General features: G+C 73.5%; 100 protein-coding genes (1 of these 100 cut by a window edge). 14 read left to right on the top strand and 86 right to left on the bottom strand.

The window, feature by feature from the left end:
• The 4 genes from ACOACO_RS18605 to rimP form a co-directional block, all read right to left on the bottom strand.
• Positions 1-495 (bottom strand): translation initiation factor IF-2 N-terminal domain-containing protein (locus ACOACO_RS18605; RefSeq protein ID WP_420297774.1); only part of this gene is annotated, 495 nt, incomplete at its 3' end.
• 62 nt (positions 496-557) lie between these two features.
• Entirely contained in the window at positions 558-983 is a 426-nt protein-coding gene (locus tag ACOACO_RS18600; RefSeq protein ID WP_420297773.1) for a YlxR family protein, read from the bottom strand.
• 38 nt (positions 984-1,021) lie between these two features.
• The gene (gene nusA / locus ACOACO_RS18595; RefSeq protein ID WP_420297772.1) at positions 1,022-2,008 is read right to left on the bottom strand and encodes a transcription termination factor NusA; all 987 of its coding nucleotides are present in this window, start codon (positions 2,006-2,008) and stop codon (positions 1,022-1,024) included.
• Positions 2,008-2,505 carry a ribosome maturation factor RimP gene (gene rimP, locus ACOACO_RS18590; protein ID WP_420297771.1) on the bottom strand — a complete coding sequence of 166 codons (498 nt, stop codon included), beginning with the start codon at positions 2,503-2,505 and terminating at the stop codon, positions 2,008-2,010. Before rimP ends, nusA begins: the two co-directional genes overlap by 1 nt.
• A 227-nt stretch (positions 2,506-2,732) precedes the next feature.
• On the opposite strand from rimP, the gene ACOACO_RS18585 reads away from it, so the two are divergent.
• Positions 2,733-3,371, top strand: a complete 639-nt coding sequence (locus ACOACO_RS18585) for a hypothetical protein (protein ID WP_420297770.1) — start codon at positions 2,733-2,735, stop codon at positions 3,369-3,371.
• Entirely contained in the window at positions 3,368-3,865 is a 498-nt protein-coding gene (locus ACOACO_RS18580; protein ID WP_420297769.1) for a DUF4439 domain-containing protein, read from the top strand. Before ACOACO_RS18585 ends, ACOACO_RS18580 begins: the two co-directional genes overlap by 4 nt.
• 309 nt (positions 3,866-4,174) lie before the next feature.
• Here ACOACO_RS18580 and ACOACO_RS18575 read toward each other — a convergent pair whose 3' ends face one another.
• From ACOACO_RS18575 to dxr, 7 genes are all read right to left on the bottom strand, one after another.
• A complete protein-coding gene (locus ACOACO_RS18575; RefSeq protein WP_420297768.1) occupies positions 4,175-5,689 on the bottom strand; it encodes an acetyl-CoA hydrolase/transferase family protein in 1,515 nt (504 codons plus the stop codon).
• Positions 5,690-5,694: 5 nt separating this feature from the next.
• Positions 5,695-7,473 carry a proline--tRNA ligase gene (locus ACOACO_RS18570; RefSeq protein WP_420297767.1) on the bottom strand — a complete coding sequence of 593 codons (1,779 nt, stop codon included), beginning with the start codon at positions 7,471-7,473 and terminating at the stop codon, positions 5,695-5,697.
• A 96-nt stretch (positions 7,474-7,569) separates the two neighbouring features.
• Complete coding sequence (locus ACOACO_RS18565; protein WP_420297766.1) at positions 7,570-7,953, bottom strand: DoxX family protein; 384 nt, start codon at positions 7,951-7,953, stop codon at positions 7,570-7,572.
• A gap of 49 nt (positions 7,954-8,002) precedes the next feature.
• Positions 8,003-8,851, bottom strand: coding sequence for a GNAT family N-acetyltransferase (locus tag ACOACO_RS18560; RefSeq protein WP_420297765.1), 849 nt, complete (start codon positions 8,849-8,851; stop codon positions 8,003-8,005).
• 61 nt (positions 8,852-8,912) lie between these two features.
• A complete protein-coding gene (ispG, locus tag ACOACO_RS18555) occupies positions 8,913-10,064 on the bottom strand; it encodes a flavodoxin-dependent (E)-4-hydroxy-3-methylbut-2-enyl-diphosphate synthase (protein WP_420297764.1) in 1,152 nt (383 codons plus the stop codon).
• 31 nt (positions 10,065-10,095) lie between these two features.
• A complete protein-coding gene (locus ACOACO_RS18550; protein ID WP_420297763.1) occupies positions 10,096-11,448 on the bottom strand; it encodes a M50 family metallopeptidase in 1,353 nt (450 codons plus the stop codon).
• Between the two features lie 10 nt (positions 11,449-11,458).
• On the bottom strand, positions 11,459-12,574 hold the full coding sequence (gene dxr, locus ACOACO_RS18545) for a 1-deoxy-D-xylulose-5-phosphate reductoisomerase (RefSeq protein WP_420297762.1): 1,116 nt from the start codon (positions 12,572-12,574) through the stop codon (positions 11,459-11,461).
• Between the two features lie 111 nt (positions 12,575-12,685).
• Between dxr and ACOACO_RS18540 the strand changes: the two genes are divergently transcribed.
• Positions 12,686-13,015, top strand: coding sequence for a putative quinol monooxygenase (locus ACOACO_RS18540; RefSeq protein ID WP_420297761.1), 330 nt, complete (start codon positions 12,686-12,688; stop codon positions 13,013-13,015).
• Positions 13,016-13,055: 40 nt separating this feature from the next.
• On the opposite strand, the gene ACOACO_RS18535 is transcribed toward ACOACO_RS18540, so the two are convergent.
• From ACOACO_RS18535 to rpsB, 9 genes are all read right to left on the bottom strand, one after another.
• Positions 13,056-13,715, bottom strand: a complete 660-nt coding sequence (locus tag ACOACO_RS18535) for a hypothetical protein (protein WP_420297760.1) — start codon at positions 13,713-13,715, stop codon at positions 13,056-13,058.
• A gap of 72 nt (positions 13,716-13,787) precedes the next feature.
• Positions 13,788-15,119 (bottom strand): glycosyltransferase family 4 protein, encoded by a 1,332-nt coding sequence (locus ACOACO_RS18530; protein ID WP_420297759.1) that lies wholly within the window; start codon positions 15,117-15,119, stop codon positions 13,788-13,790.
• A 270-nt stretch (positions 15,120-15,389) separates the two neighbouring features.
• On the bottom strand, positions 15,390-16,547 hold the full coding sequence (rlmN, locus tag ACOACO_RS18525) for a 23S rRNA (adenine(2503)-C(2))-methyltransferase RlmN (protein WP_420297758.1): 1,158 nt from the start codon (positions 16,545-16,547) through the stop codon (positions 15,390-15,392).
• Between the two features lie 66 nt (positions 16,548-16,613).
• Positions 16,614-17,483 (bottom strand): hypothetical protein, encoded by an 870-nt coding sequence (locus ACOACO_RS18520; RefSeq protein ID WP_420297757.1) that lies wholly within the window; start codon positions 17,481-17,483, stop codon positions 16,614-16,616.
• 31 nt (positions 17,484-17,514) lie between these two features.
• A complete protein-coding gene (locus ACOACO_RS18515; RefSeq protein WP_420297756.1) occupies positions 17,515-18,387 on the bottom strand; it encodes a phosphatidate cytidylyltransferase in 873 nt (290 codons plus the stop codon).
• An 18-nt stretch (positions 18,388-18,405) separates the two neighbouring features.
• The gene (gene frr, locus ACOACO_RS18510) at positions 18,406-18,960 is read right to left on the bottom strand and encodes a ribosome recycling factor (protein ID WP_420297787.1); all 555 of its coding nucleotides are present in this window, start codon (positions 18,958-18,960) and stop codon (positions 18,406-18,408) included.
• A gap of 76 nt (positions 18,961-19,036) precedes the next feature.
• Positions 19,037-19,753: a UMP kinase gene (pyrH, locus tag ACOACO_RS18505; protein ID WP_420297755.1), complete on the bottom strand. Its 717-nt coding sequence runs from the start codon at positions 19,751-19,753 to the stop codon at positions 19,037-19,039.
• A 218-nt stretch (positions 19,754-19,971) separates the two neighbouring features.
• Positions 19,972-20,784 (bottom strand): translation elongation factor Ts, encoded by an 813-nt coding sequence (gene tsf, locus ACOACO_RS18500; RefSeq protein ID WP_420297754.1) that lies wholly within the window; start codon positions 20,782-20,784, stop codon positions 19,972-19,974.
• A 106-nt stretch (positions 20,785-20,890) separates the two neighbouring features.
• Complete coding sequence (gene rpsB / locus ACOACO_RS18495) at positions 20,891-21,856, bottom strand: 30S ribosomal protein S2 (protein WP_420297753.1); 966 nt, start codon at positions 21,854-21,856, stop codon at positions 20,891-20,893.
• A 406-nt stretch (positions 21,857-22,262) separates the two neighbouring features.
• Between rpsB and ACOACO_RS18490 the strand changes: the two genes are divergently transcribed.
• Positions 22,263-22,988 (top strand): murein hydrolase activator EnvC family protein, encoded by a 726-nt coding sequence (locus ACOACO_RS18490; protein ID WP_420297752.1) that lies wholly within the window; start codon positions 22,263-22,265, stop codon positions 22,986-22,988.
• A gap of 8 nt (positions 22,989-22,996) precedes the next feature.
• On the opposite strand, the gene ACOACO_RS18485 is transcribed toward ACOACO_RS18490, so the two are convergent.
• The 3 genes from ACOACO_RS18485 to ACOACO_RS18475 all read right to left on the bottom strand — a co-directional run bounded on the left by ACOACO_RS18485 (position 22,997) and on the right by ACOACO_RS18475 (position 26,642).
• Complete coding sequence (locus tag ACOACO_RS18485) at positions 22,997-24,070, bottom strand: tyrosine recombinase XerC (protein ID WP_420297751.1); 1,074 nt, start codon at positions 24,068-24,070, stop codon at positions 22,997-22,999.
• An 80-nt stretch (positions 24,071-24,150) separates the two neighbouring features.
• A complete protein-coding gene (gene dprA / locus ACOACO_RS18480; RefSeq protein ID WP_420297750.1) occupies positions 24,151-25,287 on the bottom strand; it encodes a DNA-processing protein DprA in 1,137 nt (378 codons plus the stop codon).
• Positions 25,284-26,642: a YifB family Mg chelatase-like AAA ATPase gene (locus ACOACO_RS18475; RefSeq protein ID WP_420297749.1), complete on the bottom strand. Its 1,359-nt coding sequence runs from the start codon at positions 26,640-26,642 to the stop codon at positions 25,284-25,286. Before ACOACO_RS18475 ends, dprA begins: the two co-directional genes overlap by 4 nt.
• Before the next feature lie 81 nt (positions 26,643-26,723).
• On the opposite strand from ACOACO_RS18475, the gene ACOACO_RS18470 reads away from it, so the two are divergent.
• The 3 genes from ACOACO_RS18470 to ACOACO_RS18460 all read left to right on the top strand — a co-directional run bounded on the left by ACOACO_RS18470 (position 26,724) and on the right by ACOACO_RS18460 (position 28,614).
• Entirely contained in the window at positions 26,724-27,221 is a 498-nt protein-coding gene (locus tag ACOACO_RS18470; RefSeq protein WP_420297748.1) for a hypothetical protein, read from the top strand.
• Positions 27,221-27,484 (top strand): hypothetical protein, encoded by a 264-nt coding sequence (locus ACOACO_RS18465; protein WP_420297747.1) that lies wholly within the window; start codon positions 27,221-27,223, stop codon positions 27,482-27,484. Before ACOACO_RS18470 ends, ACOACO_RS18465 begins: the two co-directional genes overlap by 1 nt.
• Positions 27,485-27,768: 284 nt before the next feature.
• Positions 27,769-28,614 carry a hypothetical protein gene (locus ACOACO_RS18460; protein ID WP_420297746.1) on the top strand — a complete coding sequence of 282 codons (846 nt, stop codon included), beginning with the start codon at positions 27,769-27,771 and terminating at the stop codon, positions 28,612-28,614.
• 7 nt (positions 28,615-28,621) lie between these two features.
• On the opposite strand, the gene ACOACO_RS18455 is transcribed toward ACOACO_RS18460, so the two are convergent.
• From ACOACO_RS18455 to ACOACO_RS18410, 10 genes are all read right to left on the bottom strand, one after another.
• Positions 28,622-29,416 carry a hypothetical protein gene (locus tag ACOACO_RS18455; protein ID WP_420297745.1) on the bottom strand — a complete coding sequence of 265 codons (795 nt, stop codon included), beginning with the start codon at positions 29,414-29,416 and terminating at the stop codon, positions 28,622-28,624.
• Positions 29,416-30,306 carry a hypothetical protein gene (locus ACOACO_RS18450; RefSeq protein WP_420297744.1) on the bottom strand — a complete coding sequence of 297 codons (891 nt, stop codon included), beginning with the start codon at positions 30,304-30,306 and terminating at the stop codon, positions 29,416-29,418. The genes ACOACO_RS18455 and ACOACO_RS18450 overlap by 1 nt, the downstream gene beginning before the upstream one ends.
• Positions 30,307-30,360: 54 nt before the next feature.
• Positions 30,361-30,516 (bottom strand): hypothetical protein, encoded by a 156-nt coding sequence (locus ACOACO_RS18445; RefSeq protein WP_420297743.1) that lies wholly within the window; start codon positions 30,514-30,516, stop codon positions 30,361-30,363.
• Positions 30,513-32,459, bottom strand: a complete 1,947-nt coding sequence (locus ACOACO_RS18440; protein ID WP_420297742.1) for a GDSL-type esterase/lipase family protein — start codon at positions 32,457-32,459, stop codon at positions 30,513-30,515. Before ACOACO_RS18440 ends, ACOACO_RS18445 begins: the two co-directional genes overlap by 4 nt.
• Before the next feature lie 33 nt (positions 32,460-32,492).
• Complete coding sequence (locus tag ACOACO_RS18435; RefSeq protein WP_420297741.1) at positions 32,493-34,760, bottom strand: phage tail tape measure protein; 2,268 nt, start codon at positions 34,758-34,760, stop codon at positions 32,493-32,495.
• Positions 34,760-35,065, bottom strand: a complete 306-nt coding sequence (locus ACOACO_RS18430) for a hypothetical protein (protein ID WP_420297740.1) — start codon at positions 35,063-35,065, stop codon at positions 34,760-34,762. The genes ACOACO_RS18435 and ACOACO_RS18430 overlap by 1 nt, the downstream gene beginning before the upstream one ends.
• Positions 35,065-35,262 carry a hypothetical protein gene (locus ACOACO_RS18425; protein WP_420297739.1) on the bottom strand — a complete coding sequence of 66 codons (198 nt, stop codon included), beginning with the start codon at positions 35,260-35,262 and terminating at the stop codon, positions 35,065-35,067. Before ACOACO_RS18425 ends, ACOACO_RS18430 begins: the two co-directional genes overlap by 1 nt.
• On the bottom strand, positions 35,259-35,609 hold the full coding sequence (locus ACOACO_RS18420; RefSeq protein ID WP_420297738.1) for a hypothetical protein: 351 nt from the start codon (positions 35,607-35,609) through the stop codon (positions 35,259-35,261). The genes ACOACO_RS18425 and ACOACO_RS18420 overlap by 4 nt, the downstream gene beginning before the upstream one ends.
• 133 nt (positions 35,610-35,742) lie before the next feature.
• Positions 35,743-36,444, bottom strand: a complete 702-nt coding sequence (locus ACOACO_RS18415) for a hypothetical protein (protein ID WP_420297737.1) — start codon at positions 36,442-36,444, stop codon at positions 35,743-35,745.
• A complete protein-coding gene (locus ACOACO_RS18410) occupies positions 36,441-36,845 on the bottom strand; it encodes a helix-turn-helix domain-containing protein (protein WP_420297736.1) in 405 nt (134 codons plus the stop codon). The genes ACOACO_RS18415 and ACOACO_RS18410 overlap by 4 nt, the downstream gene beginning before the upstream one ends.
• Before the next feature lie 305 nt (positions 36,846-37,150).
• On the opposite strand from ACOACO_RS18410, the gene ACOACO_RS18405 reads away from it, so the two are divergent.
• Positions 37,151-37,381, top strand: a complete 231-nt coding sequence (locus ACOACO_RS18405; RefSeq protein ID WP_420297735.1) for a hypothetical protein — start codon at positions 37,151-37,153, stop codon at positions 37,379-37,381.
• Between the two features lie 160 nt (positions 37,382-37,541).
• Here the strand turns inward: ACOACO_RS18405 and ACOACO_RS18400 are convergent, their stop codons facing one another.
• From ACOACO_RS18400 to ACOACO_RS18305, 20 genes are all read right to left on the bottom strand, one after another.
• On the bottom strand, positions 37,542-38,618 hold the full coding sequence (locus ACOACO_RS18400; RefSeq protein ID WP_420297734.1) for an AAA family ATPase: 1,077 nt from the start codon (positions 38,616-38,618) through the stop codon (positions 37,542-37,544).
• Complete coding sequence (locus ACOACO_RS18395) at positions 38,615-38,827, bottom strand: hypothetical protein (protein ID WP_420297733.1); 213 nt, start codon at positions 38,825-38,827, stop codon at positions 38,615-38,617. Before ACOACO_RS18395 ends, ACOACO_RS18400 begins: the two co-directional genes overlap by 4 nt.
• Positions 38,824-39,081 (bottom strand): hypothetical protein, encoded by a 258-nt coding sequence (locus ACOACO_RS18390; protein WP_420297732.1) that lies wholly within the window; start codon positions 39,079-39,081, stop codon positions 38,824-38,826. Before ACOACO_RS18390 ends, ACOACO_RS18395 begins: the two co-directional genes overlap by 4 nt.
• Positions 39,078-39,401: a hypothetical protein gene (locus tag ACOACO_RS18385; RefSeq protein ID WP_420297731.1), complete on the bottom strand. Its 324-nt coding sequence runs from the start codon at positions 39,399-39,401 to the stop codon at positions 39,078-39,080. The genes ACOACO_RS18390 and ACOACO_RS18385 overlap by 4 nt, the downstream gene beginning before the upstream one ends.
• Positions 39,398-39,598, bottom strand: coding sequence for a DUF6011 domain-containing protein (locus ACOACO_RS18380; RefSeq protein WP_420297730.1), 201 nt, complete (start codon positions 39,596-39,598; stop codon positions 39,398-39,400). The genes ACOACO_RS18385 and ACOACO_RS18380 overlap by 4 nt, the downstream gene beginning before the upstream one ends.
• Positions 39,599-40,253: 655 nt before the next feature.
• Positions 40,254-41,654, bottom strand: coding sequence for a recombinase family protein (locus ACOACO_RS18375; protein ID WP_420297729.1), 1,401 nt, complete (start codon positions 41,652-41,654; stop codon positions 40,254-40,256).
• Between the two features lie 4 nt (positions 41,655-41,658).
• Positions 41,659-41,937, bottom strand: a complete 279-nt coding sequence (locus ACOACO_RS18370; RefSeq protein WP_420297728.1) for a magnesium chelatase domain-containing protein — start codon at positions 41,935-41,937, stop codon at positions 41,659-41,661.
• 162 nt (positions 41,938-42,099) lie between these two features.
• Positions 42,100-42,471, bottom strand: coding sequence for a YraN family protein (locus ACOACO_RS18365; protein ID WP_420297727.1), 372 nt, complete (start codon positions 42,469-42,471; stop codon positions 42,100-42,102).
• A gap of 80 nt (positions 42,472-42,551) precedes the next feature.
• Positions 42,552-44,333 carry a pilus assembly protein TadG-related protein gene (locus ACOACO_RS18360; RefSeq protein WP_420297726.1) on the bottom strand — a complete coding sequence of 594 codons (1,782 nt, stop codon included), beginning with the start codon at positions 44,331-44,333 and terminating at the stop codon, positions 42,552-42,554.
• Positions 44,333-44,791 carry a TadE/TadG family type IV pilus assembly protein gene (locus ACOACO_RS18355; RefSeq protein WP_420297725.1) on the bottom strand — a complete coding sequence of 153 codons (459 nt, stop codon included), beginning with the start codon at positions 44,789-44,791 and terminating at the stop codon, positions 44,333-44,335. The genes ACOACO_RS18360 and ACOACO_RS18355 overlap by 1 nt, the downstream gene beginning before the upstream one ends.
• Before the next feature lie 125 nt (positions 44,792-44,916).
• On the bottom strand, positions 44,917-45,225 hold the full coding sequence (locus ACOACO_RS18350; RefSeq protein WP_277500323.1) for a DUF2469 domain-containing protein: 309 nt from the start codon (positions 45,223-45,225) through the stop codon (positions 44,917-44,919).
• On the bottom strand, positions 45,222-45,980 hold the full coding sequence (locus tag ACOACO_RS18345; RefSeq protein WP_420297724.1) for a ribonuclease HII: 759 nt from the start codon (positions 45,978-45,980) through the stop codon (positions 45,222-45,224). The genes ACOACO_RS18350 and ACOACO_RS18345 overlap by 4 nt, the downstream gene beginning before the upstream one ends.
• 20 nt (positions 45,981-46,000) lie before the next feature.
• Positions 46,001-46,933 carry a signal peptidase I gene (gene lepB / locus ACOACO_RS18340; RefSeq protein ID WP_420297723.1) on the bottom strand — a complete coding sequence of 311 codons (933 nt, stop codon included), beginning with the start codon at positions 46,931-46,933 and terminating at the stop codon, positions 46,001-46,003.
• A 57-nt stretch (positions 46,934-46,990) separates the two neighbouring features.
• Positions 46,991-47,341: a 50S ribosomal protein L19 gene (gene rplS / locus ACOACO_RS18335; RefSeq protein ID WP_277500320.1), complete on the bottom strand. Its 351-nt coding sequence runs from the start codon at positions 47,339-47,341 to the stop codon at positions 46,991-46,993.
• Between the two features lie 207 nt (positions 47,342-47,548).
• Positions 47,549-48,757, bottom strand: coding sequence for an ammonium transporter (locus ACOACO_RS18330; protein ID WP_420297722.1), 1,209 nt, complete (start codon positions 48,755-48,757; stop codon positions 47,549-47,551).
• A 187-nt stretch (positions 48,758-48,944) separates the two neighbouring features.
• Positions 48,945-50,123, bottom strand: coding sequence for a tRNA (guanosine(37)-N1)-methyltransferase TrmD (trmD, locus tag ACOACO_RS18325; RefSeq protein WP_420297721.1), 1,179 nt, complete (start codon positions 50,121-50,123; stop codon positions 48,945-48,947).
• A 3-nt stretch (positions 50,124-50,126) separates the two neighbouring features.
• Entirely contained in the window at positions 50,127-50,684 is a 558-nt protein-coding gene (rimM, locus tag ACOACO_RS18320) for a ribosome maturation factor RimM (RefSeq protein WP_420297720.1), read from the bottom strand.
• A gap of 106 nt (positions 50,685-50,790) precedes the next feature.
• Complete coding sequence (locus ACOACO_RS18315; RefSeq protein WP_277500316.1) at positions 50,791-51,033, bottom strand: RNA-binding protein; 243 nt, start codon at positions 51,031-51,033, stop codon at positions 50,791-50,793.
• A 5-nt stretch (positions 51,034-51,038) separates the two neighbouring features.
• On the bottom strand, positions 51,039-51,533 hold the full coding sequence (rpsP, locus tag ACOACO_RS18310) for a 30S ribosomal protein S16 (RefSeq protein WP_420297719.1): 495 nt from the start codon (positions 51,531-51,533) through the stop codon (positions 51,039-51,041).
• Between the two features lie 208 nt (positions 51,534-51,741).
• Complete coding sequence (locus tag ACOACO_RS18305; RefSeq protein WP_420297718.1) at positions 51,742-53,463, bottom strand: ABC transporter ATP-binding protein; 1,722 nt, start codon at positions 53,461-53,463, stop codon at positions 51,742-51,744.
• Between the two features lie 44 nt (positions 53,464-53,507).
• Here ACOACO_RS18305 and ACOACO_RS18300 point away from each other — a divergent pair, with 44 nt between their 5' ends.
• Positions 53,508-54,101: a PH domain-containing protein gene (locus ACOACO_RS18300; protein ID WP_420297717.1), complete on the top strand. Its 594-nt coding sequence runs from the start codon at positions 53,508-53,510 to the stop codon at positions 54,099-54,101.
• A gap of 14 nt (positions 54,102-54,115) precedes the next feature.
• Here the strand turns inward: ACOACO_RS18300 and ACOACO_RS18295 are convergent, their stop codons facing one another.
• From ACOACO_RS18295 to ACOACO_RS18175, 25 genes are all read right to left on the bottom strand, one after another.
• Positions 54,116-55,165, bottom strand: coding sequence for an ABC transporter permease (locus ACOACO_RS18295; protein ID WP_420297716.1), 1,050 nt, complete (start codon positions 55,163-55,165; stop codon positions 54,116-54,118).
• Positions 55,166-55,214: 49 nt separating this feature from the next.
• Positions 55,215-56,756: an ABC transporter permease gene (locus tag ACOACO_RS18290; RefSeq protein WP_420297715.1), complete on the bottom strand. Its 1,542-nt coding sequence runs from the start codon at positions 56,754-56,756 to the stop codon at positions 55,215-55,217.
• A gap of 178 nt (positions 56,757-56,934) precedes the next feature.
• Positions 56,935-58,752 carry an ABC transporter substrate-binding protein gene (locus ACOACO_RS18285; protein WP_420297714.1) on the bottom strand — a complete coding sequence of 606 codons (1,818 nt, stop codon included), beginning with the start codon at positions 58,750-58,752 and terminating at the stop codon, positions 56,935-56,937.
• A gap of 223 nt (positions 58,753-58,975) precedes the next feature.
• Complete coding sequence (locus ACOACO_RS18280; protein ID WP_420297713.1) at positions 58,976-60,055, bottom strand: amidohydrolase family protein; 1,080 nt, start codon at positions 60,053-60,055, stop codon at positions 58,976-58,978.
• Between the two features lie 105 nt (positions 60,056-60,160).
• Positions 60,161-60,982: a hypothetical protein gene (locus ACOACO_RS18275; RefSeq protein ID WP_420297712.1), complete on the bottom strand. Its 822-nt coding sequence runs from the start codon at positions 60,980-60,982 to the stop codon at positions 60,161-60,163.
• Between the two features lie 12 nt (positions 60,983-60,994).
• On the bottom strand, positions 60,995-61,144 hold the full coding sequence (locus tag ACOACO_RS18270; protein WP_420297711.1) for a type IV toxin-antitoxin system AbiEi family antitoxin domain-containing protein: 150 nt from the start codon (positions 61,142-61,144) through the stop codon (positions 60,995-60,997).
• A gap of 214 nt (positions 61,145-61,358) precedes the next feature.
• On the bottom strand, positions 61,359-61,730 hold the full coding sequence (locus ACOACO_RS18265; protein WP_420297710.1) for an NYN domain-containing protein: 372 nt from the start codon (positions 61,728-61,730) through the stop codon (positions 61,359-61,361).
• A 31-nt stretch (positions 61,731-61,761) separates the two neighbouring features.
• Positions 61,762-63,333 (bottom strand): signal recognition particle protein, encoded by a 1,572-nt coding sequence (gene ffh / locus ACOACO_RS18260; protein ID WP_420297709.1) that lies wholly within the window; start codon positions 63,331-63,333, stop codon positions 61,762-61,764.
• Between the two features lie 130 nt (positions 63,334-63,463).
• Positions 63,464-65,704 carry a [protein-PII] uridylyltransferase gene (locus tag ACOACO_RS18255; protein ID WP_420297708.1) on the bottom strand — a complete coding sequence of 747 codons (2,241 nt, stop codon included), beginning with the start codon at positions 65,702-65,704 and terminating at the stop codon, positions 63,464-63,466.
• Positions 65,705-65,738: 34 nt separating this feature from the next.
• Positions 65,739-66,077 (bottom strand): P-II family nitrogen regulator, encoded by a 339-nt coding sequence (locus ACOACO_RS18250; RefSeq protein WP_420297707.1) that lies wholly within the window; start codon positions 66,075-66,077, stop codon positions 65,739-65,741.
• 2 nt (positions 66,078-66,079) lie between these two features.
• Complete coding sequence (locus ACOACO_RS18245) at positions 66,080-67,390, bottom strand: ammonium transporter (protein WP_420297706.1); 1,311 nt, start codon at positions 67,388-67,390, stop codon at positions 66,080-66,082.
• 206 nt (positions 67,391-67,596) lie between these two features.
• Positions 67,597-68,766 (bottom strand): signal recognition particle-docking protein FtsY, encoded by a 1,170-nt coding sequence (ftsY, locus tag ACOACO_RS18240; RefSeq protein WP_420297705.1) that lies wholly within the window; start codon positions 68,764-68,766, stop codon positions 67,597-67,599.
• An 86-nt stretch (positions 68,767-68,852) separates the two neighbouring features.
• Complete coding sequence (locus ACOACO_RS18235) at positions 68,853-69,035, bottom strand: hypothetical protein (RefSeq protein WP_420297704.1); 183 nt, start codon at positions 69,033-69,035, stop codon at positions 68,853-68,855.
• 104 nt (positions 69,036-69,139) lie between these two features.
• Positions 69,140-69,604: an acyl-CoA thioesterase gene (locus ACOACO_RS18230; protein WP_420297703.1), complete on the bottom strand. Its 465-nt coding sequence runs from the start codon at positions 69,602-69,604 to the stop codon at positions 69,140-69,142.
• The gene (gene smc, locus ACOACO_RS18225; protein ID WP_420297702.1) at positions 69,601-73,257 is read right to left on the bottom strand and encodes a chromosome segregation protein SMC; all 3,657 of its coding nucleotides are present in this window, start codon (positions 73,255-73,257) and stop codon (positions 69,601-69,603) included. Before smc ends, ACOACO_RS18230 begins: the two co-directional genes overlap by 4 nt.
• 107 nt (positions 73,258-73,364) lie before the next feature.
• On the bottom strand, positions 73,365-74,588 hold the full coding sequence (locus ACOACO_RS18220) for an MFS transporter (RefSeq protein WP_420297701.1): 1,224 nt from the start codon (positions 74,586-74,588) through the stop codon (positions 73,365-73,367).
• 47 nt (positions 74,589-74,635) lie between these two features.
• On the bottom strand, positions 74,636-74,842 hold the full coding sequence (locus ACOACO_RS18215) for a hypothetical protein (RefSeq protein ID WP_420297700.1): 207 nt from the start codon (positions 74,840-74,842) through the stop codon (positions 74,636-74,638).
• 80 nt (positions 74,843-74,922) lie between these two features.
• Positions 74,923-75,828, bottom strand: a complete 906-nt coding sequence (gene mutM / locus ACOACO_RS18210) for a bifunctional DNA-formamidopyrimidine glycosylase/DNA-(apurinic or apyrimidinic site) lyase (RefSeq protein WP_420297699.1) — start codon at positions 75,826-75,828, stop codon at positions 74,923-74,925.
• Positions 75,812-76,534 carry a ribonuclease III gene (rnc, locus tag ACOACO_RS18205; RefSeq protein ID WP_420297698.1) on the bottom strand — a complete coding sequence of 241 codons (723 nt, stop codon included), beginning with the start codon at positions 76,532-76,534 and terminating at the stop codon, positions 75,812-75,814. Before rnc ends, mutM begins: the two co-directional genes overlap by 17 nt.
• 83 nt (positions 76,535-76,617) lie before the next feature.
• Positions 76,618-76,803: a 50S ribosomal protein L32 gene (rpmF, locus tag ACOACO_RS18200; protein ID WP_277500346.1), complete on the bottom strand. Its 186-nt coding sequence runs from the start codon at positions 76,801-76,803 to the stop codon at positions 76,618-76,620.
• Positions 76,804-76,885: 82 nt separating this feature from the next.
• A complete protein-coding gene (locus tag ACOACO_RS18195; protein WP_420297697.1) occupies positions 76,886-77,455 on the bottom strand; it encodes a YceD family protein in 570 nt (189 codons plus the stop codon).
• Between the two features lie 144 nt (positions 77,456-77,599).
• Positions 77,600-78,100, bottom strand: a complete 501-nt coding sequence (gene coaD, locus ACOACO_RS18190) for a pantetheine-phosphate adenylyltransferase (protein ID WP_420297696.1) — start codon at positions 78,098-78,100, stop codon at positions 77,600-77,602.
• The gene (gene rsmD / locus ACOACO_RS18185; RefSeq protein WP_420297695.1) at positions 78,097-78,684 is read right to left on the bottom strand and encodes a 16S rRNA (guanine(966)-N(2))-methyltransferase RsmD; all 588 of its coding nucleotides are present in this window, start codon (positions 78,682-78,684) and stop codon (positions 78,097-78,099) included. Before rsmD ends, coaD begins: the two co-directional genes overlap by 4 nt.
• Positions 78,681-80,942 carry an ATP-dependent DNA helicase RecG gene (locus ACOACO_RS18180; RefSeq protein ID WP_420297694.1) on the bottom strand — a complete coding sequence of 754 codons (2,262 nt, stop codon included), beginning with the start codon at positions 80,940-80,942 and terminating at the stop codon, positions 78,681-78,683. The genes rsmD and ACOACO_RS18180 overlap by 4 nt, the downstream gene beginning before the upstream one ends.
• 34 nt (positions 80,943-80,976) lie before the next feature.
• On the bottom strand, positions 80,977-82,794 hold the full coding sequence (locus tag ACOACO_RS18175; protein WP_420297693.1) for a DAK2 domain-containing protein: 1,818 nt from the start codon (positions 82,792-82,794) through the stop codon (positions 80,977-80,979).
• 276 nt (positions 82,795-83,070) lie between these two features.
• On the opposite strand from ACOACO_RS18175, the gene rpmB reads away from it, so the two are divergent.
• Positions 83,071-83,256, top strand: a complete 186-nt coding sequence (rpmB, locus tag ACOACO_RS18170) for a 50S ribosomal protein L28 (RefSeq protein ID WP_277500352.1) — start codon at positions 83,071-83,073, stop codon at positions 83,254-83,256.
• A gap of 122 nt (positions 83,257-83,378) precedes the next feature.
• Here rpmB and ACOACO_RS18165 read toward each other — a convergent pair whose 3' ends face one another.
• Complete coding sequence (locus tag ACOACO_RS18165; RefSeq protein ID WP_420297692.1) at positions 83,379-84,368, bottom strand: thiamine-phosphate kinase; 990 nt, start codon at positions 84,366-84,368, stop codon at positions 83,379-83,381.
• A gap of 175 nt (positions 84,369-84,543) precedes the next feature.
• On the opposite strand from ACOACO_RS18165, the gene ACOACO_RS18160 reads away from it, so the two are divergent.
• Positions 84,544-85,059: a DUF3515 family protein gene (locus ACOACO_RS18160; protein WP_420297691.1), complete on the top strand. Its 516-nt coding sequence runs from the start codon at positions 84,544-84,546 to the stop codon at positions 85,057-85,059.
• Between the two features lie 23 nt (positions 85,060-85,082).
• Here the strand turns inward: ACOACO_RS18160 and ACOACO_RS18155 are convergent, their stop codons facing one another.
• A complete protein-coding gene (locus ACOACO_RS18155) occupies positions 85,083-86,204 on the bottom strand; it encodes a D-alanine--D-alanine ligase family protein (protein ID WP_420297690.1) in 1,122 nt (373 codons plus the stop codon).
• An 88-nt stretch (positions 86,205-86,292) separates the two neighbouring features.
• Here ACOACO_RS18155 and ACOACO_RS18150 point away from each other — a divergent pair, with 88 nt between their 5' ends.
• Complete coding sequence (locus tag ACOACO_RS18150; protein ID WP_420297689.1) at positions 86,293-87,387, top strand: trans-sulfuration enzyme family protein; 1,095 nt, start codon at positions 86,293-86,295, stop codon at positions 87,385-87,387.
• Between the two features lie 4 nt (positions 87,388-87,391).
• Here ACOACO_RS18150 and ACOACO_RS18145 read toward each other — a convergent pair whose 3' ends face one another.
• Together ACOACO_RS18145 and ACOACO_RS18140 are read right to left on the bottom strand one after the other, a co-directional pair.
• Positions 87,392-88,393 carry an NAD(P)H-dependent glycerol-3-phosphate dehydrogenase gene (locus tag ACOACO_RS18145; protein ID WP_420297688.1) on the bottom strand — a complete coding sequence of 334 codons (1,002 nt, stop codon included), beginning with the start codon at positions 88,391-88,393 and terminating at the stop codon, positions 87,392-87,394.
• The gene (locus ACOACO_RS18140) at positions 88,390-89,199 is read right to left on the bottom strand and encodes a lysophospholipid acyltransferase family protein (protein ID WP_420297687.1); all 810 of its coding nucleotides are present in this window, start codon (positions 89,197-89,199) and stop codon (positions 88,390-88,392) included. Before ACOACO_RS18140 ends, ACOACO_RS18145 begins: the two co-directional genes overlap by 4 nt.
• Before the next feature lie 140 nt (positions 89,200-89,339).
• Here ACOACO_RS18140 and ACOACO_RS18135 point away from each other — a divergent pair, with 140 nt between their 5' ends.
• Positions 89,340-89,972: a 2-phospho-L-lactate guanylyltransferase gene (locus ACOACO_RS18135; RefSeq protein WP_420297686.1), complete on the top strand. Its 633-nt coding sequence runs from the start codon at positions 89,340-89,342 to the stop codon at positions 89,970-89,972.
• A 20-nt stretch (positions 89,973-89,992) separates the two neighbouring features.
• Here ACOACO_RS18135 and ACOACO_RS18130 read toward each other — a convergent pair whose 3' ends face one another.
• The 4 genes from ACOACO_RS18130 to leuC all read right to left on the bottom strand — a co-directional run bounded on the left by ACOACO_RS18130 (position 89,993) and on the right by leuC (position 94,488).
• The gene (locus tag ACOACO_RS18130) at positions 89,993-91,225 is read right to left on the bottom strand and encodes an HU family DNA-binding protein (RefSeq protein ID WP_420297685.1); all 1,233 of its coding nucleotides are present in this window, start codon (positions 91,223-91,225) and stop codon (positions 89,993-89,995) included.
• Positions 91,226-91,393: 168 nt separating this feature from the next.
• Positions 91,394-92,215, bottom strand: coding sequence for an alpha/beta fold hydrolase (locus ACOACO_RS18125; RefSeq protein WP_420297684.1), 822 nt, complete (start codon positions 92,213-92,215; stop codon positions 91,394-91,396).
• A 218-nt stretch (positions 92,216-92,433) separates the two neighbouring features.
• Entirely contained in the window at positions 92,434-93,039 is a 606-nt protein-coding gene (leuD, locus tag ACOACO_RS18120; RefSeq protein WP_420297683.1) for a 3-isopropylmalate dehydratase small subunit, read from the bottom strand.
• A 12-nt stretch (positions 93,040-93,051) separates the two neighbouring features.
• Positions 93,052-94,488 (bottom strand): 3-isopropylmalate dehydratase large subunit, encoded by a 1,437-nt coding sequence (leuC, locus tag ACOACO_RS18115; protein ID WP_420297682.1) that lies wholly within the window; start codon positions 94,486-94,488, stop codon positions 93,052-93,054.
• A gap of 87 nt (positions 94,489-94,575) precedes the next feature.
• On the opposite strand from leuC, the gene ACOACO_RS18110 reads away from it, so the two are divergent.
• A protein-coding gene (locus ACOACO_RS18110; protein WP_277500365.1) for an IclR family transcriptional regulator crosses the window boundary here: on the top strand, positions 94,576-95,097 show its 5' portion. 201 nt of this gene lie beyond the right edge of the window; the window shows 522 of its 723 coding nt (coding positions 1-522); the start codon lies at positions 94,576-94,578; its stop codon lies off the right edge, out of view.

Genomic DNA, 95,097 nt, shown 5'->3' with positions numbered 1-95,097 from the left:
TCCGACTTGGGGGGCGCTGGGCGCGGACGGGGCGCCCGCAGCCGGGGCCGCGGGGGCGGCGGGGGCGGCGGGCGAGGCCGGACGCGGGCCACCCGGCTTGGGGCCGGGGGCGCCGGGACGCGGACCGGGCGAGGTGGGACGCGACGCCGGGGCGGCGGGAGCGGCCGGGGTGGCCGGTGCAGCCGGGGCGGCGGGACGTGCGGCGGGCGCCGCAGGCGTCGCAGGGGCGGCCGGCGACGCGGGACGGGCCGCGGGGGCGGACGGACGCGGTGCGCCGGGGCGCGGGGCGGACGACTCGGCGGGGGCGGCCGGGGCAGCGCCGCCGGCGGCCTTCAGCTCGGCGCCGAACTGCTTCTTGAAGCGCATCTCGACAGGCGGCTCGACGGTGGAGGACGCCGACTTGACGAACTCCCCCATCTCCTTGAGCTTGTCGAGGACGAACTTGCTCTCGACGCCGTACTGCTTGGCGAGCTCGTGAACTCGGGTCTTGGCCACGTTTCTCCTTCTGGCCCGTGACCCGGTTCGGGGGTCTCAGACCGTTGGTGGGTGTTGCAAACTCATCGCGAGGTACTCATCGAGTGCTCATGAGCTGCGTGCTCCAGCTTCTGGTCGCGGTCGCCCGGGGCGGGCGACCTCGTCGGTCGGTCAGGTCGTGGTGCTGCGAGCGAGTCCAGGTGCTCGGCCACGGCGTCGACGGGCAGTGCTCCCCCGCGCCGCAGGGCACGGGTGAAGGCCTTCCGCCGGACCGCGGTGTCGAAGCACTCGCGTGTGGGGTGCAGGTGTGCGCCCCGCCCGGGTGCGGACGACGACGGGTCCGGGGCGACGACCTCGCGGCCGTCCTCCCCGAGCCGCACGGTCACCCGCAACAACTCGTTCTTCGTGGCCCGTGCCCGGCACCCGACACAGGTCCGGACGGGCCCCTCCTCCGCGAGGGAGGTGGTGGGGGTGTCCGGACCCGCGGCAGACTTCCGCGCGCGAGCCACTCGTCACACTCTACTCCCCGCAGGGCGGGACGCCGAACTCAGGCCTCCGGGGCCTCGACGTCCTCCTCGTCGGAGCGGATGTCGATGCGCCAGCCGGTCATGCGGGCGGCCAGGCGGGCGTTCTGCCCCTCCTTGCCGATGGCCAGCGAGAGCTGGAAGTCGGGGACGACGACCCGCGCCGCGCGCGCCTCGGCGGAGACGACGGTGACGCTCGTGACCTGCGCCGGGGACAGCGCGTTCGCCACGAGGCGGGCGGGGTCGTCCGCCCAGTCGACGATGTCGATCTTCTCGCCGCTGAGCTCCGACATCACGTTGCGCACGCGCTGGCCCATCGGGCCGATGCACGCGCCCTTCGCGTTGACGCCGGGCACCGTGGTGCGCACCGCGATCTTGCTGCGGTGCCCCGCCTCGCGGGCGATGGCGGCGATCTCGACGGTGCCGTCGGCGATCTCGGGGACCTCGAGGGCGAACAGCTTCTTCACCAGGTTGGGGTGGGTGCGCGACAGCGTGACCTGGGGGCCGCGCATGCCCTTGCGGACCGACACGACGAGGCACTTGATGCGCTGGCCGTGCTCGTAGCGCTCCCCGGGGACGCGCTCGCCCGCGGGCAGCAGCGCCTCCAGCCGGCCCAGGTCGACCATGACGTCGTCGGGGTTGCGGCCCTGCTGGATGATGCCCGAGACGATGTCGCCCTCCTTGCCGGAGAACTCGCCGAACTTGATGTCGTCCTCGGCGTCGCGCAGGCGCTGCAGCATGATCTGCTTCGCCGTCGTCGCCGCGATGCGCCCGAACCCGGCAGGGGTGTCGTCGTACTCCCCGACCTTCGCGCCGTCCTCGTCGAGCTCGGCCGCGAGCACCCGGACGTGGCCGGACTTGCGGTCCAGCTCCACGCGGGCCTGCTCGCTGGCTCCCGGGCTCTTCTGGTACGCCGTGAGCAGCGCCTGCTCGATGGCCTCCAGGAGCACGTCGAGCGGGATCTCCTTCTCGCGCTCCAGCATCCTCAGGATGCTCAGGTCGATGTCCATCAGGCGTCCTCCTCCCCGGCGGAGCGCCGGTTGAACTCGATCTGCACGACGGCCTTGGCGACGTCGGCGTAGGCGATGCGGGTGGCGACCTCGCCCCGGGTCTCCGGGTCGATCTCGACACCGGTCTCGTCGCTCGCCCCGATGCGGCCGGTGACGGTGCCGCCCTCGACCAGGGTGATCTTGACGAGACGGTCGGCGTTGCGGCGCCAGTGGCGGGGGTGCACGAGGGGCCGGTCCACGCCGCGCGAGGTGACCTCGAGCGTGTAGGGCTGCTCGCCGAGCACGCCGGAGTCGTCCAGCACCTCGGAGACGGCCTTGGTGGCGGCGGCCACGACGTCGAGGTCCACGCCCCCGTCGCGGTCGACCGCGACCCGCAGCACCCGACGGCGGCCGGCAGGGGTCAGCTCGACCGACTCCACGTCGAGGCCCAGCGCGCTCAGCGGCCCGGTCAGCGCTGCCTCCACGGACTCCACGACGGCGTCCTGCCTGCTGCTCACGGTGCTCGCCTCCTGTGCTGTTGTCGACCTGCGGCGCGCATCGCCTCTCCGGCGGCGCGCCGGACCACCATAGCCCGCGGCGGCGCCCGCACCACAACGCCGACGGCGCCTCCCGACCCGGGCGCGGGCCGGGCGTGACGGGGCCCACGCGCGGGCGGCGAGAGGCCCGTGGCGGGGGCCACCGGTGCCGTTCCGGACCGCCCGCCGGGCCGCGCTAACCTCTGCGGGTGCGCGTGCCGACCTCCCCGCCGACCACGGCGTCGCACCCCTCCCCCGACCTGGTCGAGACTCCCGGGCCGCGCCCCGTGCCGCAGCCGGGTCCGACCCTCGCCAGCCGCCGTGCCGTCCTCGCGACGCCGGCGCTCGGGCTGCTCCTCGTCGCGTGCGAGGGCGGGGTCGGCGACCTCGGTGGGCTCGGCGGGCTCGGGGACGACGGCCACGCCGCGACGGACGCCGACCGCGGCCGGGTCGACGCCGCCGTGGCGGCGCTGCAGCAGGGCCGGGAGGCCGTCCGCGCCGCAGTCGACGGGCAGCCGGCGGCGCAGGTGCCCGCGGCGGGGCTCCTGGCGCTCCACGACGCCCAGCTCGCGCTGCTCGACGGCGCCCCGTCCACCGACGGTCCCTCCGGCACGCCGTCGGCCGGTGCCCCCTCCCCCGGCACCGCACCCGGCACCGCGCCAGGCACCGCGCCCGGCGACGACCTCCCGACCACCCTCGCCGCCGTCCGCGCCGCCGCCACGGTCGTGGCGACCACCCTGCTGGACCTGGCCGTCGAGGCCGACAGCGGGCTGCTGGCCCGCACGCTCGGCTCGATGGCGGCCGCCGTCGAGCAGCACCTCTCCGTCCTGCCCACGGGGGCGGCGTGAGGACGCGGGCCGAGACCGGGCCCACCGGCACCGCGAGCACCGCGAGCACCGGGACCGCAGGGGTCGAGGAGCGCGAGGCGCTGGCCACGACGCTCGCGGCCGAGCACGCCGCCGTCTGGCTCTACGGCCTGCTCGGCGCCCGGGTCTCCGCCTCCGCCGAGCCCGTCCTGCACGCGGCTCTCGTCGCGGCGTACGGCGCCCACCGCGGTCGGCGCGACCTGCTGGTCGCCCTGGTGCGCGACGACGGCGACGAGCCGGTGGCGGCGGCCCCGTCGTACGTCGAGCCCGGCCCGCTCGACGACGCCGCCCAGGTGCGGGCCGCGGCGCAGGACGCCGAGGCCGCCAGCGCGGTGACGTGGGGCGTGCTGGTCGCGAGCACGAGCGGTGAGCGACGTCGTACCGCGCTCGCGGGGCTGCGCGACGCCGCCGTGCGCCACGTCGGATTCGGCGGGGCGCCCAGCACGACGGGCGAGGGGCCTGCGGCGCCGGCCTGACCTGCTCCACCTCACGGACGTCCGGAAACGCGAGGAGCCCCGGCCTGGTGGCCGGGGCTCCTCGTGACTCGCGGCCCGATCCGCGAGATTCACCCGAGAGGTGCAGCGACGGACTCGGCCCCTCCGAGGAAGTCCCGAGATCTCCCTCGAGGGAGTCGAGTCCGGCGCTGCTGTCGAAACGCTGTGTCAGTTCGTTCCGTCCTGCACGAGTTTGTAGCCCGGACCCCTCGCCCGTAAACAGGAGGCCGTCTGCAGGTTCCTGCATTGCGAGAACCTGAGGGGGCCGCACCGCCCCGGGTGCGGTCCGGCTCACATGTGGCCGGTCTCCAGGTAGGACAGGTGCCAGGCGAACGCCTCGCCCAGCAGGTGCGGCGTGTGGCGGGCGTTCGGGCGCTCCGCCTTGGCCCGCTCCACGTAGTCGGTCAGCCGGTCGCGGTAGTCGGGGTGGGCGCAGTGCGCGATGACGCGCTCGGCGCGGTCGGTCGGCGACAGCCCCCGCAGGTCGGCGAGGCCCTGCTCGGTGACCAGCACGTGCACGTCGTGCTCGGTGTGGTCGACGTGGCTGACCATCGGCACGATGGAGGAGATCGCGCCGCCCTTCGCCGTCGACGGGGAGACGAAGAAGTTGAGGTAGGCGTTGCGGGCGAAGTCCCCGCTGCCGCCGATGCCGTTCATGATCGCCGAGCCCATGACGTGGGTGGAGTTCACGTTGCCGTAGAGGTCCGCCTCGATCATCCCGTTGATGGCGACGACCCCGAGGCGGCGCACGAGCTCGGGGTGGTTGGAGATCTCCTGGCTGCGCAGCAGCACCCGGCCCTTGTAGGAGCCCGGGTTGTCGAGGAAGCGGCGCACGCCGACCGGCGACAGGCCGAAGGACGTGGCCGACACCGCGGCCAGCTTGCCGGAGTCGAGCAGGTCGAGCAGGCCGTCCTGGATGACCTCGGTGAACGCGGTCATGCCCTCGAACTCGGCGTCGAGGAGGCCCTCCATCACCGCGTTGGCGACATTGCCGACGCCCGACTGCAGCGGCAGCAGGCTGGGCGGCATGCGGCCCGCCGCCACCTCGTGGCGCAGGAAGTCGACGAGCAGCTCGGCCATGCGGCGCGAGGCCTCGTCCGGCGGGTCGAAGGGGCTGTTGCGGTCGGGGGCGTCGGTCTCGACGATGGCGACCACCTTGGCGGGGTCCACCCGCAGGTAGGGGTCGCCGATCCGCTGCATGGGGTGGGTCAGCTGGATGGGGATGCGGTGCGGCGGCAGGGCCGTGCCGTGGTAGACGTCGTGGAAGCCCTCGAGGTCCCGCGGCTGCCAGCTGTTGACCTCGAGGATCACCTTCTCGGCCTGGTCGAGCCAGGTCTTGTTGTTCCCGACCGAGCTGCCCGGCACCAGCAGCCCGTTGGGCAGCACGGCGGCCACCTCGACCACGGCCACGTCGAGCGGCCCGTAGAACCCGAACCAGGCCTGCTGCGCCGAGTGCGACAGGTGGGCGTCGACGTAGTCGACCTCGCCCGCGTTGATGAGCCGGCGCAGCGTCGGGTCGCCGTTGTAGGGCAGCCGCTTGTCGAGGCCGTGCACGTCGGCGAGGCGGCCGTCGACCTCGGGCGCCGTGGAGGCGCCCGACCACAGGCCGACCCGGAACTCCTCGCCGCGCGCGTGCGCCGCCTCCATCCGCTCGGCCAGCGCGCCCGGCACGGCCTTGGGGTAGCCGGCGCCCGTGAACCCGCTGATGCCGACCGACATCCCGTGCTCGACGTGGCGCGCCGCCTCCTCGGCCGTCGTGACGCGGTCGACGAGGACGGGGCAGGTGATGCGACCCGCGGCAGCCACGGCCCTCAGCCCCGCACGACCTGTGTCACGCGGGCCACGACGTCGTCGACCGCGACGTCCTCCCGCTCCCCGCTGCGCCGGTCCTTGACCTCGACGACGCCGTCGGCCAGGCCCTTGCCGACCACGACGATGGTGGGCACGCCGAGCAGCTCGGCGTCCTTGAACTTCACGCCCGGGCTGACCTTGCCGGCGCGGTCGTCGTACAGCACGTCGAGGCCGGCCGCCGAGAGCCCCTCGGCGACCCGCTCGGCCGCGGCGAACAGCTCCTCGCCCTTGCCCGCCGCGACCACGTGGACGTCGGCCGGGCTGATCTCGCGCGGCCACACCAGGCCGGCGTCGTCGTGGTTGTACTCCGCGATGACCGGCACCGCGCGCGAGACGCCGATGCCGTAGGAGCCCATCGTCACCGTGACGAGCTTGCCGTTCTCGTCGAGCACCTGCAGGCCGAGCGCCTCGGCGTACTTGCGGCCCAGCTGGAACACGTGGCCCATCTCGATGCCGCGCGCGAGCTCGAGCGGCCCGGAGCCGTCGGGGGCCGGGTCGCCGGCGCGCACCTCGGCGGCCTCGATGGTGCCGTCGGGGGTGAAGTCGCGCCCGGCGACGAGGTCGATCACGTGCTGGCCGTCGACGTTCGCGCCGGTCACCCAGCGGGTGCCCGTCACGACCCGGGGGTCGACGAGGTAGCGGATCCCGGTCTCGGACTCCTCGCCCAGCACGGTCCGGCCGCCGTGGGCGGGGCCGATGTAGCCCTTCACCAGGGCCGGGAACGCCTTCATCTCCTCGTCGGTCATGGGCTCGACGGTGGTCGGCTCCAGCTGGCCCTCGAGGCGCTTCTGGTCGACCTCGCGGTCGCCGGGCACGCCGACCGCCAGGGGCTCGCGGCTGCCGTCGGGGTGGGTGAGCACCAGCAGCACGTTCTTGAGCGTGTCGCCGGCCTCCCAGGGCCGGTCCTCGCGGGGAAACGCCTCGTTGAGGTGGTCGACCAGCGTCGCGATGGTGGGCGTCGCCGGGGTGTCCTCCGCGTGGGCGGCGGGAACGTCGTCGTACGGCAGCGGCTCGGGGGCGAGCGTGGTGACCGCCTCGACGTTCGCGGCGTACCCCCCGGGGCTGCGGACGTAGGTGTCCTCGCCGACGTCGAGGCGCGCGAGGAACTCCTCGCTGCGCGAGCCGCCCATGGCACCCGAGGTCGCCTTCACGATCGCGTAGTCGAACCCGAGGCGGTCGAAGATCCGCACGTACGCCGCGCGGTGGGCCTCGTAGGACCGCTCCAGGCCGGCGTCGTCGACGTCGAAGGAGTAGGAGTCCTTCATGACGAACTCGCGCCCGCGCATGAGGCCGGCGCGGGGACGCGCCTCGTCGCGGTACTTCGTCTGGATCTGGTAGAGCCAGACCGGCAGGTCCTTGTAGGAGGAGTAGAGGTCCTTCACCGCGAGGGTGAACATCTCCTCGTGCGTGGGGCCGAGGAGGTAGTCGGCGCCCTTGCGGTCCTTGAGGCGGAAGATGCCGTCGCCGTACTCGGTCCAGCGGTTCGTCGCCTCGTAGGGCTCCTTGGGCAGCAGTGCGGGGAACTGCAGCTCCTGCGCGCCGATGCCGTCCATCTCGTCGCGCACGATCTGCTCGACCTTGCGGTAGACGCGCAGGCCCAGCGGCAGCCACGTGTAGATGCCCGGCGCGGCGCGGCGGATGTAGCCCGCGCGGACCAGCAGCCGGTGGCTCGGCACCTCCGCGTCGGCGGGGTCGTCGCGGAGCGTGCGGACGAACAGCTGGGACAGGCGCAGGATCATGCCCCGAAGGCTAGCGGGGCACCCGCGCCCGGCTCGCGGGGGTTTGCGGCCCCGCTGGGCTCAGCGGCCCCGACGACCCCGACGGCCCCGACGGGCTCAGCGGCCGGCGGCGCGCAGCGCGATGCGGATCAGCGGCAGCTGGAGGGGCAGGCGGGCGACGGTGCCCCAGCGGTAGGCCTGGTTGCGGCTGCGGCGGGCGCGCCACGCCATGGTGACGTTGCCCGGGAAGACGCCGACGAGGAGCGCGGCGCTGGCGAGCCCCGCGGCGGGCCGCGTGCGCGGGTGGAGCAGACCGGCGGCGCACACGAGCTCGGCGACCCCGGAGCCCTTGATGAGCGCCGTGCGGGCCGGGAGCGCACGCGGCACCAGCGGTTCGAAGGTCTCCGGGCGCACCAGGTGCACGACGCCGGAGACGGCGAAGCCGGTGGCGAGGCCCGCGGCCCCGAGGGTGAGCGGCGGCGCGTCGGTGGAGGTCGTCATGGCGCGAGGCTACCGCCGGGTACGACGCCCCCGCCGCCCGCGGGCGGCCTCACATCATGACGGTGGTGAACCGGGCGGTCTCGACGAAGCCGACCCGCTCGTAGGTGCGGCGAGCCGCGGTGTTCCAGTCGTTGACGTAGAGGGAGACCACGGGCGCGACGTCGGCCCGCACCGCCGCCACGACGGCGGCCATCCCGGCCGCCGCGAGCCCGGTGCCGCGGTGCTCCGGCGCGACCCACACGCCCTGCACCTGGGCGGCGTGCTCCGTGGCGCAGGCGACCTCGGCCTTGAACACCACCCGGCCCCGGTCGTCGAAGCGCGCGAACGACCAGCCGCGGGCGACGAGCTGGGAGACCCGGGCGCGGTAGAGGTCCGCGCCGCCCCCGCGTTCCGGGGAGACGCCCACCTCCTCGGTGTACATCGCCACGCACGCCGGGTAGAGGGCGTCGAGGTCGCCGCGCGTCGTACGGCGCACCGCGGGGTCGGGCGCGACGTGCGGCGCCGTGCGGATCTCGAGGTGGGGCTGGCCCGCGCGCACCTCCCGGGCGCGGCCCCAGCGGCCCCGCACCTCCTCCCAGAAGGTGTCGACCGCCACCCGGGGGCCGACGATCGTCGACACCGACCGGATCCGGTGCTGGGCGTGCTCCGCGAAGGCGACCGCGTCCTCGGCGCCGGCCTCGACCGGGACCAGGTTGGCCGCGACGTGGCAGGCGGCGACGAGCTCGCCCCCGGCGTACCGGCCCCAGACCTCGCCCCCGAGCCAGCGCGGCTGCAGGTGGGTGGTGCGCGCCCGGTGGGCGGCGAACACGTTGACGACCGGGTCCCGGTCGACGAGGCGCAGGAACTCCTCGACGTCGCCCGGGCCGAGCACCCGGATGCCCTGCCTCGTCGTCACCACGGACCGAGCCTAGTAGGCCGCTCGGTGGTGAGCGCGTTGAGCGGCGCGGTGAACGGTCGGCTCAGGAGACGGAGACCTGGGCCCCGGCGCCCTCGACGGGCTCCATGGACTCGGCGATGCGCATGGCCTCCTCGATGAGGGTCTCCACGATCTGGCTCTCGGGCACGGTCTTGACGACCTCGCCCTTCACGAAGATCTGGCCCTTGCCGTTGCCGGAGGCGACGCCGAGGTCGGCCTCGCGGGCCTCGCCGGGACCGTTGACGACGCAGCCCATGACGGCGACGCGCAGCGGCACCTCGAGGCCGTCGAGTCCGGCGGTGACCTGCTCGGCCAGCGTGTAGACGTCGACCTGGGCGCGGCCGCAGGAGGGGCAGGAGACGATCTCGAGGCGGCGCGGGCGCAGGTTGAGCGACTCGAGGATCTGCAGGCCGACCTTGACCTCCTCCACCGGCGGGGCCGACAGGGAGACGCGGATGGTGTCCCCGATGCCCTGGCTCAGCAGCGCGCCGAAGGCGGTGGCGGACTTGATGGTGCCCTGGAACGCCGGACCGGCCTCGGTCACGCCGAGGTGCAGCGGCCAGTCGCCCTCGGCGGCCAGCTGCTCGTAGGCGCGGACCATCACGACGGGGTCGTTGTGCTTCACCGAGATCTTGAAGTCGCGGAAGCCGTGCTCCTCGAAGAGCGACGCCTCCCACTTCGCCGACTCGACGAGGGCCTCGGGCGTGGCCTTGCCGTACTTGTCGAGGATGCGCTTGTCGAGGCTGCCGGCGTTGACGCCGATGCGGATCGAGGTGCCGTGGTCCTGCGCGGCCCGGGCGATCTCCTTGACCTGGTCGTCGAACTTGCGGATGTTGCCGGGGTTGACGCGCACCGCCGCGCAGCCCGCCTCGATCGCTGCGAAGACGTACTTCGGCTGGAAGTGGATGTCGGCGATCACCGGGATCTGCGACTTCCGGGCGATGGCCGGGAGCGCGTCGGCGTCGTCCTGGCTGGGGCACGCCACCCGCACGATGTCGCAGCCCGAGGCGGTGAGCTCGGCGATCTGCTGGAGGGTGGCGTTGACGTCGGAGGTCAGCGTCGTCGTCATCGACTGCACGGAGATCGGGTGCTCGCTGCCGACCCCCACCGAGCCGACCTGGATCTGGCGGGTCGTGCGACGGGGCGCCAGGACCGGCGGCGGGGCAGCCGGCATGCCGAGGGCGACAGTGCTCATGCCCTCGATGCTACGCGGGGGCGGCGAGCGCTCAGGAGTACGGGCTGAGCGGCACCACGAGGTCGCCCACGATGAGCACCACGCCCATCACCAGGATGGCCGACCCGACCACGTAGGCCACCGGCAGCAGCTTGGCGACGTCGACGTGCCCGGGGTCGGGGCGGCGCCGCAGCCGGGCGAGCCCGCGGCGCAGCGCCTCGTAGAGCGCGCCGGCGATGTGGCCGCCGTCGAGCGGCAGCAGCGGGATGAAGTTGAACATCCCGATGAAGAAGTTGAAGCCGGCGATCAGCAGCAGCAGGAAGACCACCTTCTCGGTGACCGGGAAGTCCTCGAGCGCCGTGGTCTCGCCCGCGATCCGACCGCCGCCGACGATGGACACCGGGCTCTCCGGGTCGCGCTCCTGCAGGCCCACGATGGCCTTCGCCACGCCGTACACCTTGACCGGCAGCTCGCCGAGCGCCTGCACGGTGCGGACGGCCATGCCGCCCATCTCCTCGAGCGTGTAGAGCACACCGCCCGTGGCCAGCTCGGTGCGCGGCGTGATGCCGAGGAACCCGACCGGCTCGGTGACCGCGGGGTCGTCGGTGGTGGGGCGGGGCGTGACGAGGGTGTTGGTGGTGAGCGTCATCCGCTCGCCGTCGCGGACCACCTCGATCGCCGCGACGCCGTCGGAGTTCTCGCGGATGAGCGTCTGCAGCTGCTGCCAGTCGGTCACCTCGGCGCCGTTGAACCCGACGATCTCGTCGCCCTGCGCCAGGCCGGCGGCCTCCGCGGGGGTGTCGGGGTCGCCCGCCTCGCACACCCGGCCGGTCTCCTCGGCCGGCACGACGCACGGCGAGACCGCCTGGACCGTCGTGGTGGTCCGCACGTCCTCGACGTTGCCGTAGGTGGCGAAGAGGCCGGCGAAGATGCCGAAGGCGATGAGGATGTTGACGCTCGGTCCGGCCGCCATGACGACGACCTTCTTCCACCACGTCAGCTTGTAGAAGAGCCGGTCGGCGTCCTCCGGCCCGATGGTCTCCCACTCGGCCGCCCGGGCGTCGCTCACCAGCTGGGTGAACATCCCGGTGTTCGACTTCCGCACCCGGTAGACCGGCCGGCCGTCGGGGTCCACGCCGACCTGGTCGGCGTGCTCGTCGCCGCCCGGCGGCAGCATGCCGACGATCTTGACGTAGCCACCGAGCGGGATGGCCTTGACGCCGTACTCGGTCTCCCCCACCTGCTTGCTCCACACCGTGGGGCCGAAGCCGATGAAGTACTGCGTCACCTTCGCGCCGAACGCCTTCGCCGGGACCATGTGGCCGAGCTCGTGCAGGCCGATCGAGACGAGGATGGCGACGACGAAGACGACGACCCCGAGGGTGTAGAGCAGCACTTCGGTCATGCGGGGTCCTTCAGTGGGCGGGGCGCTCGGAGGGTGCCACCAGGGCGGCGGCGGACTCGCGTGCCCAGGCGTCGGCGGCGAGGACGTCGTCGACGGTGAGCGACTCCGTCGAGAGTACGTCGTGCTGCCCGAGCACGCGCGCGACCGTCGGCACGATGTCGACGAACGGCAGGCGGCCCGCGAGGAACGCCTCGACGCACACCTCGTTGGCCGCGTTGTAGACCGCCGGGGCGGTGCCGCCGGCCGTCCCCGCCTCGCGGGCCAGCGCGACGGCGGGGAACGCCTCGTCGTCCAGCGGGGTGAACTCCCACGTCTCGGGGCGCGACCAGTCGACGGCCGGCGCGGCACCGGGCACGCGCTCGGGCCAGCTGAGGCCCAGCGCGATGGGGATCGTCATGGTGGGCGGGCTCGCCTGCACCAGCGTCGAGCCGTCGACGAACTCGACCATGGAGTGCACGACGCTCGTGGGGTGCACGACCACGTCGATGCGCTCGAAGGGGAGGCCGAACAGCAGGTGGGCCTCGATCACCTCGAGGCCCTTGTTGACGAGGGTGGCGGAGTTCACGGTGATGACCGGGCCCATCGCCCACGTCGGGTGCTGCAGCGCCTGCTCGGGCGTCACGTCCACCAGCTCCTCGCGGCGCCGGCCCCGGAACGGCCCGCCGGACGCGGTGAGCACGAGGCGGCGTACCTCGTCGGGAGTGCCGCCGCGCAGGCACTGGGCGACCGCCGAGTGCTCGGAGTCGACGGGCACGACCTGCCCGGGCGCCGCGGCGCGGGTGACGACGGTGCCGCCGATGATGAGCGACTCCTTGTTGGCCAGCGCCAGCGTCGACCCGGCCTCCAACGCCGCGAGGGTGGGACGCAGCCCGACCGCGCCGGTGATGCCGTTGAGCACCACGTCGGCGGCCATCCCCGCGGCCTCGACGGAGGCCTGCTCCCCCAGCCCGGCGTACGCCGGCGACAGCTCGTCGACCTGGGCGTCGAAGAGGTCGGGGTTGGACCCGCCGGCGGTCAGGCCCACCACGCGGTAGCGGTCGGGGTGACGGCGCACCAGCTCGATGGCCTGGGTGCCGATCGACCCGGTGGAGCCGAGGATGACGACGTCGCGACGGGGGTGGGTCACCCGGGAAGTGTGGCAGCCCGGGGGCCGGCGCCGCCCCTCGCCCCGCGCGGCTGGCGGGGCGCGGCAGGATGGCGGGGCACCCGTCCGCGACCGACGCCCCAGGAGGCCGTCTTGATCTTCATCACCGCCGTCTTCCCCGTGAAGCCCGAGCACGCCGACGACTGGCCCGAGCTCACGGCCGACTTCACCCGCGCCTGCAACGCCGAGCCCGGCTGCAAGTGGTTCTTCTGGTCCCGCTCGGTGGAGGACCCGAACGAGTACGTGCTGGTCGAGGCGTTCGCCGACGGCGACGCCGGCGCCGCGCACGTCGGGTCCGAGCACTTCCGCACGGCGACCGCGACGCTCCCGCAGTACCTCTCGGCGACGCCCCGCATCGTCAGCCAGAGCGTCGACCAGGACGACTGGTCGGAGCTCGGCGAGATGGCCGTCCCCGGGGCCTGAGCCCGAGCCGCGGCCGGGCCGGTCCGAGCCGGTCCGGGCCTCAGCCGACGAGCCGGACCGTGCGCCCCCCGAGGAGCGCGCCGAGGCGGCGCCCGACCTGGGTGCCGGCCTCGGGCACCTCGGGGAGCAGCACGGCCCGCTCCCCCACGACGTACGCCGTCGCCGTCGCGGCCGCCGCGTGCGCGTCCGGCTCGGCGCCCGGCTCCGGCTCGTCCGCGCGCGACGCCGGGGCGGGGTCGGTGCGTCCGGCTCGCAGGGCCAGGTCCCAGTCGAACTCGACCTGCGGGTCCACCGGCTCGGGTCCGCGGTAGAGGACGGATGCCGGCCGGTGCACGTGGCCGGGCCACTCGTGCGCCGTGACGACGACCTCCGGCCGGTGGCGCACCGCCAGCGTGGCGGCCGACGGGTGGTGGCCCGGGGCGTCGACGGCGCCCGCGTGCACGCGGTCGACGAGCACCGGCAGGGCGCGCAGCCGCAGCGTGGCGAGCAGGGCGAGCAGCTCGTCGTACTCGTCCGTCAGCGCGACGAGCACCGTCGATCCGGGCACCGTCCCGAGGGCGCGCAGCGCGCCCGCCAGCGCGGCGACCTCCTCGGTCAGCGTGGCGAAGTCGACCGTGCGGGTCGGCGTCTGGACCGCCGGCTCGGTGGCGCGGCCGCGCACGACGTGCAGGTCGAGGGCGTCGAAGGCGAGGTTCGTCACGCGGGTGAGCCTACGGCCACGGTGGGGTCCGTGGACGTCGCCGGGACGTCGCCCGGGACGGATGGGGTGGTCTCAGGCCGCGCGGGCGGCGTCGGGCGCCCGGCGGGCCGCCACGACCTCGCGGTAGTGCCGCACCAGCAGGGCGTTCACGGCCGCCCACGAGCGACCCTCGACGCTGCGTCGGGCCGCGAGGGCGACGCGCCGGCGCAGGGCAGGCTGCTCGGCGAGGAGCGCGACGTACGACGCGAGCGCCGCCCCGTCACCCGGCTCGTAGAGGAAGCCGGCGGTGCCGTCGTCGACGACGTCCACGGGGCCGCCGGCGCGCGGGGCGACGACCGGGACGCCCGAGGCGAGGGCCTCCTGCGCGGCCTGGCAGTAGGTCTCGTGGCGGCCGGTGTGGACGAAGACGTCGAGGCTGGCGTACGCCGCGCCGAGCTCCTCGCCGTGGAGGACGCCGAGGAACGCTGCGTCCGGCAGCAGGGAGCGCAGCCGGTCCTCCTCCGGGCCCCCGCCCACGATGACCACCCGGACGCCGGGGAGACGGTCGACGTGGGCCAGGAGCTCGAGCTCCTTCTCGGGGGCGAGCCGCCCGATGTAGCCGACGAGCACCTCGCCGTTCGGCGCGAGGCGCGCCCGCAGCTGTTCGTCACGGCACGCGGGGTCGAACTGCGTGAGGTCGACCCCGCGTGGCCAGTGGCCCAGACCGTCGACCTGCATCTCCTCCAGCTGGCGCAGGCTCGCGGTCGAGGGGGCGAGCGTGCGGTCGACGCTCGTGTGGATGCGGCGCGTGAGGTAGGCCATCGCCCGGGTGCCGCCGGCGATGCCGTAGCGGTCGGCGAACCCGACCAGGTCGGTCTGGTAGATCGCGACGGTCGGGATGCCGAGGTCGTTCGCGGCCCGCGCGGCCTGGTAGCCGAGCGTCGCGGGCGACGCGATGTGCACGACGTCGGGGCGGTAGCGCTCCATCGTGGCGCGCAGCCGGCGCCGCGTCTCCAGGCCGATGCGGAAGTCGCGGTAGAACGGCAGGTGCGCCCCCCGGCAGGTCGTCACGGGGAAGCCGGCGTACGTCGCGGGCCCGGTCGGCGCGACGAGCTCCGCGTCGTGCCCCTCGGCCGCGAGGTGCTCGAGCACGCGGCGCACGGAGTTGGTGACGCCGTTGATCTGCGGGAGGAACGACTCGCTGACGACGAGCACACGCAGGCGACCGCCCGCGGGAGCCGGCGTGGGCAGGGCCGTGACGCTGCCGTGGCGACGGAGGGTACGGCGGGACGCCCCGCGCGTGGGCCGGCGTCGCGACGGTGCCGGGACCTCGGTCAGCCCGACCCCGGCGAGTCCGCTGTCTCCGGCGGGGGCCGTCGTGCCGACCGGCCGGCGGACGGAGGCGGTGGTGAGGCTGCGTCGCATCGCACGTCCCTTCGCACGCGAGGCCCCCCGGGCGCAGGCGTCGCCGCCGCGGGGAGTGCTGTCACGACGGGACGCTAGGCGCGTCCGCGAACCGCGGGGGTGGACCGCGGTGGACGCGAGTTGAACCGGGCGGGAACCTCGGCCACGGGCGTCGACGGGCCGGCCACCGGGCGTTGGCCGGGCGGTCGCCGCCCGTTCAGGCGGCGCGGTGGCGTGAGGCCCGGGCGAGCGGGCCGGACTGGGCGAGCGGGCCCGGACCGGGCGTGCGGCTCAGTCCTCGGCGGCGGCGAGCTGGCCGCAGGCGCCGTCGATCTCGCGCCCGCGGGTGTCGCGGACGGTCGTCGGGATGCCCTTGGCGACGAGGCGCCGCACGAACTCGCGCTCGTCGGCGGGGTCGGAGGCCGTCCACCGCGAACCGGGCGTCGGGTTGAGCGGGATGAGGTTGACGTGCACCCAGCCCCAGTCGCCGTGCTCCCGCAGGACGTCGGCGAGCAGGTCGGCACGCCAGGCCTGGTCGTTGATGCCGCGCATCATCGCGTACTCGATGGAGACCCGGCGCTTCGTGCGCGCGGCGTACTGCCACGCGGCCTCGACGGTCTCGGCCACCGAGGAGCGGGTGTTGATCGGCACCAGCTCGTTGCGCAGCTCGTCGTCGGGTGCGTGGAGGCTCAGGGCCAGCGTGACCGGGATGCCCTCCTCGGTGAGCTGGCGGATGCGGGGCACGAGGCCGACCGTGGAGACGGTCACGCCGCGTGCACTGAGGCCGAGGCCGGAGGGCGACGGCTCGGTGAGGCGGCGGACGGCGCCGATGACCGCCTTGTAGTTGGCGAGCGGCTCGCCCATGCCCATGAAGACGACGTTCGACAGCCGGCCCGGGCCGCCCGGGACCTCGCCGCGCACCATGGCCCGCGCGCCGTCGACGACCTGGTCGACGATCTCGGCGGTGCTCATGTTGCGCTGCAGGCCGCCCTGGCCGGTGGCGCAGAACGGGCAGGCCATGCCGCAGCCGGCCTGGCTGGAGACGCAGATGGTGGCGCGGTCGGGGTAGCGCATGAGGACCGACTCGACCAGCGCACCGTCGAAGAGGCGCCACAGGGTCTTGCGGGTCGTGCCCTTGTCGGCCTCGAGGGTGCGCACGGGGGTCAGCAGCTGCGGGAAGAGCGCGGCCGCCAGCTCGTCGCGCTGCCCGGCGGGCAGGTCCGTCATCTCCGCGGGGTCGCTGGTGAGGCGGGAGAAGTAGTGGTTGCTCAGCTGCTTCGCACGGAAGCCCGGCAGGCCCGACTCCTCGAGCAGCGCCTTGCGGCCGGGCTCGTCGAGGTCGGCGAGGTGCCGCGGCGGCTTGGCGCGCCCGCGGGGCGCCTCCATCACGAGCGGGAGGGCGCGGGCGCCCTCGGGAGGCGCTACGGGGGTGGGGGTGTCATCAGCCATCGCCCCTCGATCATCGCACCCGTGGCTGCGGGCGCCCAACCGACGCGGGCCGGTGCGGGCGCTCGGTCAGGCGTCGAGCCGCATGAGGCCCCACAGCACGAGCGCGGCGACGCTGACGACCACGACCGCGGTCACCGCGAGCCCGAGCAGCACGTAGAGACCGAACCGGCGGGTGCGGGGCAGCGCCACGAGCACGAGCGGGACGACCAGCAGGAGGAGGCCGTAGGGCGCGACCCGGGCCGCGGTGCCGGCGTCCGCCGGGTCGCCGGACTCGAACACCCAGCTCACCAGGGTCAGGTAGAGCACCGGCACGACGAGCATGCAGGCCATGCCGACGTAGAACCCCGCGAGCGCCGCGCCGGTCCCCCGGGGCCGGTCGTCCTCGTCGCCGTCGGCGGCGGCGTGGTCGTCGCGGCGGTCCGCGCTGTGGCCGGCGCGGTGGTCGTCGAGCCCGTCGGGAGCGGGGGTGAGGTCGACGACCAGGTCGGGCTCGCGCCGGTGGGCCGGGGGCCGGGTCGGCTCGGGCTCGGGCTGCGCCACCTGCTCGGGCTCGGGCTCCGCCGCGGGCACGACGGGCTGGGGCGTGGTCGGCGGATCCGGGTAGAGCGCGGCCGGCTCCGGCTCCGGCTCCGGCTCCGGTACGACGGGCTGGGTCTGCGGTTCCGGTACGGCGACCGGCTGGGTCTGCGGTTCCGGTACGGCGACCGGCTGGGTCTGCGGTTCCGGTACGGCGACGGGCTCGGTCACCGGCTCGGGCACGACCGGCTCAGGGGCCCGCTCCGGCGCCGGTGGGACCGCCGGCGCCGCGGGGGCGGGCGGCGTCGTACCGACGGGTGCGGCCGGCGCACCGGCGGGGACCGCGGCGCGGCGCGCCCGACCCGCGACGTACGTCGCCGCACCGGCGGCGAGCGCCGCCGTGACCCACTTGCCTCGCATCAGGCGACCTCTCCACGCACGACGGGGGAACTCAGAAGACCAGGTAGTGCAGCAGCAGCCAGATCGGGGCGACCGTGGCGAGGAGGGAGTCGAGGCGGTCCATCAGGCCCCCGTGGCCGGGGACGACCTGGCTCATGTCCTTGAGGCCGAGGTCCCGCTTGATGACCGACTCGCACAGGTCGCCCAGCGTGGCCATGACGACCGTGATGAGGCCGAGGCAGATGCCGACCCACCAGTCGCCGTCGAGCAGGTAGACGACCAGGACGAGACCGGCGACCACGCAGAAGACGGCCGAGCCGGCGAAGCCCTCCCACGACTTCTTCGGCGAGATGACGGGGGCCATGGGGTGCTTGCCGAACAGCACGCCGGCGATGTACCCGCCGATGTCGGAGGCGATCGTGACCACCACGAACGCGATGACGCCGCGCACGCCGTCGTCGAAGGAGTCGAAGCCGGTGGCCCCGCCCTCGGCGAGCAGCAGCGCCACGAACGACCCGAGGAACGGGACGTAGATGAGGGCGAACACCGCGGCGGAGGCGTTCCGGACGTAGCCGTCGACACCGCGGTGGAGCAGCCAGAGCATGATCGCCAGCGCGGTGACGGCGGTCGCGGTCACCAGCGCCGGGGGGCCGAAGAAGTAGGCCACCACGACCATGACGACGCCGCCCAGCATGAGCGGCTGCTCCGGCAGGTCGATGTCCTTGGCCAGGAAGCCCCGGCGCAGCTCCCACACCGCCACCACCACGGCGACGGCCACGATCACCATGAAGGCCGTCTTGTAGACGGCCAGCGACGCCGCGATGGCGGCGAGCAGCAGGATCGCGGACGCGACCGCGGCCGGGAGGTTGCGCCCGGCGCGGCCGTGGTCCTTGACCGGCGGTGTCGTGGGTGGGTTGGTGGTCACTGGTCGTCCTCGGGCTGCTCAGACCTCGAGCAGCTCGGACTCCTTCGCCTTGAGCATGTCGTCGATCGCGTCCACGTGCTTCTTGGTGAGGCCGTCGAGCCGCTTCTCGGCGCCGGTGACGTCGTCCTGGCCGACCTCGCCGTCCTTCTCGAGGCGCTCGAGGCTCTGCTTCGCCGTACGACGCAGGTTGCGGATGGCGACCCGCCCCTCCTCCGCCTTGGTGCGGGCGACCTTGATGAACTCCTTGCGGCGCTCCTCGGTCAGCTCGGGGAAGACGCAGCGCAGCATGCGGCCGTCGTTCGACGGGTTCACACCGAGGTCGGAGTCACGGATGGAGCGCTCGATCGCGCCCATCGCGCCCAGGTCGTAGGGCGAGATGAGGATGACCCGGGCCTCGGGGGCGGTGAAGGACGCCAGCTGCTGCAGCGGCGTCGGCGACCCGTAGTAGTCGACGAGGATCTTGCTGAACATGCTCGGGTGGGCGCGGCCGGCGCGGATCGCGGCGAAATCCTCGCGGGTCGCCTCGACCGACTTGTCCATCTTGCCGTCGGCCTCGTTGAGGACGTCGTTGATCACTGCGGGCTCCTTCGTTGCTTCGGCGACACCGGTTGCGCGGTGTCACGTGTGGGGCGTCGGTGCTTGGGAGCGGTCAGCTCTCGGCACTGACGAGCGTGCCGATCCTCTCACCCCGCACGACCCGGAGGATGTTGCCCTCGGGCTCCATGCCGAACACGACCATCGGCAGCTTGTTCTCGCCGCACAGCGCGAAAGCCGTCTGGTCCATGATGCGCAGGCCGCGGCTGATGGCGTCCTTGTAGGTGACCGCGTCGAGCTTGACCGCGTCGGGGTTGGTGCGGGGGTCGTCGGAGTACACCCCGTCGACGCCGTTCTTCGCGACGAGCACCACGTCGCACTTGCTCTCGAGCGCCCGCTGCACGGCCACGGTGTCGGTGGAGAAGAACGGCATGCCCATGCCGGCGCCGAAGATGACGACGCGGCCCTTCTCCATGTGGCGGATGGCGCGGCGCGGGATGTACGGCTCGGCGACCTGGCCCATGGTGATGGCGGTCTGCACGCGGGTGTCGACGCCGAGCTTCTCCAGGAAGTCCTGGAGGGCGAGGCAGTTCATGACGATGCCGAGCATGCCCATGTAGTCGGCGCGCACCCGGTCCATGCCGCGCTGCTGCAGCTCGGCGCCGCGGAAGAAGTTGCCCCCACCCGTCACGACGGCCACCTGCACCCCGGCGTTGGCGACGGCCGCGATCTCCTGGGCGATCTTCTGCACGACGTCGGGGTCGACGCCCACGCTCCCCCCGCCGAAGACCTCGCCGGAGAGCTTGAGCAGGACACGACGGTAGGCGGTCACGGGGTTCCCTTCGATCGGACGACGTGCGGGCGGACGCCGCGCGGCCCTCGGCCCGAGGGCCGGGGACGCGGGGGCGCCGGGCACGACGAAGGCCGGCCCGTGACGGCGGGATCGCTCCACGTCACACGGACCGGCCTCCTTCGTGCGGTGGCGGGGAGGTCCCCGCCGGGTCGGGACGCTGCCGGGGCAGCGGCCTCACCCTACTGGCCGGAGAGGCCTCAGGCGCCGACCTCGAAGCGCGCGAAGCGCGTGACGGTCGTGCCGGCGGCCTCGAGGACCTGCTTGACCGACTTCTTGTTCTCGGTCACCGACGGCTGCTCGAGCAGCACGATGTCCTTGAAGAAGGAGTTGAGGCGACCCTCGGCGATCTTCGCCGCGACCTGCTCGGGCTTGCCCTCCTCCTGCGCCTGCGCCTGGGCGATCTCCCGCTCCTTGGCCACGAGGTCCGCGGGGACCTCGTCGCGCGTCAGGTACTGCGGGCGCATCGCGGCGGCCTGCATGGCGGCGCCGCGGGCGGCCTCGGCGTCGCCGGTGTACTCGACCAGCACGCCGACGGCGGGCGGCAGGTCGGCGGAGCGACGGTGGAGGTAGACGACGACCGGGCCGTCGAACACGGCGACCTGGCCGAGCTCGATCTTCTCGCCGATCTTGACCGCGAGGGCCTCGACGAGCTCGCCGACCGTCTGGTCGCCGACCTTGACGGCCTTGAGCGCCTCGGCGTCGGCCGGCTTGGCCTCGGCCGCGGCGTCCGCGATCTGCTGGGCGGCGGCGACGAAGTCGTCACCCTTGGCGACGAAGTCCGTCTCGCTCTTGAGCTCGACGAGGGCGTTGCCCGAGGTCGCGACGAGACCGGCGGAGGTCTCGCGCTCGGCGCCGCGCGCGGCGGCCTTGGCGGCACCCTTGACGCGGAGCAGCTCGACGGCCTTGTCGAAGTCGCCGTCGGTCTCGGTCAGTGCCTTCTTGCAGTCCATCATGCCCGCGGCGGTGAGCTCGCGGAGCTTCTTGACGTCAGCGGCAGAGAAGCTGGCCATGGTCTCTTCTTCCTCTGGCTTCCTGGGGATCGGTAGGTGGTCCTACGGCGCGCCGGGCCCGCGGAACGAGAAGTCCGCGGGCCCGGCGCACCGGTGCTGGAGAGGCTCAGGCCTCGGAGGGAGCGGCCTCGGCCTCGGGGGCCTCGGTCGCGGCCTCGGCGGTCGCAGCCTCCGACGGGGCGGCGTCGGCCGGGGCGGCCTCGGCAGCGGCGTCGGACGCGGCGCCCTCGGAGGAGGCGCCGGTGGCCTCGCCCGCCGGGACGTCGCCCGCCTCGCCGCCGGTGGCGGCGACGGCGGCCTGCTCGGCCTCACCCGTCAGCAGCTCGCGCTCCCACTCGGCCAGCGGCTCCTGCGCGGCCGCGGCGTCGCCGGACTTGCCACCGGAGCGCTCGATGAGGCCCTCGGCGACGGCGTCGGCGACGACGCGGGTCAGCAGGCCGACGGCGCGGATCGCGTCATCGTTGCCCGGGATCGGGAAGTCGACCTCGTCGGGGTCGCAGTTGGAGTCGAGGATGCCGATGATCGGGATGCGCAGCTTGCGCGCCTCCTCGACCGCCAGGTGCTCCTTGTTGGTGTCGACGATCCACACCGCGGAGGGCGTGCGGCTCATCTCGCGGATGCCGCCCAGCGTCTTGTCGAGCTTGTCACGCTCGCGCTTGAGCTGGAGGAGCTCCTTCTTCGTGCGACCGGAGCCGGCCACGTTGTCGAAGTCGAGCTCGTCGAGCTCCTTGAGGCGGTTGATCCGCTGGTGCACGGTCTGGAAGTTGGTGAGCATGCCGCCCAGCCAGCGCTGGTTCACGTAGGGCATGCCGACGCGGCGCGCCTGCTCGGCGATCGCCTCCTGCGCCTGCTTCTTGGTGCCGACGAACATGATCGTGCCGCCCTTGGCCACCGTCTCCTTGACGAAGGCGTAGGAGCGGTCGATGTAGGCCAGCGACTGCTGCAGGTCGATGATGTAGATGCCGTTGCGGTCCGTGAGGATGAACCGCTTCATCTTGGGGTTCCAGCGACGGGTCTGGTGCCCGAAGTGGACGCCGCTCTCGAGGAGCTGGCGCATGGTCACGACTGCCATGATGTTCTCTTCTCCGGGAGACGCACCCGTGCCGCCCGCCCTTGGCACGGCGCGGGCGCCGTGAGGTGCGGACCGGGAGCGGAGCTCCTGATCGATTCCCAGTTGTCGCGGCCGGCGGTTGCCGGTCGCCCTGACGCCTGCGCGCGGCCGGACCGGCCGACGGCCGGACTGAGGACCGCACCCGCGGACGGCCACCGGGGTGGCGCCGCGGACTGCGAGCGTGCGAAGTCAACCCACGAAGGGCTGCGCGGCACAGCGTAGTGCGACGTGACGGTGGGAGCCAATCCGAGCGGGTCCGGGTCCGGTCCGCGCCGCTCCCCGTCCCCAGGCGGGTCCGACGGCGCCCTCGTCCACAGCCGCCGACGGCACCGGCCCGGCCCCGCGCCGCCCGTCGGACAGTGGCCCGGTGAGCATCCTCCCCCGGCGGCGCGCCCGCCGTACCCGCACCCTCCCCCGGCCCGGCTCCCGGCCCGGCTCCCTCTCCGGTTCCCGCTCCGGCCCGCGGTCGGCGGTGGTCGGCGCCGCCCTGGTCGCCGCGCTCGTCGTGCTCGTCGGCCCGGCCCCCGCCTCGGCCGCCCCCGAGCCGGTGCCCGTCGGCACCTGGCCGCTGTCGCCGGAGCCGGAGGTCGTCCGCGGCTTCGACCCGCCCGAGAACCCGTACGGCGCCGGTCACCGCGGCGTGGACCTCGCGGGGCGCCCGGGCCAGACGGTGGTGGCCGCGCTGCCCGGCCGGGTGTCGTTCGCCGGGCCGCTGGCGGGCCGCGGCGTGGTCGTCGTCGACCACGGGACGACCCGCACGACGTACGAGCCGGTGACCGCGGCCGTCACGGTCGGCGACGAGGTCGCGGCGGGTGCACCCCTGGGCGCCCTCGAGGCGGGCGGGTCGCACTGCCGGCCGCGCACCTGCCTGCACTGGGGGTGGCGCGAGGGCGACACCTACCTCGACCCGCTGCTCCTCGTGGGCGCCGGGCCGGTGCGGCTGGTGCCGCTCGCCGGTCTCGCCCGCCCGACCGGGGCGGGGGTGGGGGCGCGCCGGCCGTACGACGGCTGGTCACCGCCGGTGGCCCACCCGGCCGTGCTCACGGCGTGGCGCACGGCGGCCCTCGCGGTCGGGAGCGCGCTCGGCGGGTGAGGCCGCGCCTACGCGCGGGGGTGGGCCTGCCGGTACGCCGCGCGCAGCCGGTCGGCGCTCACGTGCGTGTAGATCTGCGTGGTGGCGAGCGAGGAGTGGCCGAGCAGCTCCTGGACCGTCCGGAGGTCGGCGCCTCCCTCCAGCAGGTGGGTGGCCGCGGAGTGGCGCAGCCCGTGCGGCGCGATGTCCGGGGCGTCCGGCACCGCGGCGATGCGCCGGTGGACGGTCGTGCGCACGGTGCGCGGGTCGATCCGTCCCCCGCGGGCGCCGAGCAGGAGGGCCTGCCCGGAGCGCTCGGTGGCGAGCACCGGGCGGACGGCGAGCCACGCGTCGAGCGCCCGGGCGGCGGGGACGCCGTAGGGGACGGACCGCTCCTTGCGGCCCTTGCCGAGCACGCGCAGCACGCGTCGCCCGGGGTCGGGTGCGTCGAGGTCCAGCGCGGTGAGCTCGCCGACGCGGATCCCCGTCGCGTAGAGCAGCTCGAGGACCGCGACGTCGCGCACGGCCACGGCTCGGGCCACGGCGTCGTCGGCGTCGTCGGCGTCGTCGGCGCCGGGGGCGCCGGGGGCGCCGGGGGCGCCGCCCTCGTCGTCGACCTGGTCCTCCGGACCGCCGCCGCCCGTCGTGGCCAGGGCGTGGCGTGCGGCTGCGTCCAGCAGCGCTCGCGCCTCGTCCTGCGTCAGCACCGCGGGCAGGGTGCGGTGCGGCCGCGGCGACGCCAGCGAGGCGCCGACGTCGGTCGGCACGCGCCCCGTGCGGGTGAGCCAGGACGTGAACACCCGGGCGGCGGTCGCGCGGCGGCCGATGGTGGTGCGGGCCCGGCCGGTGGTCTGCTGCCGGGCCAGCCAGCTGCGCAGCACCCGGAGGTCGAGGTCCTCGACGCGGGTGACGCCCGCGCGCCCGGCGTGCTCGAGCAGCCCGGCGACGTCGCCCAGGTAGGCCCGCACGGTGTGCTCGGTCAGGTCGCGCTCGTGCTGCAGGTGCACCTCGTACTCCCCCAGCAGCCGGGCGAACCCCTCCGGGAGGTGCGCGGCATCGTCCGCGGCCCCGTCGGACGCGGCGGCGGTGCGGGGCGAGGTCACCCCGCGAGTGTAGGAACGCCGCTCTCTCGCGCCCGGGTGCCACGCGGCCCGGACGGCCGCCGCACGTCGAGGTGCCGGGGTCAGGCGATCGCGCGCTGCGCCAGGCGCCAGCCGGTGCCGCCCTCCTCGACCAGGCCCTCGCGGCGCAGCACCCGCAGCTCGCGCTCGGTGACGTCGACGGCGATGCCCGCCGTACGGGCGACGGCCTGGGTGCTGGCTCCCCGCACCACCGGCACCGCGTCGAGCACCTCCTGCTGGCGACCGGTGAGGCCGTCCCGGATGCGGGGCGCCTCGCGCAGCGGTGGCAGCAGGGCGTCCCCGGCGTCCCCGGTGACCTCGCGGACGTCGGCCCCGCTGGTGACGAGCAGGCCCGCCCGGGTGCGGATGAGCTCGTGCACCCCCTGCGACAGACCGCTCGTCACCGGCCCGGGGACGCCCATGACCACGCGGTTCAGCCGTTCGGCCCACCCCGCGGTGTTGAGGGCGCCGCTGCGCACGGCGGCCTCGACCACGACCGTGCCCCGGGAGAGGGCGGCGATGAGGCGGTTGCGGGCCAGGAAGCGGATGCGCGTCGGGGCGCCACCGAGCGGCGCCTCCGACACGACGGCGCCGCGGTCCCCGATCATCTCCAGCAGCGCCTCGTGGGCCGACGGGTACGCGCGGTCGACCCCGCACGCGAGGACTGCGACGGTGTCGCCGCCGGCGGCGAGGGCGCCGCGGTGGGCGGCCTGGTCGACGCCGAACGCGGCGCCCGAGACCGTGCACCACCCGTTCGCCGCCAGGTCGGCGCCGAGGTCGGAGGCGACGGTGCCGCCGTAGGTCGTCGCGGCCCGCGAGCCCACCACGGCGACCGAGCGCCGGGTGCGGTCGAGGCGCAGCGGACCGCGCACCCACAGCCCCACGGGCACCTCGGCCCGGCGGTGGAGGGCGGCGTGGTCGGCGAGGTCGTCGAGCGGGGCGGGCCACTCGTCGTCGCCCGGGACGACGAAGCGCGCGCCCTGGCGGTGCGCCTGCTCCAGGCGCCGCTCGGGGCGCACCCCCGCCAGCCGGGTGGCCACGTCGCTGAGCGTGCCGTCGAGGTCGCGCTCGGCGAGCAGCGCGTCGTACAACGCGACGGCCCCCATCGTGCGCGTCAGGCGCAGCAGGCGCGGGTCACCGGGCTCGGCCAGGTGGCTCAGGGCCACCCGGGCCACCCGCTCCGCGTCGTCGACGCTCATCCGACGCGCTCCACCACGGCCAGGCGCAGCGGACCGCCGGTGCGCAGCTGGAGAGCGGTCTCGACCTCGTCGAGCCCGGGGCGGTCGAGCCCCGCGAGGTCGGCCACCGTCCACGCCAGCCGGTGCACCCGGGTGGCGCCCCGCCGCGTGAGCACGCCCGCGACCACCGCGTCCTCGAGCAGGGCCCGTGACGGGTCGTCGAGCGGCCAGGCCTCGCGCAGGGCCGGGGCCGGGGCGTGGGCGTTGAGGCGCCAGCTGGTGCCGGCGTACCGCCGACGCTGCCGGTCCCGGGCCGCCGTCACCCGGGCGCGCACCACGGCCGTGCTGTCGCGGCGGGCGAACGGGTCGGCGGCGCTGTGGGGCGACGGGGGCTCGAGGCGGCGCACGATGTCGATGCGGTCGGCGAGCGGGCCGCCCAGCTTGCGCTCGTAGGTGCGCAGCCGGTGGGGCTCGCACCGGCACGTCGTCGCGGCCGTGCCGCTGCCCGCCTCGCCGCACGGGCAGGGGTTGGCCGCGAGCACGACCATGCCGCGCGCCGGGAACGTGGCCGACTCCTCGCCGCGGGCGATGGTCACCTCGCCGCTCTCGAGCGGCTGGCGCAGCGCCTCGATGACGTCGGCGTTGAAGAGCGGGAACTCGTCGAGGAAGAGCACGCCGCCGTGGGCCCGGCTGATCTCGCCGGGCCGCACGCGCCCGGTGCCGCCGCCGAGGAGGCTCGCCGCGCTCGCGTTGTGGTGGGGCGCGAAGTACGGCGGGCGCCGGAACAGCCCGCCGGCGGGCGGCAGCGCCCCCGCGAGGGAGTGGATCGCCGTCAGCTCGAGCGCCTCGTCGGGCTCCAGGTCCGGCAGGATGCCGGGGATCCGCTCGGCCAGGGAGGTCTTGCCCGCGCCCTTCGGGCCCGTCAGCAGCAGGTGGTGACCGCCCGCCGCGGCGACCTCGGCGGCGAACAGGGCCTCCGGCACGCCGACGAGGTCGGCCAGGTCGCCCTCGTCGAGGCGTTCCTGCCCCCGCCAGGCCAACAACGGGCTCGTGGAGTCGGCCGCGACGGGCGGGGCCTCCGGCACCTCGACCCCGCGCAGCTCGGCGACGACCTGGGCCAGCGAGCGCACCCCGAGCACCGCCATGCCGGGCACCAGGGCCGCCTCCGCGGCCTGCGGCTCGGGCACGAAGACCCGGCGCACGCCCCGCGAGGACGCCGCCATCACCATCGGCAGCACCCCGGGGACCGGCCGCAGCCGCCCCTCGAGCGTGAGCTCGCCGATGAACACCGCGTCGTCCGTCGGGATGGGACCCTCCTTCGCGGTGTCCACCGACGCCGCGAGCACGCCCACCGCGATCGCGAGGTCGAAAGACACTCGCGGCCACGCATAGAAGTGCCCCGCTGGATGTCCGTAGCAACCAGCGGGGCACGAGCAACCTAACCCCGAGGAGCGCACATGAGTACGACAACCGCAGCAGCGCCAGCAACCGCCGACGAGTCGCCCATTGCCAGCGAGCTGCCCACTGTCCTTGCCCGGGCCGCCCAGATGCAGTGGGAGGCGCCCGAACTCCGCACCACCTTCGTCGCCGACGGCGACAGCGACCCCGACTGGTTCACAGGCTGCCCGTCGTGGTGTCACGGAGGGACGGGCCACGAGTCCCCCCGCCCCATGTACGGCCAGCGAGAGCACCGAAGTGCCTCGCTGCGGGTGCGACAGGACGAGGCGGGCGCTTACCGCGAGGAAGGAGACGACGGCGTCACCATCGGTCACCTCGAGTGCCACCTGGTGATGCCCTCGCGGAGCACGACCCCGCAGATCCAGGTGCGGGCTCGCTACGGCCATCCGAAGGACCTGGGCCGGCGCGACTTCCTCCTCGCCCCCATGCACCCCGACGAGACCCGGGAACTGATTGCGGTCCTTCAGCACCTGCTCAAGGTGGGGACCGAGTCGTGATGAGTGCGGGGATTGACCACCAGCACCCGCCCTGGTGCACCGACCACGCCGGCTTCGACGACGGTAGCGACGACTGGCACAAGAGTGCTGACGTCGTCGTCGGCGACCACACTTTCTACGTCTCGACAGGGACCCACACCGGGGCCCCCGAGGTGTTCATGCGCCGGGCTGCCAGCGAGGGCACGAGCCTGGACGACGCCGAAGCGCTCGGCCGCGCTCTGATCACCGCGGCTGGTGCGGCGCGCGAGGACGCAGCGCAGTGAGCGGCGACTACGGCGCCGACCTCGTCGACCTCTCGCAGGCAGCGTCCTGGCTTGCGGTGCGGCCCTGATGTTCCAGTCCCACTACCCGCCCGGGCGCTCCCCACCAAGCTGCCACCGGCACGGGACGGTGACTCGACCCCGCCTCTCGTGCCGGTGGTACTGCCATCCCGGCGCGCTGAATGCCCAGGAGGGCGGCACGCCGCGGCGTTTCGTGCCGCCCTCGGCAGCGCGTTCGCCCCTTCGCCGCCCGCCTTGCAGCGCACACCGCCAACCGACAGGACCCCATGCCCGAGCGCCCCGAGTCGACCACGGACGAGACCGAGACCCGGTCCCCCGTCGCCGAAGTCCTCGACGTCACCCCACAGATGGCCCGCGACTGGCTTGCTCGCAACCCGAGCAACCGCAGCGTGCGCCGCCACCTGGTGGAGTCCTACGCCCGCGACATGCGCGCCGGCCGCTGGGCCCTGAACGGCGAGACCGTGAAGATCGCCGCCGACGGCAACCTGCTCGACGGCCAGCACCGCCTCAGCGCCGTCGTCCTGGCCGACCGAATCATCCCGATGGTGGTCGTGCGCGAGGTCTCCGCCGACCACATGCCCACGATCGACACGGGCGCGAAGCGGACCTACGCCGACGCCCTCAAAGTGCTCGGCGAGGAGAACACGAGCGTCCTGGCCGCCGTGTCCCGTCGGGCGCTGCTGTGGCACCGCGGCCACCGCACCCGCTGGGGATCCCTGCACGCCACCGCACTCGAGCTCAACGAGTTCATCGCCGAGCACCCGCAGATCCGCAACTCAGCCGACGTCGCCACCAAGCTCGCCTCGAAGGCGCTCTTACCGGCCAGCACGTTCGGCCTCGCCCACTGGCTGCTCTCGGCCATCGACCCCGACGACGCCATGTGGTTCCTGGCCCGCGTCGCGGACGGGGACGCCCTGCCCACCAACCACCCGGTCGCGGCGCTGCGAGATCGCATCGTGCGCATGCGCGTAGGGGGTGGGCGCATCAACGAGACCGACGCCATCGCCCTGCTCATCCTGGCGTGGAACGCCTACCGGGCTGGCGGGACGCGGACAAAGCTCCAGTTGCCCAAGGGCGGGCTGACGAACGAGAACTTTCCGATGCCTCGGTGAGCAGTCGTCAGGCGGGGACCAGCAGGTCCGCCAGCTTTCGCTCGGCTGACGACGTTGAAGCGAAGTCGACAACCTCGCTTGTCCGCTCAAGAAGTCTCATCTGCTTCAACTGCTGGTCGCGATCCGTGGACCCAGTCCGCACCAGCGCGATGCATCCGACGTCACGGGCGTCATCCCGCGCTGAGCCCTCCAGGAGGCGCGTGAAGGTCCAACTGGCGGCGTGCACTTTGTCCCACGTGCGCCGATCTGCGGTCGCGAGGTTGACTCGCTCCATCAAGCGCTCGCGCGAATCGGCGCGGTACAGGTAGTCGAAGTGGAGAGTGTCGAAGGTGTCGCCTTCGACCTGGACCTGTATCTCCTTGTCGATCTCCACGCTGGTGTCCAGCGCGAGGTGCTTGAACACGCCCTCCACCTGGTCCTTGAGTGACACGACTTCCTCGCGGTCTTCAGCGACCAAGGATGCGAAGAGGTCCCCTGCCAGGTCTCCCAGGTCGACATCGGAACCGAACACCCGCTCCATACGCGGAGAGAGGAAGTAGTTGTCTCCTGGGCGGACGCGAATGGCTTCGAGCTCCTCACATGACTGCGTTGTCGCAACGCGACGCCAATGATCCACCCAGAGCTTGTAAGTCTCGACGGAGTTGATCCGCCCGATGTTCCGGCCGTCGATCGTCCCGTCGGCCCGTTCACCGAGAAACTTCGTCACCGTCTCGTCGTCCTGCTTGACCACCAGGCCAACGTTTCGCGGCTCGTCCCGCATCAGATCGGCCACGTACTTGACCGTGAACCACGAGGTCGTCATCACACCAACCCCCAATCGTCGTCTGAGATGCCTGTGAACTTCGCCCGGTCCCGGATGACGAAGTCCCGCAGAGCCTTGCTTCGATGGATCAGCACTTCGACCAGTTTGTCTCGCTCGGCCTTCGTGCACACCCCCAGCCCGGATAGGGGCCGGCAGATCTCTCGGATCGTCGTCTCGCGGATGCCTGCGATCTGCCCCGCGATGGACTCGAGGTCAGTCGTCTTCTTGAGATGAGCGACGAGCGCGCCGTGGCCCAGGTGCGTATCGTCGATCAGTGCCGTCAGTCGGTCAACAGCTTTGCCCTTGTGGATTCCAAGGAGGCAGTGGCTGTGGTCGAAGACGCTGACGAGGTCCCGGGACGGGGGGATGTAGGCGATGTTGCCGGAGTGGCGGTCGGCGTTGAGGATCCAAGCGTCGAACAGCACGATGCCGGCGGCCAGGTAGGGCCTGTGTGCGACGAATGCCGCAGCATCCATCGGAGGCGGGCTGTCGCCCGCGAGTCCAAACTTCATCATGGCGTAGCCCAGATCGCCGTTCTTGAGCTTCACGACGGTCCCGGGCGGCACGGGCAGGCCCAGCAAGAGCGCCAACCGACTGGCGACGTACTCGTTCGCGACCGTGTAGGCGGCGCCAGCCGTGTCTACCTTCAGGATGCCGCCAAGTTCGCAGTAGGCGGCACCCGTGACGCCGACGCCCACTGGCGACTTGATCGCCGTCACCTCATAAAAGCCCGGTTCCATGTCCCCCGCCCGCCTGAAGTTGGCGCATGCCTGCCCAACGATTGGCAGCAGTGATACCACGCCTCGCTGGACGGACTCGGGAAGGCCCGCGTAATCACCTGCGCCGGCTGGACGGGCGAAGGTGTCATTCTCAAGGGCGTTGAGGGCCATGCGGGGCCTCCTAGGCCCTGATGAAGCAGATCGCCGAGCGTGCAGATCGCGCGGTCAGGCCCGCGCTTCTTGGAGCGCCTCGCGGAGGTGCGCGATCGCCTTGTCGCGCTCCTCGATGGCCCGCGCCGCGTCTGCGAGCTTGGCCCGCAGGTCGGTGATCGTGTGGCCGGCGGCGTCGAGCATGGTCACGAGTCCCTGGCCGTCGATCATGCGGGCACCGCCGCGAGCCAGTACTTCGTGCCGTTCTGGTCATACCAGGGGACGCCCCGCGTCGCCGCTGCTGGGGCGGAAGCGAGCATGTCGGCCGAGAGTCCGAACAGCCGGCCATCGACATTGAACCCGCCGCGCTCGGTGCCGTCCGAGCCTTGTGCCGACACGGCCCGTCGGCCCGTCGAGGCGCGAGCGTTGACCGCCCCGAGCGAGGTGCCGACCGACGGCCCCGCTCCGAGCACGGACGCCTTGGCGATGGTGCCGAGGTCGAGCGTGAAGGCGGCGGTGCGCTGGATCGTCACGTCGCCGATTGCCAACGACTGGCCGTTGGCGATGGTCAGCCCGGCACTGAAGGTTTGCCGGGCGGTGAAGGTCTGCGCGCGGCCCAGCGAGGCAACCGAGACGGTCGACCCGGGCGCCTTGGTGCCGATCACCTCGTAGATCGCGCGGGCCAGATCGCGGTATCCCTTGAAGCTGGGGTGGTAGGCGTCGCCCATGAGCCCCGCGGCGTTGGCCTCCATGTAGGTGCCCCAGCGCGCGCGGATGTTGAGCAGAGCGCAGTCGTACTCGTCGGCGAGCTGGTAGAGCGCGGTCTCGTAGTCGCTGAACGGATAGGTGCCGGCCTCGTTGCTGATCGGCGGGACCACGATGAGCACGTCGCCGGTCTGCTTGGCGCGCTGAATGATCGCGGCCCACCGCGCCTTGAAGGTCGCCACGGGCAGGTCGGCGTTGAGCCAGTCGTTGACGAGCTCGAGCAGTACGGAGAGGTCGGGGGCGGCCTGGTCGAACACGGCCTCCATCGACTCTTCGGTGCCGATGACGCTGTTGGTGGTCGACCCGGACAGGCCGGCGCGCGTGACTCGCACGCCGGTGCGTCCGCGGCGGGACTCGACGCCAGTGATGTAGGCGTAGCCCGTGGCGGGCGCCGTGATGGTGATGACATGCGAGGTGTCGGTGAGCGCGGTCCCGCCCGCGCTGGTCGCGGCGGTGTTGACGATGGTGTGCGACCCGAGTCCCGTGCCGGAGCAGTCGATGGTCGCCGCTGCGCCGCCGTCGACCTGCACGCTCATGGTGCCGCCGTCGGCTGCGCGAGCGAAGTAGACGACGAACTCCGTGCCGACGTCGGTGTAGGCGAGTTGGTTGGTCGCACCGGTCGCCCGGATGCACCCGGCGGCGAACGCCCCTCGCGCGACTGCTGCCCACGTGCCGATCCGGTTGATGCGGTTGTCGACGGCGTTGCTGCCGTCCTGCTGGAACCACGACGGCGTGACCATGTGGATGACGCCGGACCCGGCCGGGGGCAGTTCGCGCTCGAACATGGCGGCGAGCTGCGACGGGGCGGAGGCGGAGACGGCGTTGAGACCCGCGCCCTGGATGATGCTGTTCCACCCCATGACGACGCGCGCCGAACGCTGGGTGTTGTTGTTCATCGCCTCGGCGCCGGACAGCGCGGTGCGCCACCGACGGAGACTCGTCGTGGTCACGTTGTACGCCTGGTCGCCGCGTGAGAACTGGCTGGTCAACACCTTCTCGGTGGCCGTGCCGGGCGTCTCGGCGTAGGTCGCCACGGCCTCGTCGGCGGGGATGGCGTCCGGGCCGGGAAGACCCTGGGGACCGGGCTCGCCCTGGGGGCCAGCATCACCCTCCGGGCCAGCCGGACCCTGCGAGCCTGGCTGCATCCAGTATCGCGGCCCGCTAGCGCCTGCCTGCACCCACGCCCCAGCAGCGTCCCCGACCTCGACGCTCACCTTCGGGATGTGCCCGTAGGACCCGGCGCGCACGGACTCGACGGGAGCGCCGTCGACCTGCACGTCGGTCAGTTGCGTGCCGCCCACCTCGGCGGTCCAGAACGTCAACACCGCCGGACCTGCGTTGCGGTGGGCGCCCGAGGTGACGTCGATCAAGAAGTCGGACGGTCCGCCGCCCAGGTTCATGCGTGCCATGTAAGTGGTCCTTTCGCGAAGGGGTGTCGGGGATCAGGCGAACTCGAGCGCTCCGCGGGAGCCCCGCAGGTGGAGCTCTGTCGCGGTTCGGTCGCTCAGGGTGAGGTAGTTCGGCCGTCGTGACATGGCCTCGGCGAGACGGTCGTAGTCGAGCGAGGCAGAACCGCTCACGCCTGCGCCGCCCGCGCCCGCGCCTGCGGTTGCGAGCTGGCCGATGCGCGGGGCGCTGACGTGGGGCGCCGGGTAGCCGAAGGACGGCGTGGCCGCCTGCGCGAGCGACACTGCGGCACCACGGACCACCCCAGCGCCGTCCTCCATGCCGACCGCGAGACCCATTGCGACGTAGCGCCCGAGCTGGGCCGTCACCCTGGAGGGCGAGCGCATTCCGAGCGCGCTGGCGATCGGGTCGGGGATGGCGTCGGTGATGAAGCTGGTCAGCTTGTTGATCAGCCAGTCCTTCATGTCCTTGATGCCGTTCCACAGGCCGCGGACGATGTCGGCGCCCTTGTTGTAGAGCAGGGTGCTGACCGCGCCGATGCCAGCGCTGATCGAGCCGGGTAGGCCGCGGATCCAGTCCACCATCTCGGTGAACTTGGCGACCGCGCCGTCCTTGATGGAGGCGAAGAAGCCGACGACGCGACCGACGACGGCACCGATGCCGACGACGGTCCTGATGACGTCGGCGACGCGGCGGCTGACCCACGCGGTGATGGAATCCCAGGCACCCGAGATCTTGCGGGTGATCCAGTCCCAGACGCGGGCGGTGACGGCCTTGACCTCGTCCCACTTCCAGATCACCAGGGCGACGAGGCCCGCGACGGCAGCGATCGCCCAGCCAATGGGGCCCATGGCGACGAGCCAGGCGGCTGCCATCCGGCCGGCGGCGATCATCGACTGAGCGGCCATGAACAGCCAGCTGACAACGACCTGGAGAGCGCTACGCGACTGCACGGCGGCGCTGGTCGAGGAGGCCGTCGCCGTGGTGAACCAGGCGATCGTGTTGGTGACGGCCGCCTGGGTGGCGCGGGTGGCCCAGACGGCGAACGCTGCGACAAGTACGCCGGAGATCAGGCCGGCCATGACCTCGACGGTGTTCTGGTGCTCGGCGAGGAACCCAAAGACCGCCTCAGCAGCGGGCATGACGTCGTCGCGCATGAACCCCGCGGCGTCGCTGAGGGCGGGCCCGAGCTTGTCGGCCAGGAATGCCGCGACGTCACTGACGATCGGCAGCACCTGCCCGCCCATCACATCGACGAACAGCTGCTCGACGTCGCGCTTGAACTCGACGAGGTTGGTGGCCGCGTTGTTGTTGAGCGTCTCCCCCAGCCGGGCAGCAGCGCCGTCGACCTCGCCCAACGTCGAAACGGCCTGCGAGGGGTCGAGTGCCAGGAGGGCGTCGCCGAAGTCGCCGTACTGCGTGCCGATGAGCTCAGTAGCGAGTCTGCTCCGCTCCAGTGGGTCCTCGGTGTTGCGCAGGGCGTCGAGCACCATGTCGAGGGCCGCAGCGGCACCCTCTCCGCCCTCTAGGAAGCCGCTACGAATGCCAGCGGCGTTCAGACCGAGGTCGGACAAGGCCGCCATCGACTCGTCCGCGCCCTCGCCGACGACGATCCCCAGCTCACGGATGGCGTCGGCGGCGAAGTCGGCATTGGGGATGCCGGCGGCGATCGCCTGGTTCATCAGGCCGATGGCCTGCTCGCCGTCGAGGCCGACGCTCGCGAAGGTCGAGCCGTACTCGCCAATGACGTCGAGCAGGTCGCCGCCGAGGTTCGCGCTCGACTGCATGCCCTTGGTGATCATGTCCAGGGCGGTCTGCGCGTCGGGGGCCAGGCCGTTGCGCATCAAGGAACTGACGCCCGCCGTGACCTCGGTGAGATCCGTTCCGAAGGCGGTCGAGAGGTCCAGCACGGATGCGGTCACGGACTGGACGTCGGCGCTGGAAGCCGTCGACATCCCCGAAATGCTCGCCACCACGGACTCCACTGCGGTCGTGACCTCACCGAACGAAGCGCCGTAGGCATCGCGGTACAGGTCACCAGCCACGCCACCAAGCCGCTTCGACTCAGCCGGGGACAGCCCGAGAGCGGCGGCCATCCTGTCGGTGTCCTTCTCGCGGCCGATGGCCTCTGCGAGGCCGGCACCCGCCGCGGCGCCGGCAGCCAGAAGACCAGCGGTGAGGATCTTGCCGAGGTTCTTCGACGCGCCTTGCATCTGGCCCGAACCCTCGCGCTCGATCCCCTGCTGGAAACCCGACATGCTCGGAAGCAGGCTTACGAAAGCGCTCGCAATCTCGCCACCCATCAGAGGTCACCTCCCCGCAGGTCGGCACGGGCCACGATCGCCTCGGCCTGCGTGACCACGACGTGCTCGTGCTCGACCTGGTCGGCGCACGTCAGCAGCGCCGTTCGCAGCTCGCCGGGGTCGTCGTCGACCATGCGGCGCAGCAGCTCGCGGGTGCCCGACAGCAGCATGGCGGCGGCCCAGCGCACCTCGGACTCGCTCGCGGCGTTGAGCACCGCCAGGGCTCGCTCGTCGCTCTCAGCGAGCTCGCGGATGGCGCGGGCGGCCACGGTGAGGCCGGCGTGAATGTCGGCGGTATCGGTCATCAGATGCTCCTGGGGTCGAACGGCACGTCGGGCCACTTGGTGTCGGGGTCGGCAGCTGGCGGCTCGCCGGTCTCGCGGTTGTAGGCGTCGCGGGCGTCGTACCAACGCTGCGGCTGCCCGTCCCACTCGGACGAGACGTAGCGGCGCAGGCGCAGCGGGGTGCCCCTCTCGTCATCTGGCCTGATCCGGCGCCTCACGAGACCACCCCCTGCACTCCGTAGGGGCCACGGACGCCGCTGCGGGCCTGCGAGCGCTCCGGCTCCTCGCCCACCGGAAGTCGCAACGCCGCGAACAACCTCGCCAGCGTGATCCGCTGCTGGCGGAGCTCGACGAGGGCGGGGTGGACGCGCGGGCCCTGCGACGTGGAGGACATGAGGCCCTCGTTGTCGAGCAGCGTCTGCAGGTCGTCGATCGAGTCAGCGGTGCGGCACGCCTCCCGCAGCACTGTCGACTCGTGCTCGGTCAGCTCGAAGTCAGTCACGACGGCCTTCCACAGCTCACGGCCACTGGCGCGCAGCCCGCGGGGCGGTCTGGGAGCACTCATGGACACCTCCGAAGGGGGCAAGGGCCATTGGTTTCAGCTCCGTGTGTGTAAGCGGCGCTATGCCGAGAGGTCGCCGCCGGGGTGGAGGGAGGGGGACCTCCCCCACCCCGGCGAGCGCAAGACGTCGCGACCATCAGAGGTTGGCGTCGCCCATGTAGTAGGTGCCGGCGCCTGCCGCCTGGAAGAACGACGCGCCTTGCTTCTCATCGCTCGGCGCGACCTGCGCGATCTCGTCGATGCTGTCGTCGCTCATCAGGGCCAGCTCGCTGGGCTTGAAGGCACCCATCAGCATCGTGGTTCCGAAGGTGCCGTCGTCGGCGCGCTCGGCGTTCCACAGTCGCTCGGCAGCCTCGTCGAGGTCGGGGCGGTCAGCGACGAACTGGTGCATCGTCGTCGCGTCCGCTTCACGCACTGCGCGCTCGGCTACCGCTCGAGCCAGTACCTCGTCCCCTGAGCGGGTGGCCTGTCGCAGCAGGGCCCGGAGCTCCTCGCGGCCCTCGACCCGCTCGACACGGTCAGCAGCGTCGCGTCGGGAGATCGTCAGGCTGGCCGCGTCACCTGCGATCCCCCTAGTGCCGAACACCCGCTCGGCGTCATCGCGGTCGGTGCCGGTGACCTTGCGCGCCTCACGCTCGAGTGTCTCGGTCAGCTTTCGGTTGGCCCGCGTGTAGATCAGCGCCAGCTCGTACTCCTTGCCGGAGTCGCTGAGCGTGTCCTTGGCGCGCACCATGTCGTAGCCGCGTGTCGCCTGGTCGACGGCCTCGCTAATGATCTCCTCAGCCCGCTTGCGCTTGCCGCCTCGTGCGAGCTCACGGATGGCTTCCTGTCGATTCATGCCACGTCCTCCCGTCGTGCCGCTCGCGCGGCTACCCAGTCCTCAAGTCCTTGCGGGCTGACGAACCACCGGCCGCCGACCTTGCGGGCATCGACCTCCTCGTCGCGACATGCCATCGTCACGCGACGCTCGGAGATCCCCATCCGGTCGGCGACCTGCGCCGCCGTCAACCACCGCTCCGACTCTGCGCCCACGGGCTCGAAAACCGTTTCCGTTTCCGGACTCGGCAACGAGGGTCGATACGACATCGCGACCTCGCGTAGATCAAGCAGCTCCTGCGCTACTCGGGGGTTGCGCCCACGGGCCCGCACGCGCAGCTCACTCACGTTCAAGTAGCGCTCGAGGTAGTAGGCGGTCTCAGCCGAGATGACCCCAACAAGACCGTCCTTGCCGGCGATCACGAGACACCGCTCTGCTGGTCGTCGACATTGGCTAGCACTGCCTGCTCGGCGGCGTGTAACCCCATCAGAAAGCTGCCTTCGCCCCCTGGGGAGGTGCCCCCCGCCCCATGGGTAGCGGCCCCCTCTTGGCATAGGGCCGATCTCTCCCCGGCTGTGGAAAAAACCCGTAGGGGGTCGACGCCTATGCAACGAGGGGCGACGTGCCCGCGCTCGGGGTGGCCCTCCCCGCCCCGCGAGCACTTATGGCAGAAGGGACAAGCAGGCCCGCGCGAAGACTGTCGGTGCCCGCGGCCAGCATCCGGCCCATGACTGGACTCCTGCACTTCGGCGCCTTCTGCGTCGCGATCGGCAGCACCATTCAGGCGCTTCGTTGGATTAGCGCGGCCGTGGACGAGGGCCTCGAACGGCGTAAGCGCGCGAGGACCCGGACGGACCATCTCGGAGTGCGCCGATACGGCAAGCAGGTGCAGATCGACTGGACAGCTTGGACCTTCATCGCCGTCGGGGCATGGGCCGTCGCTCTCGGCGGACTGTGACCCCGAAATCCCCTGGGGACGAGGGACGAGGTGGAGCCGCTTCCAGGAACCCCCACTCCAGCCTCGTCCTCGTCCCCCCTTAAGGAGGGGGACGAGGGACGAGGGGGTTGGAGCGTCGTCCGGGACGAGGTGGGACGAGGTAGGGACGAGGGGACGAGAGTCATGCATTCGAGTCGCCCCCATCCCACGGCTTGAGGAGTTGGAAAGGCGTCTTGTCGGTGATGTAGCCCTCCACCTCGAGCAGCGCACGAGCCTGTCGGATGGTCGCGGCCTTGCCCTTCACCAACGCCTCGATCTGGGCCCCTGAGAGCGGCTTGCCGGCCTTCGCCAGCGCCTCGCAGATCGAGCCCATGAGGTGCGTGGGGCGGAAGTCCCCCGCTTCCTTCTGCTCAGGCACCACCACCTCGACCTCGGCGAAGTCCTCGTTGTGCGAGGTGAGGACGAGGTCGCCGAACCAGTGCAGTCCGGCCGCCGCGGTCAGCGCGTGCTTGCGAAGCTGCCCCGGTCGGTCCTTGGCGATCTTCACTGACGACTTGCCCGTGATCCCGACACCGAAGGCGGTGCGGTTCTCGAGGACGTAGGCCGCGCCGTCGAGGGCGTTGAGCTTGTGCACGGCGCCGATGGAGTAGCGACCGCGGTTCTCGGCCGTCTTGGTGACGTGGTCGAGAGAGACGCACGCTGCCCCGGTCTCGGCGAGCTTGCGCGGGAGCATCCGCCCGAACTTCGCTGCGTCGGCGTTGTCGAGCGGATTGAGCCCGTGCAGCGTCATCGCCTCGGTGACGCCGTCCAGGACCGCCAGAGACGGCCTCACGTCACCCAGGAGCGCCCGCAGGTCATCGGCGTGCGTGCCGCTGCCCATCGGCCCCTCAGGACGCACGTAGTGGAACTGCTCGCGGATCACCTCACGGCCGGTGCCGAGGGTCAGTAGGCGACCGACGAGCGGGCCGGCGTCGTCCTCGAAGTCGAGGTAGACGACGTGACGGCCGGCGATCAGCTCGTCTTGTACGGCCGAGAGCGCGAACCACGTCTTGCCGCCCTCAGACTCGCTGGCGACCGTGTGGGTCTTGCCCGGGTAGAAGAGCCCGACACCGTCAGCACGGCGCCCCACGGTTGGTTGCGGCACCGTCCACGACCCGTCGAGCACGTCGCCCAGGTCCACGGGACGCCACGACCGACGGAACGGTGTCTCGTCGGGCTGCGACTCCTTGCCCCACGGGTCGAAGTTGATGGCCGTCATGCGGCATCACCGCCGTCGTGGCTGGAGATCCCGCGGCGTTCGAGTATGGCCATGAGGTCCGGTAGGCGGGTGGCCTCGATCACCCAGCCGCCCACAGAGCCGACGAAGAGCGGCTTGGCGCCGGCCTCGCGTGCCAGCTCGGCCGCCCTCCACCCGCGTAGGACGACTTGGCGGCCTCGCTCCTCGATGGTGATGCGTCGGCGACTCATGGGCGCACCTCCGCCACGTGCTCACGGACAGCGGCGAGCCACTCACGCACCGCGGCCACCTCGCCCTCGACGTCGACGACCAAACGGTGCTCGTGGGCAGCGACATGCCACGTGAGCGACGGCTGCGGCATGAGGCGCCCCACGCGCAGGACCACGCGTACACCGTCGGGCGCCTCGACGAGGCCAGCAACGCAGTGACGACGTCGCTCAGGCTTCGCGGCGGCCAGGTCCAACACGACGGTTCCGGTGATCATGCCGCCACCTCCCCGCCGGGGGTGTGCGAAGCCTGCACACCCTTCTCGGGGACGACCGCAGCAACGTCGGCGTCGATCCGGTCGTGAGCCCGAGCGGCCTGGGCGCGAGCACGACAGGCCGTCACGATGTCGATCAGCTCGCGCACCTTCTCGGCCTGGCGCTCACGGGTCTGCTGATGGCCGCGGAAGTCACCCGGGCGAGGCAGGGCGGCCTCGAACAACGCCGCACGACGCTCCCAGGTAGCCGCCATGCCGTAGTTGATGGCGTCCTGCAAGACGCGAGCACGGAAGTGCTCCGCGTTGACGTCGAGCCCCATCACGCCACCTCCTCGGTGACGCGCCGGCACACCGGGCCGAGCTCGAGATCGACCGACTTGGGTGCGGTCAGGGCGTGTCCGCAGCGCGTGCACCTGACGCAGTCGTCGGTCAGCGCTACGCTGGTCTCGTTGCCGTCAGTGATGACATCCGAGGCCGCTCGGTTCGCCCCCGGGCGGCCTCTGTCGTTGTCAGGCAGCATGGGCGCCACCGCCGCCCTGTCGGAGCAGGAGCGCGAGACGCTCACACTGCTCAGGCGTCAAGGGTGGCGCCGCGCTGACGACGCTCTTGATGTAGTCCTCAAGGCGTTCTGCCTTGAGCTTGCGCCTCAGTTCAGTGACGTCAGCGGCGGGGTCATGGCGCTTCGCGTGTGCGATCTGCGAACGGGTGTGGGTCCAAGCCACGGTTTGCCTCCGGGCAGCAGAATTCCGCTGCCACCGTTGGGAGGCACTACGTCGAGAGAGTGAACGGCCAGCTCGACATGACCGGCAGTGCTATTGCTAAGAGACTCTAGCGGAAAGCTCCGTCGAGGGCGGACAGGTCTAACCGCGGCGTGTCGGAGGCCGCGAGACCGATGGCCAATCGTCGGAGGGTCTCCCGTTTCAAGGGGACGTTGCGCTGGGGCGTGCACCGCCGGCAGATGAAGGACTTCGTGACGAGGGTGATCTCGTGTTCTAGGTCGACGCCTCCAAAGTGCTCCTCCGCCTCGAGACGATCGGCCACGAGACGGTCGCCGTCGAGAACTTGCACCGTTCCGAAGCTGACCTCCCGATGGGTCCCCTTCCCTGTGCATACGACGCGCACGGTGACTACGGCGTCGCCAAGTACAGACGGTTTCTTGGGTGTCCGACGTCGACTCATACGTCGCCCTTCCACTCGATCACGACCGTCTCTGGACGGAAGTAGGACTCCCCTGGCTTCCACCCAGCCGGCCGCCCACGTCCAGATGGCGCCAGCGTGACAGTCATGAGCGCATCGAGCACGAGGCGCTGGAGATCTAGGCCAGACGAGAGCCACCTAGCACCCGGGTCTGGCGATCCGGCTACGTCAGCCAACGCAGTGCCCGTGTAAGCCCCAGCGATCTGCTCCCGGACTTCGGCTAGCTCGGCGTCTAGCCGGCGCGTACCCGCGACAAGCTGACCCTGGTCGATGCCGCCATCCGCGAAGATCTCCGCGAGTTGTCGTCGTCGCGTCTCGAGCTCGACCGCTCGGCGTTCCAACGGCTCGACATCCACGCCCGCGCCTGACCCGTCGGCCAGCAACTCGCCAAGGTCGGGCTTGCGCAGTCGTTCGGCAATGACGGCGGACACGAAGTCGTCCACTTCCTTCTGGCCGCGAGTCACATGCGAGCCAGTCTTGCAGCGATAGGTCTGCTTACCCTCGCGCGCTTTATCAGCGCGCACGACGTCACCACAGATCCCGCAGCGGAACAGCCCGCTTCCGAGCCAACGGACGGCGCTGTTCGTGTTGTTCGTGCGTCGACTGGGGTCCTCAAGGAGGCGGACGACTGCACGCCACTTCTCGACCTCGAGGATGGCCGGCCAGCCCGCCTCGCCGATCACCTCGCCGCGGTGCTCCATCAAGCCTGCGTTGCGGGGTCGCAGGAGCACCCTGCGTGGCCCGTGGAGCTCCCAGGGCTTCCCGGTGGTAGTCGTGGACCCTGACTCGTTCCAGGAGCGCGCAATGGCCCGGATCGCCACCCCGGCTAGTACCTGGTCAGCGGCGTCCCGGATGAGGGCGGCCTCGCTCTCGCGGATCGTGATGCCGTCGGCCTCGTACCCGAACGGCCGGCGCCCGCCCTTCCAGCGGCCGGAGTCGGCGCTGCGCTGCTTGGCGCGGTGCATCCGCTCTCGCGCGTGGTCGATCTCGTAGCGAGCGACAGCCCCGAGCTGGCGGGCCACGAGCTGGCCGGCGGGGGTCGACAGGTCAATGGGCCCCGCCTTCACTGTGTACGTCCGCACTCCTCTGGGCTCACAGGTCGCGATGTAGGACTCGAGCTCGGATGGCGAGCGGTGCAGGCGATCGGTGTGCCAGACGAGCACCGCATCGACCCGGCCACCCTCGACGTCAGCAAGCAGGGCTTGGTAGCCCGGCCGCGGCTTGCCGCTGTAGGCGCTCACGTCGTTGTCGGTGCGTACCGACACGATCGTGGCGCCGAGCTCAGCCGCCAACGCACGACAGTCCGACTCCTGGGTGCCGACCCCGAGGCCCGCGCCCTCGCGATCTTTCGAGATCCGGCAGTACACAGTTGCCCGCATGTGCTTAAGTATCGCATGATGTGACCACCGAGAGGTCGAAGTGCGTGCCGCGCTTCGGCAGGTCGGCCGGCGAGAGCAGGATCGTGGTGCGGCGCGTCGTGGGCCACTGGAAGCCCGAGTTCGACACCGCCATCCGGCACCGGTCGCGGGCCTCGCTCAGGGCGGCGTCGGGCCGCCCGACCAGGACGGTGGTCACCAGCCCCGGGGACACGTCGACCTGGATGTCGATCAGGTGCCCGACGGCTCCCTGCAGGGCGATCGTCTGGGTCGTCGCGACGGGCATCAGTCGGCCCTCGGGGCGGGCGTGGGTTCAGGACTCATGGGTCACCTCCGACCACGAGCCTGGGCCCGCGCCGCCTCCCGCGGTGCGGCGTGCCCCGCCCCTGTGGAGGACCCGCGGCACCGCCGCGGCTGGGGACGGGAAGTGGCCGGTGGCGCGGCGGGCTCAGCCGATGCCAGCGACGTGCTCCACCGACCCGGGCCCCGTGCGCGGGCGGAGCACGCCGACCATGTCGATGCGGACGTGCCGGGCGCGCACGTCGTGCTCGGCCACCCACCGTGCGCCGAGGCGCCGCAGACGGTGCAGCTTGGTCGCGGTGACGGCCTCGAACGGCGAGCCGTAGGCGCTCGACGAGCGCGTCTTCACCTCGCAGACGACGAGGACGGCGCCGTCGCGCAGCACCAGGTCGATCTCGCCCAGCTCGCAGCGCCAGTTGCGGTCCAGCAGCACCATGCCGGCGTCGACGAGGTGGCGCGCCGCCACGTCCTCGCCGTAGCGGCCCAGGCCGAGGTGGCGGCTCCCCCGCGGTGCGCTCATGACGACCTCACCCCACGAGCGTCGGTCATGGGGGCGCGCGGCGCACCTCCGCGACCGGCGGCCTGTGGACGGAGCGCGGGCTACTGCTGCAGGCGCGGCGTGCCGCAGCCCGGCTCGCGCAGGGCGAAGACGCGCGCGCCGCCCAGCTCGAGCCCGAGCAGGTCGGACAGCGGCGCCGCCACGGCCGTCTCGAGCGCCGCGACGACCGGCGCCGCCACCTGGGCGAGCACCAGGTCGAGCACCGGGTCGAGGACGTCCGCGAACAGCGCCGCGGTCGCGCCGGTGGGCAGCACGTCCCGCTTCTTCCACGAGCCCCCGATGCCCAGCAACCCGGGGTCGTAGTAGTTGAGGACGAGCCCGACGGAGCCGGTCGTCCGTGCGGTCGGCACCGTCAGCAGCCGACCCGACCCGCTCCCCACCGGCACGTCGTAGCTGCCGGGCAACGGCAGCGTGACCGATCGGTCGAAGCCGGTCGCGTTCGCCCCTGCGCCGATGGCCAGCCCGGCGTCGAGGGTGAGGTAGGGCGCGCGCGACCCGCCGAGCAGGTCGATGCCGAGGAGGCTCCGCAGGAGCCCACCGACCCCGGTCAGGAGGCCGCCGACCGGGTCGATCCGCGCCGTCACCCGCGTCGACGCCGCGACCTCGACGTCGCCGATCACCGCGGAGCGCAGCGCCACGGTCAGCGCCTCCGGACCGGAGGGGCCGCAGCGGACCCCGCGCAGCTGCGCCACCGCCTTGCCGAGGTCGAGCGCGAGGCGGACCTCCGTGGGGGCCAGTGCCACCGTCCCGACCAGCGGCACGGCGAGGGAGCGGCCCTCCACCCGTGCCGAGAGGTCCAGTCGCACCTGGGCCGTCGACGCCTCGACCGACTCGCCCACCCGGGCGCACGCCGGCTGCGGGGGCTCGACCACGGTCAGGGTGGTCGAGGTCGTGGCGACCGACGGCAGGCCGATGCTCAACCCCTCGACGGCGACCGTGTTGCCCGCGTTGACGAGGTAGGCGGTCCCGCTCACGAGCTCCAGCACGTTGAGCCCCGCGGTCAGGGCCGCCTGGTTGCCCGGGGCCGCGTTGACGAGGTCGGCGACGGCGATGGTGGGTGTCCCCACGCCGAGCGCGAGCATCCTCAGGACGTCGGCCTGGGCCGCGTTGCCCTGGGCGTCCAGCACGTTGGCGGACGCCACGAACAGGTCGGCGACCGACAGCGCCGGCAGGGCGAGCAGCTCGCTGACGCTGCCGACCCGCAGGCCGCCCACGTCCACCAGCTCGAGCAGCGAGACGCTGGCGCCGGCCAGTCCCCGGTACGACACCGCGTCGAGACTGACGGTGCTCCCCAGCAGCGCCGACAGGATCGGGTTGAGCAGCGCGCTGTCGGCGGTGTCGAGCGAGGCCAGGTAGGACCCGACCCGGAAGCACGCCGACTGGTCGGCGGTCGCCACGGCCCGCCGCGACACCTCGCCGGTGCCGACGGCGAACAACCGGTCCACGGACCCCGTCGTCGTCACCGCCACGGCGTCGGGCGCGACGTCGGCCGCGATCGACTCGAACGCACCGCCCGGGCCGACCCGCCCCAGCTCGTAGCTGAAGTCCTCGGGCCGCGCCCCGAGACCGTCGGCGTTGCGGCGCAGGCTCTCGGCGAACGCCCGGTCGAGGGCGGCCACGGCGTAGGCACCCTTGACCTGGCCGTCGAGCTGGCGGGCCATGTCGAGCGACACGAGGTCGGCGACGGCCTGGGCATCGCGACGGGCGACGCGCTGCATCCCGAGGTCGACCGCCATCGCCCCGAGGAGGAGGAACAGCACCATCATGCCGGCGACGACGACGGCGACGGCGCCCCGCTGGTCGTGCTGCCCCCCGCGGGCCATCAGCTGGTCCTGGCCGACGCGCCGTACGAGATGGTGTCGGGCATGACCGCGTCGACGAACGGCAGCGGGATGAGCGGGTGGGCGTCGTAGTCGTAGGACAGGTCGACGACCGCGCACTGGGTGGCGCAGTCGGCGGTGGCCTCGACGAGCCGGTAGTCGCAGGACATGCCCGGGTCGCCGCAGGACACGCCGTACGCACGGAGGGCGTCGTCGACCGCCCGCATCGCCGCGGTCTCACGGTCCGCCGCGTTGACGTTGACCGCGGCCTCGCGCGCCCCCTCGGCCGCCGCCTGGCTCATCGACCCGCGGAAGCTGAGCATGTAGCCGTAGGCGATGATCCCGAACACCAGCAGCAGCAGGATGGGCAGCACGAGCGCGAGCTCCACGGCGGCGGCGCCCCGCTGGTCGCGGCCGGTGCGACCGTCCCGCCGGCGCGTCGCGCCCGTCGATCCACCCATGTGACTCCGCCTCGATCCGGGGACGCACGTCTCCCCTCCTGGCGGAAGGTTAGGTCCCCGTGCGCCCGCCTGTCCGGCGTTTGGCCGCCGAACCCCCGGGATCCTCGAGTTCCCCCGTCGCGGTCTCAGCCCTTGGGCGGCTCGAGGTCGCTGGCCGCCAGCTCCTCGACGTTGACGTCCTTGAACGTCAGCACCTTCACGTTCTTCGCGAAGCGCGCGGGGCGGTACATGTCCCACACCCACGCGTCGGTCATCGTGACGTCGAAGAACACCTCGCCGTGCTCGCTGCGCGCCCGCACGTCCACCTTGTTGCACAGGTAGAACCGGCGGTCGGTCTCCACGACGTACTTGAAGATCTTCACCACGTCGCGGTACTCGCGGTAGAGCGTGAGCTCCATCTCGGCCTCGTAGCGCTCGAGGTCCTCGGTGCTCATGGCGACTCCTCCTGCTCGGCGGGCACGGCGGGCTCCGCGCCCCCGGGTACGGCGGGGTCCCCGTCGTCGGGCGGCGCCGCCCCCGGCGAGCCTAGCGACGGTTCGAGGCCGGCGGCACGGCGGACGTTGACGAACCGCATCCGGTGCACCGGCGACGGGCCGTGGGTCTCGAGGCGTTCGGTGTGCAGGTCGGTGATGTAGCCCTTGTGCACGTCGAAGCGGTACTCCGGCCACCGCTCGTGCATCCCCAGCATCAGGCGGTCGCGGGTCACCTTCGCCAGCACCGAGGCGGCGGCGACGCAGGCCGCGACCCGGTCGCCCTTCCAGACCGCGAGGCCCGGCGCCGGCAGGCCGTCGACGGGGAACCCGTCGCTCAGCACGTACGACGGACGCACCCCCAGGCGCGCCACCGCCCGGCGCAGCGCCTGGACGTTGGCGACGTGCATGCCGAGGCGGTCGCACTCGGCCGCGTCGACCACGACGACCGACCAGGCCAGCGAGCGGCGCACGACCTCGTCGTACGCCCGCTCGCGGGCCCGGGCCGTCAGCAGCTTCGAGTCCGCCAGGCCCGGTACGACGCCCGCCCGCCCCGCCGGCAGGATCGCGGCGGCCGCGACGAGGGGGCCGGCACAGGCCCCGCGCCCGGCCTCGTCGGTGCCGGCCACGTGCTCGAGCCCGACGCGCCGCAGCGCGCGCTCGTAGCCGTACAGGCCCGCGTCGCGCCGGACGGTCGAGCCCCTGGGGAGCTGCGTCACGCCTCGCCCACCGCCCCCGGTCAGTCGGGGTCGGGGACCGACGTGAACGTCTCGGGCCGGGTCAGGCGGTCCCAGTGGTCGCGCGGCCACACCACCGCGAGCACCTTGCCGACGACCAGGTCGGTGTCGACGAAGGCGCGCGTCGGCGAGCAGGCGTTGGTGTCGTTGGGCGGGCACAGCCGGGCCGCCGAGTCCTCCGACTGGGCGCGGTTGTCGCCCATGACGAACATGTGGCCCTCGGGGATCGGACCGGTCTCCCAGCCCACCTCCCCCGCCGCGACGCGGGTGCAGACCTCCGCGTCGAGCTCGGGTCCGTTGCACTGCAGGCCCTCGGCCAGGTAGGGCTCGTCCAGCGGCTGGCCGTTCACCGTGATCCGGCCCTGCTCGTCGCAGCACGCGACGACGTCACCCTCGAGACCGATGACGCGCTTCACCAGGTGGCCGCCGCTGGGGTAGAGCCCGATGCGGGCCAGGACCTGCGCGGCGGGGTTGGCCGGGCCTCCCGACGCGGTCGGGCCCAGCCACTCCCCCGGGTCCTCGAAGACGACGACGTCCCCGCGCTGCGGGCCGTTGCCGCCCCAGTAGGAGACCTTCTGCACGACGATCCGGTCGTCGACCTGGAGGCCGGGGACCATGGACACCGACGGGATGTAGAACGCCTGGAGGAAGAACGCCTTGATGACGTAGGCGAGCACCAGCGCGATGACGAGGAGCAGCGCCGTCTCCTGCCACAGCGGCATCTGCTTGCGCTTCCGGCGAGCCGTGCGGCCGCCCGCGGCCGCGGTGGCCCCGGTGGCACCGGCACTCCCGGCGGTGTCGTCGCTCCCGGAGGCCACGGACGACGACGCGGGGGCCTCGGCGTCGGCGGCACGCGCAGGGGCCTGGAACGACGACGACCGCGGGCCCGGCCCCTCGTCGAGAGGGGCGGCGGACTCGCGGTCGTCGGACGTCACGGGAGGAGACTAGCCACCCGTGGGGCGCCCCTCGGCGAGGGGCGGTGGCCGGTCGCCTCAGGCGTCGCGGCGCTCCTTGATCTTGGCGGCCTTGCCGCGGAGGTTGCGCAGGTAGTAGAGCTTCGCGCGACGCACGTCACCGCGGGTCACGACCTCGATCTTCTCGAAGATCGGGGAGTGCAGCGGGAAGGTGCGCTCGACGCCGACGCCGAAGGAGACCTTGCGGACGGTGAACGTGCGGCCGATGCCGGAGCCCTGCACGCGGATGACGACACCCTGGAACACCTGGACGCGGGAGCGGTTGCCCTCGACGACCTTGACGTGGACCTTGACGGTGTCACCGGCGCGGAAGGCCGGGATGTCGTCGCGCTTGGCGGCCAGCTCGAGCTGGCTGATGACGTTGGTCATGATGATCTCCTCGCGAGTGCCACAGGTCAGCCGCGGTGGGTCGGTTCCGAATGGGTGCGACGGCGGTCGACGGTTCCCCTGTGGCAGAAGCGTCCGCGCGTCGCGACCAGGCATGTTCGCACAGGAGGCCCGCCCCGGGCGAATCCGGGACGGGCCTCCTCGGGTGGTCGACGACCGCGCCCCACCGCGGCCGTCGAGCTGGGGGCGTCAGTCGAACGCGTACGCCTCACCGTGCTGCAGGTCGACGCCGGCGACCTCGTCCTCCTCCTTGACCCGGAAGCCGATCGTCTTCTCGATGAGGATCCCGATGACGAAGGCGACCACGAACGAGTAGGCGATGACGGCGACCGAGGAGACGAGCTGTGCGACGAGCTGGTCGATGTTGCCGCCGTAGAACAGACCGGTCTCCGGCTCGAAGGAGAAGAACCCGAGCCAGATGCACCCGATGAAGCCGGCGACGAGGTGGAGGCCGACCACGTCGAGGCTGTCGTCGAAGCCGAGCTTGTACTTCAGGTCGATCGCGAAGGCACAGACCGCACCGGCGACGAGGCCGAGCACCATGGCCCAGACGGGGGTGATGTGGGCGCAGGCCGGGGTGATGGCGACGAGGCCGGCCACGATGCCCGAGGCGGCGCCGACCGCGGTCGACTTCCCGTCGCGGAACTGCTCGACCACGATGAAGCCGATCATGGCGGCGGCCGGGGCGGCGATGGTGTTGAGGATGATGAGGCTCGTCTGGCCCTCGTCGGCGCCGAAGACGCCCGCGTTGAAGCCGAACCAGCCGAACCAGAGGATCGCGGCGCCGATGAGCACGAGGGGCACGTTGTGCGGCACGGCCTCCTCCTTGGTGAAGCCCACCTTGCGGCGGCCGAGCACGAGCGCGAGGGCCAGGGCGGCGGCGCCGGCGTTCTGGTGGACCGCGGTGCCGCCGGCCCAGTCGAGGGTGCCGGTCTCGCCGAAGTTGTAGATCCAGCCGTTGTCGGCGTTGAAGACCCAGGCCTGGACCGGGAAGTAGGCGAACACCGCGAAGAGCCCGGCGAAGATCATCCAGGGCCAGAAGCGGGCGCGGTCGGCGATGGCGCCGGAGATCAGCGCGATCGTGATGACCGCGAAGGTGCCGCCGAAGGCCGCCGACGCGAGCGTGGCGTCCGTGGCCTTCGTCGCGTCCAGCAGGCCGACGTCCTGGAACGGGTTGCCGAAGAACTTGGCGAGGCCGCCGTCACCGATGGCGCCGATGCCGCTCGCACCGACGAGGATCCACAGGACCCACACGACGCCCATCGCGCCGAAGCTGAGCATCATCATGGAGACGACGCTCTTGGCCTTCACCAGGCCGCCGTAGAAGAACGCGAGCCCGGGGGTCATGAAGAGCACCAGGGCCGTACAGATCAGGGTCCACGCGAGTTCGGTCGACATCACTACCTCGTTGTTCTGTCTCGGGAGAGAGCGGGCGGGCGGGCACCGTTGCCGCCAGCACGACGCTGCGTGATGCTTCCGAGGTCGTGTTGCGCCGAGGCCGCGCGGATGTTTCCGCGGCGTAACACCCTCGCCGGGTGTGTGACATCCGAGGACACACGCCCGTCACCGGGGTCTCAGGAACCGCTCAGGCGCGGGTGGCGCGCTTCTCCAGCAGCACGGCGCCGGGGTCGCCGGGGCCCACCGCTCGGTAGCCGGCGCGGCGGTACATCCGCAGGTTCCGCTCGCTCCCGGCCCCGGTCTGCAGCCGGTACGTCGTCACCTCGCCGGAGGCGACCAGCGGCGCCGCCAGCTGCTCGGCGTACCCCAGGAGGCGGCGGCCGAGGCCGCGTCCCGCGAGGTCGGGGGCGACCATCAGCCGGCCCAGGTGCCAGGCGTCGCCCTCGCGCCGACCGCGCACGGAGCCGACGAGACGGCCCGCCGCGCGCACCACGACGGTGTGCCACTCCCCCAGCGAGGCGAGCACCTCGTCGAGCGACTCGGTGACCGCGGGGATGTGCACCCCCGGGTTGTCCTGCAGCTCGCCCAGCCAGCAGGCGCGCGTCAGCGTCCACAGCTCGCCCGCGTCGGCCGGGGTCGCCGGCACGACCGGCAGCTCGTCGCCGTCCAACGCGACGGCAGAGGGGGCGAGGAGGTCGGGACGGCGCTCGGCCGTGCGACGCTCGGCCTCCGCGCGCCGCCAGCGGGCGATGGCCGCGTGGTCGCCGCTGAGCAGGACGGGGGGCACGTCGTAGCCCCGCCAGCTGGCGGGCTTGGTGTAGACGGGGTACTCCAGGAGCCCCGCGTCGCCGTGCGACTCCTCGACGAGCGAGTCGGGGTTGCCCATGAAGCCCGGGAGCAGCCGCACCACGGCCTCCACGACGGCCAGGGCGGCCACCTCGCCGCCGTTGAGCACGTAGTCGCCCAGCGACACCTCGCGCACCTGCGCGCCCGCGGCCGCGGCGTGCGCCACGACGCGGGCGTCGATGCCCTCGTAGCGCCCGCAGGCGATGACGATCCGGTCGAGGCCGGCCAGCTCGGCCGCCACCGACTGGCGGAACACCTCGCCGGACGGCGTCGGCACCAGCAGCGTCGCCCCGGCCACGTCGAGGTCGTCGAGCGCCTCGCCCCACGGCTCGGGCCGCATCACCATGCCCGCACCCCCGCCGTACGGGGTGTCGTCGACCGTGCGGTGGCGGTCGTGGGTCCAGTCACGCAGGTCGTGCACGCGCAGGTCCAGCAGGCCGCTGCGCTGCGCCCGGCCCGGCAGCGACAGGTCGAGCGCGCGCAGGTAGTCGGGGAAGATCGAGACGACGTCGATCCGCACGTCTCAGGCCTCGTCCTCGTCGGGGAACGGCGCGACGAGCCCGGGACGGTCGGCGACGACCACCCGGCCGGCGGCGAGGTCGACCTCCGGCACCAGCGCGGCGACGAAGGGGACGAGGGCGTCGCGGCCGTCGGGCGTGCGCACGCCGAGGATGTCCTGCGCTGCTCCGTGCAGCACCTGCGTCACCTCGCCGATGCGCTCCCCAGCGAGATCGTGCACCGCGAGGCCCACCAGTTGGTGGTCGTAGAACTCCTCGGGGTCCTCGGGCTGCTCGTCCTCGTCGAGGGTGACGTGCATGAGGAGACCGCGCAGGGCCTCGGCCTGCGTGCGGTCGGCGACGCCGGTGAAGCGCACCAGCAGCACGCCCTGGTGCCACTTGGTGCTCGCGACCTCGAGCTCGGCGACCGGGGCGGTCGTGCCGCGCGGGGCCTCCACGCGGAGGCGGGCGCCCGGGGCGAAGCGGCGGTCGGGCTCGTCGGTGCGGACGTCGACGGTGACGTCGCCACGGATGCCGTGGGGCTTGCCGACCCGCCCGACGAGGACCTCCACGCTGCTGCTCACGAGGGGTGAGGGTACGGCGCGCCGCACCCGCCCGCGAAACGCACGACGGGCGCCGCTCCCCGGCCGGAGCCGGAGGACGACGCCCGTCGGGGCGAGGTGGGGACGCTCAGCGGCGTCGGTCCACGTCCACGAAGTCGATGCGCGCACCACCGCGGCCGGCGAGGGCGCCGACCACGGTGCGGAACGCCGTGGCGGTGCGGCCGTTGCGGCCGATCACCTTGCCCAGGTCCTCGGGGTGCACGCGCACCTCGAGGACCGAGCCACGGCGCAGCTGCTTGTCCTGCACGGACACGTCGTCGGGGTGGGCGACCACCCCGCGCACCAGGTGCTCGAGCGCATCGGCCAGCATCGCGATCAGGCCTCGGCGGTCTCGGCCTGCGCGTCGGCGGCGGGCGCCTCGGCGGGCTTCTCGGTCGACTCCTCGGCGGGCGTCTCCGCCGCCTCGGCCGGCTTGTCGGCCGACTTCTTGGCCGACTTCTTGGTCACCGCGTCACCCTTGGGCTCGCTCTGCGCGTCCTTGAGGGCCTGGTTGAAGACCTCGAGCTTGTCGGCCTTGGGGGCCGCGACCTTCAGCGTGCCCTCCTCGCCCGGGAGGCCCTTGAACTTCTGCCAGTCGCCGGTGATCTTGAGGATGGCCTCGACGGCCTCCGACGGCTGCGCGCCGACGCCCAGCCAGTACTGCGCCCGCTCGGTGGTGACCTCGATGAACGAGGGCTCCTCCTTGGGGTGGTACTTGCCGATCTCCTCGATCACCTTGCCGTCGCGCTTCTTGCGCGAGTCGACGACGACGATGCGGTACTGCGGGACCCGGATCTTGCCCAGGCGCTTCAAACGGATCTTGACGGCCACGGTGGGTGGTGTCTCCTCGAAAATCAGTGTGGATGGGGCTCGGTTCCGGGGTGGGGACCCGTTCTCCTGCCCCGATGGGCGGTCGGCACGCGGGTGAGAGGGTCCGCGAGCCGCACGACTCGACCGGCCATGATGCCAGACCCGGGACCCGCGGGGAAATCGCCCCGTGCGGCTCCCGGACCGCGTCGGCCGGCCGCTCGCGCCGAGGTCAGCTGGCCGGCTCCTGCGCCTCGAGCAGGGCGTCGCGGCGCTCGCGCCGGGCACGCTGCTCCTCGGGGTCCGGCACGGGTACGGCGGCGACCAGCCGCTGCGTGTAGGCCTCCCGCGGCTGGGTGCAGATCTGCGCGCTCGTGCCGAGCTCGACGAGCCGGCCGTGGTGCATCACGGCGATCCGCGAGGCCAGCATCTCCACGACGGCGAGGTCGTGGCTGATGAAGAGGCACCCGAACCCGTACTCGCGCTGCAGCTCCTGGAACAGGTCGAGCACGCGGGCCTGCACCGAGACGTCGAGCGCCGAGGTGGGCTCGTCGGCCACCAGCAGCTGCGGCTCGAGCGCCAGGGCGCGGGCGATGCCCACGCGCTGGCGCTGCCCGCCCGACAGCTCGTGCGGGTAGCGGTTGCGCATGGCCCGCGGGAGGTGCACCTGGTCCAGCAGCGCCTCGACCCGGCGGCTGAGCTCGGTGCCCCGCACGCCGGTGTGGAGGCGCAGCGGCTCGCCGATCGACTCCCCCACGGGGATGCGCGGATTGAGCGACGACCCCGGGTCCTGGAAGACGATGCCGACGCGGCGGCGCAGGTCCGCCAGGTCGCGCTTGCGGGCGCTGGCCATGTCCACCCCGTCGACGCGCAGGCTGCCGCCCGCGACCGGCAGCAGGCCGACGGCCGCCCGCCCGATCGTCGTCTTGCCCGAGCCCGACTCGCCGACGAGGCCGACGACCTCGCCCTTGGCGATGGTGAACGAGACGCCGTCGACCGCACGGAAGACCGGCTGCGAGCCCCGCTTCGGGTACTCCAGCACGAGGTCCTCCAGCTCGAGGACCGGGCCGCCGAGGGCCACGCCGTCGACGACGGTGCGGTCCTTCTCGTTGACGACGGTGCTCGTGTGCCGCCCGAAGTGGGGCACCGCCGCGAGCAGCTGCTGGGTGTAGGGGTGCTGCGGGCGCGTGAACACGTCGGTGGTCGCGCCGCGCTCGACGACACGGCCGTCCTTCATGACGATCATCCGGTCGGCCATGTCGGCGACCACGCCCATGTCGTGGGTGATGATCACGATGCCCGAGTCGATGCGGTCCTTCAGGTCGGTGATCAGCTTGAGGATCTCCGCCTGCACCGTCACGTCGAGGGCCGTCGTCGGCTCGTCCGCGACCAGCAGCGTGGGCTCGCACGACAGCGCCTGCGCGATCATCGCGCGCTGGCGCTGGCCGCCGGAGAGCTGGTGGGGGAACGCGTCGAAGCGGCGCTCGGGCTCGGGGATCTCGACGAGCCGCAGCAGCTCGAGCGCGCGCTCCCGCGCGGCCGCCGGCGACATCGAGAAGTGCGAGCGCAGTGCCTCCACGATCTGGAAGCCGATCGGGTAGACGGGGTTCAGCGCGGTCATCGGCTCCTGGAAGATCACGGCGATCTCCTTGCCGCGCACCTTGCGCTGGGCCCCGCCGCGCAGGCCGAGCACCTCGCGCCCGTTGAGCTTCGCGCTCCCCCGGGCCCGGCCGTTCGGCGGGAGCAGGCCGAGCAGGGACATCGACGACTGGGTCTTGCCCGACCCGGACTCGCCGACGATCGCCAGCACCTCGCCCGGCGCCACCGAGTAGGAGACGTCCTGGGCGGCCGGGATCCACTGGTCGTCGACGAAGAACTCGACGGTCAGGTCGGTGACCTCGAGGACGGGCGGGCGGCCCGCGGTGTCGTCCCGGGGCTTGTCGAGGCTGGTCACTGGGCACCTTCCACGGTGGTTCGGCGGTCTGCGAGGCTGCGGTCATGACGAGTTCGACCGCCGGAGCCGGCGCCGGCAGTGGCGGCCCCACCCCGTACGTCCAGGTCTACCGGCCGGGCTTCGCCCGCGCCCTGGGCGGGACGCTCGTCGCGCTGGCCGTTGCCGTCGTCGTGCTGCTGGTCATCACGGGAGGCCCGGACGCCCTGCTGCGCTACACGGGCGGCGTCGCGCTCGTCGGGCTCGTCGGCTACCTCGGCTACTGGCGTCCCCACGTGCTCGTGGACGAGCACGGCGTCGAGGTGCGCAACCCGCTCCGCTCGGTGCGGGTGCCCTGGACGGCCCTGCTGCTCGTCGACGGCCGCTACGGCCTGCGCCTCGTCACGGCCGAGGGCCGGTACGACGCGTGGGCCGCCCCGGCGCCCACCGGCATGGCGCGCGCCCGGCACCAGACCAGCGCCTGCGCCACGATGGTCACCCGTCGCTGGGAGCGCGAGACCGGGCTGGCGGACCCGGCCGGCCGCGCCCGCGCCGCGGACGCCCCGGTCGGCGCCTGGGACCGCGACGAGGCCGCGACCGGCGCGGCCGCGGTGCTGGCCGCGCTGGCCGTGCTCGGCCCGCTCCTGGCCCTCCTGGTCTGACCCGACGGCCGCCGTCACGAGGCGGCCCTCGCGTCCTGGCGCGCCATGCGACCCGCGGCCCGGGCCATCTTGCGGGCCGAGGGGATCTTCTTCTGCCGCGGGTCGAAGGCGTCGCGCAGTCCGTCGCCGACGAAGTTGATCGACAGCGCCAGCGCGATGACGAACAGTCCGGGCCACCAGAAGAGCCAGGGCCGCGTGTTGAAGGCCTGCTCGTAGTCCGAGATCATCTTGCCCAGCGACGTGCCCGTCTGGATGCCGAAGCCGAGGTAGCTCAGCGACGCCTCCAGGATCACCGCGGCCGCCATGAGCAGCGTCGTGTTGACGATGACGACGCCCATCGCGTTCGGGATCATGTGCTTCACGATGATCCGGAAGTCGCTGGCCCCCGCCACGCGTGCGGCGTCCACGAACTCCCGCTCGCGCAGCGACAGGAACTCGGCCCGCACGAGCCTGGCCAGCGTCGTCCAGCTGACCGCGCCGAGCACGACGGCCAGGATGAACGGCCCCGCCGCTCCCACCATCTTGCCCAGCACGGCGCCGATCACGATGAGCGGGAACGTGATGATGAGGTCCGTCAGGCGCATGAGGGCCTGGTCGGTCGCACCGCGGTAGAAGCCCGCGAGCGCGCCGATCGCCATGCCGAGCATCGCGGAGACGCTGCCGACCACGATCATCACCAGCAGCGACGTCTGGGTGCCCTGCATGGTGCGGGCGAAGATGTCGCGGCCCAGCTCGTCCTGGCCGAACGGCGCGTCGCCGAAGGCGAGCCCGTCGCCCCCGAGCCACGTGGGCAGACCCATGGTGGGTGTGCCCTGCGGGTTCACGAGGGGGTTCTGGTCGCTCGGGGCGTGCTTCCACCAGCCGGGGAGCGGACCGACGCCGATCGAGGTGACGGCCAGCAGGGCGATGAGGGCGATGGCGGCGAGCCCCGCCATCGCTCCCCGGTGCCGCAGGAAGCGGCGGCGGATGATCTGGCCCTGCGACAGGCCCGCGACGTCCTTGAGCTCGATCGCGTTCTCCGAGCGCTCCTCGGGGATGCCCGAGGGAGGGGTGTCGATCGTCATGCCGTCGCTCCTTCCGCTGCGGCCTGCGGGGTGGTCGTGCGCGCGTCGCTCATGCCGCCACCCGGATCCGCGGGTCGAGCACGGCGTAGAAGAGGTCGGCGACGAAGTTCGCCACCACCGCGAGGATCGCGATCACGAGCAGGTAGCCCATGATCGGGTCGATGACGTTCGCATCGAGGTAGTTGGCGAACAGCCAGCCCATGCCCCGCCAGTTGAAGATCCGCTCGGTGATGACCGCGCCACCGACGAGCGTGATGATGTCGACCGGCACGATCGAGGCCAGCGGGATCAGCGCGTTGCGGAACGCGTGGCGCATGATCACGGTGCGCTCGGTCAGGCCCTTCGCCCGCGCCGTGCGGATGTAGTCCTGCCCCAGCACCTCGAGCGTGCTGGCCCGCGAGTAGCGCGAGTACGACGCGAACGAGATGAGCACGAGGGTCAGCGTCGGCAGCAGCAGGTGGCCGAACAGGTCGAGGGTGTTGAGCCAGAAGCCCGAGTCGAAGCCGGGCGTGCGCCGCGACGCCGTCGAGATGGGACGCCCGCGGATGAGGCCGTGGTCGACGTAGTTGTCCCACGAGCTCATGAGGCGGTCGACGAAGAGCAGGCCGGCGACGGGCAGGGCGGTGATGGCCGCCGTACGGGCCACGGTCCAGCGGTCCGGACCGCCCCAGGCCAGGCCCACGCCGAGGCCGACGAGCACGGCCAGCACGCCCAGCCCGAGCACGATCGGCCACGAGGCGTCGACGTAGTACCAGAGGTAGAGCACCGGGTAGTAGAGCGCGACGCCCAGCGCCGCCACCGTCAGCGAGGCGTAGAGCGAGCGCCGGTCGCTGAGCCCGGTCGACAGGGCGGTGATGCCGAAGGCCATGCCGACGCCGAGGACGGCGACCAGCACGATGCCGAGGCCGGGGGTCACGAGGAAGTCGGTGAGGTCGACGTACAGCATCACGGCGAGGCTCACGAGGGCGGCGATGCCGAACACCCGCAGGCGGCGCGCGACGGTCCCCCCGACCGCGGCCATCACGACCGTGGCCGTGCCGAGCACGACGAGTGCGTGGAACCACCAGGCGATCTGGGGGTCGTCGAGGAAGTCGTTGAACTTGATGGCCAGGAACTGCTTGAGCAGCACGGCCACCCAGAAGGTGGGCAGCGAGTAGAGCACGAAGGACACGAAGGTCAGGCCGTAGTCGAAGCCCGAGTACTGCCGCAGGGCGCTCACGATGCCGACGAAGACGCCCAGGATGATCGCGAGCAGCGTCGCGACCGTGACGAGCTGCAACGTGGTGGTGACCGCGCCGGACAGGAGCTCCGTCGTCGGGGTACCGGTGCGCCAGTCACGGCCGAGGTCACAGCTGCCGATGAGGCAGCGGCTCGCGCCGGAGAGCCAGTCCAGGTACCGCAGGAGCACGGGCGAGTCGAGGTCGAGCATCGCCGTCCGGGCCGCGATGCGGTCCTCGGCACCGGGGCGGGTGTCCGTCCGCAGGTCCTCGAGGGGATCGATCGCGATGTCGACCAGGACGTACATGACGACCGTCGAGACCAGCACGACGAGGACCGACGTCATCAGCCGTCGGGCCAGGAACATGAGCATGCGTCACACCTTCGCAGAAGGGTCGGGCACGCAGCCGGGCACCACCGAGGGCCTCGTGCCGCGCGGGATCGGGGCAGCGCGCGGCGCCGTCACGTCCGACAGGACGTGGGCGCACAGGGGGCGGGGACCGTCGGTCGTCGACCGACGGCCCCCGCCCTTCGTTGCGCAGCCGGAGCTGTCAGTCGACGAGCGACCAGTTCCAGTAGCCGTGGAAGATGGTCGGGCTCAGCGGAGCCGGCTCGACACCCTCGAGGCGCTCGGAGTTCCAGGCCGCCACCGACGGGAACTGGAACAGCGGCAGGCCGTACGCGTTGTCGTACAGCATCTGGTCGATCTGCGTCTGCAGCTCGACCTGGCGGTCCTCGTCCGTGGTCACGGACAGCTCGTCCCACAGGGCGTCCATGGCCGGGTCGGTGTACCCGGTCAGGTTGTTGAGGCCACCCGTGTAGTACGTCGCCTGCGACTCGGTCACACCGGTCGAGGTCGACTGCCACGCGAAGAACGCGGCGTCGTAGGTGCCGTCACCGAGCTTGGAGCCCCAGTCGACGTTGCGCGCGTCCTCGATCACGAAGCCGGCCTCCTCGAGGGCGGGCTTGATGATCTCGAACTGGTTCTCGCGACGGACGTTGTCGGCCGCGAACATGATCCGCACGGTCGGGGCGGACACGCCCACGCTCTCGAGCAGCGCCGCGGCAGCAGCCGGGTCGGACTCGGCGTACTCGTCGGAGCCGTTGCCGCCGACGATCTCGTCGTACGTCGGGGAGCCCGGCGTCACGATGAAGGAGTCACGCGTCTCGGCGCCCTCCTCGAGCGGCGCGATGAGCCGGTCGATGATGTCCTGGCGCGGGTACGCCGTCAGGAAGGCCTGGCGCACGGTGCGCGCGGTCTCGGCGTCGCCGTCGTAGGTCGCCGGGTCGAACGGGCCGCCGTTGTCGACGACGAGGTCGACGTGCTCGTAGCTGGCCTCGACGCCGGTCTCGACCTCGGTGCCGTCGATGTTCTGCAGGGCCTCGACGATGTCGGTCGTGGCCTGCGGGCCGACCAGGTCGATCTCGCCGTTGGCGAGCTGCTGCGCCTGGGCGTTCGGGTCCTCGTTCCACTGGACCGTCACGGTCGGGATGGAGGCCGGGCGGTCACCCGTGTACTCCGGGTTCTCCTCGAGCGTGGCGTACTGGCCGTCCTCCATCTCCGTCAGCACGTAGGCGCCGCTGGAGAGGTAGAGGGACTCGTCCTCGGGGAGGCTCTTGAAGTCGAAGCCCGAGTTCCAGAACGACGACACGGGACCGAGCACGGCCGGGTCGTTCTCGAGGACGGCGTCGATGAGGGCCTGCTTGGCCTCCATCGGGTCCGCGATGTCGAGCGCGTTCATGACCGTCGCGTGGGCGGCGACGCCGCCGCCGTCGATCTGGAGCTCCCAGTCGGCGAAGGGCTCGCTGTAGGTCAGCGTCATCGACTTGTTGTCGTCGGAGATCTCCGGCGTCTCGGTCAGCGGGAGACCCGCGGACGAGCTGTCGAAGTAGACCTGGCCCTCGCCGAGCACCGGGACGTTGTTGTCGTCGGTCTCGACCTCGGCGGCCTCGATGGTGTTGACCTTGCCGCTGCCGGCGGCCCAGGCGAGGAGGAGGTCGGCGGCGTCGACGGGCGTGCCGTCGGACCACTTCGCGTCGTCCGCGACGGTGTACTTCACCGTCAGCGGGTCGTCGCTGACCTTCTCGTAGGTGCCGAAGGACTCGTCGGTCTGCAGCTCCTGGTCGGCGTCGTAGAAGTTCATGGTCGAGCGCGTCAGGTACACCAGGATGGCGTTCGCGGTCGCGTTGCCGTTCGACGTGTCGTCGTTGTACGAGAAGAACGGCTGGTTCCACCCGACGGTGATGCGCTCGGCACCACTGTCGCTGTTGCCCTCGTTCTCGTTCTCGTCCTCCGGCGGCGCGCATGCGGCCAGGGCCGCGCCGAGAGCCACTGCAGTCGTCGCAGCAGCGATCTTCCTGAGTCTCACGAATCCTCCAGGTGTAGGTCAGATGCACAGCCCCGCGCCGTTCCGAGACCTCCCGGACGGCGCCGTGCCGCGGAAACGTAACCCGTGGGCAGGAGGGCGAACAGGTCCCGGCATCGTCTAGACCTCTATCGTTACGCAAGCGAGACTTGCGGCCGACCGGCCCACCGGGCCCCAGGACGGCGGCCGAGGCGGCCTCCCCACCGGAACCTGTCCGGCCGTTCGCTCAGGAACCGGAGACGATCCGGCCGCGCAGCACGACGGCGACCGGACGGTGCAGGGTGGCGAGGTCGACCAGCGGGTCGGCGCGCGTCACGATGAAGTCCGCTGGCGCGCCCTCCTCCAGGGTCGCGTTCCACCCCAGCCACTCGCGGGCCCGCCACGAGGCCGCGCCGAGGGCGTCGCGCACCGGCAGGCCGAGCGCCGCGAGCGCCACCACCTCCCCGACGATGTTGCCGTGGCGGGCCACTCCCCCGCCGTCGGACCCGGCGTACATCGGGACACCGGCCTCGAACGCGCCCATGAGCGTGTCGCGCCGCCGTACGTGCAGGTCCGTCATGGTCGAGGCGTACGCCGGGAACCGCGCCGCGCCCGCCGTGGCGTGCTCGGGGAACTTGTCGAGCTGCATGACGGTCGGCACGAGCGCCGTGCCGGCCGCGGCCATGCGCTCGACCAGGTCGGGCGTCAGGCCGGTGCCGTGCTCGATGCAGTCGATGCCGGCCTCCACCAGCCCGGGCAGCACCTCGTGGCCGAAGCAGTGGGCGGTGACCTTCGCGCCGTTCTCGTGCGCGGCCGCGATGGCCGCGGCGAAGGCCTCCGGCGGGAACGACGGCGTCAGGTCGCCCGCCTCGCGGTCGATCCAGTCGCCGACGAGCTTCACCCAGCCGTCGCCGCGCCGGGCCTCGACCGCGACCTGGGCGGCCAGGTCGGCCGGCTCGACCTCGGCGGCGTACCCGCGGATGTAGCGCCGGGTGCGGGCCACGTGACGCCCCGCCCGGATGAGGCGCGGCAGGTCCTCGCGCTCGTGCATCCAGGAGGTGTCGAGCGCGGACCCGCAGTCCCGGATGAGCAGCGCTCCCCCGTCGCGGTCGGCCACCGCCTGCGCCTCGGCCTCGGCGTCGTCCACCGCCCCGTGGTCGTCGAGACCGATGTGGCAGTGGGCGTCGACGAGACCGGGGACGATCCACCCCTCGGCCGCGGTCTCCGCCCCCGCCTGCGGCTCGTGGGTGACGTGGCCGTCGACGACGTAGAGGTCGCGCACCTCGCCGTCGGGCAGCACCGGACCTCGGAACCTCTGCACGGTCATGGACCGCACGCTAGCGGGGGTGCGGCGCTCGAGGTGCTGGGGATTCCCCGCCTAAGCGGGGAATCATGTGCTCTGCGGCCAATGCCTGGATCGCAGAGCACATGGTCAGGACGCAGAGTTCAATCGCAAGCGCCGCCGTGCACGACCCCGTTCGAGGGCCGTGCGGATGCGTTCAGCGGTGGGGCCCGGCGCCGCGAGGTCGACCCACGTGATCCGGATGCACTCCCACCCGGTGGCCGCCGCGATGCGTTCTTGTCGACGCTTCTCCCGGAGGACCACGTCGGCCACGGTCTCGCCGGGCCGCAGCAAGGTCGTGTACTTCACCCGGCCGTCGAACTCGACGAAGACCCCCGCGTCGGGAAAGGCGAAGTCGACCCGCCCGAGCAGGCGTCCTCCGTCACGCACCTCGTGCTGCGGAACGGCTCCCCTGATGCCGTGGCAGTGGAACAGGTACGCCGTCCGGGACTCGCCGACCGTCTCCACCCGACGATCCGCCAGGGACAGCAGCACGGGTGCCGCCAGGGTCCCGGGCCAGTGCTGCGCCTGCTGCGCCGAGGCGGCCAGGTCCTCCGGAGTCATCAGCCCCCGGTGCAGGAAGTCGTTGGCGACGCAGAGGGCCGTCTCGACGCCCGCGGTCGACAGGACCTCCAGTGCAGCGCGCGCCGGTGCGGTGTGGGAGAGGCCGCGGGTGGTCTCGAGCTCCTCCTCCTGCACGACGACACGGTGGCGCCGCACACCGGCCTCGGCCCGGCCGCTCCGCGCGTCCTGGCGAGCGACGTGCACCTCGCCCAGGTCCACCCCCCAGTCGGGCCCGCCGTGGAGGACGACACTCGTCGCGTGGGAGAACGCGACCTGCGCTCGTGCGGCGCGGCGCACGGCGCAGGCGGAGAGCACGTGGCGTTCGCGGTCGTCAGCCGCGTCCCACACCGGGGCCGCGACTTACGCCCCGTGCCGCACACGACGCCACCGGCCGCTGCGCAGCTCGCGGGCGATCGCGTTGTCGTCGTACCCGGCCGCCACCGCGTCACGGCGGAGGAAGACTCCATGGTCGGACGCGACCAGCGCGAGGTCGGGATGCAGTTCGGACATGCGAGGAGGTTGCCCGCCCCAGACGCCTGGGAGCCGGCTGCCGGGCGCTTCGGTGGACGGACGTCGGCACTCCGGACGCTGTGGACGAGATCCGGCCCCGGAACACGCGCAGGATCACGGGGCCACCGACTCTGCGACCGAACCATGTGCTTTGCGGCCCAGGCATCGACCGTAAACCACATGGTTCCCCGCTTAGGCGGGGAAACTTTGAGACCTAAATCCGGTCCAGCAGCCAGGTCGGGCCGACGGCGACGGCGCCGAGGTGGGTGACGCGGGCCTGCAGGGCGCGGTCGGCGGTGACGACGGTGACGCGGGTGCCCACGGCCTCGGCGGCCTCGGCGACCTGCCGCACGATCTCGGCGTCGCCGTCACGAGCGGCGTGCACGGTGCGGACGTCGCCGTCGCGCCCGGCGCGCACGCCGGCCTTCGCGCCGCCCTCGAGCACCAGCACGACCTCGTCGGCGTCGACATCGGCCGTCATGAGGCCCTCGTGCAGGCGCCGCGCGGCGCCGGCACGGTCCTTCCACCAGCCGTCGGGGCGGGCGCCGACCACGTTGGCGCCGTCGACGACCAGCACCCTTCGCACGTGCACGACCCCCCCGACCGCGGTCAGCGGGTCACTTGAGGAACTTGGAGAAGTCGGCCGGCAGGTCCAGCGCCGCGGCGGCCTGCTCGTAGTCGACCGGGCCGTCGGCGTTCCCGAACGGGTTGCCCGGGGCGGCGGCGGCCTTCTCCTTCGCCGCCTTCGCCTGCTCGGCGGCCTTGGCCGGGTTGCCGGACCGCTTCGCGCCCTTGCCCTTCTTCTGCTGGGGCTTGGCCTTGCCGCGCTTGGGGCCGCCCATGCCCGGCATCCCGGGCATGCCCGGCATCCCCGGCATGCCACCGCCGCGCGCCATCTGCTGCATCATCTTGCGCGCCTCGAAGAAGCGGTCGACGAGCTGGTTGACGTCGGAGACCTGGCGGCCCGAGCCCTTGGCGATGCGGGCCCGGCGCGACCCGTCGATGATCTTCGGGTTGGCGCGCTCGGCCGGCGTCATCGACTGGATGATCGCCTGGATGCGGTCGATCTCGCGCTCGTCGAAGTTCTCCAGCTGGTCGCGGAACTGCGCCATGCCGGGGAGCATCCCCATGATCTTCGACAGCGAGCCGAGCTTGCGGACCTGCTGCATCTGCTCGAGGAAGTCGTCGAGGGTGAAGTCGCCGCCCTGGCCCGACAGCTTCTGCGCGGCCTTCATCGCCTGCTCGGCGTCGAAGGTCTTCTCGGCCTGCTCGATGAGGGTGAGCACGTCGCCCATGTCGAGGATGCGCGAGGCCATCCGGTCGGGGTGGAACAGGTCGAAGTCGGTCATCTTCTCGCCGTTGGAGGCGAACATGACCGGCTTTCCGGTGATCGAGGCGATCGAGAGCGCCGCGCCACCGCGGGCGTCGCCGTCCAGCTTGGTGAGGACGACCCCGTCGTACCCGACCCCGTCGAGGAACGCCTGGGCGGTCGTCACCGCGTCCTGGCCGATCATCGCGTCGACGACGAAGAGCACCTCGTCGGGGCGCACGGCGTCGCGGATGTCGGCGGCCTGCTGCATGAGCTCGGCGTCCACGCCGAGGCGGCCGGCGGTGTCGACGATGACGACGTCGTGCAGGCGGCGCTTGGCCTCGTCGATGGAGGCGCGCGCGACCTGGACGGGGTCACCGACGCCGTTGCCGGGCTCCGGCGCGAACACGGGTACGCCGACCCGCTCGCCGTTGACCTGCAGCTGGCGCACCGCGTTGGGGCGCTGCAGGTCGCACGCCACGAGCAGCGGCGACTTGTCCTGCTCCTTCAGCCACAGCGCGAGCTTGGCCGCCAGCGTCGTCTTGCCCGCGCCCTGGAGGCCGGCGAGCATGATGACGGTCGGGCCGTTCTTCGCGTAGCGCAGCCGGCGGGTCTCCCCGCCGAGGATGGCCTGCAGCTCCTCGTTGACGATCTTGACGATCTGCTGCGCCGGGTTGAGTGCCTGCGACACCTCGGAGCCGCGGGCCCGCTCCTTGACCGCGCCGACGAACTCCTTGACCACGGGGAGCGCGACGTCGGCCTCGAGCAGCGCGATGCGGATCTCGCGTGCGGTGGCGTCGATGTCGGCCTCGGAGAGCCTGCCCTTGCCGCGCAGGTTCTTGAACGTGGCCGACAACCGGTCGGAGAGTGTGGCGAACAACCTGGTCCTCGGGCTCGTCTCGGGAGAGGGCCGCGCGGCGCGCGCGACCGCAGGGGGTACGACGTCCCAGGGTAACCGGCCCCGCCCCCGCACGACGCAGCCGCGGGACCCGCGGCGGGCCCGGAGGGGCTCAGGCGCGCCGTACCGTCGCGGTGAGCACGTCGCGCAGGGCGTGCGCCGCCTGGGCGGCGCGCTCGTCGGACAGGGCGCCCGCGGCGTCCTCCTGCACGTAGAACACGTCGACGGCCTGCGGCCCCAGGGTCGAGATGTGGGCGGAGCGCACGGACACGCCCAGGTCGGCCAGCGTGCGGCACACCAGGGCGACGACGCCCGGGCGGTCGTCCATCCGCACCTCGATCACGGTCGCGGTGGTCGACGCCTCGGGGCGCACCACCACCGACGGGTCGCGGCGCGAGGTGACCTGGCGCGCGATGCGCTCGCGGGGGTCGAGGCGGCCCTCGGCGATGGCCGCCACCTGCTGGCGCAGCACGGCGACGTCCACCTCGTCGGCGGTCTCCCACACCGACACCGCGAACCGGTCCTGCGACCACGCCCGCGCGGCCCGCACCGGCACGCGCTGCACGGCCAGTGCCGCCGCCACGTCGGCGAGCACGCCGTTGCGGTCCGCGGCCACCGCGGTGACCCGGGCGCCGTCGCCGACCCGCTCGACGTCGACCGCGACCGCCCGCCCGTCGGCGTGCACCTCGACGGGCACGACCCACTCCTGGTCCGGCCCGCGGGGCGCGGGCGCACCCGTCGCCTGCGCGAGCAGGGCGGCGAGGGTACGGCGGGACAGCTGCCGCACCAGCCCCGCCCGCCACGTCGACCACGCCTTCGGCGAGGTGGCCCGGCAGTCGGCCTCGGTCAGCGCGCCGAGCAACGAGAGCGCCTCGGGCGTGCGGAGGTGCTCGGCGACGAGCGCGACCGTGGCCGGGTCGTCCGGGTCGCGGGTCGTCGCGGTCTCCGACAGCAGCAGGTGCCAGCGCACCAGGTCGCCGACGAGGTCGACCTCGTCGGGGGCGAACCCGATCCGCTCCGCGACCGCCCGCGCGATCGGCTCCCCCGCCACGCTGTGCTCGGTCAGCCCGCCCTTGCCGATGTCGTGGAGCAGCGCCGCGACCATGAGCACGTCGGGCCGGGCCACGGTGCGGATGAGTGCGCCGGCCTCGATGCAGGTCTCCACCACGTGGCGGTCGACGGTGAAGCGGTGGATGGCCGAGGCGTGCGGGAGGCTCCGGATGCGCGACCACTCCGGCAGCAGGCGGACGACGACCCCGGTCTCCTCCAGGGTCGACCAGACGTCGAGCAGCCCGCGCCCCGACGCGAGCAGGCGCACCAGCAGCTGCCGGGCCTCGGCCGGCCAGGGTTCCGGCAGCGGGGCGGACTCGCGGGCCAGGCGCGCCGCGGTGGCGGGCGCGAGGAGCACGTCGCGCTCGGCCGCCTCCGCGGCGGCCCGCAGCACGAGCACCGGGTCCTGCGCGGGGCGCGCGCCGCGGTCCAGCACCACCTCTCCGGCGGCCAGCGCCACGCCGGGGGCGATGCGCTGCAGCCCGGGCGTGCGGGGCCGGGTCGGCACCCGCTCCTGGGCCAGCACGGCGTCGACCCGGCGCCAGGTGGTGCGCGAGATGTGGTCGATGCGCCGCCCCAGGTCCCGCACGTGCACCTGGGCGGCGACGGCGTCGGGCAGCTCGAGGTGCTTCGCCAGCTCCTCCCACGCCTCCGGGGCGATGCGGTCGGTGGCCCGGCCGGCGAGGTCGTGCACGTGGTCGCGCACGTCGAGCAGCGCCCGGCGGGCGTGGGCGAGGTCGGTGTGGGGGATGTCGACGAGCCAGGTGGCGACCAGCGCCTTGAGGACCGTCGCGTCCCGCAGTCCGCCCTCGGCCTCCTTCACGTCGGGCACGGAGGCGTGGGCCAGCTCGCCGACCAGCTCGTGCCGGGCGCGCACCAGGGCGCGCAGGTCGACGAGGCGCTCGCGGGCGCCGCGCCGCCACTCGGCGAGGAGCAGGGAGCGCAGCCGCAGGGTCAGCCCGGGGTCGCCCGCCAGGTGGCGCACGTCGAGCAGACCGAGCGCGACCTTGAGGTCGGCCGCCGAGGCCTCCGTCGTGCCGCTGACGCTGCGCACGGAGTGGTCGATCCTCGCCCCGGCGTCCCACAGCGGGTACCAGACCCGGCTGCCCAGCTCGCCGGCGTCGACCCCGTCGTCGTGCACGAGCACGACGTCGAGGTCCGAGTACGGCGCGAGGTCGCCGCGGCCGTAGCCCCCGACGGCGACCAGCGCCGTACCCGTGTCGCCACCGCCCGAGGCGGCGTACGCCCGCGCGCACAGCGCGTCGGCCTCGGCGGTGCGGCGCGCCCGGTCGCGCGCCGTCACCGCCGCTCCCCCGCCGGGGGACGACCCGTGGAGGTCAGATCGCCGCTCCGTCGCGGTCCCCGGTGCGGACGCGCACGACGGTGTCGATGCCGGAGACCCAGACCTTGCCGTCGCCGATCCGCCCCGTCTGGGCGGTCTTCACGATGATGCCGACGATGTCGTCGGCGTCCGCGTCGTCGACCACGATCTCGATGCGGATCTTGGGCACGAGCGCGATGTCGTACTCCGCGCCGCGGTAGACCTCCGTGTGGCCCTTCTGCCGGCCGTACCCGCTGACCTCGCTGACGGTCATCCCGGTGACGCCGAAGGTCTCGAGGGCCTCCCGGACGTCCTCCCACTTGTGCGGCTTGATGACTGCGGTGACGAGCTTCATGGTCACGCTCCTTCTGCGAGGTGGTGGGTCCCGCCGATGCCGCTCCGGGCGCCGACGAGATCGTAGGCGGACTCTCCGTGCTCGAGGCCGTCGATGCCCTCGATCTCGTCGTCGCCCTCGATGCGGAGGCCGACGACCATCTTGACGAGCAGGCCGACCGCGAGGGTGGCGAGGCCAGCCCAGACCATGGCGAAGACGGCCACGGCGACCTGGACGACGAGCTGCTTCAGCCCGTCGCCGTAGAGCAGGCCGCCCGAGGTGGCGAGGAACCCGATGCCGACGGTGCCGATGAGGCCACCGACCAGGTGCACACCGACCACGTCGAGCGAGTCGTCGTACCCCAGGCGGTACTTGAGGCCGACGGCGAGGGCGCAGACGGCGCCCGCGACGAGGCCGAGCACGATGGAGCCGACCGGCGAGAGCGCACCGCAGGCCGGGGTGATGGCGACGAGGCCCGCGACGACGCCGGAGGCGGCGCCCAGCGAGGTCGCCTTGCCGTCGCGCATCTTCTCGACGAGCAGCCAGCCGACCATGGCGCCGCACGTGGCCACGGTGGTGTTGAGCCAGACGAGGCTGGTCTCGGAGAGCCAGTAGGCCCCCGCCTCGTCCCCGGTGAGGTCGCCGGGGATCCACGAGCCGACGTTGAAGCCGAACCAGCCGAACCACAGCAGGCCGGCGCCGATCATCGTCAGGGGGAGGTTGTGGGGCCGCATGGGCTCGCGGCCGAAGCCGAGGCGCTTGCCCAGCAGCAGCGCGAGCACGAGGCCCGCGACGCCGGCGTTGATGTGGACGACCGTGCCGCCCGCGTAGTCGATCGGCGCGACCTCCGCGCCCCCGTCACCGGCGAAGATCATGTCGGCCAGGCCGCCGGCCGCGCCGCTGAGGAAACCGCCGCCCCACACCATGTGCGCGAGCGGGAAGTAGGACAGCGTGACCCAGATCGGCACGAAGACGAGCCAGGCCGAGAACTTGAGGCGGTCGGCCACCGCGCCGCTGATGAGGGCGGCGGTGAGGACCGCGAAGGTCAGCTGGAAGCCGACCGTCAGGTACGTCGCGCCCTCGACGTCGCGCAGCCCGAACAGCTCGAAGGGGTTCGCGAAGAGCATCGCGACGTCCTGCGAGCCGTACGACATCGACCAGCCCCACAGCACGTAGACGATGCCGACGACACCCATGGCGGAGAACGACATCATCATCATGTTGAGGACGGACTTCGAGCGGCTCATGCCGCCGTAGAAGAGTGCGAGGGCGGGCGTCATCAGCAGCACGAGCGACGCCGAGGCCAGCATCCACGCTTGCAGGCCGTAGTCCATGGGACCTCCAGGATCGGGCGTGCCGTGGGGGTGGCGCGCGGCACCCGGTGTGTCCCGCAGCCCCACGGCCGTGGCGGCAACCCTCGACCCCTGAGGTTTCCCCGCGTCCTCGCCCGTGTTTCGGGCAGGAAACACGACCCCGCCGCGTGTTACTTCCCGATGACGGCGGGTCCCTGGTGCGACCGGGCCGGGCTCGGCCCGGGCGGTCAGCCCAGCAGCGCGTCGACGAAGGCGCCGGCGTCGAAGGGCGCCAGGTCGTCGGGGCCCTCGCCCAGGCCGACCAGCTTGACCGGCACGCCGAGCTCGCGCTGCACGGCGACGACGATGCCGCCCTTGGCGGAGCCGTCGAGCTTCGTCAGCACGATGCCCGTCACGTCCACGACCTCGCTGAAGACGCGGGCCTGCACCATGCCGTTCTGGCCGGTGGTGGCGTCGAGGACGAGGAGCACCTCGGTGACGGGAGCCTGCTTCTCGATGACGCGCTTGACCTTGCCGAGCTCGTCCATCAGGCCGGCCTTGTTCTGCAGGCGGCCGGCGGTGTCGACGAGGACGGTGTCGACGCCCTCGTCGACACCCTGCTTGACGGCCTCGAACGCGACGCTGGCCGGGTCGGAGCCCTCGGGGCCCCGCACGACGGGCACGCCGACCCGCTCGCCCCAGGTGCCGAGCTGCTCGACGGCGGCCGCGCGGAAGGTGTCGGCCGCGCCCAGGACGACCGAGCGGTCCTGCGAGACGAGGATGCGGGCGATCTTGCCGACCGTCGTGGTCTTGCCCGCGCCGTTGACGCCGACGACGAGCACGACGCCGGGACGGCCGTCCTCACCGGTCACGTTGAGGCGGCGGTCCATGTCGGGACCGACGAGGGTGACGAGCTCCTCGCGCAGCACCGTGCGCGCGTCGGGGGCACCGCCCTCGACCCGGAGCCGGGTGCGCAGCGCGTCCACGAGCTCCTGGGTGGGCGCGACGCCGATGTCGGCCGTGAGGAGCGTGTCCTCGATGTCCTCCCACGAGTCCTCGTCGAGGCGGTCGCGGGACAGGATCGCGAGCAGGCCGCGTCCCAGCGCGCCCTGCGAGCGGGAGAGCCGCTGGCGCAGCCGGACGAGGCGGGAGGCCGTGCCCTCCGGGCGGTCGAGGACCGGCGCGGCGGGCGCCGCGACCTCCGGCTCCTCAGTGTCCGTGCCCTCGAGGTCGGGGTCCGCCGTGCCGGGCCCCCCCGGGGGCGCGTCCGCGGGCGGGGCCGGGCGCTCGGGGGCGAGGACGTCGCGGTGCTCGACCGGCGGGGCCGAGCGCCGGCGGGACCCGCCGACCAGCAGCCCGCCGAGCAGGAGGACGGCTGCGACGGCGACGCCGATGACCAGGTAGAGCCACTCTTCCATGGGGCCCATCCAACCACCCGCCGTCCGTGACCCGGGGGTCGGGAGCGGCGGGCCGGGAGGAGCCCCGGTGGTCGGCGGCCCGCGCCTCAGCGGCGCAGGTGCAGGTCCTCGTCCTCGCGGATCACGGGCAGCTCGGGGACGGCGGCGCGGACCCGCTGCACCCACGGGTGGGTCGGGGCGTCGGACGCCTTCGCCGAGCTGGCGGCCAGCACGACGACGGCTCCGGCGACGACGAGGATGACGAGCATCGACAGGGCGACGACGAGCAAGAGGAGCCTCCGGGAGGACAGGGAAGGACACGCGTGGGATTCATGGTGGCACGACCGGCCAACAACCCTCGCAACGCCGCGGAGGCCCCCCGCCGCGGACCCCGTCAGGGGCGCAGCAACGGCTCCACGGCGGCCCGGATCTCGGGCGGGAGCGGGGCCGTCGGCCGGTTGCCCGCGCCGTGCGTGTTGTCGACGTACACGTGGACGAAGCGGCCCTCGGCGGCCGCCTCCTCCTCGGGTCCGCCGTCCGGCCCCTGGAACAGGCCGATGCGGTAGACGACCGACGACGTCCCGATGCGGTCGACCACGAGACCGGTGTCGATGGGGTCCGGGAACCCCAGCTCGCGGAAGTAGCGGCAGGACGTCTCGGCCACCACCCCGATCCGGGGCAGCGCCCGCACGTCGACGCCGGTGGCCTCGTACAGGTGGGCGTTGACCGCGGTGTCGAACAGCTCGTAGTACGTCGCGTTGTTGAGGTGGCCGTAGGCGTCGTCGTCCCGCCACCGCGTCGTGACCCGGCGCCAGGCGACGAAGTCGGCCCGCGTCGGGCGGGGTGCGCGCTCGCTCATGCCCCCACCACCTCGTTCGGCTGGTCCTGCCCGGCCCGCTCGGGGCGCTCCCCGTCCCGCAGCCGCTGGCTGATCACCGTCGAGACCCCGTCGCCTCGCATCGTCACGCCGTACAACGCGTCCCCGACCTCCATCGTCCTCTTCTGGTGGGTGATCACGAGGAGCTGCGAGCTCTCCCGGAGCTCCTCGTAGATCTGGAGCAGGCGCCCCAGGTTCGTGTCGTCGAGCGCCGCCTCGACCTCGTCCAGGATGTAGAACGGCGAGGGCCGCGCCTTGAACAGGGCGACGAGGAAGGCGACCGCGACGAGCGACCGCTCGCCGCCCGACAGCAGCGACAGCCGCTTGACCTTCTTGCCCGGCGGGCGGGCCTCGACCTCGACGCCGGTGGTCAGCAGGTTGTCGGGGTCGGTGAGCAGCAGGCGACCCTCGCCGCCCGGGAACAGCCGCGCGAACACGTGGTCGAAGGCGGCCCGCACGTCCTCCCACGCCTCGCCGAACACCTGCTCCACCCGGGCGTCCACCTCGCGCACGATGTCGAGCAGGTCGCGCCGCGTGCGTCGCACGTCCTCCAGCTGCTCGGTGAGGAACTGGTGGCGCTCCTCGAGCGCCGCGAACTCCTCGAGGGCCAGCGGGTTCACCTTGCCCAGCTGGGCCAGCGCCCGCTCGGCCGAGCGCAGCCGCTTGGCCTGCTCCTCCCGCACGTACGGCGTGGTGCGCGGCGCCGCCGGCTCGCCGCCCTCCCCGGCGCCGTCGGTCTCGTCGGTGTCACCGGCGCCGGGCACGGTCTCGTCCGGGGGCAGCGGGACGGGTACGTCGGGGCCGTACTCGGCGACGAGCACGTCCGCCTCGACCCCGAGCTCCTCGATGGCCCGGTCCTCCAGCTGATCGATGCGCATGCGCTGCTGGGCCCGGGCCATCTCGTCGCGGTGGACGCTGTCCACGAGCTGGTCGTGCTCGCGACCGAGGTCGCGCAGCCGGGCCCGCACCGCCAGCAGCTGCTCCTCCCTCTCCCGGCGCGACTCCTCGACCTGGGTACGGCCGACCGCGGCCTCCGCGACGGAGAGCTCGAGGCGGGCCAGCGCGACGTCGGCGCCCGCGACGACCGCGCGTGCGGCGGCGGCCTGGCGGCGTACCCGCTCGCGGCGCTCGGCGGCCCGGGCCCGGGCCTCGCGCTCCTGCCGGGCCTGGCGCAGCAGGCTGTCGGCGCGGCCGGTCAGGGAGCGGGTGCGCTCCTCGGAGGTGCGCAGCGCGAGGCGGGCGTCCATCTCCGCCTGCCGGGCGTCGCGGGCCGCGGCGGCCAGCTCCTCCCGGTCGGTGGTGTCGGGCTCCTCCTCGGGCGACGACTCGGCGCGGGCGAGCCGCTCCTCGAGGTCGGCGAGACCGGCGACGCCCTCCTCGCGGGCCCGCTCGGCGGCGGCGATGGCGGCGCCGAGGCGCTCCGCCTCTCCCCGCGCGGCGCGGGCGTGGGCGCCGTGCTGCGCCAGCTCCTCGGCCACGGCGGCGAGGGCGGCGTCGGACTCGTGCAGCCGGGCCAGCGAGACGTCCACCCGCTGGCGGGCGGCGGCGCGCTCGGTCTCGGCGGAGCGGAGCGAGAAGGTGAGGCGCTCGACCTCGGCGCTCGCGGTCACGAGGGCCTCGGCGGCCTCGTCGACCGCGGCCTGGACCTCCAGCAGGCTCGGCTGGGCCTGGGACCCGCCGACCGCGTGGTGACCGCCCAGCACGTCGCCGTCGCGCGTCACGGCGACGAGGTCGGGGGCGTCGGCCAGCACGGCCGCGGCCTGCTCGAGGTCGGCCACGACCACGACGTCCGCGAGCAGCCGGTCGACCGCGGCCCGCACCTCGGCCGGCGCCTCGACCACCTCCCGCGCCCAGGTCGCGTCCGCGGGCAGCCCGGGCAGCGCGGGCGCGGGGTCCGCGGCGCGGGGGGCGTCGGGCCCGCCCGCGACGACGAGGCTCGCCCGCCCCGCGTCGTCCTGCTTGAGCAGGTCGATCGCGGCGAGCGCGGCGTCCCTGCCGCTCACGACCACCGCGTCGGCGGCGGCGCCGAGGGCGGCCGCGACCGCGGTCTCGAACCCGGCCCGGACGGCGAGGACCGACGCGGCCGGGCCCAGCACACCGTCGACCCGGTCGCCCGCGGCGAGCAGCGCGCCCGCCGCGTCCTTGCGGGTGAGGCCCAGCTCGAGGGCCTCCTTGCGGGCGACCAGCGCGGCCCGGTGCTGCTCGGCCTGCTGCAGCGCGGCCCGCACGCCGGCGATCGTCTCCTCGACCTCGGCCAGCGCCTCGCTGGCCTCCTCGTGCTCGGCGTCGAGGCCCTCCTCGCCCGCGTCGAGGCCCGCCACCTCGGTCTCGAGCGCGGTGAAGTCGCGCTGCGCCTGCTCGGCGCGGGCGACCGCGTCGGCGCGGGCCAGCACGAGCCGGCCCACCTCGTCCTCCGCGGCCCGCGCCCGCGAGCGCACGGCGTTGACCTGCCCGACGAGGCGCGCGAGGCCCTCGCGGCGGTCGGCGGCGGCGCGCTGCAGCGCCGCGATCCGCCGCTCCTCCGCCGTGGCGGCCTCCTCGGCCTCGACGCGGCGCGCGACGGCCCGCTCGAGGGCGGCCGCCCGCTCCGCGACCTCCGCGGCGCCGCGCTCCTCCTCCTCGCGCGCCCGGGCGGCGTCGGCCTCGAGGCGGTCGGGGTCGCGTCCCGTGCCGACGGGCCCCTCCCCCACCTGGGAGGTGCGCACGCGCTCCGCCGCGAGCGAGCGGGTGCCCTGGAGGCGGTCGCGCAGGCCCGCGAGCGCGAACCACGTCTCCTGGGCCGCAGCGAGCGCGGGCAGGTCCTCGCGCAGTGCGGCCTCGACGCTCGCCTCCTGCGCGCGGGCGGCCTCGAGCTCGGCGGCCACCGCTGCGCGGCGCTCGAGCAGGACGGTCTCGTCGGCGATCTCCTGCGCCAGTGCCGTGCGGGCGGTGACGAGGTCGTCGGCCAGCAGCCGGGAGCGGGCGTCGCGGGCGTCGGCCTGCACGGTCTGGGCGCGCCGCGCGACCTCGGCCTGGCGCCCCAGCGGCTTGAGCTGGCGGCGGATCTCGCTCAGCAGGTCGGCCAGCCGGTTGAGGTTGCCCTCGGTCGCGTCGAGCTTGCGGAGCGCCTTCTCCTTGCGCTTGCGGTGCTTGAGGACGCCCGCGGCCTCCTCGATGAAGCCGCGCCGGTCCTCGGGCGTGGCGCGCAGGATCGAGTCGAGCTGGCCCTGGCCGACGATGACGTGCATCTCGCGCCCGATGCCCGAGTCGCTCAGCAGCTCCTGCACGTCGAGCAGCCGGCAGGCGGTGCCGTTGATCGCGTACTCCGAGCCGCCGTTGCGGAACATCGTGCGGCTGATGGTGACCTCGGCATACTCGATGGGGAGGGCGCCGTCGGTGTTGTCGATCGTCAGCTGCACCTCGGCGCGGCCCAGCGGCGGGCGGCCGGAGGTGCCGGCGAAGATGACGTCCTCCATCTTGCCGCCGCGCAGGCTCTTCGCCCCCTGCTCCCCCATCACCCACGCGAGCGCGTCGACGACGTTGGACTTGCCCGACCCGTTGGGGCCGACGATGCAGGTGATGCCGGGCTCGAGCTGCAGGGTCGTCGAGGACGCGAAGGACTTGAACCCCCTCAGGGTCAGGCTCTTCAGGTACACGCGCGCCCTCCTCGCCGGCCGCCGCCGCGGACCCTCGCGGGCCCGTGCGTCGGGCCAGGCTAGTACGCCGCACCCCCGGCCCGCGGGCGGAGACCGGCCCGCGGCGCCTACTCGCCCGCGTGCGCGATGTGCGGCAGCTGGCGCCAGATGAGGGCCAGGATGAGCGCCGAGCCGGCGAAGCCGAACCACAGCGTGGCGCGCACCCCGCCGTACTGCGCGAGCACGCCGCCCAGCAGCGCCCCGACGACGAGGCCCGCCTGCATGCCCAGAAGGTAGACGCTGGTGACGCGCCCCTGCACGTGCGCCGGTACGGCGCGCTGCCGCACCGTCGTCGACGTGGTGCCCCAGATCGACGCCTGCACCCCGAACGCGCCGAGCACCAGCATCGCCACGGCCGGCCACGTCGTGAGGGCGAGGATGCCGTGGGTGGCGGTCTCGACGACGAGCCCGACGCGCATCATCGCGCTGAGCGAGAAGCGGCGCTCCAACGGCCCGTAGGCCAGCGCCCCGACGATGCCCCCGACCGCAGCGCAGGCGGTGAGCAGGCCGAAGCCGAAGCCGCCCAGTCCGAGGCGGTCGTCGGCGTACACGACGAGCACCGACCACGTGGCGCCGAAGGTGATGTTGAACGTGAGGATGGTCAGCGCGAGTGTGCGCACCGCCGCGTGGCGCGCCAGCCACGCGACGCCGTCCGCGACGTCGCGGAACAGCGAGCGCTCCCCCGCCGGAGGCACGAGGGACGGCAGCCGCAGGCGGGCGACCTGCAGCACGACCAGGGCGATGCAGACGCCCTGGGCGACCACCGGCCACACCGTCCCCGCGACGAAGAGCGCGGCCCCCAGCGGCGGGCCCGCGAGCTGGTTGATCGTCATCACGCCGACCATGACGCGGGCGTTCGCGATGCCGAGGTCCTTCTTCTCGACCAGCATCGGCATCAGCGTCGAGGCGGTGGTGTCGCTGAAGCACTCGGCCGTGCCGAGCAGGAAGAGGCTGACGAGCACCCAGGTGACGCTGACGACATCGGTGGCGATCGCCGCGCCCAGCACGGCCACCACGCCGAGGCGCACCAGGTTGGTGCCGAGCATCAGCAGGCGGCGGTCCACCCGGTCGGCCACGACGCCGGAGTAGAGGCCGAACAGCACCCAGGGCACGCGCGGCGCCGCCGCGCCGAGGGCGATGAGGAAGGGGTCGGACGTGAGCGAGGCCAGCAGCAGCGGCCCTGCCGCGATCATCACGCCGTCGGCGAGGTTCGCGGTCCAGAAGGCGAGGACGAGGTGGCGGAACCCGGGCCCGAGACGCGCCGGTGCGATGAACTCCCAGATCCGACCCACGGTCGGAGGAGGCTACGCCGTGCGCGCCCCCAGCGGGAATCGGCCGGTCAGGCCGGCTGGAGCTGGTCCTGCGACTCCTCGATGTCGAGGAGGACGGCGGCGTGCGCCGCGGTCAGCCGGTCGTTCTCCGCCTGCAGGCGCAGCACGAGCTGCTCCAGGTCGCCGATGCGGGCGCGCAGGCGGGCGTTGTCCACCTCGAGGCGGGAGGGGACCCGACGGTCGCTGTCCAGGTAGCCGATCAGCGCCTTGGCCATGGAAGATCCTCCGGAGCACGTGCAGGGGTGTGGGGCCCGGTCCGGGCCGTCGTCAAATGTCTCACCCGTGCGAGCGGGGGTCAATCCGACGCGGGACCCGGGCGTTTCGGCGCGGCGGCGGGCCGGGACGGGCGGGCCGTCCGGGGCGCGGGCTGGCACCGGGGGCACCAGAACGACGACCGGTTCATGAACGCGGTACGCCGGATCGCCGCCCCGCAGCGGCGGCAGGGCCGCCCCTCCTGGCCGTACGCGTCGAGGGAGCGGTCGAAGTAGCCCGACTCCCCGTTCACGTTGACGTACAGGGCGTCGAACGACGTCCCGCCCTGGGCGAGGGCCTCGGTCATGACGGCGCGCACGTTCGTCAGCAGGGTGCGCACCTCGACCGGGCGCAGCCGCTCGCCCGGGCGCTCCCCGTGCAGCCGGGTGCGCCACAGCGCCTCGTCGGCGTAGATGTTGCCGACCCCCGAGACGACCTTCTGGTCGAGCAGGATCCGCTTGACCGCGGACGCCCGGCGACGGACGGCGGCCACGAACGCCGCGTCGTCGAAGGCGGGGTCGAGCGGGTCGCGCGCCACGTGCGCCATCTCGGGGGGCAGCTCGGCGCCGCCGAGGCTGACGGCGAGGCCGCCGAACATCCGCTGGTCGACGAAGCGCAGCTCGCGGCCCTCGTCCGCGCCCTCGAGGCGCAGGCGCACCCGCAGGTGGCGCTCGTCGGGGGCGGACGGGGGCTGCACGAGCATCTGCCCGCTCATGCCGAGGTGGGCGGTCAGCGCGTCGCCGCTGTCGAGCGGCAACCACAGGTACTTGCCGCGGCGGCGGGCGCCGAGGAGGGTGCGGCCGCGCAGCGCGGCGACGAACCCGTCCGGGCCGCCGGGGTCCCGCCGTACCGGACGGGGGTGGAGGACCTCCACGTCCACGACCCGCGCGCCCACGACGTGGCGCTCCAGGCCGGCACGGACGACCTCGACCTCAGGGAGCTCCGGCACCCGGGGCGTCCGCGGGAGGCGTGGCCGGCTCGTCCGGGGCCGCCGGGGCCGCCGGGGCTGCCGCCGGGTCGGCCTCGGCGATCTCGCCGTAGGCGGTCTGGGCGGCCAGCTGCTCCGCCTCCTTCTTCGAGCGGCCGACGCCGTGGCCGTACACGCCCTCGCCCACGCGCACGCGGGCGGTGAAGGTCTTGAGGTGGTCGGGGCCCTCGTCGGTGATGAGGTACTCCGGCACGCCGAGGGCCCGCTCCGCGGCGAGCTCCTGCAGCGACGTCTTCCAGTCCAGGCCGGCGCCCATCGCGGCGGCGGCCTCCATGACCGGGTCGAAGAGGCGGTGGACGACCTCGGAGGCGACGGTGATGCCGCCGGAGAGGTGCACGGCGCCGATCACGGCCTCGAGGGTGTCGGAGAGGATCGACGGCTTGTCGCGCCCGCCGGTCGCCTCCTCGCCGCGCCCCAGCTTCAGGTGCTGGCCGAGCCCGATCGTGCGGGCGACGTCGGCCAGCGCGCGGGCGTTGACGACCGCGGCGCGCAGCTTCGCCAGCCGGCCCTCGGAGAGGTCCGGGTGCTGGGTGTAGAGCGTCTCGGTGACGACGATGCCGAGCACGGAGTCACCGAGGAACTCGAGCCGCTCGTTGTGCGGCAGGCCGCCGTTCTCGTACGCGAACGAGCGGTGGGTGAGCGCACGCTCGAGCAGCTCGGGAGCCAACGAGGGGCTCCCGAGCGCTGCTCGGAGGTCGGCGTAGTCGGTCAGGACGTACGTCGGGTCGTGCGCGGTCGTCGCGTCGCCGGTCAGAGGACCTGGCGACGGCTCGCCTTGGCGCCGTACTGACCGCACGTGCCGCACGCGCGGTGCGGGAGGTGCTGGGCACCGCAGGCGGGGTTGGCGCAGGTCACCAGCGAGGGCACGGACGCCTTCCAGGCCGAGCGACGGTGACGGGTGTTGCTGCGCGACATCTTCCGCTTCGGGACAGCCACTTTTCTTCTCCTCGAATCACGCCGGCTGGCGCCGGCCGTTCCACACCCACCGGGGAACCGGTGAGCCCCCGGGTGGGGACGTTCAGTTGTCGTGCGTCTGCGGGGCACTCGTGCCCGGCGTTCCGTCGCTGCCGGACCCCAGCGCCTCGGTGAGGCCGGCCCACCGGGGGTCGATCGCCTCGCCGTGCGTGTGCCCCGGGTCGTCCGCGAGCCTGGCGCCGCACTCGACGCACAGGCCCGGACAGTCCTCCGAGCACAGCGGCTGGAACGGCAGTGCGAGCACCACCGCGTCCCGCAACGACGGCTCCAGGTCGACCAGGTCGTCCTCGAGCCGCCGGACACCGAGGTCGTCGTCGTCCTCGGTCCCGTGATCGGCCTGCCCGTCGTCGTACACGAACAGCTCCTGGAAGGTCGCCGACGCGTCGTCGGTGATCTCCTCCAGGCACCGCACGCACTCGCCGACGAGCTCGACGTGCGCCGTTCCCGTGACCAGGACGCCCTCCATGACCGCCTCCAGCCGCAGGTCGAGTTCGACCGGCGAGCCTTCGGGGACACCGAGGACCTCGATGCCGAGATCTGCCGGTGCCGGCACCGTGGTGACCACCTCGTGCTGGGACCCTGCTCGGCGGCCCAGCTCGCGGGTGTCGATCACGAGCGGCGCTCTCGGGTCCAGGCGGGTCAGAGGATCACTTCCGGTGCTGGGGCAGGACAGAACCGGGAAAGACTAACCACCCACGCCGGACTGGGCCAAACCGTGCGGTCCCCGACGGGTCCGCGACGGGCCGCGCGGCGGCCCTCACGCCTGGTCGGCGCGGGCGCGGCGCTCGGCGAGACGCGCCAGCAGCCGGTCGTGGACGGCCGGCGAGAGGAACGGCGCGACGTCGCCGCCGAGCGACGCCACCTCCTTCACCAGGCTCGAGGAGACGTGGGTGAGCTCCGGGCGGGCGGCCACGAACACCGTCTCGACGCCGCTGAGGTGGTCGTTCATCCGCGCCATCGGCAGCTCGTACTCCAGGTCGCCCGCCCCTCGCAGGCCCTTCACCAGCGCCGCGGCGCCCTGCTCGGCGCAGAAGTCGGTGAGCAGCCCGGAGAAGCCGGCGACGCGCACGTTGGGCAGGTGCGCGGTGGCTTCGGCGAGCATCTCGAGGCGCTCGTCGTCGCTGAAGAGCCGCCGCTTCGAGGCGTTGACCCCGACCGCGACCACGACCTCGTCGAACAGCCGCGCCGCGCGCGCGACGATGTCGACGTGGCCGAGGGTGACCGGGTCGAACGAGCCGGGGCACACGGCGCGGGTCATGGGGTCTCCTCGGGCTCGGCGGAAGCCGCGCGACCGTACCAGAGCGTCGTCTCGCCGTAGCGCTTCGAAGACTCGCGCTCGAGGCCGTCCGGCCACACCGGCTCGGGGCTGCGCGAGGAGCGCTCGACGACGACGAGCGCGTCGGGTGCCAGCCACCCGCCGGTCACGAGCGCGGCCAGGTCGGCGGCGACCGCCGCGTCCGCCAGCGGGTACGGCGGGTCGCTGAACACGACGTCGTAGGCCTGCGGCGGCGGCCCGGCGAGGGCGGTGGCGACGGTGGCGCGCAGCACGGTCGCGGCCGCGCCGGCCCCCACCTCGCGGGCGTTGGCGCGGACGAGGGCGTGGGTGCGCTGGTCGTGCTCGACGAGGAGCACCGACGCGGCCCCGCGCGACCACGCCTCGAGCCCGACGGCGCCCGAGCCGGCGTACAGGTCGAGGACCGCGGCGCCCTCCAGCGAGCCCAGCCGCGACTCCAGGGCCGAGAACAGCGCCTCCCGCACCCGGTCCGAGGTCGGCCGGGTGGCGTCGCCCCGGGGCGTGCGCAGCCGGCGCCCGCCCGCCCGGCCCGCGACGATCCGCGTCACGACCGCTCCAGGTAGGCCGCGCCGGCCGAGGTCTCGAGGTCGACGACCGCGGCGGCGAGCTGCGGCAGCGCACGCAGGTCGGGGTCGTCGGCGAGCAGTGCGGTCGCCACCTCGCGGGCGGCGACGATGGTGCCCTCGTCGCGCAGCACGCGGAGGGTCTGCAGGCTGGAGCGCCGACCGGACTGCGAGGCGCCCAGCACGTCGCCCTCTCGGCGCTGCTCGAGGTCGACGCGGGACAGCTCGAACCCGTCGGTCGTCGCGGCGACGGCGTCGAGGCGCTCGCGGGCCGGGGTGCCGGCGGAGGCGTTGGTGACGAGCAGGCACAGGCCGGGCAGGCCGCCGCGACCGACACGGCCGCGCAGCTGGTGGAGCTGGGAGACGCCGAAGCGGTCCGCGTCGAGGAGCACCATCGTGGTCGCGTTCGCGACGTCGACGCCGACCTCGATGACGGTGGTCGAGACGAGCACGTCGACCTCGCCGGCGGCGAAGCGCCGCATCACCCGGTCCTTGTCGTCGGGGGCCATCCGCCCGTGCAGGGCCTCGACCCGCAGGCCCGCCAGCGGCCCCTCGCGCAGCAGCGCGACGACCGTCTCGACCGCGGCCGGGCGCGTGGTCGGCGGGGCCACCACCTCGCCCTCGGCGTCGAGGTCGACGGCGTCGCTCTCCCCCTGCTCGGCGGTCTCCTCGCTGATGCGGGGGCACACGACGTAGGCCTGGTGGCCCTTCTCGACCTCCTCGCGCACCCGCTGCCAGGCGCGGTCGAGCCAGCGCGGCGCCTCCGCCAGCGGGACGACGTTGGTCTGGATCGGGGCGCGCCCGGCCGGCAGCTCGCTGAGCACCGACGTCTCGAGGTCGCCGAAGACGGTCATCGCGACGGTGCGCGGGATGGGGGTGGCGGTCATGACGAGCACGTGGGGCGGCTTCTCGGCCTTGTCGGTCAGCGCGGCGCGCTGCTCGACGCCGAAGCGGTGCTGCTCGTCGACCACGACGAGGCCCAGGTCGGCGAACGAGACGCGGTCCTCCAGCAGCGCGTGCGTGCCCACGACGACGCCGGCCTCGCCCGAGGCGATCCGCAGGAGCGCCTCGCGCCGCTGCTGCGTCGTGCTCGACCCGGTGAGCAGCGCGATGCCCGTGGCCTCCTCCGCCCCGCCGAGCATCCCCGGCTGGGCGAGGTCGCCGAGCAGGCGCCCGAGCGAGCGGTGGTGCTGCTGGGCGAGCACCTCGGTGGGCGCGAGCAGCACGGCCTGGCCCCCGGAGTCGACGACGCGGAGCATGGCGCGCAGGGCGACGAGGGTCTTGCCGGAGCCGACCTCGCCCTGGAGCAGCCGGTTCATCGGGTGGCCGGCGGCGAGGTCGGCCTCGATCTCGGCGCCGACGGCCACCTGGCCCGCGGTGAGCTCGAAGGGCAGGCGGGCGTCGAACGCGGCGAGCAGCCCGCCCCGGGTGCCGTCGGGCCGCTCGCCCGTGCGGGGTGCGGCGGCCACGGCGCGCAGGGCGGCCCGCCGGCGGGCCAGCACGAGCTGGGTCACGAGCGCCTCGTCGAAGCGGAAGCGCTGCAGCCCGCGGGTGACGTCGGCCCAGGAGTCCGGCTGGTGCACGCGCTCGAAGGCCTCGCGCACCCCCACGAGACCCTGCTCGTCCCGCAGCCGCTCGGGCAGCGGATCGTCCGGCTCGGCGAGCACGCTCAGCGCGAAGGCCACCGCGGCCTGCAGGTCCCACGACTCGACGCCCGCGGTGGCCGGGTAGACGGGGAAGAGCGCCCGCATGCCGGCGACCGCCGCGCGGGCCGCGTCGTCACCGGGCGCGGCCGGCGCCGGGCCCTCCAGCGGCACCATCGTGGGGTTCGTCAGCTGCCACTCGTCGCGGAACCGGTCGACCTTGCCGATGAACACGCCGAGCGTGCCCACCGCGTGCCGGTTCTCGAAGTGGGTCGCGATGCCCTTGTTGCGGGCGAAGTAGGTGAGCCGCAGCGACGGGCCGTCGGTGTCGAGGCGGACCTCGAGCCGGTACGCCGTGCGCTGCGTGCGGCGGTCCTGGTAGCTGCGCAGCCTCGCCTCGCCGACCCGGCCGACGATGCTGATGTGCTGACCGGGGGCCAGGTCGGTGACCGTGCTCGGCTCGTCGACCTTCAGGTAGGTGCGCGGGAAGTGGCGCAGCAGGTCACCGACCGTGCTGATGCCGAGCTGCTCCTTGACCTTGCCGACCTTCTTCGCGGCCCCGCCGAGCACCGTCTCGACCGGGGAGTGGAGGGTGATCACGCGACCACCCCCGCCCGTGCGCCGCCCACCCGGCTCACTCCACCGAGACCAGCAGCGCGTAGCGCGGCTGGCCCCCCTCGTAGGTGACGACGTCGACGCCCGGGTGCTCCTGCTCGACGTGCGCCGCCAGGTGCGCGGCCAGGTCGCCGGAGCCCGCGCCGGCGACCACGGTCACCAGCTCGCCGCCCACGGCCAGCAGCCGGGTGACGACCTCGACCGCGACCGCGAGGCGGTCGTGCCCCACCACCGCGAAGTCCCCCATGACGACGCCCAGCACGTCGCCCGCCTCGCAGGGGCCGGCGGTCGTCATCGCGCGCCGCGACGCCTCGGTCACCGCGCCGTGGCGGCAGTGGCGCGCCGCCGCGGTCATCTCCAGCACGTCGGGGCCGAACGCGCGGCCCGGCTCGTGCACCGCCAGCGCGGCGAGGCCCTGCACCTGGGCGCGGCTGGGCACGACGGCCACGAGGACGTCGCCGTCCTCCTCCGCGGTGCGGGCGGCGACCTCCGCCGTGCGCACCGAGTCGGGGTCGTTGGGCAGGATCACGACCTCGGCGGCCCCGGTCCGCCGTACCGCCTCGAGCAGCATGCCCGCGGACGGGCGCTCCCCCGGGCCACCGGGCACCGCGACCGCGCCGGCCTCCTCGAACACCGACGCCAGGCCCGGGCCCGCGCTCACCGCGACGACCGCGCGACCCGTGCGGCGGTGCGGCACCGGGGCGGCGGTCTCGTCCTGGCCCGCCTCGGGCTCCTCGACGCCCCCGGCGTGCCCCGACCCGCGCCCGTGCCCGTGCCCGGGGCCGTCGTGGTGGGCGGGGTGGGCGTGGCGGGCGTGGTCGCGGAGGTGCGTCACCCGGATCTGGTGGGGGCGACCGGCCGCGACCCCGGCCTCGATGGCCGCGCCCGCGTCGTCGACGTGCACGTGCACGTTCCACAGCCCCTCGGCGCCGACGACGACCAGCGAGTCACCGATCGCGGAGAGGCGCTCCCGCAGCTGCGCGACGGCCGCGTCGTCGGACTGGTCGAGCAGGTACATGACCTCGTACGCCGGGGTGTACGCCGCGGCACCCGCCGCCGGCCCGGCCTCGTGCGCCCCGGACGCCGCCACCGGGATCGTGTGGTGGCCCAGGCGCACCGGGACCGGCAGCGGTCGGCGTCCCGTCAGGGCCGTCTCGGCGGCGTCGAGGATGACGCACAGGCCGCGACCACCGGCGTCCACGACACCGGCGGCCGCGAGGGTGGGGAGGAGGTCGGGGGTGCGGGCCAGCGCCTCGCGGGCGGCCGCGGCCGCGGCGACGTACACGTCGCGGGACCGCGGGCGCTCCGCCTGCGCGGCCCGCTCGGCGGCCTCGCTCGCGGCACGCGCCACGGTGAGCATGGTGCCCTCGACCGGCTCGCCCACCGCGGCGTAGCTGGCCCGGGTCGCCTCCGTGAGGCCGCCGGCGACGAGCACGGCGGTGCGCCGCCCGTCGGGCGCGGCCCCGAGGTGGGCCGCCACGGCTCCGAGCATCTGCGCGAGGATGACGCCGGAGTTGCCGCGGGCCCCCAGGAGCGCGCCGCGGGCCAGGGCCCGCAGGACGGTCGCGAGCTGCTCGGGACCGACCTCGGCCGCGACGGGCCGACCGGCGTGGGCGTCGTCGGCGATGCCGGCGAGGCCCACGGCGTCGAGCGCCTGCACCATCGCCTCGCGCGCGGCGGACATCGTGAGGAACATGTTGGTGCCGGTGTCGCCGTCGGGCACGGGGAAGACGTTGAGGGCGTCGATCTCCTCGCGGGCGTCGGCGAGGGCGTCGGTGGCGATGTGGACGAAGCGGGCGACCACCTCGAGCCGCACGGGCTGACCGGCACCGCTCATCTGGCCCCCTCCGCTCCGTGCTCCCGTGCGCTCACGCTCGTACTTCCCGGCACGTCGTCCCGCGGGGGCGGGCGACGCTGCGAGGAGTGGCAGGATGCCACGTTAGCGGCGGCGTGGGGTGCCGCGACCCGTCCGTCCACCGCCTGCCGCCGTCGATTGGCCTGGTCCGCGCGGGATCGGCTACTCTCCTCCGGTTGCCTACGTGAACGCCGCCGCACCTCGTGCGGAGCCCACGTCGGCGTACGACTCGAACTGTTCTCGACTTCAGGAGTACCGGTGGCTGCCGTCTGTGACATCTGCGCCAAGAAGCCCGGCTTCGGCAACAACAGGCCGTGGTCGCGGAAGATCACGAAGCGTCGCTTCAACCCGAACATCCAGCGCGTCCGCGCCAAGGTCGGCGGCACGCCGACGCGGCTGAACGTCTGCACCGGCTGCCTCAAGGCCGGCAAGGTCACCCGCTGACCTGAGCGCACCGACGCCCGAGGGCCCGTCCAGCACTGCTGGGCGGGCCCTCGTCGTCTTGTCTTCCCCGCTCCCCCGCTCGCGCGGTACGACGGAGCCGGGGCACGACGCGGTGGGTGCCCTCAGAAGTGCTGCCAACCGGTCGGGCCCTCCGGCGCGACGCCGTCCACGGTGACGGGCGCGAGCGGCGCGGCCGGGTCCTGCTCGTGCACGCGACCGACCACGGTCCAGCCGTCCGGCAGCGCGGCGTCCGCCGGGAAGGTGGCGACCAGGGCGTGGTCGTCGCCGCCGGTCAGCACGAAGCCGAGCGGGTCGGCGCCCAGGGCCGAGCCCACGGCGTGCAGCGGCTCGGCCACGTCGAGCGCCGCGGTGTCCAGGTCGATGCGCACCCCGGAGGCGACGGCGACGTGGCCGAGGTCCGCGAGCAGCCCGTCGGAGACGTCGACCATCGCGGTGGCCCCGGCCTCGGCGGCGGCCGGCCCCGCGTCGTACGGCGGCTCCGGGCGCCGGTAGGCCTCCACCAGCACCCGGGGCGAGCGGAAGCCGCGTCCCAGCACGGTCAGCCCCGCCGCCGCCCAGCCCTGCCGCCCGCACAGCGCGACGACGTCGTCCGGACGGGCGCCGGAGCGGAGCACGGGACGCTGGGCCACCGACCCGAGCACGGTCACCGCGACCACCACGGCGTCGGCCCGCGTCACGTCGCCGCCGACCACGACGGCCCCGACGAGCCCCGCCTCGGCGACGAAGGCGTCGGTGAACTCCTCCACCCACCGCAGCGGCAGGTCCTCCGGCAGGGCGAGACCGAGGGTCAGGCTGGTCGCGCGACCGCCCATCGCGTTGACGTCGGAGAGGTTCTGCGCCGCGGCGCGGTGGCCCACGTCGGCGGCCGAGCACCAGTCGCGCCGGAAGTGCCGGTCCTCGACGAGGAGGTCGGTCGAGACGACGGCGTGCCCCCGCCGGATCCGCAGCACCGCCGCGTCGTCCCCGGGGCCCACCAGCACGTCGTCGTTGCTGCGGAGGCGGGAGACCACGGCCTCGACGACGCCGAACTCACCGACGGCGGAGAGGGGGGTGTCGGCTCCGGTCGCGCGCGGCGGGCGGGGGTTCTCCATCCCCCCATCCCACCAGACCCGCTCCCCCGTCCCGGCTCGACCCGCCCCGCCCGGCCGGCCCGCCCCACCCGGTAGGTTGACCCGGCGCACGGCCCCCACGGGCCCCGTCCGCACCCGCCCGTCCCGCCCGGCACCCGCCCGGCACCCGCCCGTCCCGCACCGCCCCGGAGGCCCGATGCCCGCCGCCCGCACGCCTCGCGCGCCCCGGGCCCTCGTCCTGCTGGCCGGGGTGCTGGTGGCGCCGGCGGTCCTGGCCGGTTGCTCGGCAGCGCCTGTCGAGGTGCGGGGCGCCTCGCTCCTCGACGACCTGCCCGCGGGGCAGCGCGAGGCCTGCGCCGCGCTGCTGGCGGACCTGCCCGACGAGGTCGGCGGCGAGGAGGAGCGCGACGTGGCGCCCGAGGGGGTCGCGGCCCGCGCCTGGGGCACCCCGGCGACCGTGGTCGTCTGCGGCGCCGAGCTGCCGGCGTCCTTCACCGACACGTCCGACTGCGAGGTCGTCGGGGACGTCGGCTGGTACGCCGAGCCCGCGACGTACCAGGACCAGACGGTCGACGTCGTGGTCACGACGATCGGTCTTGAGCCCACCGTGCAGCTGCGCCTGCCGGCCGAGCGGCGCCCGCCGGTCGAGGAGGAGATCGACGTGGCCCCGGCGATCCTGGCGAACACCGAGCTCGTCGACCCCTGCTTCTGAGGGCGCGCCCGTGGGCGGAGGGGTCAGCGCAGGCCGGTGTCGCGGGCCAGCGCGCCGCGCACGAGCCGGTCGACCAGGCTCGGGTAGTCGATGCCGCTCGCGGCCCACATGCGGGGGAACATCGACAGGCTCGTGAAGCCCGGCATGGTCTCGACCTCGTTGAGCACCACGGCGCCGTCGGGCATGACGAAGAAGTCGACCCGGGCCAGGCCCTCGCAGTCGAGCGCGTCGAACGCGGCCACCGACAGCTCGCGCACCCGCGCGGCGACCTCGTCGGGCAGGTCGGCGGGCACGTCGAGGGCGGTGTTCTCCTCGGGCAGGTACTTCGCCTCGAAGTCGTAGAACGAGTGCTCCGCCGTCACCCGGATCTCGGCGAGCGCGCTCGTCGCGTGGTCGCCGTCGCCCTCGCCGGCCAGCACGCCGCACTCGACCTCGCGCGCGCCGACCGCGGCGGCCTCGACCAGCACCTTGGGGTCGTGGCGGCGAGCCTCGTCGAGCGCGGCGTCGAGGTCGGCGAGGTCGTCGACCCGCGTGATGCCGAAGCTCGACCCGGCCCGGGCGGGCTTGACGAAGACGGGCAGGCCGAGGGCGGCGACGCGCTCCCGCACGCCCGCCTCGTCGCGCGCCCAGTCGCGCGGCGTGATCGCGACCCACGGCAGCACCGGCAGCCCGGCGGCCTCGAAGAGCCGCTTCATGTAGATCTTGTCGGTGCCCACCGCCGACGACAGCACGCCGGCGCCGACGTAGCGCACGCCGGCCATCTCGAGCAGGCCCTGCAGCGTGCCGTCCTGGCCGAAGGGGCCGTGCATCACGGGGAACACGACGTCGACCTCGCCGAGCACGCGCGGCACGTCACCGGCGTCGCTGACGACGAGCTCGGGCGAGGAGCCGGGCAGGAGCTGCACGGCGGCGTCTCCGCGCACCTGGGGCAGAGCGCCGCCGGGCCCCAGCTCGAGCCGGTTGGTCGACGGGTCCTCCAGCACCCAGCGGCCGTCCGTCGCGATGCCGACGGGCACCACGTCGTACTGCTCCGGGTCGAGGGCCGCGATGACGCTGCCCGCTGAGATGCACGAGATCGAGTGCTCCGCGGAGCGGCCCCCGAACACGACGGCCACGCGCGGACGACGGGGGGCGGAGTCACTCATGGCGCTCGACCCTACCGGCCCCCGCCCCCGCTCCCGCGCACCCCGCGCGGCGACGGACCGAGCAGCCCCACGCCGTAGGCTGGCGGGCATGCCCGAGCAGCCCTCCTCCCCCGTCCCCGCCGGCTCCGACGGGCTCCGTCCCGCCACCCGTGCGGTGCACGCCGGCCGTCCGGCACGCACGCCCGACGCCCCCCTCAACACGCCGCTGACGATGGCGGCGACGTACGTCGGGGGCGGCGACGTGGAGTACGGGCGCTACGGCAACCCGACGTGGCTGGCCTTCGAGGAGACGCTCGGCAGCCTCGAGGGAGGGCGCGCCCTCGCCTTCTCCTCGGGGCTCGCGGCCGTCGCCGCGCTGCTCGACCTGGTCGCGCCGGACGGGGTCGTCGTCGCGCCGCAGCACTCCTACCAGGGCACGCTGGGCCAGCTGGGCGACCTCGAGCTGCGCGGGCGGGTGCGCACCCGGCTCGTCGACATCGAGGACGTCGACGCGGTCACCGCCGCCTGCGAGGACGCCGCGCTGCTGTGGATCGAGTCGCCCACCAACCCCGCCCTCGAGGTCGCGGACATCCCGGCGCTCGCGGCCGCCGCCCACGCGGCCGGCGCGACCGTGGTCGTCGACAACACCTTCGCCACGCCCCTGCTCCAGCAGCCGCTCGACCTGGGCGCCGACGTGGTGCTGCACTCGGCGACGAAGTTCCTCGCCGGGCACTCCGACGCCCTCCTCGGCGCCGTCGTCGTGCGCGACCCCCAGCTGTACGACGTGGTGAAGGGCCGCCGCGACCTGCTCGGCGCCGTGCCCGGCACCCTCGAGGCCTGGCTCGCGCTGCGCGGCCTGCGCACCCTGCACCTGCGGGTGGAGCGGGCCCAGGCCAACGCCGCCGAGCTCGTGCGGCGCCTCGAGGCCCACCCGGCCGTCTCCCGCGTGCGCTACCCCGGCTTCGGCGCGATCGTCGCCATCGAGCTCACCGGCGGCCCGCTGGCCGCCGACCTGCTGTGCCGCTCGACGAGCCTGTGGGTGTTCGCGACGAGCCTCGGGGGTGTGGAGTCCACGCTCGAGCGCCGGCGCCGCTGGAAGACCGAGGCGGCGACGATCCCGGAGTCGCTGGTGCGGCTCTCGGTCGGCGTCGAGGACGTCGACGACCTGTGGGACGACCTGGTCGCCGCGCTCGAGGCCCGCTGAGGCGTCAGTCCGCCTCGGCCTTGGTCTCGCGCGCCACGAACGCCGTCATCATGTCGCGCGCGGTGATGGTGCCCGCGACGACCTCGTCGACGTGCTCGGCGATGGGCACGTCGACGCCGGTACGGCGCGCGAGGTCGCGCAGCGAGCTGCAGGACTTCGCGCCCTCCGCCACCTGGCGGGTCGAGGCGTAGATCTCCTCGGTCGTCATGCCCGAGCCGAGGCGCTCGCCGAAGGTGCGGTTGCGGCTCAGCGGCGAGGAGCACGTGGCGACGAGGTCGCCGAGCCCCGCGAGACCCATGAGCGTGAGCGGGTTGGCGCCGAGCGCGACCGCGAGCCGGGCGGTCTCGGCCAGGCCGCGGGTGATGACCGACGCCGTCGTGTTGTCGCCGAAGCCGAGGCCGACGGCCATGCCGACGCTGAGGGCGACGACGTTCTTGTAGGCGCCGCCGATCTCGCAGCCCACCACGTCGGTGCTCGTGTACGGGCGGAACGCCGGGGTGTGGCACAGCCGCTGGAGCCGGCGCGCGGTCTCCTCGTCCTCGCACGCGACCACCGAGGCCGCGGGCTCGCGGCGGGCGATCTCCTTCGCGAGGTTCGGGCCGCTGACGACGGCCACCTGGCGCGACGGCACGTCGAGCGACTCCGCGATGACCTCGCTCATGCGCTTGACCGTCCCGAGCTCGACGCCCTTCATGAGCGAGACGGAGACGGCGTCGCGCGGCACGAGGTCGCGCCACTGCTCGAGGGTGCCCCGCAGCGTCTGCGACGGCATCGACCACACGACGACGTCGGCGCCGGCGAGGGCCTGCTCGGGGTCGGTGGTGGCGTCGACGCTGCCCGGGAGCTGGATGCCCGGCAGGTAGTCGGCGTTCTCGTGGCGCGTGTTGATGCGCTCGACGACCTCCTCGCGACGTCCCCACAGGGTGACGTCGCCGCCGCCGTCGGCCAGCACCAGGGAGAACGCCGTGCCCCACGACCCGGCGCTCAGCACCGCCACCTTCGTCATGCACCCTCCCCGTCACCGGTCGGACGGCCACCCGGCTCGCCCGGCTCGTCGTCCGCGCGCGGCTCCACCGCGCGGGGGCGACCGTACTCGCTCACGCCCCGACGGCGGGGGTCGAACGGCTCGGCGGGCGGCTGCTCGCCGCGGATCTCGGCCAGCAGGCCGGTGATCGCCGCCATGATCCGGCTCGTCGCCTCGACGGCGGAGCGCGCGTCCGTGCGCCCGACCAGGTCGTCGAGGGCGACGGGCGCACCCGCCCGCACGGTGACGTGCTTGCGGGGCAGCAGCCGGGGCCGCGACGAGTACGGCGCGAGCACGTCCTGGGCGCCCCAGTGGGCCACCGGCACGACCGGGCAACCGGTGGCCAGCGCGATCCGCGCGGCGCCCGTCTTGCCCGTCATCGGCCACAGGTCGGGGTCGCGGGTGATGGTGCCCTCGGGGTAGACCACGACGCACTTCCCGGCCCGCACGGCGTCGACGGCGGCGGCGTACGCCGAGGCGCCCGCGCTCTCGCGCTCGACCGGGATCTGGCCCGCGGCCGTCATGAACGTGGCCATCGCGCGCGACTCGAAGAGCCCCGACTTCGCCAGGTAGCGCGCGATGCGCCCGTGGTCGTAGAGGTAGTGCGCGGCGAAGAGGGGGTCGACCTTCGTCACGTGGTTCAGCGCGACGACGACGCCGCCGGTCGCGGGGACGTGCTCGCCGCCCTCCCAGGTCCGGGAGGTCGCGGCCGTCAGGGTCGGCTTCAGGATCGTCGCCGCCACCGTGTACGCCCAGCCCCGGCGCTCGCTCAGCTTCCTCGTCGCCAAGGCCCGTCCCCTCCCTCACGTCCTGCACCGGTCCGGTGCCTCGGCACCGCAGGGCAGGATAGGCGCTGCCGGTCGCCGACGACGGCAGCGCGGTCGGACCGCCCTCCCCGCGCCGCGCGCGGGCTGGGAGCATGGGCCGGGTGAGCACGTCCCCGTCCGCCGCGATCCTGCTGCCGGTCAAGCCGCCCGCCGTCGGCAAGTCCCGCCTCGGGGAGGGCCGCGCGCCGCGCTCCGAGCTGGCCGCCGCCTTCGCGCTCGACACCGCGCGCGCCGCCCTGGCCACGCCCGGTGTCGTGGGCGTCCTCGTGCTCACCGACGACCACGTCTTCGCCGACCACCTGGCGCGGCTGGGCTGCACCGTCGTGCCGGACCCGGTCGACGGCGACCTCAACGGCACCCTGCGCCAGGGCGCCCGGGAGGCGGCCCGGCGCTGGCCCGACGCGCTGCCCGTCGCCCTGTGCGCCGACCTCCCGGCGCTGCGTCCCGCCGACCTCGCCGACGCCCTGGCCCGGGTCCTCGACGCCGACGGCCCGGTCTTCGTCAGCGACGCCGCGGGCACGGGCACGACGCTGTACGGCGCGCCCCTCCCCCTCTTCGACCCGCGCTACGGCCCGGGCTCGACGCGCGCCCACCTCGCGGCGGGCGCCGTACCGATCGAGGGGGCGCTGCCCACCCTGCGCCACGACGTCGACGACGCCGCCGCACTGGACGGCGCCGTCGACCTCGGGCTGGGCCCGTGGACGGCGGGCCTGCTGGCCCGCCACCCCGGCTAGGAGCGGTCGGGACCCCTCGGTCAGGCCGGGGGCTCGGTCTGCGCCGCCGGGGAGTTCTGCGACGGCGTGCGCGGACCCCCGTCGTCGGCCTGATCGGCGACGGACGTCGTGGCGGTCGTGCGCGCCACCGGCGGCGTCGCCCCCGGCTCGGTGCCGGCCGCCGCCCGCGTCGCGGCGTCCCTCGTGGCCGTGGCCTTGCTCGCCTTCTTCGCGGGCGCCTTCTTCGCCGGGACCTTCTTCGCCGGGGCCTCCTCGGCCGTGCCCTTCTCGGCCGTGGCCTTCGTGGCGGGCGCCTTCTTCGCGGGCGCCTTCTTCCCCGGCGCCTTCTCGGCGGGCGCCTTCTTCGCGGTGGTGCCCTCGGCGGGGGCCTCCGCGGCGGCGGAGGGGGTGACCGGCTCGTTCGCCGACGTCACGGGGCCGGTCGACGGCGCCCGGGGCACGTCACCCTCGGCAGCGGGAGAGGCCGGCGTGCCGGCGTCCGGCGGCACGTCCACCGGCGTCTTCGCCACAGCGGTCTTCTTCGCGGGGGCGCCTGCCGACGGCGACTTCTTCGCCGGGGCCTTCTTGGCGGGGGCCTTCTTCGCGGGAGCCTGCGTGGCAATGCTCTTCTTCGCCGGCGTCTTCTTCGCAGGGGCCTCGGTGGCGGGGGCCTCGGTGGCGGGGGCCTCCGCGGCGGTGGCCTTCTTCGTCGGCGCCTTCGGGGCGGGGGCCTTCGTGGCGGGGGTCTTCTTGGCGGGGGCCGTCTTCACCGTCGTGCGGGTGGCGGGGGCCTTCTTCGTCGCCTTCGTGGCGGGAGCCTTCTTCGCCGGGGCCTTCTTCGCCGCGGCCTTCTTCCCCGCCGGCGCCGTGCCGAGCACCTGCTCGATCGACACCTCGGAGGTGCTGACGGTGGGCTCCGCGCCCTCGGCGGCGTCGCCGTCCGACGTACCGGACCGGCGCGTGCCGCCCTTGCCCGTCACCTTCGCGACGACGGCGCTCGCGGCCTCGCCCGCCGCGCCGACGGTCGCCGCCGGCAGCTGCTTGGCGCCCGAGATGACGTTGCGCAGGTTGGCCGCGGGGGTGAACTTGGGGACGACCCCCTTGGCCGCCTCCGCGCGCTTCTCGAACGCGCCGAACCCGGTGATGGCGACCTTCTCGCCCCGGGCGACCTCACGGGTGATGGTGTCGACGACGGCGTCGAGGGCGTGGGCGGCGGCCTTCTTGTTGCCCTCGAACCTCGACGACAGCGCCTCGATGAACTGCGACTTGTTCACTGGTGTCCTTCCGGTACGTCCCGGTGCGGCGCCTGCCCCACGGGTGTCTCTCCGCACGCTAGGCGCGCGGACGGGCCACGACAACAGCGGCGGGCCCGACGTGGCGCGCCGGTACCCACGCGCGGCGGGAGGACGCCACCGGCGGTGACGCCCCGGCCGTGAGGTCGCTCAGCGGCCCAGGAACTCCAGCAGGGCGCCGTTGAGCTCGGCCGCGTGGCTGACGTTGAAGCCGTGCGGCGCGTCGTCCACCACGACGTACGTCGCGCCCGCCACGGCCTGCGCGGTGCGCTGGCCCGAGACCTCCACCGGCACGATGGCGTCGCCCGAGCCGTGGACGACGAGCGTGGGGACGGTGATCGTGGCGAGGTCCGAGCGGAAGTCGGTGCGCGCGAACGCCTCGATGCAGCCCCTCAGCGCGGCGTCCGCGGCGGGTGCCTGGAGCTCGAGCGCCTTCTGGCGCTCCTCCTCGCTGACCCTCAGGGTGCCGGCGACCGAGAAGAAGCCGGTGGTGAACCCGTCGAGGAAGCCCTCGCGGTCAGTGCTCACGCCGTCGACCATGCCCTGCACGTCCTCGTCGGCGAGCCCGCCGTCGGGGTTGTCGTCGCTCTTCAGCAGGTACGGCGGGACCGCCGCCGCGAAGACCGCCGAGCGGACGCGGGCGTCGCCGTACGTGCCGAGGTAGCGGGCGACCTCGCCACCGCCCATCGAGAAGCCCACGAGGGTGACGTCGGTGAGGTCGAGCTCGGTGAGCAGGCCGTCGAGGTCCGCGGCCAGCGTGTCGTAGTCGTAGCCGGTGTCGGGCTTGTCCGAGGCGCCGAAGCCGCGGCGGTCGTAGGTCAGGACGCGGTACCCGGCGCCGGTGAGCGCGGGCACCTGGTGCTCCCAGGAGGCGCCGCTGAGCGGCCAGCCGTGGATGAGGACGACGGGGCGACCGTCGCCGCCGGTGTCGGTGTGGTGGAGCTGGACGCCGTTGGCCGAGATGGTGCTCACGCGATCTCCTCGTCGTCGACTCCGGGCGCGCCGGTCGGCCTCCCGGTCGCTCACGACGGTAGTTCGGCGCTGGTCGCGGGCCGGGGACACGTTGCGGGCCGGGGCACGCCGTGGGACGCCGACGGCCCCGCGCCGACCGGGGGTCGGGGCGGGGCCGTCGTGGTGACCGTCGTGGTGACCGTCGTGGTGACCGACGTGGGGGCGGTCGGCGGCGGCCGTCAGGCGCGCTGCGTGACCGGCTTCCACCGGGGGCGGGCGGCCTCGTACGCCGCGATCTCCGTCTCCCGGCCCAGCGTGATGCCGATGTCGTCGAGGCCCTCGAGCAGGCGCCAGCGCGTGTAGTCGTCGATGTCGAACGAGTCCTCGACGGCGTCGACGCCCTCACCCGCCCGCACGGTGCGGCTCTCGAGGTCGACGGTCACCGTGGCGCCCGGCTGCTCCTCGAGGATCGTCCAGATGCGCTGCACGACCTTCTCGTCGACCTGCGCCGCGAGGAGACCCGCCTTGCCCGAGTTGCCGCGGAAGATGTCCGCGAAGCGCGGGCTGATGACGGCCTTGAACCCGTAGTTCTGCAGCGCCCAGACCGCGTGCTCGCGCGAGGAGCCGGTGCCGAAGTCGGGACCGGCCACGAGCACGGACCCCGCGGCGTACGCCGGCTGGTTGAGCACGAACTCGGGGTCGTTGCGCCACGCGGCGAACAGCCCGTCCTCGAACCCGCTGCGGGTGACCCGCTTGAGGTAGACGGCCGGGATGATCTGGTCGGTGTCGACGTTGCTGCGTCGCAGCGGGACGCCGACGCCGGTGTGGGAGGTGAACTTCTCCATGTCGGCTCCTGGTCAGCTCGCGGCGCCGGCGGCGGCCGGCTCCAGGTCGGCGGGGGACGAGAGGGTGCCGCGGACCGCGGTGGCGGCGGCGACGGGCACGGAGACGAGGTGCGTGCGTCCGCCCTTGCCCTGCCGGCCCTCGAAGTTGCGGTTCGACGTCGACGCGCTGCGCTCGCCGGGGGCGAGCTGGTCGGGGTTCATGCCGAGGCACATCGAGCAGCCCGCGCCGCGCCACTCCGCGCCGGCCTCCTTGAAGACGACGTCGAGGCCCTCCTGCTCGGCCTGCAGGCGCACGCGCACCGATCCGGGCACGACGAGCAGGCGCGTGTCGTCGGCGACGCGGCGGCCCTTGATGATGTCGGCGGCCACACGGAGGTCCTCGATGCGCCCGTTCGTGCAGGAGCCGACGAAGACCGTGTCGACCTTGACCTCGCGCATCGGGGTGCCGGCGTCGAGACCCATGTAGGTCAGCGCGCGCTCGGCGGCGACCTGGTCGCTCGGGTCCTCGAACTCGGCGGGGACGGGGACGGTCCCGCCCAGGGGCACGCCCTGGCCCGGGTTGGTGCCCCAGGTGACGAACGGCGTCATCGTCGAGGCGTCGAGCACGATCTCGCGGTCGAACTCGGCGTCGTCGTCGCTCACCAGCGTGCGCCAGTGGGCGACGGCCTCGTCCCAGTCGGCGCCCTTCGGCGCCTCGGGGCGGCCCTCGATGTAGGCGAAGGTGGTGTCGTCCGGCGCGATGAGCCCGGCCTTGGCGCCCCACTCGATGGACATGTTGCAGATGGTCATCCGCGCCTCCATCGACAGCTCCTCGATGGCCTGGCCGCGGTACTCCACGATGTAGCCCTGGCCGCCACCGGTGCCGGTGTGCGTGATGAGGGTCAGGATGAGGTCCTTGGCGGTGACGCCCTCGGGCAGGGAGCCGTTGACGGTGACCGCCATCGTGCGCGGCTTGGCCTGCGGCAGCGTCTGCGTGGCCAGCACGTGCTCGACCTCGGAGGTGCCGATGCCGAACGCGATGGCGCCGAACGCGCCGTGCGTCGAGGTGTGCGAGTCGCCGCAGACGATCGTCATGCCCGGCTGCGTCAGGCCCAGCTGGGGGCCGACGACGTGCACGATCCCCTGCTCGACGTCGCCCAGCGGGTGCAGCCGGACGCCGAACTCCTCGGCGTTGCGGCGCAGCGTCTCGACCTGGGTGCGCGAGACCGGGTCCGCGATCGGCTTGTCCCAGTCGAGCGTCGGGACGTTGTGGTCCTCGGTCGCGAGCGTGAGGTCGGGCCGGCGGACCCGGCGCCCGGCGAGCCGGAGCCCGTCGAACGCCTGGGGCGAGGTGACCTCGTGGATGAGGTGCAGATCGATGAACAGGAGGTCGGGTTCGCCCTCCGCGCTCCGGACGACGTGCTCGTCCCAGACCTTCTCCGCCAACGTGCGGCCGCCCGTACGGCTCATGATTCCTCCAACAACGCCACAGCTGTCTTCTGACAGCAACGGAGCCTACCTCTTGCGTCCCACGAACTGAGACGTCAGTATTGCCATATGGACAAGGGAAGTGGCGTCGGCGTTCTCGACAAGGCGGCTCTGGTGCTCACGGCGCTCGAGGCCGGGCCGGCGACGCTGGCGGGCCTGGTGGCGAGCACGGGGCTGGCCCGGCCGACGGCGCACCGTCTCGCGGTCGCGCTCGAGCACCACCGCCTCGTGGCGCGCGACATGCAGGGCCGCTTCGTGCTCGGGCCGCGGCTCGGCGAGCTCTCCGCCGCCGCCGGCGAGGACCGCCTCCTGGCCGCCGCCGGCCCCGTCCTCGCCCGCCTGCGCGACATCACCGGCGAGTCGGCGCAGCTGTGGCGCCGCCAGGGTGAGAACCGCGTCTGCGTCGCCGCCGCGGAGCGGCCCTCCGGCCTGCGCGACACCATCCCCGTCGGCTCGCAGCTGACGATGCGGGCGGGCTCCGCCGCCCAGGTGCTCCTCGCGTGGGAGGACCCCGACCGCATGCAGCGCGGCCTCCAGGTCGCCGCCTTCTCCGCCACCGCGCTGTCGGGCATCCGGCGCCGCGGCTGGGCG

The sequence above is a fragment of the Nocardioides sp. CPCC 205120 genome (assembly GCF_048654585.1).
Classification (GTDB): domain Bacteria; phylum Actinomycetota; class Actinomycetes; order Propionibacteriales; family Nocardioidaceae; genus Nocardioides.
Note: the sequence above shows the minus strand (reverse complement) of the source record. Positions and strands in the feature narration are given on the sequence as shown.

Coding starts and splice junctions, on each gene's coding strand:
- ACOACO_RS18465 (WP_420297747.1), top strand. CDS start 27,221: ATGAGTGCGGGGATTGACCACCAGCACCCGCCCTGGTGCACCGACCAC.
- ACOACO_RS18355 (WP_420297725.1), bottom strand. CDS start 44,791: ATGGGTGGATCGACGGGCGCGACGCGCCGGCGGGACGGTCGCACCGGC.
- ACOACO_RS18270 (WP_420297711.1), bottom strand. CDS start 61,144: ATGTCCGAACTGCATCCCGACCTCGCGCTGGTCGCGTCCGACCATGGA.
- ACOACO_RS18455 (WP_420297745.1), bottom strand. CDS start 29,416: ATGACGACCTCGTGGTTCACGGTCAAGTACGTGGCCGATCTGATGCGG.
- ACOACO_RS18350 (WP_277500323.1), bottom strand. CDS start 45,225: ATGAGCACCGAGGACCTCGAGCGCTACGAGGCCGAGATGGAGCTCACG.
- ACOACO_RS18400 (WP_420297734.1), bottom strand. CDS start 38,618: ATGACGGCCATCAACTTCGACCCGTGGGGCAAGGAGTCGCAGCCCGAC.
- ACOACO_RS18450 (WP_420297744.1), bottom strand. CDS start 30,306: ATGGCCCTCAACGCCCTTGAGAATGACACCTTCGCCCGTCCAGCCGGC.
- ACOACO_RS18280 (WP_420297713.1), bottom strand. CDS start 60,055: ATGACCGTGCAGAGGTTCCGAGGTCCGGTGCTGCCCGACGGCGAGGTG.
- ACOACO_RS18520 (WP_420297757.1), bottom strand. CDS start 17,483: ATGCGAGGCAAGTGGGTCACGGCGGCGCTCGCCGCCGGTGCGGCGACG.
- ACOACO_RS18155 (WP_420297690.1), bottom strand. CDS start 86,204: ATGAGTGACTCCGCCCCCCGTCGTCCGCGCGTGGCCGTCGTGTTCGGG.
- nusA (WP_420297772.1), bottom strand. CDS start 2,008: ATGGACATCGACCTGAGCATCCTGAGGATGCTGGAGCGCGAGAAGGAG.
- ACOACO_RS18165 (WP_420297692.1), bottom strand. CDS start 84,368: ATGGAGAACCCCCGCCCGCCGCGCGCGACCGGAGCCGACACCCCCCTC.
- ACOACO_RS18380 (WP_420297730.1), bottom strand. CDS start 39,598: ATGCTGCCTGACAACGACAGAGGCCGCCCGGGGGCGAACCGAGCGGCC.
- rpsB (WP_420297753.1), bottom strand. CDS start 21,856: ATGGCAGTCGTGACCATGCGCCAGCTCCTCGAGAGCGGCGTCCACTTC.
- ACOACO_RS18360 (WP_420297726.1), bottom strand. CDS start 44,333: ATGGCCCGCGGGGGGCAGCACGACCAGCGGGGCGCCGTCGCCGTCGTC.
- tsf (WP_420297754.1), bottom strand. CDS start 20,784: ATGGCCAGCTTCTCTGCCGCTGACGTCAAGAAGCTCCGCGAGCTCACC.
- ACOACO_RS18300 (WP_420297717.1), top strand. CDS start 53,508: ATGACGAGTTCGACCGCCGGAGCCGGCGCCGGCAGTGGCGGCCCCACC.
- ACOACO_RS18550 (WP_420297763.1), bottom strand. CDS start 11,448: ATGACCGAAGTGCTGCTCTACACCCTCGGGGTCGTCGTCTTCGTCGTC.
- ACOACO_RS18445 (WP_420297743.1), bottom strand. CDS start 30,516: ATGATCGACGGCCAGGGACTCGTGACCATGCTCGACGCCGCCGGCCAC.
- coaD (WP_420297696.1), bottom strand. CDS start 78,100: ATGACCCGCGCCGTGTGCCCCGGCTCGTTCGACCCGGTCACCCTCGGC.
- ACOACO_RS18420 (WP_420297738.1), bottom strand. CDS start 35,609: ATGAGTGCTCCCAGACCGCCCCGCGGGCTGCGCGCCAGTGGCCGTGAG.
- ACOACO_RS18160 (WP_420297691.1), top strand. CDS start 84,544: ATGCCCGCCGCCCGCACGCCTCGCGCGCCCCGGGCCCTCGTCCTGCTG.
- ACOACO_RS18375 (WP_420297729.1), bottom strand. CDS start 41,654: ATGCGGGCAACTGTGTACTGCCGGATCTCGAAAGATCGCGAGGGCGCG.
- leuD (WP_420297683.1), bottom strand. CDS start 93,039: ATGGAGAAGTTCACCTCCCACACCGGCGTCGGCGTCCCGCTGCGACGC.
- ACOACO_RS18565 (WP_420297766.1), bottom strand. CDS start 7,953: ATGACGACCTCCACCGACGCGCCGCCGCTCACCCTCGGGGCCGCGGGC.
- rlmN (WP_420297758.1), bottom strand. CDS start 16,547: ATGGCTGATGACACCCCCACCCCCGTAGCGCCTCCCGAGGGCGCCCGC.
- ACOACO_RS18430 (WP_420297740.1), bottom strand. CDS start 35,065: ATGACCGATACCGCCGACATTCACGCCGGCCTCACCGTGGCCGCCCGC.
- ACOACO_RS18330 (WP_420297722.1), bottom strand. CDS start 48,757: ATGTCGACCGAACTCGCGTGGACCCTGATCTGTACGGCCCTGGTGCTC.
- ACOACO_RS18245 (WP_420297706.1), bottom strand. CDS start 67,390: ATGGACTACGGCCTGCAAGCGTGGATGCTGGCCTCGGCGTCGCTCGTG.
- ACOACO_RS18415 (WP_420297737.1), bottom strand. CDS start 36,444: ATGAATCGACAGGAAGCCATCCGTGAGCTCGCACGAGGCGGCAAGCGC.
- ACOACO_RS18390 (WP_420297732.1), bottom strand. CDS start 39,081: ATGATCACCGGAACCGTCGTGTTGGACCTGGCCGCCGCGAAGCCTGAG.
- ACOACO_RS18530 (WP_420297759.1), bottom strand. CDS start 15,119: ATGCGACGCAGCCTCACCACCGCCTCCGTCCGCCGGCCGGTCGGCACG.
- leuC (WP_420297682.1), bottom strand. CDS start 94,488: ATGAGCCGTACGGGCGGCCGCACGTTGGCGGAGAAGGTCTGGGACGAG.
- ACOACO_RS18315 (WP_277500316.1), bottom strand. CDS start 51,033: ATGCTGGCCGATGCGCTCGAGCACCTGGTGCGCGGGGTGGTCGCCCAC.
- ACOACO_RS18145 (WP_420297688.1), bottom strand. CDS start 88,393: ATGACGAAGGTGGCGGTGCTGAGCGCCGGGTCGTGGGGCACGGCGTTC.
- ACOACO_RS18570 (WP_420297767.1), bottom strand. CDS start 7,473: ATGATCCTGCGCCTGTCCCAGCTGTTCGTCCGCACGCTCCGCGACGAC.
- ACOACO_RS18230 (WP_420297703.1), bottom strand. CDS start 69,604: ATGAGCGAGCGCGCACCCCGCCCGACGCGGGCCGACTTCGTCGCCTGG.
- ACOACO_RS18215 (WP_420297700.1), bottom strand. CDS start 74,842: ATGGCCAAGGCGCTGATCGGCTACCTGGACAGCGACCGTCGGGTCCCC.
- ACOACO_RS18175 (WP_420297693.1), bottom strand. CDS start 82,794: ATGAGCGGTGCCGGTCAGCCCGTGCGGCTCGAGGTGGTCGCCCGCTTC.
- ACOACO_RS18405 (WP_420297735.1), top strand. CDS start 37,151: ATGACTGGACTCCTGCACTTCGGCGCCTTCTGCGTCGCGATCGGCAGC.
- ACOACO_RS18250 (WP_420297707.1), bottom strand. CDS start 66,077: ATGAAGCTCGTCACCGCAGTCATCAAGCCGCACAAGTGGGAGGACGTC.
- ispG (WP_420297764.1), bottom strand. CDS start 10,064: ATGAGCACTGTCGCCCTCGGCATGCCGGCTGCCCCGCCGCCGGTCCTG.
- ACOACO_RS18365 (WP_420297727.1), bottom strand. CDS start 42,471: ATGAGCGCACCGCGGGGGAGCCGCCACCTCGGCCTGGGCCGCTACGGC.
- ACOACO_RS18290 (WP_420297715.1), bottom strand. CDS start 56,756: ATGCTCATGTTCCTGGCCCGACGGCTGATGACGTCGGTCCTCGTCGTG.
- ACOACO_RS18435 (WP_420297741.1), bottom strand. CDS start 34,760: ATGGGTGGCGAGATTGCGAGCGCTTTCGTAAGCCTGCTTCCGAGCATG.
- ftsY (WP_420297705.1), bottom strand. CDS start 68,766: ATGGAAGAGTGGCTCTACCTGGTCATCGGCGTCGCCGTCGCAGCCGTC.
- ACOACO_RS18460 (WP_420297746.1), top strand. CDS start 27,769: ATGCCCGAGCGCCCCGAGTCGACCACGGACGAGACCGAGACCCGGTCC.
- ACOACO_RS18440 (WP_420297742.1), bottom strand. CDS start 32,459: ATGGCACGCATGAACCTGGGCGGCGGACCGTCCGACTTCTTGATCGAC.
- ACOACO_RS18295 (WP_420297716.1), bottom strand. CDS start 55,165: ATGACGATCGACACCCCTCCCTCGGGCATCCCCGAGGAGCGCTCGGAG.
- dprA (WP_420297750.1), bottom strand. CDS start 25,287: ATGAGCGTCGACGACGCGGAGCGGGTGGCCCGGGTGGCCCTGAGCCAC.
- ACOACO_RS18395 (WP_420297733.1), bottom strand. CDS start 38,827: ATGAGTCGCCGACGCATCACCATCGAGGAGCGAGGCCGCCAAGTCGTC.
- rplS (WP_277500320.1), bottom strand. CDS start 47,341: ATGACCAACGTCATCAGCCAGCTCGAGCTGGCCGCCAAGCGCGACGAC.
- ACOACO_RS18150 (WP_420297689.1), top strand. CDS start 86,293: ATGCCCGAGCAGCCCTCCTCCCCCGTCCCCGCCGGCTCCGACGGGCTC.
- ACOACO_RS18370 (WP_420297728.1), bottom strand. CDS start 41,937: ATGCCCGTCGCGACGACCCAGACGATCGCCCTGCAGGGAGCCGTCGGG.
- ACOACO_RS18470 (WP_420297748.1), top strand. CDS start 26,724: ATGAGTACGACAACCGCAGCAGCGCCAGCAACCGCCGACGAGTCGCCC.